The 115,343-nt window shown below is 62.9% G+C and carries 99 protein-coding genes and 1 other RNA gene (2 of these 100 running past the window's edge); 38 read left to right on the forward strand and 62 right to left on the reverse strand.

What is annotated here, in order from left to right; translation table 11 throughout:
- The 7 genes from N7650_RS10480 to N7650_RS10510 form a co-directional block, all read left to right on the forward strand.
- Nucleotides 1–1,084, forward strand: the 3' portion of a protein-coding gene (locus tag N7650_RS10480; RefSeq protein WP_009394730.1) for a bifunctional diguanylate cyclase/phosphodiesterase. It extends 968 nt beyond the left edge of the window; only the last 1,084 of its 2,052 coding nucleotides appear in the window; its start codon lies beyond the left edge, outside the window; its stop codon occupies nt 1,082–1,084.
- 153 nt (nt 1,085–1,237) lie between these two features.
- Complete coding sequence (locus N7650_RS10485) at nt 1,238–2,578, forward strand: imelysin family protein (RefSeq protein ID WP_009394729.1); 1,341 nt, start codon at nt 1,238–1,240, stop codon at nt 2,576–2,578.
- Nucleotides 2,579–2,888: 310 nt separating this feature from the next.
- Complete coding sequence (locus tag N7650_RS10490) at nt 2,889–4,316, forward strand: di-heme oxidoredictase family protein (RefSeq protein WP_279898111.1); 1,428 nt, start codon at nt 2,889–2,891, stop codon at nt 4,314–4,316.
- 16 nt (nt 4,317–4,332) lie between these two features.
- Nucleotides 4,333–5,397 carry an imelysin family protein gene (locus N7650_RS10495; protein ID WP_009394726.1) on the forward strand — a complete coding sequence of 355 codons (1,065 nt, stop codon included), beginning with the start codon at nt 4,333–4,335 and terminating at the stop codon, nt 5,395–5,397.
- 2 nt (nt 5,398–5,399) lie between these two features.
- Nucleotides 5,400–6,497, forward strand: coding sequence for a DUF1513 domain-containing protein (locus N7650_RS10500; RefSeq protein WP_009394725.1), 1,098 nt, complete (start codon nt 5,400–5,402; stop codon nt 6,495–6,497).
- A 67-nt stretch (nt 6,498–6,564) separates the two neighbouring features.
- Nucleotides 6,565–7,686: an efflux RND transporter periplasmic adaptor subunit gene (locus N7650_RS10505; protein ID WP_279898112.1), complete on the forward strand. Its 1,122-nt coding sequence runs from the start codon at nt 6,565–6,567 to the stop codon at nt 7,684–7,686.
- A 12-nt stretch (nt 7,687–7,698) separates the two neighbouring features.
- Nucleotides 7,699–10,746 (forward strand): multidrug efflux RND transporter permease subunit, encoded by a 3,048-nt coding sequence (locus tag N7650_RS10510; RefSeq protein ID WP_279898113.1) that lies wholly within the window; start codon nt 7,699–7,701, stop codon nt 10,744–10,746.
- A 110-nt stretch (nt 10,747–10,856) separates the two neighbouring features.
- Here N7650_RS10510 and N7650_RS10515 read toward each other — a convergent pair whose 3' ends face one another.
- The 5 genes from N7650_RS10515 to colR form a co-directional block, all read right to left on the reverse strand.
- Complete coding sequence (locus N7650_RS10515) at nt 10,857–11,075, reverse strand: hypothetical protein (RefSeq protein WP_009394722.1); 219 nt, start codon at nt 11,073–11,075, stop codon at nt 10,857–10,859.
- On the reverse strand, nt 11,075–11,785 hold the full coding sequence (locus tag N7650_RS10520) for a lipopolysaccharide kinase InaA family protein (protein ID WP_009394721.1): 711 nt from the start codon (nt 11,783–11,785) through the stop codon (nt 11,075–11,077). Before N7650_RS10520 ends, N7650_RS10515 begins: the two co-directional genes overlap by 1 nt.
- Nucleotides 11,786–11,789: 4 nt before the next feature.
- A complete protein-coding gene (locus N7650_RS10525; RefSeq protein ID WP_279898114.1) occupies nt 11,790–12,470 on the reverse strand; it encodes a class I SAM-dependent methyltransferase in 681 nt (226 codons plus the stop codon).
- 129 nt (nt 12,471–12,599) lie between these two features.
- Entirely contained in the window at nt 12,600–13,892 is a 1,293-nt protein-coding gene (locus N7650_RS10530; RefSeq protein WP_279898115.1) for a HAMP domain-containing sensor histidine kinase, read from the reverse strand.
- Nucleotides 13,882–14,565, reverse strand: coding sequence for a two-component system response regulator ColR (gene colR, locus N7650_RS10535; protein ID WP_009395556.1), 684 nt, complete (start codon nt 14,563–14,565; stop codon nt 13,882–13,884). Before colR ends, N7650_RS10530 begins: the two co-directional genes overlap by 11 nt.
- Before the next feature lie 191 nt (nt 14,566–14,756).
- Between colR and N7650_RS10540 the strand changes: the two genes are divergently transcribed.
- A complete protein-coding gene (locus N7650_RS10540) occupies nt 14,757–15,503 on the forward strand; it encodes a phosphatase PAP2 family protein (RefSeq protein WP_064303862.1) in 747 nt (248 codons plus the stop codon).
- Nucleotides 15,504–15,610: 107 nt separating this feature from the next.
- Here the strand turns inward: N7650_RS10540 and groL are convergent, their stop codons facing one another.
- The 5 genes from groL to N7650_RS10565 form a co-directional block, all read right to left on the reverse strand.
- The gene (groL, locus tag N7650_RS10545; RefSeq protein WP_009395552.1) at nt 15,611–17,251 is read right to left on the reverse strand and encodes a chaperonin GroEL; all 1,641 of its coding nucleotides are present in this window, start codon (nt 17,249–17,251) and stop codon (nt 15,611–15,613) included.
- Between the two features lie 48 nt (nt 17,252–17,299).
- Nucleotides 17,300–17,593, reverse strand: a complete 294-nt coding sequence (locus N7650_RS10550) for a co-chaperone GroES (protein WP_009395550.1) — start codon at nt 17,591–17,593, stop codon at nt 17,300–17,302.
- Between the two features lie 257 nt (nt 17,594–17,850).
- Nucleotides 17,851–18,321, reverse strand: a complete 471-nt coding sequence (locus tag N7650_RS10555) for an FxsA family protein (protein ID WP_009395548.1) — start codon at nt 18,319–18,321, stop codon at nt 17,851–17,853.
- Nucleotides 18,322–18,384: 63 nt separating this feature from the next.
- Nucleotides 18,385–19,116 (reverse strand): HugZ family protein, encoded by a 732-nt coding sequence (locus tag N7650_RS10560; protein ID WP_279898116.1) that lies wholly within the window; start codon nt 19,114–19,116, stop codon nt 18,385–18,387.
- Nucleotides 19,117–19,215: 99 nt separating this feature from the next.
- On the reverse strand, nt 19,216–20,223 hold the full coding sequence (locus tag N7650_RS10565) for a DUF481 domain-containing protein (protein WP_279898117.1): 1,008 nt from the start codon (nt 20,221–20,223) through the stop codon (nt 19,216–19,218).
- Between the two features lie 144 nt (nt 20,224–20,367).
- Between N7650_RS10565 and N7650_RS10570 the strand changes: the two genes are divergently transcribed.
- Nucleotides 20,368–20,721 (forward strand): MGMT family protein, encoded by a 354-nt coding sequence (locus N7650_RS10570; protein ID WP_009395545.1) that lies wholly within the window; start codon nt 20,368–20,370, stop codon nt 20,719–20,721.
- A 43-nt stretch (nt 20,722–20,764) separates the two neighbouring features.
- Nucleotides 20,765–22,339, forward strand: a complete 1,575-nt coding sequence (locus tag N7650_RS10575; RefSeq protein ID WP_279898118.1) for an AmpG family muropeptide MFS transporter — start codon at nt 20,765–20,767, stop codon at nt 22,337–22,339.
- Here the strand turns inward: N7650_RS10575 and N7650_RS10580 are convergent, their stop codons facing one another.
- The 3 genes from N7650_RS10580 to N7650_RS10590 form a co-directional block, all read right to left on the reverse strand.
- Entirely contained in the window at nt 22,340–23,563 is a 1,224-nt protein-coding gene (locus N7650_RS10580) for an MFS transporter (protein ID WP_279898120.1), read from the reverse strand.
- Between the two features lie 150 nt (nt 23,564–23,713).
- Nucleotides 23,714–24,559, reverse strand: coding sequence for a mechanosensitive ion channel family protein (locus tag N7650_RS10585; protein ID WP_279898121.1), 846 nt, complete (start codon nt 24,557–24,559; stop codon nt 23,714–23,716).
- Nucleotides 24,560–24,667: 108 nt separating this feature from the next.
- Nucleotides 24,668–25,153 (reverse strand): YajQ family cyclic di-GMP-binding protein, encoded by a 486-nt coding sequence (locus tag N7650_RS10590; protein WP_009395536.1) that lies wholly within the window; start codon nt 25,151–25,153, stop codon nt 24,668–24,670.
- 114 nt (nt 25,154–25,267) lie between these two features.
- On the opposite strand from N7650_RS10590, the gene N7650_RS10595 reads away from it, so the two are divergent.
- From N7650_RS10595 to N7650_RS10605, 3 genes are read left to right on the forward strand one after another with little or no spacing between them, the layout of a single operon-like run.
- On the forward strand, nt 25,268–26,185 hold the full coding sequence (locus N7650_RS10595; protein ID WP_279898122.1) for a putative 2-dehydropantoate 2-reductase: 918 nt from the start codon (nt 25,268–25,270) through the stop codon (nt 26,183–26,185).
- A 46-nt stretch (nt 26,186–26,231) separates the two neighbouring features.
- Nucleotides 26,232–28,262: an ATP-binding protein gene (locus tag N7650_RS10600; protein WP_009395533.1), complete on the forward strand. Its 2,031-nt coding sequence runs from the start codon at nt 26,232–26,234 to the stop codon at nt 28,260–28,262.
- Between the two features lie 2 nt (nt 28,263–28,264).
- A complete protein-coding gene (locus N7650_RS10605; protein WP_279898125.1) occupies nt 28,265–28,825 on the forward strand; it encodes a cob(I)yrinic acid a,c-diamide adenosyltransferase in 561 nt (186 codons plus the stop codon).
- A 192-nt stretch (nt 28,826–29,017) separates the two neighbouring features.
- On the opposite strand, the gene N7650_RS10610 is transcribed toward N7650_RS10605, so the two are convergent.
- The 3 genes from N7650_RS10610 to secA form a co-directional block, all read right to left on the reverse strand.
- A complete protein-coding gene (locus N7650_RS10610; RefSeq protein ID WP_009396690.1) occupies nt 29,018–29,962 on the reverse strand; it encodes a Nudix family hydrolase in 945 nt (314 codons plus the stop codon).
- Between the two features lie 61 nt (nt 29,963–30,023).
- Entirely contained in the window at nt 30,024–31,241 is a 1,218-nt protein-coding gene (gene argJ, locus N7650_RS10615) for a bifunctional glutamate N-acetyltransferase/amino-acid acetyltransferase ArgJ (RefSeq protein WP_279898126.1), read from the reverse strand.
- Between the two features lie 119 nt (nt 31,242–31,360).
- Complete coding sequence (gene secA, locus N7650_RS10620; protein ID WP_009396687.1) at nt 31,361–34,096, reverse strand: preprotein translocase subunit SecA; 2,736 nt, start codon at nt 34,094–34,096, stop codon at nt 31,361–31,363.
- Nucleotides 34,097–34,378: 282 nt separating this feature from the next.
- Here secA and N7650_RS10625 point away from each other — a divergent pair, with 282 nt between their 5' ends.
- Complete coding sequence (locus N7650_RS10625) at nt 34,379–34,843, forward strand: DciA family protein (protein WP_064302460.1); 465 nt, start codon at nt 34,379–34,381, stop codon at nt 34,841–34,843.
- A gap of 190 nt (nt 34,844–35,033) precedes the next feature.
- Here N7650_RS10625 and lpxC read toward each other — a convergent pair whose 3' ends face one another.
- The 18 genes from lpxC to rsmI form a co-directional block, all read right to left on the reverse strand.
- Nucleotides 35,034–35,945: a UDP-3-O-acyl-N-acetylglucosamine deacetylase gene (gene lpxC, locus N7650_RS10630; RefSeq protein WP_009396681.1), complete on the reverse strand. Its 912-nt coding sequence runs from the start codon at nt 35,943–35,945 to the stop codon at nt 35,034–35,036.
- A 112-nt stretch (nt 35,946–36,057) separates the two neighbouring features.
- Entirely contained in the window at nt 36,058–37,254 is a 1,197-nt protein-coding gene (gene ftsZ, locus N7650_RS10635; RefSeq protein WP_009396678.1) for a cell division protein FtsZ, read from the reverse strand.
- A gap of 57 nt (nt 37,255–37,311) precedes the next feature.
- Nucleotides 37,312–38,565, reverse strand: coding sequence for a cell division protein FtsA (ftsA, locus tag N7650_RS10640; protein WP_009396676.1), 1,254 nt, complete (start codon nt 38,563–38,565; stop codon nt 37,312–37,314).
- 15 nt (nt 38,566–38,580) lie between these two features.
- Nucleotides 38,581–39,450 carry a cell division protein FtsQ/DivIB gene (locus N7650_RS10645; protein ID WP_009396675.1) on the reverse strand — a complete coding sequence of 290 codons (870 nt, stop codon included), beginning with the start codon at nt 39,448–39,450 and terminating at the stop codon, nt 38,581–38,583.
- A gap of 4 nt (nt 39,451–39,454) precedes the next feature.
- On the reverse strand, nt 39,455–40,414 hold the full coding sequence (locus tag N7650_RS10650; protein ID WP_279898129.1) for a D-alanine--D-alanine ligase: 960 nt from the start codon (nt 40,412–40,414) through the stop codon (nt 39,455–39,457).
- Entirely contained in the window at nt 40,411–41,865 is a 1,455-nt protein-coding gene (gene murC / locus N7650_RS10655) for a UDP-N-acetylmuramate--L-alanine ligase (protein WP_009396673.1), read from the reverse strand. Before murC ends, N7650_RS10650 begins: the two co-directional genes overlap by 4 nt.
- Nucleotides 41,858–42,937, reverse strand: a complete 1,080-nt coding sequence (murG, locus tag N7650_RS10660; RefSeq protein ID WP_009396672.1) for an undecaprenyldiphospho-muramoylpentapeptide beta-N-acetylglucosaminyltransferase — start codon at nt 42,935–42,937, stop codon at nt 41,858–41,860. Before murG ends, murC begins: the two co-directional genes overlap by 8 nt.
- Nucleotides 42,927–44,141: a putative lipid II flippase FtsW gene (gene ftsW, locus N7650_RS10665; RefSeq protein WP_170394673.1), complete on the reverse strand. Its 1,215-nt coding sequence runs from the start codon at nt 44,139–44,141 to the stop codon at nt 42,927–42,929. Before ftsW ends, murG begins: the two co-directional genes overlap by 11 nt.
- Complete coding sequence (gene murD, locus N7650_RS10670; protein WP_279898130.1) at nt 44,141–45,487, reverse strand: UDP-N-acetylmuramoyl-L-alanine--D-glutamate ligase; 1,347 nt, start codon at nt 45,485–45,487, stop codon at nt 44,141–44,143. The genes ftsW and murD overlap by 1 nt, the downstream gene beginning before the upstream one ends.
- Nucleotides 45,488–45,492: 5 nt before the next feature.
- Nucleotides 45,493–46,575 (reverse strand): phospho-N-acetylmuramoyl-pentapeptide-transferase, encoded by a 1,083-nt coding sequence (gene mraY, locus N7650_RS10675; protein WP_009396666.1) that lies wholly within the window; start codon nt 46,573–46,575, stop codon nt 45,493–45,495.
- Entirely contained in the window at nt 46,575–47,942 is a 1,368-nt protein-coding gene (gene murF, locus N7650_RS10680) for a UDP-N-acetylmuramoyl-tripeptide--D-alanyl-D-alanine ligase (RefSeq protein ID WP_279898131.1), read from the reverse strand. Before murF ends, mraY begins: the two co-directional genes overlap by 1 nt.
- Entirely contained in the window at nt 47,935–49,401 is a 1,467-nt protein-coding gene (locus N7650_RS10685) for a UDP-N-acetylmuramoyl-L-alanyl-D-glutamate--2,6-diaminopimelate ligase (protein WP_240160362.1), read from the reverse strand. Before N7650_RS10685 ends, murF begins: the two co-directional genes overlap by 8 nt.
- Nucleotides 49,398–51,128 carry a penicillin-binding protein 2 gene (locus N7650_RS10690; RefSeq protein WP_009396660.1) on the reverse strand — a complete coding sequence of 577 codons (1,731 nt, stop codon included), beginning with the start codon at nt 51,126–51,128 and terminating at the stop codon, nt 49,398–49,400. The genes N7650_RS10685 and N7650_RS10690 overlap by 4 nt, the downstream gene beginning before the upstream one ends.
- Nucleotides 51,128–51,421 carry a cell division protein FtsL gene (gene ftsL, locus N7650_RS10695; RefSeq protein WP_009396658.1) on the reverse strand — a complete coding sequence of 98 codons (294 nt, stop codon included), beginning with the start codon at nt 51,419–51,421 and terminating at the stop codon, nt 51,128–51,130. The genes N7650_RS10690 and ftsL overlap by 1 nt, the downstream gene beginning before the upstream one ends.
- Nucleotides 51,418–52,359, reverse strand: coding sequence for a 16S rRNA (cytosine(1402)-N(4))-methyltransferase RsmH (rsmH, locus tag N7650_RS10700; RefSeq protein ID WP_170394670.1), 942 nt, complete (start codon nt 52,357–52,359; stop codon nt 51,418–51,420). The genes ftsL and rsmH overlap by 4 nt, the downstream gene beginning before the upstream one ends.
- Nucleotides 52,360–52,361: 2 nt before the next feature.
- Nucleotides 52,362–52,817, reverse strand: a complete 456-nt coding sequence (gene mraZ, locus N7650_RS10705) for a division/cell wall cluster transcriptional repressor MraZ (protein ID WP_009396653.1) — start codon at nt 52,815–52,817, stop codon at nt 52,362–52,364.
- Nucleotides 52,818–53,129: 312 nt separating this feature from the next.
- Nucleotides 53,130–53,489: RNase P RNA component class A (gene rnpB, locus N7650_RS10710), an RNA gene on the reverse strand.
- Between the two features lie 67 nt (nt 53,490–53,556).
- Nucleotides 53,557–54,432, reverse strand: coding sequence for a 16S rRNA (cytidine(1402)-2'-O)-methyltransferase (gene rsmI, locus N7650_RS10715; protein ID WP_009396651.1), 876 nt, complete (start codon nt 54,430–54,432; stop codon nt 53,557–53,559).
- A gap of 176 nt (nt 54,433–54,608) precedes the next feature.
- Here rsmI and N7650_RS10720 point away from each other — a divergent pair, with 176 nt between their 5' ends.
- The 4 genes from N7650_RS10720 (at nt 54,609) to N7650_RS10735 (ending at nt 58,087) form a co-directional block, all read left to right on the forward strand.
- Nucleotides 54,609–56,423, forward strand: coding sequence for a penicillin-binding protein activator (locus N7650_RS10720; RefSeq protein WP_009396649.1), 1,815 nt, complete (start codon nt 54,609–54,611; stop codon nt 56,421–56,423).
- A gap of 1 nt (nt 56,424) precedes the next feature.
- Nucleotides 56,425–56,796 carry a YraN family protein gene (locus tag N7650_RS10725; protein WP_279898134.1) on the forward strand — a complete coding sequence of 124 codons (372 nt, stop codon included), beginning with the start codon at nt 56,425–56,427 and terminating at the stop codon, nt 56,794–56,796.
- Between the two features lie 122 nt (nt 56,797–56,918).
- Nucleotides 56,919–57,512, forward strand: a complete 594-nt coding sequence (locus N7650_RS10730) for a phosphoheptose isomerase (protein WP_037059368.1) — start codon at nt 56,919–56,921, stop codon at nt 57,510–57,512.
- Entirely contained in the window at nt 57,509–58,087 is a 579-nt protein-coding gene (locus N7650_RS10735; RefSeq protein WP_279898135.1) for a BON domain-containing protein, read from the forward strand. The genes N7650_RS10730 and N7650_RS10735 overlap by 4 nt, the downstream gene beginning before the upstream one ends.
- A gap of 193 nt (nt 58,088–58,280) precedes the next feature.
- Here the strand turns inward: N7650_RS10735 and N7650_RS10740 are convergent, their stop codons facing one another.
- From N7650_RS10740 to rplM, 7 genes are all read right to left on the reverse strand, one after another.
- Complete coding sequence (locus N7650_RS10740) at nt 58,281–58,700, reverse strand: ClpXP protease specificity-enhancing factor (protein ID WP_009396641.1); 420 nt, start codon at nt 58,698–58,700, stop codon at nt 58,281–58,283.
- Between the two features lie 10 nt (nt 58,701–58,710).
- Nucleotides 58,711–59,334, reverse strand: a complete 624-nt coding sequence (locus N7650_RS10745) for a glutathione S-transferase N-terminal domain-containing protein (protein WP_009396639.1) — start codon at nt 59,332–59,334, stop codon at nt 58,711–58,713.
- A gap of 117 nt (nt 59,335–59,451) precedes the next feature.
- On the reverse strand, nt 59,452–60,234 hold the full coding sequence (locus tag N7650_RS10750) for a cytochrome c1 (protein ID WP_009396637.1): 783 nt from the start codon (nt 60,232–60,234) through the stop codon (nt 59,452–59,454).
- Complete coding sequence (locus N7650_RS10755; RefSeq protein ID WP_037059365.1) at nt 60,234–61,445, reverse strand: cytochrome bc complex cytochrome b subunit; 1,212 nt, start codon at nt 61,443–61,445, stop codon at nt 60,234–60,236. The genes N7650_RS10750 and N7650_RS10755 overlap by 1 nt, the downstream gene beginning before the upstream one ends.
- Nucleotides 61,445–62,038 carry a ubiquinol-cytochrome c reductase iron-sulfur subunit gene (gene petA / locus N7650_RS10760; protein ID WP_009396633.1) on the reverse strand — a complete coding sequence of 198 codons (594 nt, stop codon included), beginning with the start codon at nt 62,036–62,038 and terminating at the stop codon, nt 61,445–61,447. Before petA ends, N7650_RS10755 begins: the two co-directional genes overlap by 1 nt.
- A 263-nt stretch (nt 62,039–62,301) precedes the next feature.
- Nucleotides 62,302–62,694, reverse strand: a complete 393-nt coding sequence (gene rpsI / locus N7650_RS10765; protein ID WP_009404633.1) for a 30S ribosomal protein S9 — start codon at nt 62,692–62,694, stop codon at nt 62,302–62,304.
- Between the two features lie 14 nt (nt 62,695–62,708).
- Nucleotides 62,709–63,137: a 50S ribosomal protein L13 gene (gene rplM / locus N7650_RS10770; RefSeq protein WP_009404632.1), complete on the reverse strand. Its 429-nt coding sequence runs from the start codon at nt 63,135–63,137 to the stop codon at nt 62,709–62,711.
- Between the two features lie 472 nt (nt 63,138–63,609).
- Here rplM and N7650_RS10775 point away from each other — a divergent pair, with 472 nt between their 5' ends.
- Complete coding sequence (locus tag N7650_RS10775; RefSeq protein WP_167654031.1) at nt 63,610–64,506, forward strand: GlxA family transcriptional regulator; 897 nt, start codon at nt 63,610–63,612, stop codon at nt 64,504–64,506.
- A 134-nt stretch (nt 64,507–64,640) separates the two neighbouring features.
- On the opposite strand, the gene zapE is transcribed toward N7650_RS10775, so the two are convergent.
- The 3 genes from zapE to N7650_RS10790 all read right to left on the reverse strand — a co-directional run bounded on the left by zapE (nt 64,641) and on the right by N7650_RS10790 (nt 67,825).
- Nucleotides 64,641–65,735: a cell division protein ZapE gene (zapE, locus tag N7650_RS10780; protein WP_009408214.1), complete on the reverse strand. Its 1,095-nt coding sequence runs from the start codon at nt 65,733–65,735 to the stop codon at nt 64,641–64,643.
- Nucleotides 65,736–65,816: 81 nt separating this feature from the next.
- Nucleotides 65,817–67,166, reverse strand: coding sequence for a tryptophan--tRNA ligase (locus tag N7650_RS10785; protein WP_279898137.1), 1,350 nt, complete (start codon nt 67,164–67,166; stop codon nt 65,817–65,819).
- Between the two features lie 23 nt (nt 67,167–67,189).
- The gene (locus tag N7650_RS10790; protein WP_009408210.1) at nt 67,190–67,825 is read right to left on the reverse strand and encodes an alpha/beta fold hydrolase; all 636 of its coding nucleotides are present in this window, start codon (nt 67,823–67,825) and stop codon (nt 67,190–67,192) included.
- Nucleotides 67,826–67,965: 140 nt separating this feature from the next.
- Here N7650_RS10790 and N7650_RS10795 point away from each other — a divergent pair, with 140 nt between their 5' ends.
- Complete coding sequence (locus tag N7650_RS10795; RefSeq protein ID WP_037062463.1) at nt 67,966–68,403, forward strand: DUF1043 family protein; 438 nt, start codon at nt 67,966–67,968, stop codon at nt 68,401–68,403.
- Nucleotides 68,404–68,451: 48 nt separating this feature from the next.
- On the opposite strand, the gene N7650_RS10800 is transcribed toward N7650_RS10795, so the two are convergent.
- From N7650_RS10800 to N7650_RS10820, 5 genes are all read right to left on the reverse strand, one after another.
- Nucleotides 68,452–73,626, reverse strand: a complete 5,175-nt coding sequence (locus N7650_RS10800) for a S8 family serine peptidase (RefSeq protein ID WP_279898139.1) — start codon at nt 73,624–73,626, stop codon at nt 68,452–68,454.
- A 230-nt stretch (nt 73,627–73,856) separates the two neighbouring features.
- On the reverse strand, nt 73,857–74,645 hold the full coding sequence (locus N7650_RS10805) for a hypothetical protein (RefSeq protein WP_009408204.1): 789 nt from the start codon (nt 74,643–74,645) through the stop codon (nt 73,857–73,859).
- 3 nt (nt 74,646–74,648) lie between these two features.
- The gene (locus N7650_RS10810) at nt 74,649–76,064 is read right to left on the reverse strand and encodes an HlyD family type I secretion periplasmic adaptor subunit (RefSeq protein WP_279898140.1); all 1,416 of its coding nucleotides are present in this window, start codon (nt 76,062–76,064) and stop codon (nt 74,649–74,651) included.
- The gene (locus N7650_RS10815; protein WP_279898141.1) at nt 76,061–78,205 is read right to left on the reverse strand and encodes a type I secretion system permease/ATPase; all 2,145 of its coding nucleotides are present in this window, start codon (nt 78,203–78,205) and stop codon (nt 76,061–76,063) included. Before N7650_RS10815 ends, N7650_RS10810 begins: the two co-directional genes overlap by 4 nt.
- Nucleotides 78,206–78,364: 159 nt before the next feature.
- Entirely contained in the window at nt 78,365–79,567 is a 1,203-nt protein-coding gene (locus N7650_RS10820) for a methionine gamma-lyase (RefSeq protein WP_279898142.1), read from the reverse strand.
- A gap of 128 nt (nt 79,568–79,695) precedes the next feature.
- Here N7650_RS10820 and N7650_RS10825 point away from each other — a divergent pair, with 128 nt between their 5' ends.
- Nucleotides 79,696–80,175 (forward strand): Lrp/AsnC family transcriptional regulator, encoded by a 480-nt coding sequence (locus N7650_RS10825; RefSeq protein ID WP_037062465.1) that lies wholly within the window; start codon nt 79,696–79,698, stop codon nt 80,173–80,175.
- A gap of 160 nt (nt 80,176–80,335) precedes the next feature.
- Here the strand turns inward: N7650_RS10825 and cysN are convergent, their stop codons facing one another.
- The 3 genes from cysN to N7650_RS10840 all read right to left on the reverse strand — a co-directional run bounded on the left by cysN (nt 80,336) and on the right by N7650_RS10840 (nt 84,066).
- Nucleotides 80,336–82,237, reverse strand: coding sequence for a sulfate adenylyltransferase subunit CysN (gene cysN, locus N7650_RS10830; RefSeq protein ID WP_279898143.1), 1,902 nt, complete (start codon nt 82,235–82,237; stop codon nt 80,336–80,338).
- 15 nt (nt 82,238–82,252) lie between these two features.
- Nucleotides 82,253–83,170 (reverse strand): sulfate adenylyltransferase subunit CysD, encoded by a 918-nt coding sequence (cysD, locus tag N7650_RS10835; RefSeq protein WP_009408193.1) that lies wholly within the window; start codon nt 83,168–83,170, stop codon nt 82,253–82,255.
- 137 nt (nt 83,171–83,307) lie between these two features.
- Nucleotides 83,308–84,066, reverse strand: a complete 759-nt coding sequence (locus N7650_RS10840; RefSeq protein WP_009408191.1) for a Nif3-like dinuclear metal center hexameric protein — start codon at nt 84,064–84,066, stop codon at nt 83,308–83,310.
- A gap of 241 nt (nt 84,067–84,307) precedes the next feature.
- Here N7650_RS10840 and algW point away from each other — a divergent pair, with 241 nt between their 5' ends.
- Nucleotides 84,308–85,468 (forward strand): Do family serine endopeptidase AlgW, encoded by a 1,161-nt coding sequence (algW, locus tag N7650_RS10845; protein WP_279898145.1) that lies wholly within the window; start codon nt 84,308–84,310, stop codon nt 85,466–85,468.
- Between the two features lie 151 nt (nt 85,469–85,619).
- Here algW and N7650_RS10850 read toward each other — a convergent pair whose 3' ends face one another.
- The 4 genes from N7650_RS10850 to N7650_RS10865 form a co-directional block, all read right to left on the reverse strand.
- Nucleotides 85,620–86,384, reverse strand: a complete 765-nt coding sequence (locus N7650_RS10850) for an amino acid ABC transporter ATP-binding protein (protein ID WP_009408188.1) — start codon at nt 86,382–86,384, stop codon at nt 85,620–85,622.
- Nucleotides 86,385–86,395: 11 nt separating this feature from the next.
- Nucleotides 86,396–87,490, reverse strand: coding sequence for an amino acid ABC transporter permease (locus N7650_RS10855; RefSeq protein WP_009408186.1), 1,095 nt, complete (start codon nt 87,488–87,490; stop codon nt 86,396–86,398).
- A 10-nt stretch (nt 87,491–87,500) separates the two neighbouring features.
- Nucleotides 87,501–88,670, reverse strand: a complete 1,170-nt coding sequence (locus N7650_RS10860; RefSeq protein WP_037062460.1) for an amino acid ABC transporter permease — start codon at nt 88,668–88,670, stop codon at nt 87,501–87,503.
- Between the two features lie 67 nt (nt 88,671–88,737).
- Nucleotides 88,738–89,766: an amino acid ABC transporter substrate-binding protein gene (locus N7650_RS10865; RefSeq protein WP_009408182.1), complete on the reverse strand. Its 1,029-nt coding sequence runs from the start codon at nt 89,764–89,766 to the stop codon at nt 88,738–88,740.
- A 335-nt stretch (nt 89,767–90,101) separates the two neighbouring features.
- Between N7650_RS10865 and N7650_RS10870 the strand changes: the two genes are divergently transcribed.
- The 5 genes from N7650_RS10870 to N7650_RS10890 all read left to right on the forward strand — a co-directional run bounded on the left by N7650_RS10870 (nt 90,102) and on the right by N7650_RS10890 (nt 95,341).
- Nucleotides 90,102–90,758 carry an alpha/beta fold hydrolase gene (locus N7650_RS10870; RefSeq protein ID WP_279898147.1) on the forward strand — a complete coding sequence of 219 codons (657 nt, stop codon included), beginning with the start codon at nt 90,102–90,104 and terminating at the stop codon, nt 90,756–90,758.
- 102 nt (nt 90,759–90,860) lie between these two features.
- On the forward strand, nt 90,861–92,315 hold the full coding sequence (gene rhlB, locus N7650_RS10875; RefSeq protein WP_009408178.1) for an ATP-dependent RNA helicase RhlB: 1,455 nt from the start codon (nt 90,861–90,863) through the stop codon (nt 92,313–92,315).
- Between the two features lie 234 nt (nt 92,316–92,549).
- Nucleotides 92,550–93,500 carry an ornithine cyclodeaminase family protein gene (locus tag N7650_RS10880; protein WP_279898148.1) on the forward strand — a complete coding sequence of 317 codons (951 nt, stop codon included), beginning with the start codon at nt 92,550–92,552 and terminating at the stop codon, nt 93,498–93,500.
- Nucleotides 93,501–93,515: 15 nt separating this feature from the next.
- Nucleotides 93,516–94,646 (forward strand): FAD-binding oxidoreductase, encoded by a 1,131-nt coding sequence (locus N7650_RS10885; RefSeq protein ID WP_279898149.1) that lies wholly within the window; start codon nt 93,516–93,518, stop codon nt 94,644–94,646.
- A 74-nt stretch (nt 94,647–94,720) separates the two neighbouring features.
- Nucleotides 94,721–95,341 (forward strand): transcriptional regulator, encoded by a 621-nt coding sequence (locus tag N7650_RS10890; protein ID WP_009408172.1) that lies wholly within the window; start codon nt 94,721–94,723, stop codon nt 95,339–95,341.
- A 31-nt stretch (nt 95,342–95,372) separates the two neighbouring features.
- Here N7650_RS10890 and N7650_RS10895 read toward each other — a convergent pair whose 3' ends face one another.
- The 6 genes from N7650_RS10895 to N7650_RS10920 all read right to left on the reverse strand — a co-directional run bounded on the left by N7650_RS10895 (nt 95,373) and on the right by N7650_RS10920 (nt 100,462).
- Nucleotides 95,373–96,152, reverse strand: a complete 780-nt coding sequence (locus N7650_RS10895) for an ABC transporter substrate-binding protein (protein ID WP_064302428.1) — start codon at nt 96,150–96,152, stop codon at nt 95,373–95,375.
- Between the two features lie 209 nt (nt 96,153–96,361).
- On the reverse strand, nt 96,362–96,808 hold the full coding sequence (gene moaE / locus N7650_RS10900) for a molybdopterin synthase catalytic subunit MoaE (RefSeq protein ID WP_009408169.1): 447 nt from the start codon (nt 96,806–96,808) through the stop codon (nt 96,362–96,364).
- Nucleotide 96,809: 1 nt separating this feature from the next.
- A complete protein-coding gene (locus N7650_RS10905) occupies nt 96,810–97,055 on the reverse strand; it encodes a MoaD/ThiS family protein (protein ID WP_064302426.1) in 246 nt (81 codons plus the stop codon).
- Nucleotides 97,052–97,525 carry a cyclic pyranopterin monophosphate synthase MoaC gene (moaC, locus tag N7650_RS10910; RefSeq protein ID WP_009408165.1) on the reverse strand — a complete coding sequence of 158 codons (474 nt, stop codon included), beginning with the start codon at nt 97,523–97,525 and terminating at the stop codon, nt 97,052–97,054. Before moaC ends, N7650_RS10905 begins: the two co-directional genes overlap by 4 nt.
- Before the next feature lie 99 nt (nt 97,526–97,624).
- Nucleotides 97,625–99,019 carry a PhoH family protein gene (locus N7650_RS10915; RefSeq protein WP_009408163.1) on the reverse strand — a complete coding sequence of 465 codons (1,395 nt, stop codon included), beginning with the start codon at nt 99,017–99,019 and terminating at the stop codon, nt 97,625–97,627.
- Nucleotides 99,020–99,328: 309 nt separating this feature from the next.
- On the reverse strand, nt 99,329–100,462 hold the full coding sequence (locus N7650_RS10920) for a polysaccharide deacetylase family protein (protein ID WP_279898154.1): 1,134 nt from the start codon (nt 100,460–100,462) through the stop codon (nt 99,329–99,331).
- A 112-nt stretch (nt 100,463–100,574) separates the two neighbouring features.
- On the opposite strand from N7650_RS10920, the gene yaaA reads away from it, so the two are divergent.
- The 11 genes from yaaA to N7650_RS10975 form a co-directional block, all read left to right on the forward strand.
- Complete coding sequence (gene yaaA / locus N7650_RS10925) at nt 100,575–101,354, forward strand: peroxide stress protein YaaA (protein ID WP_009395029.1); 780 nt, start codon at nt 100,575–100,577, stop codon at nt 101,352–101,354.
- An 820-nt stretch (nt 101,355–102,174) separates the two neighbouring features.
- Entirely contained in the window at nt 102,175–103,491 is a 1,317-nt protein-coding gene (locus N7650_RS10930; protein WP_009395030.1) for a UDP-glucose/GDP-mannose dehydrogenase family protein, read from the forward strand.
- Nucleotides 103,492–103,561: 70 nt separating this feature from the next.
- Nucleotides 103,562–105,043: a mannuronan synthase gene (alg8, locus tag N7650_RS10935; RefSeq protein ID WP_009395031.1), complete on the forward strand. Its 1,482-nt coding sequence runs from the start codon at nt 103,562–103,564 to the stop codon at nt 105,041–105,043.
- 39 nt (nt 105,044–105,082) lie between these two features.
- The gene (locus N7650_RS10940) at nt 105,083–106,249 is read left to right on the forward strand and encodes an alginate biosynthesis protein Alg44 (protein ID WP_009395032.1); all 1,167 of its coding nucleotides are present in this window, start codon (nt 105,083–105,085) and stop codon (nt 106,247–106,249) included.
- Between the two features lie 127 nt (nt 106,250–106,376).
- Nucleotides 106,377–107,792, forward strand: coding sequence for an alginate biosynthesis TPR repeat lipoprotein AlgK (algK, locus tag N7650_RS10945; RefSeq protein ID WP_279898156.1), 1,416 nt, complete (start codon nt 106,377–106,379; stop codon nt 107,790–107,792).
- The gene (locus N7650_RS10950) at nt 107,789–109,276 is read left to right on the forward strand and encodes an alginate export family protein (protein ID WP_279898158.1); all 1,488 of its coding nucleotides are present in this window, start codon (nt 107,789–107,791) and stop codon (nt 109,274–109,276) included. Before algK ends, N7650_RS10950 begins: the two co-directional genes overlap by 4 nt.
- Nucleotides 109,277–109,294: 18 nt before the next feature.
- Complete coding sequence (gene algG / locus N7650_RS10955; RefSeq protein ID WP_064302420.1) at nt 109,295–110,863, forward strand: mannuronan 5-epimerase AlgG; 1,569 nt, start codon at nt 109,295–109,297, stop codon at nt 110,861–110,863.
- A gap of 12 nt (nt 110,864–110,875) precedes the next feature.
- Nucleotides 110,876–112,318 (forward strand): alginate O-acetyltransferase, encoded by a 1,443-nt coding sequence (locus tag N7650_RS10960; RefSeq protein WP_279898159.1) that lies wholly within the window; start codon nt 110,876–110,878, stop codon nt 112,316–112,318.
- 22 nt (nt 112,319–112,340) lie between these two features.
- On the forward strand, nt 112,341–113,417 hold the full coding sequence (locus N7650_RS10965) for a mannuronate-specific alginate lyase (protein ID WP_279898190.1): 1,077 nt from the start codon (nt 112,341–112,343) through the stop codon (nt 113,415–113,417).
- 220 nt (nt 113,418–113,637) lie between these two features.
- On the forward strand, nt 113,638–115,095 hold the full coding sequence (locus N7650_RS10970; RefSeq protein ID WP_279898160.1) for an MBOAT family protein: 1,458 nt from the start codon (nt 113,638–113,640) through the stop codon (nt 115,093–115,095).
- A gap of 11 nt (nt 115,096–115,106) precedes the next feature.
- Nucleotides 115,107–115,343, forward strand: the beginning of a protein-coding gene (locus N7650_RS10975; RefSeq protein ID WP_279898161.1) for an alginate O-acetyltransferase. It continues 915 nt past the right edge of the window; the window shows 237 of its 1,152 coding nt (coding positions 1–237); its start codon is at nt 115,107–115,109; its stop codon lies off the right edge, out of view.

Raw genomic sequence — 115,343 nt, forward strand, 5'->3', positions numbered from 1 at the left:
TGCCCTCGCCCGCCTGGGCGGCGACCAGTTCGCCTTGGTCCAGGCCGATATCGAGCAGCCTTACGAAGCGGCGGAACTGGCCCAGAGCATCCTCGACGACCTGGAGGCCCCCTTCGCCCTCGACCTGCAGGAGATCCGCCTGCGGGCCACCATCGGCATCACCCTGTTCCCGGAAGATGGCGACAGCACCGAGAAGCTGTTGCAGAAAGCCGAACAGACCATGACCCTGGCCAAGTCCCGCTCGCGCAACCGCTACCAGTTCTACATCGCCAGCGTCGACAGCGAGATGCGCCGCCGACGCGAGCTGGAAAAGGACCTGCGCGAAGCCTTGCCGCGCAACCAGCTGTTCCTCGTCTACCAGCCGCAAATCAGCTACCGCGACCAGCGCGTGGTGGGTGTCGAAGCGCTGCTGCGCTGGCAGCACCCGGAACTGGGCATGGTCCCGCCCGACCAGTTCATCCCGCTGGCCGAGCAGAACGGCAATATCGTCGCCATTGGCGAATGGGTACTCGACCAGGCCTGCCGCCAGTTGCGCGAATGGCACGACCAGGGCTTCAGCGAGCTGCGCATGGCGGTCAACCTGTCCACCGTGCAGTTGCACCACAGCGAGCTGCCGCGGGTGGTCAACAACCTGCTGCAGATCTACCGCCTGCCGCCGCGCAGCCTGGAGCTGGAAGTGACCGAGACCGGCCTGATGGAAGACATCAGCACCGCCGCCCAGCATCTGCTGAGCCTGCGCCGTTCCGGTGCACTGATCGCCATCGACGACTTCGGCACCGGCTACTCCTCCCTGAGCTACCTGAAATCCCTGCCCCTGGACAAGATCAAGATCGACAAGAGCTTCGTCCAGGACCTGCTGGAGGACGACGACGACGCCACCATCGTCCGCGCCATCATCCAGCTTGGCAAAAGCCTGGGCATGCAGGTGATCGCCGAGGGCGTGGAAACCGCCGAGCAGGAGGCCTACATCGTTGCCCAGGGCTGCCACGAGGGCCAGGGCTATCACTACAGCAAGCCGCTGCCCGCGCGTGAACTCACGGCATTCCTCAAGCAGGCCCAACGCAGCCAGGTCTCAGTGCTGTAGGACGACATCAAGGTTGTCCGGGTACGACACGCCTGGAATATTTGCGTGATGGCCTCTTTACACAAAATGCAAATCTTTCGCATTATGTCGCAGCTTTTTTTTTCGCGTGCGGCCTTCTGCACGTCTGTTCAACCTTCGATGCAGGAATTCGCCATGATTCGTATGCCTCTGGCTACCGCCAGTCTGTTGGCCATCGCCATCTCCCTCGCCGGTTGCGGCGAGGGCAAGGACAAGGCCGCCGCCCCGCAAGCCCAGGCACCGGCAGCTGCCGCCACCCCGGCTGCTCCGGCCGCCGCCGGCGCGGTCGACGAAGCGGCCGCCCAGGCCGTGGTCAAGCACTACGCCGAGATCGTCTACGCGGTCTACAGCGACTCCCTGAGCACCGCGAAAACCCTGCAGGGCGCCATCGACGCCTTCCTTGCCAAGCCCAACGACGAAACCCTCAAGGCAGCCCGCGAAGCCTGGGTAGCGGCCCGCGTCCCGTACCTGCAGAGCGAGGCGTTCCGCTTCGGCAACACCATCATCGACGACTGGGAAGGCCAGGTGAACGCATGGCCGCTGGACGAAGGCCTGATCGACTACGTCGACAAGAGCTACGAGCACGCCCTGGGCAACCCGGCGGCCAGCGCCAACATCATCGCCAACACCGAGATCCAGGTCGGCGAAGACAAGATCGACGTGAAGGACATCACCCCGGAAAAACTCGCCACCCTGAACGAGCTGGGCGGTTCCGAGGCCAACGTCGCCACGGGCTACCACGCCATCGAATTCCTGCTCTGGGGCCAGGACCTGAACGGCACCGGCCCGGGCGCCGGCAACCGTCCGGCCTCGGACTACCTCGAAGGCCAGGGTGCCACCGGCGGCCACAACGATCGCCGTCGCGCCTACCTCAAGGCCGTCACCGACCTGCTGGTCAGCGACCTGGAGGAAATGGTCAAGAACTGGGCGCCGAACGTCACCGACAACTACCGCGCCAGCCTGGAGGCCGAGCCGGTCGCCAACGGCCTGCGCAAGATGCTGTTCGGCATGGGCAGCCTGTCGCTGGGTGAACTGGCAGGCGAGCGCATGAAGGTGTCCCTGGAAGCCAACTCGCCGGAAGACGAGCACGACTGCTTCAGCGACAACACTCACTATTCGCACTTCTACGACGCCAAGGGCATCCGCAACGTCTACCTGGGCGAGTACACCCGCGTCGATGGCAGCAAGCTGACCGGCCCGAGCCTGTCGTCGCTGGTGGCCAAGGTCGATCCGGCCGCGGACAAGACCCTGCAGGATGACCTGGCCGCAACCGAGGCCAAGATCCAGGTTATCGTCGACCATGCCCTCAAGGGCGAGCACTACGACCAACTGATCGCCGCCGACAATGCCGCCGGCAACCAGATCGTGCGTGACGCCATCGCTTCGCTGGTCAAGCAGACCGGCGCGATCGAACAGGCCGCTGCCAAGCTGGGCATCACCGACCTGAACCCGGATACCGCCGATCACGAATTCTGATCCGGCTCCGGTTTCGAGAAAGGCGACCTTCGGGTCGCCTTTTTTATTGTCCCGGGTTTGTGGTGTGGCTGATGGCCTCATCGCTGGCGAGCCAGCTCCCACAGGTTCTGCATGCACCGCTAACCCTGTGGGAGCTGGCTTGCCAGCGATGAGGCCCTGAAGAACAGCACACCCGCCAGATCCTTGCCCCCAGTCAAAAGTCCCACATAACTGACAACGATTTCATCCGGCAAACGCAAATCCCTCTTATTCACTCCGCCCGCTCCTGTTAAGCTTGCGGGCTGTTTTCGAACACCGTCCGGGATCATTCATGCCCTCGTTGCGTCGCCTGTGTCTGCCCCTGCTGCTGGCCCTGCCCCTGGCCGCCTGCGACGAAGCCCCGCGCTTCACCCAGGCAGAGCCGGGCGAAGCCCGTGCCGGTGGCGATACCACGGTGAACCGCGGCGATCGCGGGGCCTACCAGATGCCCTCGGCCAACCTGACACCCGCTCGCCGCCTGGATTTCAACGTCGGCAACAGCTTCTTCCGCAATCCTTGGGTGATCGCCCCCTCGACCACCACCGCTCGCGACGGCCTTGGCCCGCTGTTCAACACCAATGCCTGCCAGAACTGCCATATCCGCGACGGTCGCGGCCATCCGCCAGAGCCCGGCGACAGCAACGCGGTGTCGATGCTGGTGCGCCTGTCGATCCCCGACCAGCCGGAATACGCCAAGATCATCGAACGCCTGGGCATCGTTCCCGAGCCGGTCTATGGCGGTCAGTTGCAGGACATGGCCATCCCCGGCGTCGCGCCGGAAGGCAAGGTGCGGGTCGAGTACGAGCCGCAGACCGTGACCTTCAAGGACGGTACCCAGGTCGAACTGCGCAAGCCCAGGCTGGCGATCACCCAGCTCGGCTATGGCCCCATGCACCCGGACACCCGTTTCTCCGCGCGCATCGCCCCGCCGATGATCGGCCTCGGCCTGCTCGAAGCCATTCCCGAGGAAGCGATCCTGGCCAACGCCGACCCCGAAGATCGCAACGGCGACGGCATCCGCGGCCGGCCCAACCGGGTCTGGGACGATGCCCGGGGCGAGACCGTGCTCGGACGTTTCGGCTGGAAGGCCGGGCAACCCAACCTCAACCAGCAGAACGTCCACGCGCTGTCTGGCGACATGGGCCTGACCACCACCCTGCGCCCCTTCGACGACTGCACCCCGGCCCAGGCCGATTGCCTGGCCGCGCCCAACGGCAACGGCGCCAATGGCGAGCAGGAAGTCAGCGACAACATTCTGCGGCTGATCCTCTACTACACCCGCAACCTGGCGGTACCGGCACGCAAGGACGTCGATTCGCCCCAGGTGCTGGCCGGCAAGAACCTGTTCTACCAGGCCGGTTGCCAGGGCTGCCACACGCCCAAGTTCGTGACCTCGGCCAATGCCGCCGAGCCGGAGCTGGCCAACCAGACTATCTGGCCCTATAGCGACCTGCTCCTGCACGACATGGGCCCGGGCCTGGCCGACCAGCGCAGCGAGTTCGCCGCCAGCGGCCAGGACTGGCGCACCCCGCCGCTGTGGGGCATCGGCAAGAACCAGCTCGTCAGCGGCCATACCCAGTTCCTTCACGATGGCCGGGCCCGCAATCTGCTTGAAGCCGTGCTCTGGCACGGCGGCGAGGCAGAAGCCGCCCGCCAGCGTGTGTTGTCCTTCGATGCCGGCCAGCGCGAGGCGCTGCTGGCTTTCCTGAATTCACTCTGAGAGAGGAGCCGGACACATGTTCCGTCCCAAGCTGTTGTTCACCAGCCTCGCCGCCCTCGCGCTGGGCGCCTGCTCGCCGCAAGACCCGCAGGCGGTGACCTCCGCCGCCATCGCCAAGCAGGTGATCATGCCGACCTACAGCCGCTGGGTCGAAGCCGACCGCCAGCTGGCCGTCAGCGCCCTGGCCTATTGCGAAGGCAAGGCCAGCCTGGAAACCGCCCGCGCCGATTACCTGCACGCGCAGAAAGCCTGGGCCGAGCTGCAACCCCTGCTGATCGGGCCACTGGCCGAAGGCAACCGCGCCTGGCAAGTGCAGTTCTGGCCGGACAAGAAAAACCTGGTCGGTCGCCAGGTCGAGGCGCTGGTCAGTGGCGACGCGCCGGTGGACGCCGAGACCGTGGCCAAGTCCAGCGTGGTGGTACGCGGCCTGTCCGCCTACGAATACATCCTCTTCGACAGCAAGCCGGACGCCGCCAACCCTGAACAGAAGGCGCGCTATTGCCCGCTGCTGGTGGCCATCGCCGACTACCAGAAGACCATGGCCGAAGACATCCTCAAGAGCTGGAACAGCACCGACGGCATGCTCGCCCAGATGACCAAGTTCCCCAACCAGCGCTACGCCGACTCCCACGAGGCCATCGCCGACCTGCTGCGCGCCCAGGTGACTGCCCTGGATACCCTGAAGAAGAAGCTCGGCACGCCGATGGGCCGCATGAGCAAGGGCATCCCGCAGCCGCTGCAGGCCGAGGCCTGGCGCAGCCAGTCGTCGCTCAAGAGCATCGCCGCCAGCCTGGCCGCGGCCCAGGCCGTCTGGGTCGGTGTCGACAACCAGGGCCTGCGCGGCCTGCTGGGCAAGGACCAGAAAGCCCTGGCCGACAAGATCGACGCCGCCTACGCCGATGCGACGAAGAAGCTCGAGGGCAACCAGCGCACCCTCGACGAACTGCTCCAGGACGATGCCGGACGCCAGCAGCTCAACGCCATCTACGACAGCCTGAACGTGGTGCACCGCCTGCATGAAGGCGAACTGGCCAAGGCGCTGAACATCCAGCTCGGCTTCAATGCCAACGACGGTGACTGATCATGCTGCGACGCCAGGCCCTGAAACTCGGTAGTGTTCTGCTCAGCGCCCTGACCCTGGGCGGCTGGACCCTGCTGCGGCAAAAGGAACAGCCGCCCCTGTTGCTGTCAGCCCGCGATGATGCGGACGGCCAGCATTACGCGGTCGGCTATCGCCTGGACGGCACCCGGGTGTTCGCCACCCGGGTGGCCCAGCGTTGCCACGACATCATCGATCATCCGGAACTGCCCATCGCCCTGTTCGTGGCCCGTCGACCGGGGACCGAAAGCTACCTGATCGACCTGCGCGACGGGCGCCTGCTGCAGACGCTCACCTCGCAGCCCAACCGCCACTTCTACGGTCACGCGGTGATCCACAAGAGTGGCGAATGGCTGTACGCCACGGAGAACGACACCACCGACCCGGGGCGCGGCGTACTCGGCGTGTACCGCTTCGACGGCGAGCGCCTGGTCCACAGCGGCGAACTGTCCACCCATGGCATCGGCCCGCACCAGGTGAGCTGGCTGCCCGACGGGGAAACCCTGGTGGTGGCCAACGGCGGTATCCGCACCGAAGCGGAAAGCCGGGTGGAAATGAACCTCGACGCCATGGAACCCAGCCTGGTACTGATGCGCCGCGACGGCAGCCTGATCAGCAAGGAAACCCTCGGCCAGCAGATGAACAGCGTGCGCCACCTGGCCATCGGCAGCGATGGTACCGTGGTCGCTTGCCAGCAGTTCATGGGCGACGCCCACGAGACCGCCCAGTTGCTGGCGATCAAGCGCCCGGGCCAGCCTTTCGAGGCGTTCCCGGTACCGGAGCACCAGCTGCAATCGATGGCCCAGTACACCGCCAGCGTCGCTGTGCACAGCGAGTTGCGCCTGGTGGCGATGACCGCACCACGGGCCAACCGCCTGTTCATCTGGAACCTCGACGATGCCAGCGTGCGCCTCGATGCGCCGATGCCGGACTGCGCCGGCGTGGGCGCGGTGGCCGACGGCTTCGTGGTCACCTCGGGACAGGGGCGCTGCCGCCTGTACGACTGCCGTCAGGAGACGCTGGTCGGCCAGCCGCTGCAACTGCCATCGGGGCTATGGGACAACCACCTGCACCTGGTGTGAATAGAGGCTGCAGGGCATAGGGCAAACGGACTAAACTTCGCCCACTTGCATCCAGGGAAATGGAACTATGCTGCGCCGTCGCATGCTGATCATGTTGGGCATCGTGCTGCTGATCGTGTTGGTCCTGGGAGGCTATAAAGGCTTCTCGATCTACAAGCAGATCCAGATGTTCTCCGCACCGAAGCCCGCCATCAGCGTGGCGGCCACCGAGGCGCGGGAGCTCGCCTGGCAGAGTCGCCTGCCGGCGGTGGGCAGCCTCAAGGCGCTGCAGGGCGTCGACCTGAGCCTGGAAACCGACGGCACGGTGACCAAGCTTATGTTCGAGTCCGGCCAGCAGGTCAAGCAGGGCCAGCCGCTGCTGGAGCTGGACCAGAAAGCCGAGATCGCCCTGCTCGGCACCGCCCAGGCCGACCTCAAGCTGGCGGAAGTGGACTTCGGCCGCGGCAGCCAGCTGGTCGGCAGCCAGGCCATTTCCAAGGGCGAATTCGATCGCCTCACTTCGCAGTTCCGGCGCAACAAGGCGGTGGTCGAGCAACTCAAGGCGTCCCTGGACAAGAAAAGCATCGCAGCGCCCTTCAGCGGCACCATCGGCATCCGCCAGGTGGATGTCGGCGAGTACCTGCCCAGCGGCACGGTGATCGCCACCCTGCAGGACCTCAGCAGCCTGTACGTGGATTTCTCCATTCCGGAGCAGAGCCTGCCGAAGGTCGGCCTCGACCAGGACGTACTGATCGACGTCGCCGCCTACCCCGGCCAGACCTTCCCCGCGCGAATCAGCGCGATCAATCCCAAGGTCGAGGACGCCACGCGCAACGTGCTGGTCCGCGCCACCCTGGCCAACCCCGACGGCAAGCTGCTGCCGGGGATGTTCGCCAACGTCCAGGTGCTGCTGCCCAACCCGCGCAACCAGGTAGTGGTGCCGCAGAGCGCGGTGACCTACACCCTGTATGGCAATTCGGTGTATGTCGCAGTGCCGAAGAAAAACGAGAACGGCGAGCAGGAGAAGGACGCCCTGATCGCCGAGCGGCGCTTCGTCACCACGGGCGAGCACCGTGACGGCCTGGTGGTGGTGAGCAAGGGCCTGAAGCCCGGCGAGCAGGTGGTCACCGCCGGCCAGCTCAAGCTGACCCAGGGCGCATCGGTCACCATCAGCCCTGACAAGACCCTCGAACAGCCAGGCGCCAACTGACAAGGAGGCACCATGGCCTTTACCGATCCGTTCATCCGCCGCCCGGTGCTGGCCAGCGTGGTCAGCCTGCTGATCGTGCTGCTCGGCTTCCAGGCCTGGAGCAAGCTGCCGATCCGCCAGTATCCGCAGATGGAAAACGCCCTGATCACGGTCACCACCGCCTACCCCGGGGCCAACGCCGAGACCATCCAGGGCTATATCACCCAACCGATGCAACAGAGCCTGGCCAGTGCCGAGGGCATCGACTACATGACCTCGGTGAGCCGGCAGAATTTCTCGGTGATCTCGATCTACGCACGTATCGGCTCGGACAGCGACCGGCTGTTCACCGAACTGCTGGCCAAGGCCAACGAGGTGAAGAACAAGCTGCCCCAGGACGCCGAGGACCCGGTGCTGAGCAAGGAGGCGGCCGACGCCTCGGCGCTGATGTACATCAGCTTCTACAGCAGCGAGCTGAGCAATCCGCAGATCACCGATTACCTGTCGCGGGTCATCCAGCCCAAGCTGGCAACCCTGCCGGGCATGGCCGAAGCCGAGATCCTCGGCAACCAGCTGTTCGCCATGCGCCTGTGGCTCGATCCGGTGCGCCTGGCCGGCTATGGCCTCAGCGCCAGCGACGTGACCGACGCGGTGCGTCGCTACAACTTCCTGTCCGCCGCCGGCGAGGTGAAGGGCGAGTACGTGGTCACCAGCATCAACGCCAACACCGAGCTGAAGTCCGCCGAGGCGTTCGCCAGCATTCCGCTCAAGACCAGCGGCAACAGCCGCGTCCTGCTCGGCGACGTGGCACGGGTGGAAATGGGCGCGGAGAACTACGACACGGTCAGTTCCTTCGACGGCACGCCATCGGTATATATCGGCATCAAGGCCACGCCCGGGGCCAACCCGCTGGACGTGATCAAGGAAGTGCGCAAGCTGATGCCGGAACTCGAGGCCCAACTGCCGCCGAACCTCAAGGCGTCCATCGCCTATGACGCCACCCTGTTCATCCAGGCCTCGATCGACGAGGTGGTGAAGACCCTGGTCGAGGCGGTGCTGATCGTTATCGTCGTGGTGTTCCTGTTCCTCGGGGCCTTGCGCTCGGTGCTGATCCCGGTGATCACCATCCCGCTGTCGATGATCGGCGTGCTGTTCTTCATGCAGTTGATGGGCTACTCGCTGAACCTGCTGACCCTGCTGGCGATGGTGCTGGCCATCGGCCTGGTGGTGGACGATGCGATCGTCGTGGTGGAAAACATCCACCGGCACATCGAGGAAGGCAAGACGCCGTTCGAGGCATCGCTGGAAGGGGCGCGGGAAATCGCCATGCCGGTGGTGTCGATGACCATCACCCTGGCAGCCGTGTATGCGCCGATCGGTTTCCTCGAAGGGCTGACCGGAGCCCTGTTCAAGGAGTTCGCCCTGACCCTGGCCGGAGCGGTGATCATCTCCGGGATCGTCGCCCTCACCCTGTCGCCGATGATGTGCGCCAAGCTGCTGCGCCACGAGGAGAATCCCAGCGGCCTGGCCCATCGCCTGGACCTGATTTTCGAACGACTCAAGCTGCGCTATCAGAAGCTGCTCCACGCCACCCTGGATACCCGGCCGGTGGTGATCGTCTTCGGCATCATCGTGCTCTGCCTGATCCCGGTGTTCCTCAAGTTCAGCACCTCGGAGCTGGCACCGAACGAGGACCAGGGGATCATCTTCATGATGGCCACGGCGCCGCAGCCGGCCAACCTGGATTACCTGAATGCCTACACCGGCGAGTTCACGAAGATCTTCAAGGAGTTCCCGGAGTACTACTCGTCGTTCCAGATCAATGGCTTCAATGGCGTGCAGTCGGGGATCGGCGGCTTCCTGCTCAAGCCGTGGGGCGACCGCAAGCGCACGCAGATGGAGTTGCTGCCCGAGGTGCAGCACAAGCTCGACAGCATCGCCGGGCTACAGATCTTCGGCTTCAACCTGCCGGCGCTGCCGGGCACCGGCGAAGGCCTGCCGTTCGCCTTCGTGATCAACACGCCAAACGACTACGAGTCGCTGCTGGACGTAGCCCAGCGGGTCAAGGAGCGCGCGGAGAAGTCCGGCAAGTTCGCCTTCCTCGACATCGACCTGGCCTTCGACAAGCCGGAAGTGGTGGTGGATATCGACCGGGCCAAGGCCGCGCAGATGGGGGTGTCCATGGATGTGCTGGGCAGTACCCTGGCGACCCTGCTCGGCGAGGCGGAGATCAACCGCTTCACCATCGACGGGCGCAGCTACAAGGTGATCGCCCAGGTCGAGCGGGCCTACCGCGACAACCCGGACTGGCTGAACAGCTACTACGTGAAGAACCAGGACGGGCAGATGCTGCCGCTGTCCACTCTGATCACCGTCAGCGATCGGGCCCGGCCGCGCCAACTCAACCAGTTCCAGCAACTCAACTCGGCGATCATCTCCGGTTTCCCGCTGGTCAACATGGGCGAAGCCTTACAAGAGGTGCGCAGCATCGCCCAGGAAGAGGCGCCGGCCGGCTTCGCCTTCGACTATGCCAGTGCGGCCAGGCAATACGTGCAGGAGGGCAGCGCCCTGTGGGTCACCTTTGGCCTGGCCTTGGCGATCATCTTCCTGGTGCTGGCGGCGCAGTTCGAAAGCTTCCGCGATCCGCTGGTGATCCTGGTGACGGTGCCGATGTCGATCTGCGGGGCGCTGATCCCGCTGTTCCTCGGCCTATCGAGCCTGAATATCTACACCCAGGTGGGGCTGGTGACACTGATCGGGTTGATCAGCAAGCACGGGATCCTGATCGTCGAGTTCGCCAACCAGTTGCGTGAGCACAAGGGACTGTCGGTAAGGGAAGCGATCGAGGAAGCCGCGGCAATTCGCCTGCGCCCGGTGCTGATGACCACGGCGGCGATGGTGTTCGGCATGGTGCCGTTGATCATTGCCACGGGTGCCGGTGCGGTTAGCCGGTTCGATATCGGGATGGTGATCGCCACCGGGATGTCGGTGGGAACGCTGTTTACCCTGTTCGTGTTGCCGTGCGTCTATACGTTGCTGGCGAAGAAGGATGAACCGCGTACGGTCGAGCAGACCGTGTAAACATTGAGGGCCTCATCGCTGGCAAGCCAGCTCCCACAGGTTCAGCACAAATCTTGAGGTCTGCGCAGCACCTGTGGGAGCTGGCTTGCCAGCGATAAGGCCCTAGCCCTTCAGCCCTGAGCGCGAAGCCCCTGGCTCATGCCAAACAGAAACAGCAGCAGGTCATGGTCGGGCTGCACCTGGACCTGCGGTTTCGCCGCCCGTGGCAGCGGACAGTGCGTGGAGGCACTGATCACACCCGGACGAGGCTGCTCCCAAGCGGCGACCGCAACAGTCGCGGTAGCCAGGGCAGCCAGAAGAAACACACTTCGAGCTATTTCTAGTTTCATCACTCTAAACCTTTGACTGCGCTGCCAAACGCCATACGGTAAAAGTAGAGCAGCTTTTCCCAATCGGCGTCGCTGAACGACGAATGGCGGCGCAACTGGCGCAGATCATGGGCGGCGGCGCGGTGCTTGCTGAAGCGCTGCCGACACTTTTCCAGATCCAGCAGTGCCACTTCGGCACGCGCCTCTTTGCCCTCACCCGTCACTTTGACGAAAACATGTTTCGAATAAAGGCAGCCATGCTGCCAACGCCCCGTGTGCATGCGCGCCAGGTTGCGTGCCAGGTCCTCGAGGATGCTGTCGTGCAGTGCTTCGCCATGACGCTCCCGACCACCCTTGGCGTACCAGACGTCGATTTCCTCGAAGCCATCCAGCGCCTCGCTGACCAGCAGCGCCCGCCATTGCCGCTCGGCATCGCGCTCGACGCCGCAATAGACGATCCTGGGTACCCGCACGCCCAACTGCCCGCAACCGGTCAGTGCGGCATATTCGCGCAACACCGTGGGTCGACCGAAGGGATGCAACAGGCTGCGGTAGATATGTCCGACCTGGCGCTTGGCATAGAGCAGGTGTCCGCCGTCGTCACGCAGGCGTTGTACGCCGCTTTCGCCACCACGACGCTGGTTGGGCTCTTCCACCCACTCGCCCTGTTGTTGCCAGAAGTACTTGAATCGGTCATTTCCGGCCTGTCGGCCCGCATCTGTAACATCCATTCAATCAACCCTTTCGTAATACATAAACCCGCCACATGGCATAGAACGGCAGGAAGTCCATTCGTTCCTGGATACGGAAACCTGCCGCCCTGAATTCTTCCTCGACCGTAGCCGCCGGTAACACGAAGCGATTCTGGTAACCCCCGGTCTCACCGCGGGCGATACGCTGTGCTTCGAGCTTTTTCCGGCGCCAGGCCTTGATATTGCCGTCGACCCATAGCGAAAGGATCACGCTATCACGAGTAACCCTTTGAAATTCCTTGAGGATTTTCATCCTGTGAGGTGCTTCACCGATATGGTGGAACAGGCGCATGCAGAAAATGCTGTCGACGGCGTTGTCAGACAAATCGATGTCGAACGCAGAAGTCTGCAAAGGACGTACCCGTTCTACGATATTCGCGGGCTGCGACCGGCAGGCGGTCTCCAGCATGGCCGGCGAATTGTCGGCGCCGATGATCACCCGGTTGGGCTTTTCCGCCAGCAGGGGCCAGAAACGCCCGGCACCGCACGGCAGGTCCAGCACCAGGCCTGGCTCGCCGGCCAGGGTCAGGGCACGCCGGGCCAGTTGCTCATCGCGCTGGTGGGACAGGCGACGGGCCAGGCTGGCCTGGTGCTTTTCGTAGTACTGCTGGGCGTGCTGGCGGTCGTACTTGTTGGAAAACTCGAGCTTGATAGGGCTGGACATGAAGGATCTCCTGACTGCAATGACCGCCACGTTACGAGTGGCGACGTTGCCGTCAGGTCATGTCGTTGTGAAAAAAACGTCAGATCAAAACCGAGGTTTTACAAAGTATTACCGCCATTCCCTTGTCCCTCAGGCATCCGGCGCCACGCCCTTGTCGCCCAGGTTCACATGGAAACGACAGCCATGGGGCTGGGTTTCGCTCAGGGTCACCACCCAGCCCTGGTCATCGCAGATCCGCTGCACCAATGACAGGCCAAGCCCGAGGCCTTCGCCACGCTTCTCTCCGCCACGCACGAACGGCTGGAACATCGCCTCGCGCTGTTCCTCGGGAATGCCCACGCCACTGTCCTCGACGGTAAAGCCATCGGCGTCGAGGGTCAGGCGGATGAAGCCCTCATCGGTGTAATGGGCCGCGTTGCGCAGCAGGTTGCCCATGACCGAATGCAGGAACGTGGCGTTGTACAGCTTCGGCGAAAGGTCGTTGACCACCAGGCTCAGTTTCAGGCCTTTCTGCTCGATGGTGTCGCGCCAGACGCCGATCAGGTCGTCGCCGGCCTCCTTCAGGGTGGTCCGTGACGCCACCTCGCCTTCGTCGCGCTGGGCCCGGGCAAGCATCAGGAAGGTCTTGACCAGCTCCTGCATTTCCTCTGTGGCCCGGGCGATCCGTTCCACCTGGGCGCGAGCGCGGCCATCGATGCCGGGGTACTCCATCAACAGCTCGCAGGAGCTGGCCAGGACCATCAAGGGCGTGCGCAATTCATGGCTGACGTCACTGGTGAACAGCCGCTCGCGGGTCAAGGCGTCGCGCAGGCGCCCGAGCGTGGCGTCGAAGGCAACCGCCAACTGGCCCACTTCGTCTGCCGCATAATCGGGGGCCAGCGGCGGCGCCAGGCCGAGCAACTGGTCGCGATGACGTACCTGACGCGCCAGGCGGATCACCGGCGCCATTACCCGGCGTGCCAGGACCCAGCCGAGGAATACCGCCAGCGCCAGGCTGAGCACGAACCCCACCACCACCACGGCGAACAGCACCCGCTCGCGCTCTTCGAAATCGCTCTGGTCCTGCAGCAGCACATAGCGCCGTCCGTCCACCACCTCGACCATGGCGTGGTAGGACAGGTGTTCGCGGAACACCTCGTGGAAACCGGGATTGAGATGACGAAGGTCCGATGGCAGGGCGAAATCGTCGCGGCCGCCACTGTAGTAGAACAACTGGTCGGGGCGGGGCCGGTGGCTCCATTCGCTGACGCTGTCCATCAGCAGCAGGCGCTGCAGGTCACCGCCGAGCACCGAGGAAATCAGGCGCTCCTCCACCAGGTGCACGGTAGCCACGATACCGAAGGCAAAAGCCCCGGCCACCAGTGCGCTCATCAGCGCAAAGGCAATGATGATCCGCTGCGCGAGGCTTTGCTTAAACTCCATCACGGCCCTCGGCCAGGCGGTAACCGACACCGTGCACGGTATGCAGCAGAGGCTTGTCGAAAGGCTTGTCGATTACCTGGCGCAATTGGTGAACGTGGCTGCGCAGACTGTCGCTGTCCGGGCAGTCGTCGCCCCAGAGGGCATCTTCCAGGACCTCGCGGCGCAGCACGTGGGGGCTTTTCTGCATCAGCACGGCGAGCAGCTTGAGGCCGACCGGGTTGAGCTTGAGCAAGCGGCCCTGACGGGTAACTTCCAGGGTATCCAAGTCGTAGCTCAGGTCGCCCACTTGCAGGCTGCGGCGCCCACCACCCTGGGCCCGGCGCAAAACGGCTTCGATGCGCGCGGCCAGTTCGGACAGGGCGAACGGCTTGAGCAGGTAGTCGTCGGCACCGGAACGGAAGCCCTGCAGGCGGTCGTCCAACTGGTCGCGGGCGGTGAGCATGATCACCGGGGTATCGCGTCGGGCATCCTCGCGCAGGCGCTTGCACAGGGTATAGCCGTCGATGCCGGGCAACATGATATCGAGGACGATCAGGTCGTAGTGCTCGGTGGCGGCCAGGTGCAGGCCGGACAGGCCGTCCTGTGCGCAATCCACGGTGTAGCCCTTGAGCCCCAGGTAATCGGCCAGGTTGGCCAGGATATCGCGGTTGTCTTCAACCAGTAGAATGCGCATGGCGTCCCTCTTCGTCGTGCTGGTGGCCTTCAGTCGGCCCTTCAGGTGGCGCAGCTTACGGTCATAGTAGACAACCCGCTAGGGCATTACGCCTACATTGTCACCTGACGTTTTTTTCACGACGGATTCACGAACGGCCCATGTGCCAGGACGGAGAATCGCGGGTCGTCTCCCCTCCGTCAGGATCACCCATGCCCGCAGCCTACGATTTCCATCCGTCGCGCCCGCTCAATCCGTGGATTGTACTGGGCATCCCCCTGTTGACCGCCGTGATCCTGATTCTTCTGGAAATGACCGACCTGGACATGATCCTGGCCAACCAGTTCTTCGATCACAGCGCCGGCCAGTTCATCGGGCGCCATAGCTACTTCCTGGAAAATATCCTGCATGACCGGGCCAAGCAGGTGGTGATCGGCTTCAGCGTACTGGCCATCATCGGCTTCCTGGCCAGCTTCGCCATGCAGCGGCTGAAGCCGATCCGCCGGGAGCTGGGCTGCCTGGTGCTGACCCTGGGCCTGGCCACCGGATTCGTCACCCCGCTCAAGGCGGTGACTGCCGTACAGTGCCCCTGGAGCCTGAGCGAGTTCGGCGGCAAGGAAACCTACAGCAAGCTGCTTGAAGCGCGCCCCCAGACCGACAAACCCGGCCGTTGCTGGCCAGGTGGGCATGCCGCTACCGGCTTTACCCTGTTTGCCCTGTTCTTCGTATTGCGCGATCGCCGGCCGCGCATGGCCAAGGCTGCACTGGTGTTCGCCTTTGCCCTCGGCACGGTGTTCTCCATCGGGCGCATGCTGCAAGGAGCGCACTTCTTCTCGCACAACGTGTGGACCGCGGTGTTTTGCTGGTTGATCGGACTGGGTTGCTATTACCTGGTGCTGTACCGGCGCAAAGCGCCGGTACCAAGTGCCGAGGCCGCCAAGGTTGCCCAGGCCGGATAAACAACACGCAAGCTTGTGGGAGCTGGCTTGCCAGCGATGAGGCCCGACCGGGCATAAAAAAGCCCCGCATCTAGCGGGGCTCTTTTTTGCAGCAGGGCAAGGCTGGCTTACATCATGCCGCCCATGCCACCCATGCCGCCCATGTCCGGCATGCCGGCAGCAGGCTTGTCTTCAGGCAGGTCGGCAACCATGGCCTCGGTGGTGATCATCAGACCGCCGATCGAAGCAGCAGCTTGCAGCGCCGAACGGGTGACCTTGGCAGGGTCCAGGATACCCATGTCGATCATGTCGCCGTATTCGCCGGTGGCAGCGTTGTAACCGAAGTTGCCGGTACCTTGCTTGACCTTGTCGACTACCACGCTTGGCTCGTCGCCGGCGTTGGCAACGATCTGGCGCAGCGGCGCTTCAACAGCGCGACGCAGCAGGGCGATACCGACGTTCTGGTCTTCGTTGTCGCCACGCAGGTCGGCGATCGCTTGCAGCGAGCGAACCAGGGCAACACCACCGCCAGGCACCACGCCTTCTTCGACGGCTGCACGGGTAGCGTGCAGGGCGTCTTCAACGCGGGCTTTCTTCTCTTTCATCTCGACTTCGGTGCCAGCACCGACCTTGATCACGGCAACACCGCCAGCCAGCTTGGCCAGGCGCTCTTGCAGTTTTTCACGGTCGTAGTCGGACGAGGTTTCTTCGATCTGGGCACGGATCTGCTTGACGCGTGCTTCGATGTCGGACTCTGCACCAGCACCGTCGATGATGGTGGTGTTTTCCTTGGACAGGGTGACGCGCTTGGCGTTGCCCAGGTGCTCCAGGGTAGCGGATTCCAGGCTCAGGCCGATTTCCTCGGAGATTACGGTACCGCCGGTCAGGACGGCGATGTCCTGCAGCATGGCCTTGCGGCGGTCGCCGAAGCCAGGCGCCTTGACCGCAGCAACCTTGACGATGCCGCGCATGTTGTTGACGACCAGGGTCGCCAGCGCTTCGCCTTCGACGTCTTCAGCCACGATCAGCAGCGGACGGCCGGCCTTGGCAACGGCTTCCAGGACTGGCAGCAGTTCGCGGATGTTGGAGATCTTCTTGTCGACCAGCAGCAGCAGCGGGCCGTCCAGCTCGGCAACCATGGTGTCCGGCTTGTTGACGAAGTAAGGGGACAGGTAGCCGCGGTCGAACTGCATGCCTTCGACGACGGACAGTTCGTTTTCCAGGCCCGAGCCTTCTTCGACGGTGATCACGCCTTCTTTACCGACTTTTTCCATGGCTTCGGCGATGATGTCACCGATGGAGTTGTCGGAGTTGGCGGAAATGGTGCCTACCTGGGCGATGGCCTTGGAGTCGGCGCATGGCTTGGACAGGGCCTTCAGTTCCTTGACGATGGCCAGGGTGGCCTTGTCGATGCCGCGCTTGAGGTCCATCGGGTTCATGCCGGCGGCAACCGATTTCAGACCTTCGCTGACGATGGCCTGGGCCAGTACGGTAGCGGTGGTGGTACCGTCACCGGCTTCGTCGTTGGCCTTGGAGGCAACGTCTTTCAGCAGCTGGGCGCCCATGTTTTCGAACGCGTCTTTCAGCTCGATCTCTTTGGCAACGGATACGCCGTCCTTGGTGATGGTCGGAGCACCGAAGCTCTTGGCCAGGACCACGTTGCGGCCTTTCGGGCCCAGGGTCGCTTTCACTGCGTCAGCCAGAACGTTGACACCAACGAGCATTTTCTTGCGGGCGGAATCGCCGAATTTTACGTCTTTAGCAGCCATGATCGTTTAATCCTTGAATACTTTTCGAGTAACGGGAAACCAGCGGAATCAACCTTCGACAACGGCGAGGATTTCGTTCTCGCTCATTACCAGCAGGTCTTCGCCGTCAACTTTCACAGTGTTGCTGCCCGAGTAAGGGCCGAAAACGACTTTGTCACCCACTTTCACGGCCAGCGCGCGCACTTCACCGTTGTCCAGGATGCGACCGGTGCCAACGGCGACTACTTCGCCACGATTGGGCTTTTCAGCGGCCGAGCCTGGCAGAACGATACCGCCAGCGGTTTTCGATTCTTCTTCGCTGCGGCGGATAACGACGCGGTCATGCAGAGGACGAAGCTTCATTGTCGATCTCTCCTGATTGTGGTTTTCATCGGCCGGTCCATGACCGGCGGGTGGTTGCTTCCGGCGTTGCCGGTGGTGGCTCGCGGGGGCGGGCCACGCTCGTGTTTGTCTGGTGCGAAATGCCCAGAAACCTTGCGGTGACCCATACATAGGGGCGCCCAAGGGGATTACAAGCCTCGCCCATGAATTTTTTTGCAATGAACACCACGAAATGAAAAACGGCCCTTGGAAGGGCCGTTTTCAGGGAGGGGCGTGATTCAGGAATCGCGGTGTTCGTACTCACCCTCGATCACATTCGGCTGCCGCGGATTACGCCCCTGGGCACCGGGCTGGTTGTTCATGTACTCATCGGCGAACGCGCGCTGGCGCATGGCCTGCGCCTCGGCGCGCTCGCGCAGCTTGCGCCCGAGCAGGCGACGCACGAACGGCAGCAGCAGCACCAGGCCAAACACATCGCTGATAAAGCCGGGAATCAGCAGCAGACCGCCGCCCAGCGCCAGCATCAGGCCATGGAACATGTCCTCGGCGGGCATTTCGCCGCGCTGCAGGCTGTCACGGGTACGCAACGCGGTGGCCAGGCCGGCCACCCGCACCACCAGGATACCCAGGGCGGAGCCGGCGAAGATCAGCAGCAGCGCCGGGAAGAAGCCGATGGAGCTGCTCACCTTGAAAAAGACGTACAGCTCCAGGATCGGGAAAACGAGAAACAACAGTAGAAAGGCACGCATCGAGGTTTCCTCAGCGGAAGACATCTTCCAATAGACCCCAGATGGTAACTTTAGCTCGTAATTTCAAGCCTCGGCCGTCTGCGACTGCGGCCATTTCTCGGCGTGGGCCAGCAAGACCAGGGCTTCACGGACTTGTGTCGGCGTGTTGCAAGGCTCCGGGAATGCCAGCCAGTACAGCGCTTGGCCGATGCGCAGGTGCATGCCTTCACTGTCTATCCCGGCCAGTTGCGCCGGTACCGAATCCGGCAGGCCGCTGAGGGCGACGTAATGGGCGATCGCCTTGGCGTGATCGCTGTTCATGTGTTCCACCATGCCCGCCTCGGCCTTGCCGGCGAAAGGGTTGGCCAGAGTCAGTTGGTCGATCCAGTGGATGGCGCCGAAGCCGCCTATATAACGATGGCGCACCGGCTGCAGCACCCAGAAATCGAAATCATGGGCGCTGTGGTAGTTGCGCGATTCGGGGAAGTACCGGTAGTAGCGCTCGGCTGCGGCTTCGATGGCCTCGGCCTGTTCCAGCTTGCGCGCCTCGGCCAGTACGGTCAGGCGACCGACCGCCTGGACATCCTCGGCCCCGCGCTCGCCCACCAGCAGCGAACACTTCGGGTCCTTCTGCAGGTTATGGGTGTGCTGGGCGATACGGCTGATCAGTATCAGCGGGTTACCCCCGGCATCCAGGCAGTACGGCACCACGGAACCGAACGGAAAGCCGGGCATGGACTTGGAATGGGTCGAGAGCACCCCGCGGTACTCCTTCAACAGCAATTCTCGGGCGGGCCTGGCTACGTTGGCGCTCACGTCTGCACTCCTGGAAACTAACCGCCCGGCACGGGCGGCGACCACGACAAGCTAATCATTATCGTTGCCGATGCCAAGGGCCCCGCCTCCCGGCTGCGGTTACCAGGTCACGCCGAAACCGGCGGTATAGCGGGTCTTGTCCAGATCGCTGTCGCGGGTGCCGCTGATGATGTCCTTCCCGGCCTTGAGATTGAGCGACGCCCATTCGGTGACCTTGTAGCGCAGGCCCAGCTCTGCATCCAGGCTGTAGTCGGCGACATTGCCCAGCGGCTTGCCGACTTCGCCATTGGTGAAGAGCTCGACGCTCTTGCCGATCAGGAAGCGGTTGTAGTTCCACTTCATGCCGATCGAGTAGAAATTGTCCTTGCCGCCGTCGGCGTACTCGTAATCGGTGCGGTTGAGCAGCGAGCCGAGGGAGAAGGCGCCCAGCTCGTCGTCCCAGAACTGGTAGCCAGGGCCAGTACCCACGGTGCGCTGGCGAGCCAGGTCCTCGATGTGGTCGCGCTTGTATTCCAGGCGCCCCTGCCAGAACCACTGGTCGGTGATGAAGCGGTCGAGCGCGTATTCGGCGCTCCAGTTGTTGGTGGTAGTGACGTCGTCCTTGCTGTCGCGGTTGTATTCGCCTTCGGCATTGTGCCGCCAGCGCCCGTGACGAGCGGTAGTCTTGAAGTCAACGTCGTAGTCATCGGTATCGGTTTCAGCGCGCTTGTAGTCCAGGGCCAGGTCTACGTTGCCCTTCCAGATCAGGTCCTCGACCACCGGCTTGGGCTTCATGATCTGCTGGATACTGGCCAGTTCCACGGTTTTTGGCGCTTCACCGTTGGCCAGGGTGACCTGGCCCTCCTCGGCAGCGTGCAGCGACTTGGCCCGCTCACCGTTGTATTCGTCCTGCTTGACCAGCAGTTCCTGGTCGCTCTCCAGGGTCTTGACCTGCTTCCAGTCCAGCGCGATGGAGCCGCCGTAGGGTGTTTCCAGCAGCAGCTTGCCGCCATCGAACACCTTGATCTTGCCGCTCAGGCGGTCGCCGTTCTTCATCCACACGGTATCGGCGAGAGTCGGCGTACAGGCGCCAACCAGTGCAAGGCACAACAGGGTTCTAGAATACATAGGCAATACTGGAATTCAGGTTCGCGAAAAAAGTCGGGCATTATCCGGATGCCCAGGCCCAGAGCAAGGAAAGACCCACCCAATGCCAATGAGTTCAATTACCAGGTATGCCCGCGTGTGTTTCACCAGACGGAAACCACGCGAATGAGTTCTGCACTCGACATGACCCAGGAAAGTGCCGAAGGCCGACGAACGGCCCTCTACCTGGTGCTCGACCAGATCCCGCCGGGCAAGGTGGTGAGCTATGGCGAACTGGCCGAAATGGCCGGCCTGGGCCGCGCCGCGCGCTGGGTCGGACGCACGCTCAGCCAGTTGCCGGCCGACACGCGCCTGCCCTGGCACCGGGTACTGGGCGCCGGCGGTCGCCTCAGCCTCGAACAAGGAACGCCCTCGGGCGATGAACAACGAGCGCGGCTGCGCGCCGAAGGGGTCAGCATGCACAACAATCGTGTCAATATGTCACGGCATGGCTGGCGTCCGATGGATCACAACAGTTAGAGTGCGCGCTTTGTGTTCGTAATCTTGAGGCAGATGTTGGCCCATGCCCCGTAAAACCTGGCGCGCTGCGCTCGCTGCCTATGCCAGCCCGTCGACCGTGGTGCTCCTGCTGCTCGGCTTCGCCGCCGGCCTGCCTTACATGTTGGTGTTCTCGACGCTTTCGGTGTGGTTGCGCGAGGCCGGGGTGGCCCGTGAGACCATCGGCTACGCGAGCCTGATCGGCCTGGCCTACGCCTTCAAATGGGTCTGGTCGCCGTTGCTCGACCAATGGCGCCTGCCGCTGCTGGGCAAGCTTGGCAGGCGCCGTTCATGGCTGGTGCTGGCGCAGATCCTGGTACTGGTCGGGCTGATCGGCATGGGCTTCTGCGATCCGCAAAAGCACCTGTCCTGGCTGATCGCCCTGGCGGTCCTGGTGGCTTTCGCCTCCGCCACCCAGGACATCGCCGTCGATGCCTACCGTCTGGAGATTGCCGACGACCAGCGCCAGGCCGCCCTCGCCGCCAGCTACATGGCCGGCTACCGGGTTGCCGCGCTGCTGGCTACCGCTGGCGCACTGTTCTTTGCCGAATGGTTCGGCTCCACCGGTTTCAGCTACCTGCACAAGGCCTGGACCGGCACCTACGTGCTGTTCGGCGTGATGATGCTGCCTGCGGTGATCACCACGCTGCTGATGCGCGAACCGCCAGTCCCCTTGCGAACCCAGTTGCAGGCGGCTCGCTATGGATTCGGCCATCAGCTGATGTCGGTATTCGTGCTGATTGTGCTGCTGGTTTCGGTTCCGGCGATGTTCACCCAGTTGTACAACACCGATTTCGCCAGCGTGCTGTTCGACGGCGTCAGCCTGCTCGACCTACTGCTCGAAGACCGCGCCTTCCTGCGCGCCATCCTCTACACCACCCTGACCTGCCTGTGCCTCTCGTCAATGGGCCGCCGCGGCCTGGCGCCAGTGCTGACACCGGTCAACGACTTCATTCATCGTTACCGCTGGCAGGCACTGCTGCTGCTCGGCCTGATCGCCACCTACCGCATGTCGGACACGGTGATGGGCGTAATGGCCAACGTGTTCTACATCGACCAGGGCTTCACCAAGGACCAGATCGCCAGCGTCAGCAAGATCTTCGGCCTGATCATGACCCTGCTCGGCGCCGGCGTCGGCGGCCTGCTGATCGTGCGCTTCGGTATCCTGCCGATCCTGTTCATCGGCGGCGCCGCCTCGGCCGCCACCAACATCCTGTTCGTGATGCTGGCCGACATGGGCCCGAACATCCAGATGCTGGTCGTCACCATTTCCCTCGACAACTTCAGTTCGGGCCTGGCCACCTCGGCCTTCGTCGCCTATCTGTCGAGCCTGACCAACCTGAAGTTCTCCGCCACCCAGTACGCCCTGCTCAGCTCGATCATGCTGCTGCTACCGCGCCTGATCGGTGGCTACTCGGGCGTGCTGGTGGAGAAGTTCGGCTACCACGATTTCTTCCTGATCACCGCACTGCTTGGCGTGCCGACCCTGATCCTGATCGCCGTGCATTGGCACCAGGAGATCCGCCGCGATAAGGAACCGCAACAGCAGGCCGGGCAACCCGCAGCGCCGCCTGCCAGCGAGCAGCAGCAGCAGCCCTGATCAGGATTGCTGCCGCAGCACCGTTGCTAGCGGCCAGAGCGCCAGCACACCAGCCACTGCCGAGGCCAGGGCGAAGGCCAGCAGGCTGGTGCCTGCCCCCAGCATCGCCATCACCGCGCCGCCCAGGCCCAGCAGGGCGATGGTGATCATTCCCAGCATCGCCGATACCAGCCCCTTGCTCTGCTCGCTGCTGAACAGGGTCATGCGATACAGCACGGCGTTAGCGATGCCCAGGCCCAGGGCGTAGATCGCCAGGCCGACCACCAGGCTAGGCACGCTCGGATAGATCCAGCTTGCCAGCACGGCCGCGGCCAGACCGATAAGAAATGGCCACAGCGCGCCGCGTACCAGCGACTTCAACGGGTAGCGATCGGCGATGCGGTTGATGATCAGGTTGCCGAGGATCAAGCCGCCGAACACCGGCAATTGCCACAGGGCGTACTCCATCTTGCTGAGCCCTTCGTCATGGATCAGCAGCACGGGCGACAGGCCGATCCAGCCGATCAGCGGCAGGCCGATCAAGCCCAGGGCAGCGCTGCCCGCGACGAAGCGACGGTTGGCAAGCAGTTGCGCGTACCCGGACAACAACGGCAGCAGATGAATCGGCTGGAACTCCAGGCGCGAACCATCACGGCGTTCGACGCCGAGGGTTTCCGGCATGTAGCGGTACAGGGCCAGCCAGGCCAGCACGGCGGTGACGCCGAACAGCACGAACAGCCAGCGCCACGACACCCACTCCAGCAATAGCGTCCCCACCAGGGGCCCGAGCAGTGGCGAGAGCAAGGCGATATTGGCCAACAGTGCCATCATCCGTACCGCGTCCGCTTCGCTGAAGGCCTCGTTGAGCGCCGGATAGCTGACCGTCACCACGAAGCCCAGGCCGATGCCCTGCAACAGGCGCAACAGGTTGAACACTTCGATGCCATCGACCCAGTAGGTCGCCAGGCACGCCAGGCAGAAGAACGCGCAGCCGCCGAGCAACAACGGCCGCCGCCCATAGCGGTCGGCCAGCGGGCCGATCAGCCATTGCAGGAGTACGCCACCGAGCAGATAGAGGTTAAGTGCGTGAGGGATGAATTCGGGGCTGGCATCGAGGTCACTGACCACCTGCGGCATGGCCGGCATCACCACGTCACTGGCGAGGTAGGTCAGGAGTTCGAACAGGGCCAGGGTCAGGGCAAAGCAGAAGGCCCGGAAAGGGGTGATCTTGATCAGCGGAGTCATGGTTCGGTCGGCAGAGTGAATCGAGACCGGCTTGTATGCCAGAAAAGCCCTGTGGACCGATAGCGGGGAGAAGTGAAGAAGTGTAATGGGCTGATGACCTCATCGCTGGCAAGCCAGCGATGAAGCCCTCAACCACGGCACAAGGCTGTGTTACTGCACAGCAGTCTCCTGCACCACACGGATCACGCGCTGCGGAAAGGGAATGTCGATGCCTTCTTCCTTGAGCCGGTCGCGGGCATGCTCGTTGAGCATGAACATCACGTCCCAGTAATCCGCGGTGTTCACCCAGATGCGCAGGGAAACGGTGATGGAGCTGTCACCGAGGGTCGAGACCACCGCCTGCGGCGCCGGGTCCTTGTGGACCCGCGGGTCGTTGTTGGCAAGCTCGAGCAGGACGTTGCGCGCCTTCTGCAGGTCGGCTTCGTAGTCGACACCCACGTCGAACACCACCTTGCGGGTCGGCTGGCGGTTGTAGTTGGTGATGATGCCGTTGGACAGGTTGCCGTTGGGCACGATCACCGTCTTGTTGTCACCGGTGCGCAGCACGGTGTGGAAGATCTGGATGCTGTCCACGGTACCGCTGACGCCCTGCGCCTCGATCCAGTCGCCCAGGCGGAACGGACGGAACAGCAGGATCAGCACGCCACCGGCGAAGTTCGCCAGGCTGCCCTGCAAGGCCAGGCCGATGGCCAGGCCGGCGGCACCGATGGCGGCGACGAAGGAGGTGGTTTCCACGCCGATCATCGAAGCCACGCTGACGAACAGCAGGATCTTCAGAATGATGTTGGCCAGGGTGCTGATAAAGCCTTGCAGTGCCATGTCGGCATTGCGCAAGGCCAGCAATTTGCCCAGCTTGGCGGTGACCTTGTTGATCAGCCACCAGCCGATCGCCAGGGTGACCAGGGCCAGGGCCAGGCGGCTGCCGTATTCCATGATCAACGGAATCCACGTCTGGGACGTCCTGACCAGTTGATCGACCTCTGCATTCAAATCCATATGCCCTCCTGATGCGGCACGAAACACGAATTAAAGCACCGCAAACGATTCCGCGACGCAAGGAACCTCGGACGCTGTCACAACGCCAAGGTTCCACAAGCGCGGCGGTCAGTCGCGGAAATTGTTGAACTGCAGCGGCATGCCGAACTCCTTGCCACGCAGGGCGGCGATGCACTCCTGCAGGTCGTCGCGCTTCTTGCCGGTGACGCGGATCTGCTCGCCCTGGATGGCCGCCTGCACCTTGAGCTTGGCGTCCTTGATATGAGCGACGATCTTCTTCGCCAGTTCTTTATCGATACCTTCCTTGAACACCGCTTCCTGCTTCATTTCCTTGCCGGAGGCGTAGGCATCCTTCAGTTCCAGGCACTGGACGTCGATCTTGCGCTTGACCAGGGCCAGACGCAGGATCTCGACCATGGCTTCGAGCTGGAACTCGGCTTCGGCGGTCAGGACGACGGTCTGGTCCTTCTCCTTGAACTCGAAGCTGCCCTTGCCTTTCAGGTCGTAGCGGCGGTCCAGTTCCTTGATGGCGTTTTCCACGGCGTTGGTGACTTCGTGCTTGTCCAGTTCCGATACCACGTCGAACGACGGCATACCTTTTTCTCCAGAAAATAAAAGGTGCGCTGGCACTCCTGAAGGGAGTGCGATGGAGCGCACCGGGTTTGACGGTTAAAATGCCGGGTCATTATAAACGCTTGGGAAACGCTGATGAGCAGCACCTGGCATATTCTCGGCGCCGGCAGCCTCGGCAGCCTCTGGGCCTGCCGCCTGGCCCGGGCCGGCAAACCGGTCCGCCTGATCCTGCGTAGCCCCCAGCGCCTGCAGGACTACACCGAGGCAGGCGGCCTGACCCTGGTCGAACAAGAGCGGCGGACGAGCTTCGCCATTCCCGCCGAAACCCTCGACGCAGAAACCCCGATCCAGCGCCTGCTGCTGGCGTGCAAGGCCTATGACGCAGACAAGGCCGTCGCCAGCATCGCCCATCGGCTGGCCCCGGGCGCCGAGCTGATCCTGTTGCAGAACGGCCTGGGCAGCCAGGACGAAGTCGCCGCGCGGGTCCCCCGGGCCCGTTGCATCTTCGCCTCCAGTACCGAGGGCGCCTTTCGCGAACATGACTGGCAGGTGAATTTCGCCGGGCACGGCTTCAATTGGCTGGGCGATCCGGCCAATCCGCTGGCGCCGACCTGGCTCGATGACCTGGCCGAGGCCGGCATTCCCCATGAATGGACGCCGGATATCCTCACCCGCCTGTGGCGCAAGCTGGCCCTGAATTGCGCGATCAATCCACTGACCGTGCTCTACGACTGCCGCAACGGCGGGCTCGCTGGGCATCACTGCGAAGTGGCGACGCTGTGCGCCGAGCTGGCCGACCTGCTGCAACGCTGTGGCCAGCCGCAAGCGGCGGAAAATCTGGAAAACGAGGTCCAGCGAGTGATCCAGGCCACTGCCGCGAACTACTCTTCGATGTACCAGGACGTACGCAACGGCCGCCGTACCGAAATCCACTACCTGCTCGGCCACGCCTGCAGCAGCGCAATGCGCCACGGCCAGCCGCTGCCGCACCTGGAACGGCTCTACCGGCGCCTGGTCGAACACCTGGACAGCCACGGATTGCCCAGCGACTGAGGGCAGCGCTACCCTGCCCCTCCACCCACAGGATTCTGCCGTCACCATGCCCTTGCGCGAACGCCTGGAAAACCTGCCGGTCGGCCAGAAACTGCTGGCGGCCCTGCTGGTGCTGTTGATCACCATCCTGCTGGTGGCCAACCTGACCTTCATCAGCGCTGCCTACTGGATTTCCCAGGAGGCGATGGCTCCCCAGGCCCTGCAGACCATCGGGCGCCTGGTGTCCAATCCGCAACTGGCGCAACAGGCGACCGACTCGCCGGAAGCGGCCAACCGCCTGCTCGACGAGCTGGACACCTACACCCCGCTGCGCGCTGCCGCACTGTATGGCAGCGATGGCAGGATCCTCGCCCAGTTGCAGCATGGCGAACCGATCGCCCTGCCCAAGCGCTTTCGCAATATCGAAGGCTGGCGCCTGACCGAGTTCCGCAACACCCAGCTGATTCGCCTGCCCCGCAGCGGCAGCCCTCCCGGCCATCTGCTGCTGGTGGCCAGCAGCGAACTGCCCGCCGCCTTCTATACCGGCACGCTGACTGCCAGCCTCGGCATCCTGGTCTTCAGCGTATTGCTGTGGATGATCATCGCCCGGCAGATCAAGCGCCTGATCACCCAGCCGATCTACCAACTGGAACAACTGTCGCGCCAGGTTACCCGGGAAGAGAACTATGCCCTGCGCGCCCGCCCCGGCAACCATGACGAGATCGGCAGCCTGGCGGAGGCCTTCAACACCATGCTGTCGCGCATCGAGGCCCGGGAGCAGCAGCTCAAGCGCGCCCGCGACGAGTTCCAGCAGGCCTACGACCAGGCCCAGGGCCTGGCCGAGGAAACCCGCCATACCAACCGCAAGCTGGAACTGGAAGTCCAGGTACGGGGCAAGATCGAGCGCAAGCTCACCGGTTTCCAGAACTACCTCAACAGCATCATCGACTCCATGCCGTCGGCGCTGATCGCCCTCGACGAGCAGTTGTACGTGACCCAATGGAACCAGGAAGCCAGCAGCCTCTCCGGCACACCGCTGGACGAGGCGTTGAACCAGCCGATCTTCCTCGCCTTCGAACCGCTCAAGCCGTTCCTGCCGCAGCTCAAGGAAAGCGTGGAAAAGCACCGGGTGGCGAAGATCGAGCGGGTGACCTGGACCCGCGACGACGAGCCGCGCCATTACGCCCTGACCTTCTACCCGCTGATGGGCGGTGGCGGCCGTGGCGTGGTGATCCGCATCGACGACATTACCCAGCGCCTGTCGCTCGAGGAAATGATGGTGCAGTCTGAAAAAATGCTCTCGGTGGGCGGCCTGGCCGCCGGCATGGCCCACGAAATCAACAACCCGCTGGGTGCAATCCTGCACAACGTGCAGAACATCCGCCGGCGCCTCTCGCCAGACCTGCCGAAGAACCTGGAAGCCGCCAGCGAGGCCGGGATCGACCTGGGCACGGTCAATCGCTACCTCGAAGCGCGCCAGGTCCCGCAATTGCTCGACGGCATCCAGCAGGCCGGGGCGCGGGCGGCGAAGATCGTTACCCATATGCTCAGCTTCAGCCGCCGCAGCAACCGGCAGATGGCGCCTTGCGACTTGCCGGCGCTGATCGACCAGGCGGTGGAGATCGCCGGCAACGACTTCGACCTGACGATCGGCTTCGACTTCAAGGGCCAGGCCATCGTCCGCCAGTTCGACCCGGAGCTCGGCCCGGTACCGGGGACCGCCAACGAACTGGAACAGGTGCTGCTCAACCTGCTGAAGAATGCCGCGCAAGCCATCCACCTGCGCCAGGACAACAGCGAACCCGGGCGCATCACCTTGCGTACCCGGCTGAACCCGCCCTGGGCGGAGATCCAGGTCGAGGACAACGGTATCGGCATGCCCGAAGCGGTACGCAAGCGCACTTTCGAGCCTTTCTTCACCACCAAGGAGATCGGCCAGGGTACCGGTCTTGGGCTGTCGGTTTCGTATTTCATCATCACCAACAACCACAAGGGCCAGATGGAAGTGCAATCGAGTCCGGGCCAGGGAACCTGCTTCACCCTGCGCCTGCCTCTGACGGCCTCGCCACTGCCGGCCCCGCGCAAACTGGAGTCATGAGCATGGGTTTCCGCCTGTCGAAGATCTACACCCGCACCGGGGACCAGGGTGAAACCGGCCTGGGCGATGGACGCCGGGTGCCCAAGGACCATCCACGCATCGAGGCGATCGGCGAGGTGGATACGCTGAACAGCCAGTTAGGGCTGTTGCTGGCGGGACTGGACGGCGAGGGACTGACGGAACTGATCGAGGTACTGGCGCCTTGTCAGCATCGGCTGTTCGACTTGGGTGGCGAACTGGCGATGCCCACTTACCAGGCGCTGGACAAGATCGAGATAGGGCGGTTGGAGGCGGCGATCGATCGGTGGAACGAGGAGCTCGGGCCGCTGGAGAACTTCATCCTGCCGGGAGGCTCGGCGCTGGTTGCCCAGGCCCACGTGTGCCGGAGCCTGGCACGCAGTGCCGAGCGGCGCTGCCAGCAGTTGAATGCGCTGGAGCCGCTGGTGGGGGTTGGGCTGGCCTATATCAATCGGCTTTCCGACCTGCTGTTCGTTGCAGCGCGCTTGATCGCCCGGCGCCAGGGCATCGGCGAAATCCTCTGGCAGGCTGCCGCGAAACCCTGAGCGGAAGCCGGATCCTGACAACATTTTTGTCCTTGCCGGCCTCATCGCTGGCAAGCCAGCTCCCACAGGGTTATCCGCCGGACACAAAACCCATGGCTGACACTGGACCTTGTGGGAGCTGGCTTGCCAGCGATGAGGCCAGACCTGACAGCATCATTGTTCAAGCCAGCTCTCACAGGATCTGGTGTGAAGTCAGATCTCGGGCCAGAACGCACGGATTCCGGCAACACCCTGCGCACCGATCTGCCAGGCGCGCTCACGCTCGTTCGGGCCAACGCCACCGAGCAGGAACACCGGCTTGTTGAAGCCATCGATCATCTGCTGCGCCGCGTCCCAACCCAGCGGCTGAGCCTCGGGATGGGTCTGGGTCGCCTGCACCGGCGACAGCGTCACGAAGTCCACGCCCATCCGCTCGGCCAGCGCCAGTTCTTCAGCACTGTGGCACGACGCCGCCAGCCATCGCTCCTTGGGGAACGGCCGGCCATTGGGGGCATACTTGCGCAATTGCTCGGCAGTCAGGTGCCAGCCGGCAGACGGAAAGTCGCCCAGCCATTCCAGCGGCCCCTTGAGCATCAACTGCGCCTTGCCGGCGCAAAGGCCTACGGCATCGACCGCGACATCCCGATATTTCGGGTCGTACATGTTCGGCGCGCGCAATTGCACCAGCTTGATCCCACCGGCAATCGCCTTCTGGATACCACGCAGCAGGTGTGGGGCTTCCAGGTCGTCGGGGGTGATCAGGTAGTCGCCTGGCAAGCGCGCCGCCGCGACGATGGGCCGGTTGGCTTCGGGGAATTCGTATTGCCCCAGATCCCGTGGCGATACCCAGGCCAGCGGCTGGCCCTCGGCACCATGGGGCTCGCCGGTGAAGGCGTTGACTTCCCAGACGTCAAGCATGACCTGCTTGTCCGGGTAGTCGTGCCTGATCTTGATCAGTGGCCGCGCGGCGGTGACCCCGATGCCCAGCTCTTCGTGCAGCTCGCGGGCCAGGGCTGTCTCGACGGCTTCGCCATCCTCGACCTTGCCCCCGGGAAACTCCCACAGGCCGCCCTGATGCTGGGTTTCGCCACGCCGGGCGATGAGAATACGGCCATCCGCGCCACGAATGACGGCGGCGGCGACATGAATCCGTTTCAACTTTGAACTCCGCTGATTGAGAGGATGCCGCCGTCTGGCCAGGCCAGGCGGCGGCGTTCGATCAGGTGCGGTATTCCGCGTTGATCTTCACGTACTCGTGGGACAGGTCGGTGGTCCAGATGGTCTCGCTGCACTGGCCACGGCCCAGCTCGATACGGATGGTGATTTCTTCCTGGGCCATGACGGCGGCGCCCTGGTCTTCGGTGTAGGTCGCGCTGCGGCCGCCCTTGGAGGCAATGCAGACGTTGTCCAGGTACACGTCGATCAGGCTGACGTCGAGGTTCGGAACGCCGGCACGGCCCACCGCCGCGAGGATACGGCCCCAGTTCGGATCGGAGGCGAAAAGCGCGGTCTTGATCAGTGGCGAGTGGGCGACGGCGTAGCCGACGTCCAGGCATTCCTGGTGGTTGCCACCACCGTTGACCTGCACGGTGACGAACTTGGTGGCGCCTTCGCCGTCACGGACGATGGCCTGGGCCACTTCCATGCAGACTTCGAATACCGCCTTCTTCAGCGCTTCGAACAACGGGCCGCTGGCCTCGGTGATCTCGGCCACGTCGGCCTTGCCGGTGGCGATCAGCATGCAGCAGTCGTTGGTCGAGGTGTCGCCGTCGATGGTGATGCGGTTGAACGACTTGTTGGCGCCGTCCAGGATCAGGTCCTTGAGCACTGCCGGAGCGACCTTGGCGTCGGTGGCGATGTAGCCAAGCATGGTAGCCATGTTCGGGCGGATCATGCCCGCGCCTTTGCTGATACCGGTGACGGTAATGGTCACGCCTTCATGCTGGAACTGACGGCTGGCGCCCTTGGGCAGGGTGTCGGTGGTCATGATGCCGGTGGCGGCTTCGGCCCAGTGGTTCTCGGACAAGTTGTCCAAGGCGGCCTGCAGGGCGCCTTCGATCTTCTCGACCGGAAGCGGCTCGCCGATTACACCGGTGGAGAACGGCAGCACGGCGCTGGCGTCGACGCCGGTCAGCTCGGCCAGCTTGGCACAGGTGCGTTCGGCGGCCGCCAGGCCCGGGGCGCCGGTACCGGCGTTGGCATTACCGGTGTTGGTCAGCAGGTAACGCACGGTGCCCTGCACGCGCTGCTTGGCAATGATCACCGGGGCGGCGCAGAAGGCATTCAGGGTGAACACACCAGCGACACTGGAGCCTTCGGCACAGCGCATCACCACCACATCCTTGCGCCCCGGGCGCTTGATGCCCGCAGAGGCGATACCGAGTTCGAAACCGGGAACCGGGTGCAACGTTGGCAAAGGACCAAGACCAACAGCCATGAAAGCGCTCCTAGAAAAAATTCACCGCCGGCAATCCGACGGTGCTTGAGATGGAACAACGCCGCGACGGTGGAGACCGGTCGCGGCGCGGTGTTCAGGTTTCAGCGTGACAGGCTCGATCAGTTGATCTGCCCGTGGCAGTGCTTGAACTTCTTGCCGGAACCGCACCAGCACAGCTCGTTGCGGCCCAGTTTCTGGTCGTTGCGTACCGGTGCGGCGGCGACGGCGACTTCAGCGCCCTCCTCCAGCTGCTCGGCAGCTTCCAGGCCTGGCGCTGCGGCATGCTGGAACTGCATGCGCTGGGCCAGCTCCTCGGCTTCGCGGCGCAGACGGGCTTCTTCCTCGACCGGGTCCTCGCGGCGGACCTGGACATGGGAAAGCACGCGGATGGTGTCGCGCTTGATCGACTCCAGCAGCTCCTGGAACAGAGTGAACGACTCGCGCTTGTACTCCTGTTTCGGGTTCTTCTGGGCGTAGCCGCGCAGGTGGATACCGTGGCGCAGGTGGTCCATGGTCGACAGGTGGTCTTTCCACAGGTCGTCGAGGACGCGCAGCAGGATCTGCTTCTCGAAGGTACGCAGGGCTTCGGCGCCAGCGCTGTCTTCCTTCTCGTTGTAGGCGGTGACCAGCTCGTTGAGGACCTTCTCGCGCAGGGTCTCCTCGTACAGCTTGTCGTCTTCGTCGAGCCACTGCTGAATTGGCAGTTTCACCGCGAAGTCGCTGGCCAGGGATGCCTCCAGGCCGGCCACGTCCCACTGCTCGGGCAGCGATTGCGGCGGAATATGCTGGGCGAAGGTTGCATCGAGGGTTTCCTGGCGGAACTCGGCGATAGTGTCGCCGATGTTCTCGGCAGCCAGCAGGCTGTTGCGCATGTGGTAGATCACCTTGCGCTGCTCGTTGGCTACGTCGTCGAACTCCAGGAGCTGCTTGCGGATGTCGAAGTTGCGACCTTCGACCTTGCGCTGCGCCTTCTCGATGGCGTTGGTCACCATGCGGTGCTCGATGGCCTCGCCGGACTGCATGCCCAAGGCCTTCATGAAGTTCTTCACCCGGTCGGAGGCGAAGATGCGCATCAGGCTGTCTTCCAGGGACAGGTAGAAGCGGCTCGAACCCGGGTCGCCCTGGCGACCGGAACGACCACGCAGCTGGTTGTCGATACGGCGCGATTCGTGGCGCTCGGACGCGATCACGTGCAGACCGCCGGATTCGATCACCTGCTGGTGACGCTTCTGCCAGTCGGCCTTGATCTGGGCGATCTGCTCGGGCGTCGGGTTTTCCATGGAAGCCACTTCGACTTCCCAGTTGCCGCCCAGCAGGATGTCGGTACCGCGACCGGCCATGTTGGTGGCGATGGTCAGCGCGCCGGGACGACCGGCCTGGGCGATGATCTCGGCTTCCTTCTCGTGGTACTTGGCGTTCAGGACCTTGTGGTCGATACCTTCCTTCTTGAGCAGGTTGGACATGTGCTCGGAGGTTTCGATGGTTGCCGTACCGACCAGGACAGGACGGCCGGAGGCCATGCTTTCCTTGATGTCGGCGATGATCGCGGCGTATTTCTCGTCGGCGGTCAGGTACACTAGGTCGTTGAAGTCCTTGCGCGCCAGCGGCTTGTTCGGCGGGATGACCATAACGTTGAGGTTATAGATCTGGGCGAACTCGAAGGCTTCGGTGTCGGCGGTACCGGTCATGCCGGACAGCTTGGTGTAGAGGCGGAAGTAGTTCTGGAAGGTGGTCGAGGCCAGCGTCTGGCTTTCGGCCTGGATATTCAGGTTTTCCTTCGCTTCGATGGCCTGGTGCAGGCCTTCGGAGAGACGACGGCCCGGCATGGTACGGCCGGTATGTTCGTCGATCAGCAGGACCTGGCCATCCTGGACGATGTACTCGACGTTGCGGTGGAACAGCTTGTGCGCCCGCAGGCCGGCATAGACGTGGGTCAGCAGGCCAAGGTTGTGCGCGGAGTAGAGGCTCTCGCCCTCGGCCAGCAGGCCGACCTGGGTGAGCATCTCCTCGATGAACTGGTGACCGGCTTCGTTGAGTTCGACCTGGCGGCTTTTCTCGTCGATCTTGAAGTGGCCTTCCTGGGTGACCTGGCCTTCCACTTCCTCGATGTGCTGGGTCAGGCGCGGGATCAGCTTGTTGATCTCGATGTACAGCTTGGAGCTGTCTTCGGCCTGGCCGGAAATGATCAGCGGGGTACGGGCTTCGTCGATCAGGATGGAGTCGACTTCGTCGATCACGGCGAAATTCAGCTCGCGCTGGAATTTCTCTTCCAGGCTGAACGCCATGTTGTCGCGCAGGTAGTCGAAGCCGAATTCGTTGTTGGTGCCGTAGGTGATGTCGGCGGCGTAGGCAGCGCGCTTCTCTTCCGGCGGCTGGAACGGGGTGACCACGCCTACGGTCAGGCCGAGGAATTCGTACAGCGGACGCATCCAGTTGGCGTCGCGACGGGCCAGGTAGTCGTTGACCGTGACCACGTGCACGCCCTTGCCGGACAGCGCATTGAGGTAGACACCGAGGGTTGCCACCAGGGTCTTGCCCTCACCGGTGCGCATTTCCGCGATCATGCCTTCGTGCAAGGTCATGCCGCCGATCAACTGCACATCGAAGTGGCGCATGCCCATGATCCGCTTGCCGGCCTCGCGCGCGACGGCGAATGCTTCCGGCAGGAGCTGGTCGAGGGTCTCGCCTTTGGCCAGGCGCTCTTTGAACTCGGGGGTCTTGGCCCGCAGCTGTTCATCGGAGAGGGCCACCATCTGCTCTTCGAAGGCATTGACGATCTGGACCGTCTTGAGCATGCGTTTCACTTCACGCTCGTTCTTGCTTCCAAAAAGTTTCTTTAACAAAGGCGCAAACATATCGGCAGGATCTTCCACACATAGGGATGGAGGGCGGCCCCGTGAAGTCGCCCGTGCAGCCCTTATTGGCCGCATGCGAACGAGCATTCTACCCGGAAACGATGGTGAGGAAAGTGGTGGAGTTCCACGATGCTGGCACAGCGCTGTAACGGGGGCTTTTTTACAATAAGGGCTTTTTCGACAACTTCAACCCGCGTGGGTCAAGATTCATGTGGATAGCGGCTCTCCAGCCCTGCGCGGGCGATCTGTTAAGATGCGCGGATCGTCTTTGCAGGTGTCATCATGGCCTACCGCCCCTCTCCCGCCCGCGCGCCCGGCACGCTGTTGCGCGAGGCCCGTCCGCTCAAGGCACTGTTCAACCAGGCGCAGCGCCTGGCGCAGTTGCAGCGTCTGGTGGAAAGCCAGTTGCAGCCGGCTGCGCGGGAGCATTGCCGGGTGGCGACCTGGCGCGAAGGTACCCTGACGCTGGTGGTCACCGACGGGCATTGGGCAACACGCCTGCGCTACCAGCAGAAGCGCCTGCAACGCCAGTTGCAGCAACTGGACGCCTTCGTGAACCTGAACCGGATCCTGTTCAAGGTGCAGCCGGTGGCTACTACTCCGCGCCCGCCCAGCCACGTCATCGATATCTCGGACAAGTCGGCGGAAACCATCCAGGCCACGGCGCAGGGGATCAGTGATCCGAACCTGCGTGCGGCGCTGGAGCGCCTGGCGAGCCATCGCAAGAGCAATAAAGACAACTCCTGAGGTGCTGCCGATGGCCTCATCGCTGGCAAGCCAGCTCCCACAGGGTCTGAGTACCCTGTGGGAGCTGGCTTGCCAGCGATAGGGCCCGACCTGGCAACATCATTTCCCAAGCCCACAGGGTCCGGTGTTGACAGGCAAATAAAAAAAGGCCGCCCGAGGGCGGCCTTCAAACTAGAGAGAGTATTCGAGCTTATACAGCGGCAACCGGACGCATGTAGGAGATCGGTGCGGTGCTGGCGTCTTCGAAAGTCACGACTTCCCACGCATCGGTTTCTTCGATCAGCTTGCGCAGCAGCTGGTTGTTCAGCGCGTGACCGGACTTGAAGCCGCGGAACTCGCCGATCAGGCTGTTGCCCAGCAGGTAGAGGTCGCCGATGGCGTCGAGGATCTTGTGCTTGACGAATTCGTCTTCATAGCGAAGGCCGTCCTCGTTCAATACACCGTCCTTGTCAACCACGATGGCGTTCTCGACGCTGCCGCCGAGGGCGAGGTTGTGCTTGCGAAGGTACTCGATGTCGCTCATGAACCCGAAGGTACGGGCGCGGCTGACTTCCTTCACGAACGAGGTGCTGGAAAAGTCGACGCTTGCGCTTTGGGTACGGTTGCGGAACACCGGGTGGTCGAAATCGATCTCGAAACTCACCTTGAACCCGTCGAAAGGCAGGAAAGTGGCGCGCTTGTCGCCGTCTTGCACTGTCACTTCACGCAGGATGCGGATGAATTTCTTCGGCGCGTCCTGTTCTTCCAGGCCGGCGGATTGAATCAGGAATACGAAGGGGCCTGCGCTACCGTCCATGATCGGGACTTCGGAGGCGGAGAGCTCGACGTAGGCGTTATCGATGCCCAGGCCAGCCATGGCCGAGAGCAGGTGCTCAACCGTGTCTACCTTGGTATCGCCGTTGACCAGCGTGGTCGACATGGTGGTCTCGCCGACATTTTCCGCACGGGCAGGGATATGCACCACGGGATCGAGGTCGGCTCGGCAAAATACGATGCCGGTATCCACAGGCGCAGGTTTCAGGGTCAGGTATACCTTTTCCCCGGAGTGCAGGCCGACACCTGTGGCACGGATGATATTTTTCAGGGTGCGTTGTTTAATCATGGCATTGGCCGCTTCAGCACAGATTGCGAACTGGTATCAACAAAGGCTGGGGATGATAACAGACCCAACCTTTGCTGAACACCAATCACCCTAATACCCCTGATAAATTCCATCAATCGGCCTGACGACGCAGGAATGCCGGGATGTCCAGGTAATCCAGGTCGTCCTGAGGATTGAGCTTGGCAGCCGCTGCCGCGCCAGCGTGGGTCTGGTTGCGCATCACGGTCGGACGCTCCAGGTCACGGTAGTTGACCGCAGGCTGCTCGTTGCGCACGGGTGCCGGAGCCGGGGTGGAAACCTGGGCAGCCGCGCTTTGCAGGGTGTTGTCGATGACCTTCACAGGCTTCTCGATCTTGGCACCCAGGCCGGTAGCGACCACGGTGACGTGCAGCTCGTCGCGCATATCCGGATCGATCACGGTGCCGACCTTGACCATCGCGTGGTCGGAGGCGAACGCCTCGATGATGCTGCCCACGTCGGAGTATTCACCCAGCGACAGGTCCGGACCGGCAGTGATGTTGACCAGGATGCCGCGGGCGCCCTGCAGGTTGACGTCTTCGAGCAGCGGGTTGCGGATCGCCGCCTCGGTGGCTTCACGCGCACGGTTCGGACCGCTGGCACAGCCGGTACCCATCATCGCCATGCCCATTTCGCTCATCACGGTACGCACGTCGGCGAAGTCGACGTTGATCATGCCCGGACGCTTGATGATGTCGGAGATACCGCGCACGGCACCGGCCAGAACGTCGTCCGCCTTGGCGAAGGCCGACAGCAGGCTGGCGTCCTTGCCGAGGATGGTCAGCAGTTTTTCGTTGGGAATGGTGATCAGCGAGTCGACGCTGTCAGCCAGCGAGCGGATGCCTTCATCGGCGATCTGCATGCGCTTGCGGCCTTCGAACGGGAACGGACGGGTCACCACCGCAACGGTGAGGATGCCCAGTTCCTTGGCCACTTCGGCGATGATCGGCGCAGCACCGGTACCGGTACCACCACCCATGCCGGTAGTGATGAAGACCATGTTGGTGCCCTGCAGCACCTCGGCGATACGCTCGCGGTCCTCCAGTGCGGCCTGGCGGCCGATTTCCGGATTGGCACCCGCGCCCAGGCCCTTGGTGACACCGGTACCCAGTTGCAGAATGGTGCGCGCACCGATGTTTTTCAGGGCCTGAGCATCGGTGTTGGCGCAGATGAATTCGACGCCTTCGATGTTGCTCTTGACCATGTGGTTGACGGCGTTGCCACCGCCGCCACCGACGCCGATCACTTTGATGACCGGACTTTGCGGGACGTTGTCTACGAGCTCGAACATTTTCCCTCTCCTTTCAGTTCTCTAGTTTTTTGCGCCTACCACTACTGCTTTTGAAACTTAGAAGTTTCCCTGGACCCAACGCTTGAAGCGCTCAAGCACCGGGGCCTTCGGTTCATCGCCATAGCTGTCGTTTCTGATACCTGGCACTGGCACGCCGTCGGACTGTTTCTGCAGGCCATAGGTCAGCAGGCCAACGCCAGTGGAATAGATCGGGTTGCGAACCACGTCGCTCAGCCCCCGAACGCTGTGTGGTACGCCGAGGCGTACCGGCATATGGAAGATTTCCTCGGCCAGTTCGACCGCGCCTTCCATCTTCGAGGTACCACCGGTCAGGACGATGCCCGCTGGTACCAGGTCCTCGTAACCGCTGCGGCGCAGCTCAGCCTGGATCAAGGTGAACAGCTCGTCGTAGCGCGGCTCGACCACTTCGGCCAGGGCCTGGCGCGACAGCTCGCGCGGCGGACGGTCGCCGACGCTCGGCACCTTGATGGTTTCGCCGGCACCGGCCAGCTTGGCCAGGGCGCAGGCGTAGCGGATCTTGATTTCCTCGGCGTACTGGGTCGGCGTACGCAGGGCCATGGCAATGTCGTTGGTCACCTGGTCGCCGGCGATCGGGATCACCGCGGTATGACGGATCGCGCCTTCGGTGAAGATGGCGATGTCGGTGGTGCCGCCGCCGATATCCACCAGGCACACGCCCAGCTCTTTCTCGTCGTCGGTGAGCACCGAGTAGGCCGAAGCCAGTTGCTCGAGGATGATGTCGTCGATTTCCAGGCCGCAGCGGCGCACGCACTTCTCGATGTTCTGCGCCGCGTTGACTGCGCAGGTCACCACATGGACCTTGGCTTCCAGACGCACGCCGGACATGCCCAGCGGCTCGCGCACGCCTTCCTGGTTATCGATCACGTAATCCTGCGGCAGGGTATGCAGCACGCGCTGGTCGGCGGGGATAGCCACGGCCTGGGCCGCGTCCAGTACCCGTTCCAGGTCCGCAGTGCTGACTTCGCGATCGCGGATCGCCACGATGCCGTGGGAGTTCAGGCTGCGGATGTGATTGCCGGCCACGCCGACGAAGGCCGAGTGGATCCGGCAGCCAGCCATCAGCTGCGCCTCTTCGACGGCGCGCTGGATCGACTGCACGGTGGACTCGATATTGACCACCACGCCTTTTTTCAACCCGCGCGATGGATGGGTGCCGATACCGACGATCTCCAGGGTGCCGTCGGCGGCGACTTCGCCTACCAGTGCAACCACCTTGGACGTGCCGATATCCAGCCCGACGATCATTTTGCCGCTATGCGCATTTGCCATGGGTCCTGCCTCTCTCTAATTCTTCGCCACGGCGGGTTGGGCCGCGGGCTGTGCAATCGGTTCCCGCCAGCCAACGGCAAGGCCGTTGGCGTAACGCAGATCGATGCGGGCGATGTTCGTGATCTGTTCTTTGAGCGTCTTGTTGTAGATGGCAATGAAACGGCGCATTTTTTCCACCAGGTGGTCGCGCCCCAGCAGCAGTTCGATACCCGGGCCAGCGCTGCCGGCGCCGGTGGTGAGGAACCAGCTGCCCCGCTCGCGCAGCTCCAGGCGAGCGATCGAGAAACCCAGGGGGCGCAACATTTGGTTGAGAACCTGATATTGCTGCATCACTTGTTGCTGAGCGCGCTGCGGCCCGAAAAGCTGCGGCAGGTGCTCGTAGTTCGCCAGCTCGCGCGGGGTGAAGGCCTGGCCCTGGTTGTTGAGCAAGGCGTCCTCGCCCCAGCGCGCCACTGGCAACTGTTCTTCCAGGCGAATAACCACTTCGTCTGGCCATACCCGACGTACTTCGGCATGGGCGATCCAGGGCATCTGCTCCAGTTCGGTACGCATGCTCGCCAGGTCGACGGTGAAGAAACTCGCCGCGACATAAGGGGCAATACGCTGCTGCACCGCCTGCTGGCTGATGTAGCTGAGGTCGCCCTGCACGGCGATCTTGGTGATCGGCCGGTCGGCATAGGGCATCAGGCGCTGCGCGCCTTCGTAGGCGCCAAAGCCCGCGACGACCAGCAGCACGGGCCACAGCAGCTTCTTGAAGATGCTGAAGTTCGGCTTGGGCAGGCGCGCCGACAGTGGCTCCTTGGCCACCATCCGGCTGGCACCACGCGGCACCGGCTTGTTACGGCCGGGGGCGGGTTGCTGATGACGTAACATCGCGCCTTGCATGGGCTTAACCTCGCGCCTCGACACTGGCCGCCAGGATCGCCAGCACCAACTGCTGGAAATCGAGGCCGGCCGCACGTGCCGCCATGGGCACCAGGCTGTGGTCGGTCATGCCTGGTGCGGTGTTGACTTCAAGCAGCCAGAAGCGGCCCTGCTCGTCCTGCATTACATCCACGCGGCCCCAGCCAGCAATGCCGATGGCGTCGCAGGCGCGGGCGGTGAGGTCGATCAATTCCTGTTCCTTGGCTGCATCCAGGCCACACGGGATCCGGTATTGGGTATCGGAAGCCAGGTACTTGGCGTCGTAGTCGTAGAACGAATGCGGGGTGCCCAGGGCGATCGGCGGCAGGACCTGGTCACGCAGCACCGCCACAGTGAACTCCGGACCCTGGATCCACTGCTCGACCAGGACTTGCGAATCGTAGTTGGCGGCGTCTTTCCAGGCCGCGATCAATTCCGCGACGCTGGACACTTTGGCCATACCGATACTGGAACCTTCATGGGCCGGTTTGACGATCAACGGGAAGCCCAGTTCCGCGCCTGCGCAAATACAGTCGGCTTCACTGGCCAGCACGGCATGGCGCGGGGTCGGGATGCCCAGGCTCTGCCACACCTGCTTGGTACGCAACTTGTCCATGGCCAGGGCCGAGGCGAGGATGCCGCTGCCGGTGTAGGGAATGCCCAGGCACTCCAGCAGGCCCTGCATGCTGCCATCTTCGCCGCCACGGCCGTGGAGGATGATGAAGGCGCGGTCGATCTTCTCGCTCTGCAGGCGGGCCAGCAGGTCGTCACCGACATCGATGGCAACCACGTCGACTCCGGCGCCTTGCAGCGCGTCGATCACCGCGGCACCGGACTTCAGCGAGACTTCGCGCTCGGCGCTCTTGCCGCCGTAGAGCACGGCGACACGGCCGAAATCTTTCGGGGCGATCGTGGAATGCAGCTTGGCGTAGGCTTCGGCAGTCATTTCGCTTTCTCCTGACTGGCACCCGCACCAGCGAACAACGGACTCTTCAACAGTTGTGGCGCGAGGCCACCGATATCACCGGCGCCCTGGCACAGCAGGATGTCGCCGGCACGCAGCAATGGCTTGACCAGAGGCGCCAGTTCGATGCCGCGTTCGATGTAGATCGGATCGAGCTGACCGCGCTGGCGAATGCTGTGGCACAGCTGACGACTGTCGGCGCCCGGGATCGGCTCTTCGCCCGCCGGGTAGACTTCCATCAACAGCAGCACATTGGCGTCGGCCAGGACCTGGACGAAATCGTCGTAGAGGTCACGGGTACGGCTGTAGCGGTGCGGCTGGTAGACCATGACCAGGCGACGCTCCGGCCAGCCACCGCGCACGGCCTTGATTACCGCGGCAACCTCGGTCGGGTGATGACCATAGTCGTCCACCAGCATCACGCTGCCGCCTTCCACCGGCAGTTCGCCGTAGACCTGGAAGCGTCGGCCAACGCCCTGGAAACCGGAAAGACCCTGGACGATGGCCTCGTCGCTGATGCCCTCGTCGGTGGCGATGGCGATGGTCGCCAGGGCGTTGAGCACGTTGTGGTTACCCGGCATGTTCACCGACACGTCCAGCGGCGCACGGTCACGGCGCAGCACGGTGAAGTGGGTCTGCATGCCCGACTGGCGTACGTTGATCGCGCGCACGTCGGCTTCTTCGCTGAAGCCGTAGGTCACTGCCGGGCGCTTGACCAGCGGCAGGATCTCGCGAACCACCGGGTCGTCCAGGCAGACCACGGCCAGGCCGTAGAACGGCAGGTTGTGCAGGAACTCGACGAAGGTTTTCTTCAGCTTGTTGAAGTCGCCTTCGTAGGTGGCCATATGGTCGGCGTCGATATTGGTGACCACCGCGACCAATGGCTGCAGATGCAGGAAACTGGCATCGCTCTCGTCGGCTTCGGCGATCAGGTAGCGGCTGGTACCGAGCTGGGCATTGGTACCTGCAGCGTTCAGGCGGCCACCGATGACGAAGGTAGGATCCAGGCCGCCTGCGGCGAAGACCGAGGCCAGCAGGCTGGTGGTGGTGGTCTTGCCATGGGTACCGGCGACGGCGATGCCATGGCGGTAGCGCATCAGCTCGGCCAGCATCTCGGCACGCGGCACCACCGGAATGCGCCGCTCCAGGGCGGTGGCAACTTCCGGGTTGGCCGTGTTGATGGCGCTGGACACCACCAGCACGTCGGCGCTGGCGGCGTTTTCGGCACGGTGGCCGATGAAGATCTCGGCCCCGAAGGACTTCAAGCGCTCGGTAACGGGCGACTCCTTGAGGTCGGAACCGGACACCTGGTAGCCCAGGTTCAGCAGTACTTCGGCGATCCCGCACATGCCCACGCCGCCGATACCGACGAAGTGGATGCGACGGATACGGCGCATTTCAGGCTGGGGCATGGCTTTCTGGTTCTCAACCATGGGCCACCTCCAGGCAGATATCGACCACGGTGCGGGTTGCAGCGGGCTTGGCCAGGCGTCGTGCGGTGGCGGCCATGGTGTCGAGTTTTTCCGGTTGCATCAGCACCTCGTTCAGGCGTTCAGCGAGCTGCGCTGCGCCAGTTGTCGCTTGCGGCATCAAGAAGGCGGCGCCTTCGCGTGCCAGATAATGGGCGTTGTGGGTCTGGTGGTCGTCGATGGCATGGGGCAAGGGCACCAGCAACGACGGCAGTCCCGCGGCGGCCAGTTCGCTGACGGTCAGCGCGCCGGCACGGCATACCACCAGGTCGGCCCAGCCATAGGCCTGGGCCATGTCCTTGATGAACGGCTCTACCTGAGCCTCGACCCCCGCCTCGCGATAACGCTGAGCGGTGATCTGGTCATGATTCTTTCCGGCCTGGTGGAACACCTCGGGCCGCAGGCTTTCCGGCACCAGGGCCAGGGCCTGGGGCAGCAGCTTGTTCAGCGGTTCGGCGCCCAGGCTGCCGCCCAGTACCAGCAGGCGCGCCCGACGTCCCGGCAGGGCCTGGCGCACAGGCTCCAGGAACAGCTCGGCACGTACCGGGTTACCGGTGGTGCGGCGCTTGGCACTGGCCCCGAAGGTGTCCGGGAAGGCTTCGCAGACCCGTCCAGCCAATGGCACCAGCAGGCGGTTGGCGGTACCGGCACGGGCATTCTGCTCGTGGATCACCACCGGCACGCCGCACAGCCTGGCGGCCACGCCGCCTGGACCGGTGACATAGCCACCGAAACCGACCACGCAGACCGGATTGACCTGACGGATGATCCGCCGCGCCTGGAACACCGCCTTGACCAAGGTGAACGGCGCCTTGAGCAGTGACAGCTTGCTCTTGCCACGCAGCCCGGTGACATTGATCAGGTGCAGTTGCAGGCCGGCCTGCGGTACCAGTTCATTCTCGATACCCCGTGGCGTTCCCAGCCAATGCACGGTGAAACCGCGCGCCTGGAATTCCCGGGCGCAGGCCAGCGCCGGGAATACATGGCCGCCGGTTCCGCCGGCCATGATCAATACGTTCTTGCCGTCAGCGGCCATGATGGGTCGGCTCCTCGGCAAAATCGTTTTCGTCGAATTCGTGTTCCTCGCTGCCCAGGTGAGTACGGCTCTCCCATTCGATGCGCAGGAGCAACCCGACGCAGGCACAGCAGATCACCAGCGAGCTGCCACCGTAGCTGAGGAACGGCAGGGTCAGGCCCTTGGTCGGCAGCAGGCCGACGTTCACTCCGATGTTGATCAGGAACTGGCCGATCCACAGGAAGGCCAGGCCAAAGGCCACGTAGGCGGCGAAGAACTGCTTGGCCTTTTCTGCCCACAGGCCGATGTACAGCGCGCGCACGGTGACGAAGACGAACAGGGCAACGGTCAGCAGCGAGCCGACCACGCCCAGCTCTTCGGCAAGCACCGAGAACACGAAGTCGGTATGCGCCTCGGGCAGGTAGAACTGCTTCTGCACGCTGTTGCCCAGGCCGACGCCGAACCACTCGCCACGGCCGAAAGCAATCAGCGCCTGGGTCAGCTGGTAGCCGGAACCGAACTGGTCGGCCCAGGGGTCGGTGAAGGTGATCAGGCGGGCCATCCGGTACGGCTGGGCCTGGACCAGCACGAACACCGCGCCCACCGCCAGCACCACCATCAGGCCGAAGCGGAACAACCCCACGCCGCCGAGGAACAGCATCGCCGCCGCCGAGCCCATCATCACTACCGTGGCGCCGAAGTCCGGCTCCATCAGCAACAGGCCGGCCATGGGCAGGAGGACGATGAACGGCTTGAAGAAGCCCATCCAGCTTTCCCGCACTTCCTGCTGCCGCCGTACCAGATAGCCGGCGAGGTAGACGACCACGAAGACCTTGGCGATCTCCGAAGGCTGGACGTTGAAGAAGCTGAAGCCGATCCAGCGCATCGAACCGTTCACTTCACGCCCGATACCCGGGATCAGCACCGCCACCAGCAGGCCGAAGGCACCGATCAGCATCAGGAAGCCCATGCGCTGCCAGGTGGAGATCGGCACCATCATGGTGACGATGCAGGCACCTACGCCGAGGCCGACGTAAATCAGGTGGCGGAACATGTGGTAGAGCGGATTGCCCGACTGCGCCGCCGCGACTTCCGAGGACGCCGAGGTAATCATCACCAGGCCCAGACCGAGCAACGCCAGGCAACCGACCAGGAACGGGAAGTCCAGGTCGATGCCACGGCCGCTGATCAGCGGCGACGGATAGGGCTTGATGGCGCCGAAGATCATGCCAGTTCTCCTGCGGCCTGGGCGAACAGGCGCCCACGCTCCTCGAAGTTCTTGAACATGTCGAGGCTGGCGCAAGCCGGGGACAGCAGCACGGCGTCGCCGGACCGGGCCAGTTCGGCAGCTTTTTGCACAGCGTCCTCGAGGGTCTTGACCCGAACCAGCGGCACGCTGTCGCCAAGGGCATCGGCCAGCAGCTCGGCATCGCGGCCGAGCAGGACCACCGCACGGCAATGTTCGCCGACCGGCGCACGCAGGGCGGAGAAGTCAGCGCCCTTGCCGTCGCCGCCGGCGATCAGTACCAGCTTGCCGCCGATATCGGCACCCAGGCCTTCGATGGCGGCCAGCGCCGCACCAACGTTGGTGGCCTTGGAGTCGTCGTAGTAATTGACGCCGTTCAGCTCACGGACCCACTGGCAACGATGGGCCAGGCCGGCGAAGCTGCGCAGGCTTTCCAGCATGGCCTCGAACGGCAGGCCGACGGCATGCCCGAGGGCCAGCGCGGCAAGGGCGTTGGACTGGTTGTGCGCACCGCGGATCTTCAGTTCGCGAACCGGCATCAGGTTGCGGAATTCGAAGGCCAGGTATTTCTCGCCGTTTTCTTCGCGCAGGCCGAAGGCCTTGAAGTCAGGCGTGTTCAGGCCGAAGGTCCAGCAGGGCTGGCCTTCCACCGGCAGCGGACGGCTCAGGGCGTCCTGACGGTTGACCACGACCTGGCGGGCGCCACGGAAGATCCGGTGCTTGGCCAGGTGGTAGGCCGGCAGGCCGCTGTAGCGGTCCATGTGGTCTTCGCTGACATTGAGCACGGTGGCCACTTCGGCGTTGAGCTGGTCGGTGGTTTCCAGTTGGAAGCTCGACAGTTCCAGCACGTACAGCTCGACGTCGTCACCGAGCAGGTCAAGGGCCGGAGTGCCGAGATTGCCACCCACCGCCACGCGCTTGCCCGCCGCTGCGGCCATCTCGCCGACCAGGGTGGTCACGGTGCTCTTGGCGTTGGAACCGCTGATGGCCACGATTGGCGCCTTCGCGTTACGCGCGAACAGCTCGATATCGCCGGAGAGCTTGACGCCACGGGCGGCAGCCTGCTGCAGGGCCGGGGTGGCCAGGGCCAGCCCGGGGCTCACGTACAGCTCGTCGGCGCGGCAGAGGAAGTCCACGTCCAGCTCACCGCAGCGCACTTCGACCTGCGGATAGTCGCGACGCAGGGTCGCCAGCTCCGGCGGGTTCTCGCGCGTGTCGGCGACCGCAAACGCAATGCCCCGGTTCGCCAGGAAGCGAACCAGGGACATGCCGCTCTTGCCGAGGCCGACAACGATGCGGAAGTGGTCAGTTGCGATCAAGGACACGCGTTCTACCTCAGTTTCAGGGTTGCCAGGCCGATCAACACGAGAATCACGGTGATGATCCAGAAGCGGACGATCACGCGCGGCTCGGGCCAGCCCTTGAGTTCAAAGTGGTGATGGATCGGCGCCATGCGGAATACGCGCTTGCCGGTCAGCTTGAACGACGCGACCTGGATGACCACCGACAGGGTCTCCATGACGAACACGCCGCCCATGATGAACAGGACGATTTCCTGGCGAACGATGACGGCGATGGTGCCCAGCGCGGCGCCCAGTGCCAGGGCACCGACGTCGCCCATGAAGACCTGGGCCGGATAGGTGTTGAACCAGAGGAAACCGAGGCCGGCGCCGATCAGCGCGCCGCAGAACACGATCAGCTCGCCTGCGCCCGGAACGTAGGGAATCAGCAGGTATTCGGCGAATTTCACGTTGCCCGACAGGTAGCAGAAGATGCCCAGGGCACCGCCTACCAGCACGGTCGGCAGGATCGCCAGGCCATCGAGGCCGTCGGTCAGGTTGACCGCGTTGCTCGAGCCGACGATGACGAAATAGGTCAGCACGACGAAACCGACGCCCAGGGGAATGGTGACGTCCTTAAGCATCGGCACGATCAGGGTGGTTTCGACGCTGGTCGGTGCGGTCATATAAAGGAAGATCGCCGCGCCCAGGCCGAATACCGACTGCCAGAAATACTTCCAGCGGCTCGGCAGGCCGCGGGAGTTCTTCTCGATCACCTTGCGGTAGTCGTCGACCCAGCCGATGGCGCCGAACAGCATGGTGACGATCAGCACCACCCACACGTAACGGTTGCTCAGGTCGGCCCAGAGCAGGGTGCTCACGCCGATGGCGGAAAGGATCAGCGCCCCGCCCATGGTCGGGGTACCGGACTTGGACAGGTGCGATTGCGGGCCGTCGTTACGCACGGCCTGGCCGATCTGGCGGATCTGCAGGGTACGGATCATCCACGGGCCCAGCCACAGGGCCAGCGACAACGCGGTCAGTACGCCCAGGATCCCGCGCAGGGTCAGGTACTGGAAGACCGCGAAGCCCTTGTAGAACTGTTGCAGATACTCGGCCAACAGCAGCAGCATTAATGTTTCTCCCCGCTGGAATCGCACAGGGCCGCCACGACGTTTTCCATCGCAGCGCTGCGCGAACCCTTGATCAAAATAGTGGTGTTGACGGCCTGCTCGCCGCGAACGGCAGCGATCAGGTCAGCTTGATTGGTGAAATGGCGGGCATTCTGGCCAAAGGCCTTGACCGCATGGGCCATCATCGGACCTACGGCATACAGCGCCGAAACCTTGCCCCTGGCGTAGTCCCCGACCTCGCGGTGGCCCTCTTCGGCCCACTGGCCCAACTCACCGATATCCCCGAGCACCAGGACGGTGCGACCGGAAAAGCCGGCGAGTATATCAATGGCCGCGCACACGGAGGTCGGGTTTGCGTTGTAGGTGTCGTCGATCACGCGGATGCCGCTGGGCGCGACCTGCGCGACGCCGCGGCCCTTGACCGGTTGCACGGTGTTCAGGCCCTCGGCGATGCCCTCCAGCGCGACACCGAAGCTCTGCGCGGCAGCGGCGGCGGCCAGGGCGTTGGCGATGTTGTGGGTGCCCAGCAGGTTGAGCTGGATCGCCACCTGGCCTTGCGGCGCGTGCAGGATGAACGACGGGCAACCGCGTTCATCCTGGGCAATATCGCTGGCGTAGAATTCGGCGGCGCTGCTGGTCAGGGCGAAGGTCAGCACGGCGTGTTTCCCGGCGCGCTGTTTCCATATGCCAAAGGCCTTGTCGTCCAGGTTCAATACCGCGACACCACCCTCCTCCAATCCTTCGAGGATCTCGCCCTTGGCTTCGACAATCTTCTCCGGCCCGCCGAACTCGCCGACATGAGCCGTGCCCGCGTTGTTGATCAGCACCACCTGAGGCCGGGTCAGGCCGACGGTGTAGCGAATCTCGCCAACGTGGTTGGCGCCCAGCTCGATGACGGCGGCGCTGTGTTCAGGGCCGAGCTCGAGCAGGGTCAAGGGGGCGCCGAGATCGTTGTTCAGGTTGCCCCGGGTCATCAGCACCGGGCCCCGGGTACCAAGGATGCTGGCAAGCATTTCCTTGACCGTGGTCTTGCCGCTGGAGCCGGTGATCGCTGCTACCGGATGCTTGAAGGCGCGACGATTCAGCGCGCCGAGCCGCCCCAGGGCCAGACGGGTATCCGCCACCAGCAGTTGCGGCAGGCTGGAACCCGGAACCTCACGCTCCACCAGCGCCGCAACGGCGCCCTTGGCCGCTACTTCGTCGAGGTAGTCGTGGCCGTCGAAACGCGGCCCGGCCAAAGCGATGAACAATTGCCCCGGCGCGATCTTGCGGCTGTCGATGCTGACCCCGTCGAAACGCGCATCGGCGCCCAGCAGGCGCCCTTGCAACGGTTCGGTCAACTGGCTCAGGGACAGGGGTTCAAGCATGAGAGGCCTCCCAGACTGCAAGCGCCTTTTCGGCTTCAACAAGATCGGAAAAATCGTGACGTTTGCCGTTGATTTCCTGGTAGTCCTCGTGGCCTTTGCCAGCCAGGACGATGACGTCGTCGACGCCGGCAGCGGCGATCACACGAGCGATCGCCTCACCACGGCCGGCGATGAACTCCGCGGCATCCGCCTTGGAGAAGCCAGGACGAATATCGTCGAAGATGGCCTGAGGATCTTCGCTACGCGGGTTGTCGTCGGTGACCACCACCTGATCGGCCAGGCGTTCGGCCAGTTCCGCCATCAGTGGGCGCTTGCCGCGATCACGGTCACCGCCGCAGCCGAACAGACAGGTCAACTGGCCACGGGCATGCGGGCGCAGGGCTTCGAGGACCTTTTCCAGGGCATCCGGGGTGTGGGCATAATCGACCACCACCAACGGCTTGCTGCCGCCGCCGAGGCGCTGCATACGGCCGACAGGGCCTTCGAGCTCCGCGGTGACCTTCAGAATTTCATCCAGCGGATGATCCATCGCCAACAGGGTGCCGACCGCCGCCAGCATATTGCTAAGGTTGAAGCGACCGAGCAGACGGCTGCGCAGCATGTGCTCGCCTTGCGGCGTTACCAACACGGCGCGCACGCCATCATCGTCGAAGCTGGCTTCGCGGCAATAAAGGGTGGCTGCCGGGTCTTTCAGGCTGTAGCTGATCAGCCGCGACTCGCGCGCTTCGGCGGCCAGTTCGCGACCGAAATCGTCATCCAGATTGACCACCCGGCAACGCAGGTTCGGCCAGGCGAACAGCTTCGCCTTGGCTGCCTTGTAGGCTTCCATGCTGCCGTGATAATCGAGATGATCGCGGGACAGGTTGGTCATCACCACGATATCGAAAGCCAGTGCGGCGACCCGCCCTTGCTCCAGTGCATGGGACGACACTTCCATGGCGACGGCACGCGCGCCGGCCTTCTTCAGGTCATTAAGGGTCGATTGCACGGCGAGCGGATCGGGCGTGGTCAGGCGGCCACTTTGCAGCGCACCGTAGAAGCCGGTACCTAGGGTGCCGATCAGGCCGCAACGCTGGCCCAGCAGGTCGAGGGCCTGGGCGACCAGTTGGGTCACGCTGGTCTTGCCGTTGGTGCCGGTAACGCCTACCAGTTCGAGCAGACGGCTAGGTTCGCCATAGAAGCGTCCGGCGATATCCGACAATTGCGCGACCAGGCCCTTGACCGGAATCAACGGCGCATCGGTGATCGGCAATACCTTGGCACCCTGCACTTCATAGGCAACCGCCGCCGCGCCGCGCTTGAGCGCATCGGCAATATGGTCGCGGCCATCGACCTTGGCACCCGGCACAGCCAGGAACAAGTCGCCGGGGCGGACATTGCGGCTGTCCAGGGTCAGTTCGCGAATCAGCGGATCGCTACTGGCATTGGCGAACAGTTTACTCAATGGCATCGTCATCAACCGCGCCCTCCTTTGGCGGGCGCAGCGGCATCGGCCTGCTGCGTGGCAACCGGCAGATTATCCGGCGGCACGTTCATCAGGCGCAGGGTGCCCGACATGACCTTGCTGAACACCGGCGCGGAAACCAGGCCACCGAAGTAACCGCCCTTGCTCGGTTCGTCGATCACCACGACGATGGCATAGCGTGGATCGCTCATCGGCCCGAAACCGGCGAACAACGAGCGGTAGGCATTTTCGGTGTAGCCCTTGGAACCGATGGTGGCCTTGCGCGCGGTACCCGACTTGCCAGCGACATGATACGAAGGCACCTGCGCGCGGAATACGCCACGCGGCGCCTCGATCACCTGCTGCAACATCTGCTGGATGGTTTCCGCGGTTTCCTTCGGCACCACCTGGGTCGATTCCGGCGCCTTGTCCACCTTGAGAATGCTCAACGGCACCATCTTGCCGTCATTGGCCAGCGCGGCGTAGGCATGCACCAGTTGCAGCGCGGTAACAGACACACCGTAGCCGTAGGAAAGCGTCGCGGTTTCCGCCTTGCGCCACTCGCGGTGGTTCGGCAGGTTGCCGACGCGTTCGCCCGGGAAGCCAAGGCCGGTGTATTGGCCCAGGCCCAACTGCGACATCACCCGGTAGATGGCCTCGCCACCGATATCGAAGGCGATCTTCGACATGCCGACGTTACTGGAGTTGATCAGGATGCCGGTCAGGTCGAGGATCGGGCCCTCGGTCTTGGAAACGTCACGAATGGTGTAGCGGCCCAGTTGCAGGGTGCCGGGATAGACCTCGACCTTGTCGGTCGGTTTCCAGCGACCACTCTGCAGCGCGGCACTCATGGACAGCGGCTTGACCGTCGAACCTGGCTCGAACACATCGATGATCGCCCGGTTGCGCATCGCCGCCGGGAACATGCTGCGACGATTGTTCGGGTTGTAGGTGGGCTGGTTGACCATGGCCAGGACTTCGCCGGTCTTCACATCCATGATCACCAGGCTGCCGGCCTTCGCTTCCTGCTCGGCGATGGCGTTGCGCAGTTCGCGGGTGGCCAGGTATTGCAGGCGCAGGTCAATCGACAACGCCAAGGTCTTCCCTGCCTTGGCGTTCTTGGTGACCTGGACATCCTTGATCAAGCGGCCGCGTCGGTCCTTTATCACCTGGCGCTTGCCGGGCACGCCAGCCAGCCACTCGTCGTAGGCAAGCTCCACGCCCTCGCGACCGTGGTCGTCGAGGTCGGTGAAGCCGACCATATGCGCGGCCACATCGCCGGCAGGATAGAAACGGCGGAATTCCTCGATGCCATAGACACCAGGAACCTTCAGGTCGAGAACCGCCTGCCCCTGCTCGGGAGTCAGGCCGCGGACCAAGTAGATGAACTCCTTGTTCGCCTGTTGCTCCAGACGTTCGGTGAGTTGCTTGGGGTTCTGCCCGAGCGCTGTTGCCAATGCTCCCCAACGCTCCTTGGAGCCCTGCATTTCCTTGGGGTTGGCCCACAACGTGGTGACCGGCGTACTGACGGCCAGGGGCTCGCCGTTGCGGTCGGTGATCAGGCCGCGGTGTGCAGGAATGGGGATATGCCGCATGCTGCGTGCATCGCCCTGGCTTTTCAGGAAGTCGCGATCGACCACCTGCAGATCGATGATCTGCCAGGTAATGGCGCCGACCATCAAGGCGAGCAAGCCCAGCACCACCCGGAAGCGCCAGGGGTACAAGGCGCCTTCGAGCTTCATCATGGCGCCACCATCCGCACTTCGTCAGCCGCGGGGATGCGCATCTTCAACTGCTCGCTGGCGAGGTTTTCGATACGGCTATGGGCGGTCCAGGTGCTCTGCTCAAGAATCAGCCGGCCCCACTCGGCCTGGGCCTTGTCGCGCTCGTTGAGCTCGCCGTAAAGCGTATTGAGCAATTGCCGGTTCCAATGGGCGCTGTAGGACACCGCGACCGAGGATACGAGCACGCCGATAAACAGCAGAAGCATCAGGAAGCTTCCGCCTGGCAGGGGTTTGGCATAGAGCCTGCTCACCGAAGCTTCTCCGCCACACGCATGACCGCGCTGCGCGACCGCGGGTTGGCCTTGAGTTCGGCATCGGACGCGAACTGCGCCTTGCCGATCAGCTTGATCTTCGGCTCGAATGGCTTGTGCTGTACTGGCAGGTTGCGCGGCAGGTTGTCCTGCTCGCCCTTGGCCAGCTTGCGCATGAAGAGCTTGACGATGCGGTCTTCGAGGGAGTGGAAGCTGATCACCGCGAGGCGACCACCGACTTCCAGCGCATCCAGGGCCGCGTCGAGGCCAGCCTCGAGGTCGCCCAGTTCGTTGTTGACGTGGATGCGCAGGCCCTGGAATGCACGGGTCGCCGGGTTCTTGCCTTTTTCCCAGGCAGGGTTGGCGACCTTGAGCACTTCGGCCAGATCGGAGGTTCGAGTGAACGGCTGCTCCTCGCGGCGCAGGACCACGGCACGGGCCATGCGCTTGGCGAAGCGCTCTTCGCCATACTCCTTGAATACGCGGGCGATCTCCTCCTCGGGAGCCGTCGCGATGAATTCGGCGGCGCTGACACCACGGGACGGATCCATGCGCATGTCCAGCGGGCCGTCATTGAGGAAGCTGAAGCCGCGCTCAGGGTCGTCCAGCTGCGGCGAGGACACGCCGAGGTCGAACAGCACGCCGCTGACCTTGCCGGCCAGCCCGCGCTCGGCCACTTCGGAACCCAGCTCGGCAAAACTGCGCTGCACAATGACAAAGCGGCCGTCTTCGGCCGCCAGCGCTTGCCCGGTGGCAATCGCTTGAGGATCCTTGTCGAACCCCAGGAGGCGGCCATCCGGTCCAAGCTTTTGCAGTATGAGTCGGCTGTGCCCGCCGCGACCGAACGTGCCATCCAGATAGCAGCCATCCGCGCGCACGGACAGAGCCTCGACGGCTTCGTCCAGAAGTACGGTGATGTGGTTAAAGCCGCTATCGATAGTCACAGGATCAGATCACGCAGTTCATCGGGCATGGCACCCGGTTGTTGAATGGCTGCCAGATCCGCTGCAGAAACAGCGTTCCAGGCATCCTCGTCCCACAGTTGGAATTTGTTCAGTTGACCCACCAGCATCGCGCGCTTGTCGAGCTTCGCGTATTCGCGCAAACGCGGCGGAACCAGAAAACGCCCACTGCCATCGAGTTCGAGATCCACTGCATTACCTATCAGCAAGCGCTGCAGGCGGCGGTTCTCTTCACGCAACGACGGCAAGGCGCGCAATTTCGCTTCGATCAGTTCCCACTCGTCCAGCGGGTATACGCATAAGCAGGGATCCACAGCGTCGATCGTCACGATCAATTGCCCCGAGCTACGTGAATCAAGCTCGTCACGGTACCGGCTCGGCATGGCGAGACGGCCCTTGGCGTCGAGATTGATTGCGTTTGCTCCGCGGAACACGGCTGCGCTTCCCTAAATGTTAGCTTTTTTGTGTCTGAAAACCCACTTCATGCCACTTTCTGCCACTTGCGCACACTATAGGAATCCGCCCACCGCACCGTCAAGGCGCGCATATAAGGAAAACCCTTACAGATCGGAGATTTAGCGTAACAAGGGCAGACATCAGGCTACTTGAAGGGGATTTTCGGAAGGGAAAAGCGACTTCGCTCAGACGAATAGAGCGCGAAGTTAAAGTAATTTATTAAGAGTAAGACTTTTTTGATATTACCGAAGCGGCTTCTGCTATCGAATCAAGCAGAAAGAAAGGAAGGAGTGGAGAGTCGATCTGTAAGCCGGGTTCTGTCGAGGACAGTCATTCCTCTACGACGGCCATCACTGGACGCCTTTAGCAACCTACCCGGTTCCAACGCGGGCCGCGCCATGTGGAACCCTATTTGGTCTTGCTCCGAGTGGGGTTTGCCTAGCCACGAACTGTTACCAGTCGTGCGGTGCGCTCTTACCGCACCTTTTCACCCTTACCGGCACCGAGGTGCTTAGGCGGTTGTTTTCTGTGGCACTTTCCGTAGGCTCGCGCCCCCCAGGCGTTACCTGGCACTCTGCCCTATGGAGCCCGGACTTTCCTCCCCCTGCTTTTGCGGAACAAAATCAGGCAGCGACTGTCCAATCGACTCTCCGCCGCAAAGATTAACGGCAGCGGCCCCGGAGAACAAGTGACAAAACAGATAATATCAATGTGACATCATTTATTTTTCTGTTTTTCCAGAGCCACTTGATACAAAACATTCTTCCTTACCCCGGTAATTTCCGCAGCCAACGCCGCCGCGCGCTTGAGCGGCATTTCCGCCAGCAATAAATCCAGGATGCGCAAGACTTCCCCGCTTACCGCCTGTTCATCTTCCGGCGCGGTCCAGCCTGCCACCAGCACCACACATTCACCGCGTTGCTGATTGCTGTCGTTTTCGACGAACTCGCGCAATTGCGCCAAGGGCAGGCCTTTCAGGGTTTCAAAGGTCTTGGTCAGCTCGCGCCCGAGCACTGCCGGACGCTCGCCGCCAAAGATCGCTTCCATATCCTGCAGGCATTCGAGAATGCGATGCGGAGCCTCATAGAAGATCAAGGTACGCGGTTCTTCCTTCAGCAGATTCAGACGCCCCTGACGCCCAACGGCCTTGGCAGGCAGAAAACCTTCGAAGATGAACCGGTCGGAAGGCAACCCCGCAGCCGACAGTGCAGCAATCAGTGCGCAGGCCCCTGGCACTGGCACGACACTTATGCCAGCCGCACGCGCCTGGCGCACCAGGTGATAGCCAGGGTCGGAAATCAACGGCGTCCCCGCATCGGAAATCAACGCAACGTTTTCCCCGGCCAGCAGACGGGTGACGAAACGGTTGCCCTCATCGCGCTCATTGTGTTCGTGACAGGGCGCCAGGGGCGTATTGATGCCGAAATGTTGCAGCAACCGCACCGAGTGGCGAGTGTCCTCGGCCGCGATCAAAGCGACATCACCAAGGATCTTCAAGGCCCGGGCACTGATGTCATCCAGGTTGCCGATGGGGGTGGCCACGACGTAAAGGGTCCCGGCAGCGGGATTGGAAGCACCTGGAACATCGCTCACAACAAACACCTGTTTTCTGGATTGAAGCCGCCATTGTAGCGCGAGAGCCGGTCGCAATTCCCCACCGAAGCCTTGTACTGCGACCTGAATCGAAGGTTTCACGCCAGCAAGATCGCGCCACGGCCAGTGCTTGGGTACAATCGCAGGTTAATTTGATCGAGTAACAGGACCCGTACATGATCGCATGCCTGCGGCTACTCTCAGCCCTCTGCCTCGCCGCCCTGCTGGCAGCCTGTGCCAGTTCGCCTTCGTCCAGCCTGGGCGAATTGCCACGCACCCCGGACGCCAGCATCGAGCAACTGCTCGACCAGGCTGCCAACAGCAAGACGCCGGAAAAGGCCGCCCTGCTGCGCCTGAGCGCTGCCGACCTGGCCTACCGGCAGAAAGACAACGCACGTGCCGCACGCATCCTCGAGCAAGTCCAGCTGGATACCCTGAAACCGGCCCAACAGGTCTTCGCCAGTACGCTCTCCGCCGAGCTGGCGCTAAGCCGTAACCAGCCGAAAGCAGCGCTGACCGCCCTCAGTCATCCGAGCCTGGCACACCTGAACGAACTGCCGGCCGACCTGCAGGCCCGCACCCGCAGTGCCCACGCTGCCGCGTTCGAAGCGGACGGGCAGCCCCTCGCCGCCGCCAAGGAGCGCATCGCACTGGCACCGCTGCTGAACGGCGACGCCGCCACGGCAAACAACGATGCGATCTGGAGCCTGGTGGCCGCCCTGCCTGCCGAGCAACTGCAAACCGGCGCGAGCGACACCCTTGGCGGCTGGACCAGCCTGGCCCTGGCCGTGAAGAGCGCCGGCACCCTGGAGCAGCAACAGGCCGCCATCGACACCTGGAAAGCGCAAAACCCCAACCACCCGGCCGCCCTGCAATTGCCCACGCCCCTGGTGAAACTGAAAAGCCTGACCAGCCAGCCACTGAGCAAGATCGCATTGCTGCTGCCGCAGGAAGGCCAACTCGCCGGCGTTGCCCGCGCCCTGCGCGACGGCTTCATGGCTGCGCACTTCCAGGCCCAGCAGGCGGGCCAGAATCCTCCGGCCATCCAGGTCTTCGACAGCTCGCGCCTGACCTCCCTCGACGATTTCTACCGCCAGGCCCAGGCCGCCGGCGTGCAACTGGTGGTCGGACCGCTGGAAAAACCGCTGGTCAAGCAACTCGCCACCTACCCGCAACTGCCGATCACTACCCTCGCCCTGAACTACAGCGACGCCGGTCAGAACACCCCGCCGCAACTGTTCCAGTTCGGCCTCGCCGCCGAAGACGAAGCCCGCGAGGTGTCCCGCCGCGCCTACGCCGACGGCATGCGCCGTGCCGTAGCACTGGTGCCGAGTGGCGAATGGGGCGATCGCGTGCTCAACGCCTTCCGCCAGGATTGGGAAGCCAAGGGCGGCACCCTGCTCGCCGCCGAGCGCGTGGCCCAGCCGGTGGCGCTGGCCCAGCAGATCGCCGACCTGTTCCAGCTACGCCAGAGCGAAGGCCGCGCCAAGAGCCTGCAAAGCACCGTGGGCGGCAATGTCTCGGCACAGCCATCGCGTCGCCAGGACATCGACTTCATCTTCCTCGCCTCGACTCCGCAGCAGGCCCAGCAGATCAAGCCGACCCTCAATTTCCAGTACGCAGGTGACGTGCCGGTATACGCAACCTCCAACGTGTACAGTGCCAGCGGCGACGTGAACCAGTACAACGACATGACCGGTATCCGCTTCTGCGAAACCCCATGGCTGCTCGACACCACCAACGGCCTGCGCCTGCAGGTCGTTCGCCAGTGGCCACAGGCGGCCGGCAGTCTTGGCCGCCTCTACGCCATGGGCGTCGATGCCTACAGCCTCGCACCGCGCCTGGGCCAGCTGAAAACCCTGCCGGACAATCGTATCGAGGGCCTATCCGGCAGCCTTGGCATGAGCCCGAACCAGCGCATCGAGCGCCAGTTGCCGTGGGCAGAGTTCGCCGGCGGCCAGATCAAGCGCCTGCCTGACACTCCCCGCTGAAATGCCCGCACCTTCACGCCAGGCCGCCGGAATGGCGGCCGAGCAACAGGCCCTGGATTATCTGACGACCCGGGGCCTGGTGCTGCTGGCGCGGAACTGGCGGTGCAAGCGCGGCGAGCTTGATCTGGTCATGCTCGACCGCGATACAGTAGTATTCGTCGAAGTTCGTTATCGCCTGCATGCAGGCTTTGGCGGCGCCCTCGGCAGCATCGATGCCCGCAAGCAGGAAAAACTGACGCTCGCCGCACAGCATTTCCTAATGGAGGAACCGCGCTGGGCCAACCACCCCTGCCGCTTCGATGTAATCGCCTTGCAAGGCAGCGGTCATTCGGGTCAACCGCTCGACTGGCTGCAGAATGCCTTCGACAGTTGACCCCGCGCCGACGGACGCACCTTTACCCTTTCAACTTTTTGCTCTTTGCTTCGCGGGCTGCACAGACATGTGCCGGGAGCCTTTCAATCCCCGCCCGGCCAGCCCCATTTAAGGTCACACTGATGGACATGCAATCCCGAATTCGCCAGTTATTCCAGGCAAGCATCAACGCCAAGCAACAGGCGATGGAAGTTCTTGCACCCCACATCGAGCAAGCCAGCCAGCTCATGGTCAATGCCCTGCTGAACGAGGGCAAGATGCTTGCCTGCGGCAATGGTGGCTCGGCCGGTGACGCCCAGCACTTTTCCTCGGAACTGCTCAACCGCTTCGAACGCGAGCGCCCGAGCCTGCCGGCCATCGCCCTGACCACCGACACCTCGACCATCACATCGATCGCCAACGACTACAGCTACAACGAGGTGTTTTCCAAGCAGATCCGCGCCCTTGGCCAGCCAGGCGACGTACTGCTGGCGATCTCCACCAGCGGCAACTCGGCAAACATAATTCAGGCGATCCAGGCGGCACATGATCGCGAAATGATTGTCGTAGCATTGACCGGGCGCGACGGCGGCGGCATGGCTTCGCTGCTGCTGCCCGAAGATGTCGAGATTCGCGTTCCGGCCAATGTCACCGCACGTATTCAGGAAGTCCACCTGCTGGCGATCCACTGCCTCTGCGACCTGATCGACAGCCAATTGTTCGGGAGTGAAGAATGACCCCAAAACGCCTCGGCCTGATGGCCCTGACCCTGTGCCTGAGCCTGAGCGGTTGCAGCTCGGTGATCACCGCCAGCCGTGAAGCCCCGATCGATGACGACCGCGGCACGCGCACCCTGGGCAGCAAGATCGACGACTCGCTGATCGAGACCAAAGTGGCAGTCAACGTTGCCAAGGCCAGCCCTGACCTGGACAAGAACTCGCACATCGTCGTCAGCAGCTACAACGGCGTTGTCCTGCTGGCCGGCCAGACCCCGCGCGCCGACCTGAAGAGCCTGGCCGAGCAAACCGCCAGCCAGGTGCAAAAGGTCAAGAAGGTGCACAACGAGCTGCAGGTGCTCCAGCCTTCCTCGCTACTGGCACGCAATAACGACGCCTGGCTGACCACCAAGATCAAGACCCAGATGCTGACCGACGCCAACATCCCCGCTACGCGAATCAAGGTCATCACCGAAAACGGCATCGTCTACATGCTCGGCCTGCTGACCCAGGCCGAAGCCAACCGCGCTACCAACCTGGTGCAGGGCGTGTCCGGCGTGCAGAAGATCGTCAAGCTGTTCGAATACATCGACTGACAGCAAACAGAAAAAGCAGCTCCCGGGGGCTTTGGGAACACTTGTCCTTCAGATCTCCGCGCCCCCTGTAGGAGCTGGCTTGCCAGCGATTACTGCAGTGAACCCACCATAGCAATCGCTGGCAAGCCAGCTCCCACAGGTTAGATGTCAGCATCCAGATACGAAAAAGGCGACCCTCACAGGTCGCCTTTTTTCATTTCACCACTTTCAGACTCGGCCGCCCGCTCGGACGCGGCGGCTGCCCGCCGTCCGGCGGACCGTCGTCATCCGGCTCGACATCATCTTCTTCATCATCGGCTATCGGCGGCTCGAGCTCGAAGACCATGCCCTGACCATTCTCACGGGCATAGATGCCAAGAATGGCCGCGGTCGGCACATAAAGACTGTGGGCTACGCCGCCGAAACGTCCTTCGAAACTGACCGCGTCGTTTTCCATCTGCAGACCGCGCACGGCGTTCGGCGAGATATTCAGGACAATCTGTCCGTCGCTGGCAAAACCCTGGGGCACCTGTACCGCAGGGTACTCGGCATTCACCAGGATATGAGGCGTGCAATCGTTGTCCACGATCCACTCGTACAGTGCACGCACCAGATAGGGGCGACTGGAGTTCATCAACAGCTCCTTAAAGCTTGCGCATTTCTCGTTCAGCAGCGGACAGGCTCGCCTGGAAGGGCTCGCGGGCAAACTGTCGCTCCATATAGTCAAGCAGGGGCTTGGCCTGCCGTGGCAATTCGATTCCGAGGATAGGCAACCGCCACAAGATAGGTAGTAGACAACAATCCACCAGACTTTGCTCCTCGCTGAGGAAACAGGGCTTGTCAGCGAACAACGGGGATACCCCGGTAAGGCTCTCGCGCAGCTCCTTTCTCGCCTGGGCGCGGACGGTGTCCTTTGCCCGCGGATCGAGGATCTGGTCCACAAGTGCACACCAATCACGCTGGATACGATGAACCAGCAACCGGCTGTTCGCTCGCGCCACCGGATAAGCCGGCAGCAATGGTGGATGAGGATAACGTTCGTCGAGGTATTCCATCACCACGGTGGATTCGTACAGCGCCAGATCGCGGTCGACCAGGGTCGGCAAGCTACCGTACGGATTGGCCTCAAGCAATTTGGCCGGCTGGCTGCCGGCTACGACGTCGATGATCTCGACGCTGACAGCTTTCTCGGCGAGGACGAGGCGTACCCGATGAGAATAGTGGTCAGCGGGGTCGGAGTAGCAGGCCAACCGATTGGTCATGCCCATAAGATTCCTCCTCGCATGGAATGGTAAAAGCTATAAACGCAAACGCGCCCTGGGGTACCTCCGAACTCCGGAGGCGCCCCAGGGCGCGCGTTCAACTACCAGAAAATTACTGCGTGATCAGTGCACGTCCTTCCAGTATTCGCGCTTGAGCAGATAGGCGAATACGAAGAAGAAGGCCAGGTACAGCAGTACATAGGTACCGATGCGTTGGCTTTCCAGTTTGACCGGGTTGGCCGAATAGGCCAGGAAGGTCACCAGGTTCTTGACCTTCTCGTCGAACTGCTCTTCGCTCAGGGTACCGGATTTCGGCACGATGGTCAGCTGGTCACAGGCTTCATGCGTCAGCGGCGCGCCGGTCAGCGGGTCGAACTGCTTCTTGCCATCGACCACGGTCTGAATCTGCTTGCAGCCCACGACCTGGCGTCCCTGCAGGCCCACCAGCACGTTCGGCATGCCGACGTTCGGGAAGATCTTGTTGTTCACGCCCCATGGCCGCGCCGGATCCTCGTAGAAGCCGCGCAGGTAGCTGTACAGCCAGTCGGTACCGCGCACCCGGGCGACCAGGGTCAGGTCGGGCGGCGCAGCGCCGAACCAGACCTTGGCATCGGCCGGCTGCATGCCGATGTTCATGTGGTCGCCGATCTTGGCACCGGTGAACACCAGCTTTTCGAGCATCAGCTCATGGGGAATGCCCAGGTCATCGGCCACACGCTCGTAACGCTGGAACTTGGCACTGTGGCAACCCATGCAATAGTTGGCAAAGGTGCGGGCACCGTCCTGCATGGCGGCCTTGTCGGTCAGGTCGATATCGACTTTATCCAGTTCCGGACCATGCTCGCTGGCGGCGAAGGTCAGGGCAGGCATCACTGCCAGAATCAATACTGCAAATAGCTTTTTCATCAGCCAGTCACCCTTTCCGGAACCGGTTTGGTCTTCTCAAGCCTGGTGTAGAACGGCATCAGAATGAAGTAGGCGAAATACAGGAAGGTACATACCTGCGACAGCAGCGTGCGACCCGGCGTCGGCGCCAGGACACCCAGCACACCGAGGATCACGAAGGCAACGCAGAACACCAGCAGCCAGATCTTGCTCAGCCAGCCCTTGTAGCGCATAGAGCGCACCGGGCTGCGGTCAAGCCACGGCAGGACGAACAGCACTGCAATCGCAGCACCCATGGCGATGACGCCGAAGAGCTTGTCCGGAACCGCGCGCAGAATCGCGTAGAACGGGGTGAAGTACCAGACCGGCGCGATGTGCTCGGGAGTCTTGAAGGCGTTGGCCTGCTCGAAGTTAGGTTTTTCCAGGAAATACCCACCCATTTCCGGGAAGAAGAACACCACGGCACAGAACACGAAGAGGAACACTACTACGCCGACGATATCCTTGACGGTGTAGTACGGGTGGAACGGAATGCCATCCAGCGGAATGCCGTTCTCGTCCTTTTTCTTCTTGATGTCGACGCCATCGGGGTTGTTCGAGCCAACTTCGTGCAGCGCCAGGATGTGCAGCACTACCAGGCCAAGGATCACGATCGGCAAGGCGATCACATGCAAGGCGAAGAAGCGGTTCAGGGTGATGCCGGAAATCAGGTAGTCACCACGGATCCACTGGGTCAGGTCATCGCCGATTACCGGAATGGCACCGAACAGCGAAATGATCACCTGGGCGCCCCAGTAGGACATCTGGCCCCATGGCAGCAGGTAGCCCATGAAGGCCTCGGCCATCAGCGCCAGGTAGATCAGCATGCCGAAGATCCACACCAGCTCGCGGGGCTTCTGGTAGGAACCATAAAGCAGGCCGCGGAACATGTGCAGGTAGACAACGATGAAGAACGCCGAGGCGCCGGTGGAGTGCAGATACCGCAGGATCCAGCCGTACTCGACATCGCGCATGATGTATTCGACCGAGGCGAATGCCTCCTCGGCCGACGGAGTGAAGCTCATGGTCAGCCAGACACCGGTGACGATCTGGTTGACCAGCACCAATAGCGCCAGGGAGCCGAAGAAGTACAGGAAGTTGAAGTTCTTCGGCGCGTAATACTTGCTCAGGTGGTCTTCCCACATCTTGGTGGCGGGGAAGCGGGCGTCAACCCATTCCATGAACTTGCTCATCACGCTTTCTCCTGATCGACGCCGACGACGATGATGTCATCCGACTCGTACGAATGCGGTGGCACCGGCAGATTGAGCGGCGCTGGCTGGGACTTGTAGACGCGGCCGGCAAGGTCGTAGTGAGAGCCGTGGCACGGGCAGAAATAGCCACCGACCCACTTCGGGCCAAGGTCGGCAGGCGCGACTTCAGGGCGGAAAGTCGGCGAGCAGCCGAGGTGTGTACACAGGCCGACAAGCACCAGGATTTCCGGCTTGATCGAGCGATTCGACGGGTCGACGTAGGTAGGCTGAACCGAAGCCTTGGATTCCGGATCCGAGAGATCTGCGGTGATCTTCTTCAAATTACCCAGGATCTCTTCGGTACGACGGACGATGAACACCGGCTGACCGCGCCACTCGGCCACCAACTGCTGCCCAGGTTCCACCTTGGCAATATTGACCTTCACCGGTGCACCGGCCGCTTTCGCCTTGGCACTGGGAAACCATGACCCTACGAACGGGACCGCAGCCCCCACCGCCCCTGCTGCGCCCACAACGGATGTGGCTGCAACCAGGAAGCGACGCCGGCCTGCATTGACGCCGTCATTGCTCATTCAGTCCTCTCCCATCAGCTTTGTGGCCTGTTGAAACAGGCATCTACTAAGTAATTTCTGAAGCGCTAAAAATTTGCCGCATGGTAAAGAAAAGACCCATGACTGGCAAGGTTATTACCCTGGCCATAGGCCTGCATCCCATGCAGGTCTTGATCTGCGTCTATGCGGCAAGTTGTCACACAAATGGCCGACCCCCTTTATTCAAGACATAAAAAAAGCCCGGTTCCACTTGGAACCGGGCTTTTTTTGAAACTCCTGGCGAATTAACGCTTGGAGTATTGTGGACGCTTACGTGCTTTACGCAGACCCACTTTCTTACGCTCGACTTCACGAGCGTCACGAGTCACGTAACCAGCACGACGCAGAGCGCCACGCAGGGTTTCGTCGTACTCCATCAGAGCGCGGGTGATACCGTGACGGATCGCACCGGCCTGACCGCTGACACCACCACCGGCAACGGTGACGTAGATGTCGAACTTCTCGACGGTTTCGGTCAGTTCCAGCGGCTGGCGAACTACCATGCGCGCGGTTTCACGACCGAAGAACACGTCCAGGGAACGGTTGTTGATGGAGATGTTGCCAGTGCCCGGACGCAGGAAAACGCGAGCGGTTGCAGTCTTGCGACGGCCAGTGCCGTAATTTTGAGTCGCCGACATAATGAACTATTCCGTTAAATCTTCAGTTCTTGGGGCTGCTGAGCAGTATGAGGGTGAGTAGCGCCCGCATAGACTTTCAGCTTACGGTACATGTCGCGACCCAGCGGGTTCTTCGGCAGCATGCCTTTAACCGCGGTCTCGATCACGCGCTCTGGGGCCTTGGCAATCAGCTTCTCGAAGTTGATTTCCTTGATACCGCCCGGGAAGCCGGAGTGGGAGTAGTACATCTTGTCCGAAGTCTTGGCACCAGTGACACGTACCTGCTCGGCATTGATCACGACGATGTAGTCGCCGGTGTCAACGTGAGGGGTGTACTCTGGCTTGTGCTTGCCACGCAGACGGCTCGCGATTTCAGTGGCCAGACGACCCAGGGTCTGACCAGCAGCGTCAACGACGAACCAGTCGCGTTTTACTGTTTCCGGTTTAGCAGTAAAAGTTTTCATTCTTTAATAAGCCTCAGAGGCCGCCCAGCAAAAAAATAGACGGCGAATCTTACTGAATAGTGCTTACTTTGACAAGGTCAAAGGCAGCCGAATACGAACGCTTTCGGGGGCTCGGGTCAGCGCGTTCGATACTTGGCGGGGTTCTTTTTCAGCGACGGGGCATCACTCCCACCGTAGAAACAGACGGCGGATTATCCGGATTACCAGAAAAATATCAAGCGGATTTTCCACGCCGGCCTGCTCCGCCCCGCACAGGCGTGACCCTGCGCACGCATGTACCCGTGCCTCGGGCGGGAGACTGGACACAATCGCCAAAAAATAAGACGATCCAGCCGGTGATTGACCACTCTGACCTATAAGAATAAAGAAAATGATGTTTACCCAACCCAACGTGCCCCTGCGGCGCGTCAGCATCCTCGCGATCGACAAGGTGTTCGCCTCGACCCTGATGCAGGCCAAGGACTTTTTCCACCTGGCCAGCCTGCGCTATGCCAAACAGTTGGGCCTGAGCCTGCAACCGATGTTCGAAACCCGCCTGGTCAGCCCCGACGGCCAGCCGGTGCGCAGTTTCAGCGATGTCCAGGTGCCGGTCGACAGTGGCCTGGAAGAGGCCGACGTCATCGTGCTCCCGGCGTTCTGGGATGATTTCTCGACCTTGTGCGAACGCTATCCGCAGGTCCTGCCCTGGTTGCGCCAGCAGCACGCCCGCGGCGCAGTGCTGTGCGGCGAGGCCAGTGGTGTGTTCTGGCTGGCCGAGGCCGGCTTGCTCGATGGCAAGGAGGCGACCACCTACTGGCGCTTCTTCAATCAGTTCGCCGAGCGCTTCCCCAAGGTCCAGCTGAACCAGGACAAGCACCTGACCGACGCCGACAACCTGTTCTGCGCCGCCGGCACCACATCGGCCTGCGACCTCTACATCTATCTGATCGAGCGCTTCTGTGGTGCCAACGTCGCCCAGGCGGTGGCCCGCGACATCCTCTACGAAGTCCAGCGCAACTACACGCCGGGGCGCATGGGATTCGGCGGGCAGAAACTGCACCAGGATGTGATCATCCTGCAGATCCAGCACTGGCTCGAAGAGCACTTCGCCGACAAGTTCCGCTTCGAGGACGTCGCACGCAACCACGGCATGAGCATCCGCAATTTCATGCGGCGGTTCCAGACCGCCACCGGCGACAAGCCCCTGCACTACCTGCAGCGGTTGCGCATCGAAACGGCAAAGGGATTGCTCTCGGGCACGCGCAAGAGCATCAAGACCATCAGCTACGAAGTCGGCTACGACGACGCCAGCTTCTTCGCACGGCTGTTCCGGCAGCATACGGCGCTGTCGCCGAACCAGTATCGGCAGCAGTTCATGCAGGAAGCCTGAGCCTCGACCACAAATCTCCCTGCCGATAAAAAACCTGTGGGAGCTGGCTTGCCAGCGATAGCGATGGTGAATTCACCATAGTCATCGCTGGCAAGCCAGCTCCCACAGGGTCGGTGTTGTGCTTTCGAGAGTGGTTAAGGCTTGTGCGCCCGCGCCAGGAACTCGTGGGACTGCATTTCCAGCAGGCGGCTGAGGGTCCGCTGGAATTCGAAGGTCAGGCGACCACCGGTATACAGGTCCTTCAGCTCCACCTCGGCGGAGATGATCAGCTTCACGTTACGGTCGTAGAACTCGTCGACCATGTTGATGAAGCGCCGCGCGATGTCGTCGGTCGCCACGCCCATCTGCTCCACGCCGCTGAGCAGCACGGCATGGAAGATCTTGCCCAGTTCGATGTAGTCGTTCTGGCTGCGCGGCCCATCGCACAACTCGCGGAAGTCGAACCAGGCCACGTCGTCACAGGTACGCAGGGCACGGATCTCGCGGTTCTCGATGATCAGTACATCATTTTCCACTGCCTGGGTGCATTCAGGAGTCAGCGCCCGGAAGCTCTTGCGCAGGCTTTCGTGGGCGGCTTCGTTCAGCGGGAAGTGGAAGAGTTCGGCCTGCTCCAGATGGCGCAGGCGATAGTCGACGCCGCTGTCGACGTTGACGATCTCGGTGTTCTGCTTGATCAGGGCAATGGCCGGCAGGAAGCGCGCCCGCTGCAGGCCATCCTTGTACAGCCCGTCCGGTACGATGTTGGAGGTCGCCACCAGGGTCACGCCGTTCTTGAACAGCTCTTCCATCAGGGTACCGAGGATCATCGCGTCGGTGATGTCGGACACGAAGAACTCGTCGAAGCAGATCACCCGCGCCTCTTCCGAAAAACGCTTGGCGATGATGGTCAGGGGGTTCTTCTCGCCCTTCAGGCCCTTCATCTCCTCGTGCACACGCTTCATGAAACGGTGGAAGTGCGTGCGGGATTTTTCCTTGAACGGCAGCGCCTCGAAGAAGGTATCGACCAGATAGGTCTTGCCCCGCCCTACCCCGCCCCAGAAATACAGGCCCTTGACCGGCGCCTGCTCCTTCTTGCCGAACAGTTTGCCGAACACGCCCGGCTTATTGTTCTGCGCCGCGATCAGATCGTCGTACAGGCGCTGCAGATGGCGCACCGCAGTTTCCTGCGCCGCATCATGGAAGAAGTCGGGACGTTTCAGATCTGCTTGATATCGTTCTAGGGGCGTCATAATTCGTTAGCAAGGCAACAAAAGCGGGCCGTCACTGTAGCGACGGCCCCGGGTAATGGCAATCAGACTTCCGATAAGCCGTCAGTCCTGTTGGGGTACCAGGGCGGCACGCAGGGCCTCGATGGCGGCATCACGAGCAGCGGCGTCGGCAAACTGCGCACCTTCGGCCACGGCCTCGCCGTCCAGCCACAGGCTGAAGCCCAGGCCTTCGGCGCGCACATCCAGTTCCTGGCCCTGCTGCAATTGCTTGGTCACCGCACCAGCGGCCTTGCCGTCGGCGAAGCTGCGCGACAGCAACAGTTGCTCGCCGTCGGCGCCCAGCAGGCGGAAGCGGAAGCTGCCGTCTTCATCGCGGAAGCTGACGAAGCGTGCGGCCTTCGCGGCCTTTTTCTTCGTCTCGACCGTACCTTGGGCGATGGAGCAGAAGGAACGCAGCCCCACGGCCTCGCGCAGTTGCTCGAGGAACGGCGTGGCGACCTTGCGCGCCTTCTGCGCGCCAGCCAGGAGAATGTCTTCCAGATCGGCCGGACGGGCAATCAGTTGCTGATAGTGCTCACGGGATTCGCTCAGTTGCCCGTCCAGCAACTGGAACAGCTTCTGCTTGGCTTCGCCCCAGCCCAGGCCCTGCAGGAGCTCGTCACGGAAGCCTGCGGACTGCTCGGCAGTAGCGAACGCCTGGTACAGGGTGAACAGGTGCGAATTGTCCGGATCCTTCGCCTCGCCCGGCGCGCGGGAGTCGGTGACGATGCGCGAGATCGCGTCCTTCATGTCCTTGGCACTGCTGAACAGCGGGATGGTGTTGTCATAGCTCTTGGACATCTTGCGACCGTCCAGGCCCGGCAGGGTCGCCACGCTTTCCTCGATCACCGCTTCCGGCAGAACGAAGAATTCCTTGCCGTTGCCGAACAGGTGATTGAAGCGCTGGCCGATATCACGCGCCATTTCCACGTGCTGGATCTGGTCGCGACCGACCGGCACCTTGTGGGCGTTGAACATCAGGATGTCCGCGGCCATCAGCACCGGATAGCTGTACAGGCCCATGGTCACGCCGGCGTCCGGGTCCTCGCCGTTTTCCAGGTTCTTGTCCACCGAGGCCTTGTAGGCGTGGGCGCGGTTGAGCAGGCCCTTGGCGCTGACACAGGTCAGCAGCCAGGTCAGCTCGGGGATTTCAGGAATATCGGACTGGCGATAGAACGTCACCTTCTCCGCATCCAGGCCGCCGGCCAGCCAGGTGGCGGCGATCTCGAGGCGCGAGCGCTGGATACGCTGCGGGTCGTCGCATTTGATCAGGGCGTGGTAATCGGCGAGGAAATAGAAGGAGTCGGCACCGGGCTGGCGGCTGGCGAGGATCGCCGGGCGGATGGCACCGGCGTAGTTGCCCAGATGCGGGGTGCCGGTGGTGGTGATGCCGGTGAGGATGCGCGTAGTCATGGGTATTCGCTTATCAGCTTGGCTCAGTTCGAAAGACGCGGCAGTACCAGATCCTTGAGGTCGGTCAGCTTGCCATGAAAAAAGTGTCCGCATTCTGCCACTTTCAGCAGCTCATGGGGGCGCGGGAACGCAGCGGACCAGGCGTAGACGATCTGCGGCTCGATCACTTCGTCGGCGTCCGGCTGGACGATGGTCAGTTGCACGTTCTGCGGCGCGGCCTCGCTGCCGGTCAGGCGCATGACGGCAGGAGCGACCATGAACAGATGCTTCAGCGCCACACCTTGCGCCTCAAGACGCCCGCCAAGGGCGGCAGCGACGAAACCGCCGAAGGAGAATCCGAGCAGTGTCAGGGGCAGTTGCGGATGCCGTTCACGCAGCCAGGCGGCAGCCGCCTCGGCATCGTCCACTTCCCCGCTGCCCATATCGTGGCTCCCGGCACTGGCGCCGACGCCGCGATAATTGAAACGCAGCGTGGTCAGGCCGGCATCCCGGGCGGTGCGCTGCAGGGTCGACACCACCTTGTTGAGCATGGTCCCGCCCTGTACCGGGTTGGGATGGCAGATCAGCACCAGGCCATGGGCGTCAGGCACCTCCTGGTACAGGGCTTCCAGTTGACCGACCGGGCCGTCGATGAGAACGGGGGATTCGCGGGTAAGCAAGGAATAAACTCCGTGACCCCGGCAAGGGTCGACTCGTCTAGCTGAATGATTCTGTTCTGAAATATTTGCGATGCTTCGCGGTATACAGCGCAGGTCCGAGCCGTTAACGTAAAGCAAAGCCGTTTATAGAGGAAGGACTCGTGGAACTCTCGCTCTTAGTTTGGTTGTTGCCGACCCTGGCCCTGGCAGTAGGCGTCGTCGTTGGTTTCCTGGTAGCCCGCCTCCTGCCCAATGCCGCACCGAGCAGCACCCAGCGGCAACTGGACGATATCCAGGAACGCTTCGACAGCTACCAGAACGAAGTGGTGACCCATTTCAACAGCACTGCGGCTCTGGTCAAGAAACTCACGCAAAGCTACCAGGAAGTACAGGATCATCTGGCCGATGGCGCCAACCGCCTGGCCCTGGACGAACTGACCCGCCAACGCTTGCTGGCTGCCCTGCACTCCGATGCAGCCCAAGGCCAGCGCGATCGCCTGACCCCGCCGCGCGACACCGAAGTGCCGCGGGACTACGCGCCAAAAGCACCGAACAGCCCGGGCATGCTCGATGAGAGCTACGGTCTGAAGCGCAACTGAGCCAGAAGCCCCGCTGATCGCGGGGCTTTTTATTGGGCCTGCATTCCCTTACGCACCCACCGCCATCATCGCCGCCATACCTCGGTGCCCGTCATCCATCGGCAGGAACCCAGGCTGCGCCTGGGGTGCGAAGGCCGCCATCGAATCGATCAGGCGACCGATATCAGGCACGGCAAGCGACGCCAGAAGCGTGGCTCCAGGCGCTTCGGGCTGCGTCGGGTCCGGAGTGACGGGCGATTGCCCCGCCTGGGCAAAGATGAAGTCCTCACGGGTAACCTGGGCAAGGTCCAGAGCATCCAGGTACAGCAACTCGACAGGCTTGCCGTCGCTGCCCAAGGTACTGGACTTCACCGAGACCCCATGGATCTGCGCCAGCCCGTTGATGGTTGCCCGCTGCACCTTGGACAGTTCCAGCGCTTCGAAGCTTTCGATACCCGTCTGGCTCAGGTCGATCTTGTCGATACCCTGTCGGAACCCGCGCAAGGCATTGCCGTAGTGGTCCACGCCCTCCTGCTTCACCACCACGAACACATCGGCCGCTGCACCGTCACGGCTGTATACCGTGCCGGTCAACGAGGCCACCAGTTGGCCTGAAGCATCACTGACGTAGCTGACGCCACCACCACCGCCCGCAAGCATGACTACTCCCATGCTCTTCGGGCCCTCATCGGGCTGATCGGGGACGCTGCCATCCAGGTACCTGGCCGGGATGTTGACGCGCTCCTCAAAGCGGAAATCGCCCGCCCCCAGCGTAGCTGCCGAATGCCCCAGCACCATCAGGTATTGCTCGTTACCCAGGGCAAGTTCGACCCCGTCATCGCTTTCGTGCAATTGCAGGTCGCTGAACCGAGTGCCGGAAAAGCCGCCCAGGGCGATTACATCGCGACCCGCTTCGAAGCCCGCCACTGCATCCAGTCCGCCGGAGCGTCGATGCACCACGAACAGGTCGCGACCCGCACCTCCCGTCAGGACGTTGCGACCACGACCGCCATCCAGCAGCGCATCCGCCGGCCCCGCTGCGAGCTGGTCATTGCCGTCCCCGCTGATCAGGTTGTGGATGCCCTGATTGGCAATCACCAGCCCGGTGGCGCCGATACTGGCGATGCCTGTTCCCAGATCGACCACCACATCGCGACTCGTTGCGCCAGCATTCAGGGTGTTGCGCCCGCCAGCCTGGCCGTTGAGTGCATCGTCCAGCACGGCGCGCCCGGGCTGTGCCGCGACAAGTGCCTCGAACTCATCGGTATAGAAGTAGGTGTCGTCGGCAGTGGACCCCTTTCCGGAGATCCGCAATGCCCATTGGTGCAAGGCCAGGGGCAGCCCGCCGGCGACATTGCCGACCTCCAGCGTCCAGGTGCCCTCGCTGGCCTCGACCCGGTCATGAGTAGACATGAAGGTGTAGTTGAACGCGCCCTCGCGGGTGCTGCCCGGATCCCCATCAGCGCTTCCCGGCGCCTTGCCATGCCGGTCGAGCAACAGGCTGCGGGTTCCGGTCGGCGACACCAGGGTCAGGGTCATGTCGCCCAGCCGCCCCGTCACCGCCTCGATATCGATCTCGACATGCTCGGTCTGTACACCTGGCGCCATCTGCAACGCGAAACTCAGCACCTCACCAGGTGCCACGGCCTGTTCAAGCACGCCACTGGACGCACTGAGCACGGTTTCGTTCGCCGCCGTCGCCTGTCCCGTCCACGACTCGGCCAGCCGCACTGCCGCACGGGCATCCACCAGGCCGAAGCCGTAGTCGTCACTGACATGCATGCCGCCGCCGTTCCACTGACGGCTGCCGTTGGTACGCCATGCGGTCTGCGGATCATCGACCTGGCGGGCAGACAGGGCGAGTATGTGCTGCACATCCCGGTAGCCGAGATTGGGGTTGGCCTGGAGCATCAGCGCCACCACACCGGAAACGATCGGTGCGGCGAAACTGGTGCCCTGGGTCGCACTGTAGGTGTCACCCACCAGCGCACCACGTTCGGTTTCCAGTGAATGGCTGGTCGAGTAGACATGGCTGCCAGGTGCCGAAACCAGCAGGCTGGTGCCCGGGTTGGAGAAAGGTACCGAGGCGACCTGCAAGGTCGAGAGGTCGGTCCTGGCATTGATGGCACCGACTTCGATCGTGTAACGGTTGTTATTGGTCAGCGAGCCCTGGGCGCTGCCCCCTTTGGCCCGCTGGTTGCCACCCGCCGCCACGATGATGGTGCCCAACCCGCCGCGGCCGTTGCCGGCAGCATAACGGGCATTGGTCGCCAGCGCCGTCGCCGTGGTAATCAACCCGCCCTGCAGGCTGGTGAGGGCAAAGTCATTGCTGAACCCCCAACTGTTGTTGGCGATGTCGTAGTTGATCATCTGGCCGAGACTGGTCAGGTCCTCGCCGCTGTTGGCCAGATAGTGACCACCCAGGGTTGCCTCATAGGCAATGCCCACCCCGCCCTCGCCGTTTCGCGCAGCCACCATGACCCCGGCGACCTGGGTCGCATGATTCGATACCACTTCAGGCGGCCCGCCGTGGGCACGCTGCGTCTGCAGCCAGGCCTGATCGACGTTGGCCTGCAAATCCGGATGCCGGGTATCGAAGATCTCCGGACTGACGGCAAAGCGCCCACCGGGCTCGAACTGGCCGATGCGCACCCCTTTGCCGGTGTAGTCGTCCCAGACCGGCAAGACATTGATGTCGTCCAGATACCACTGCCGTGCAACCAGTGGATCGGGTGGCGCGTCGGCAGCGCGGAGCGTCACCAGGGCCCGCAGTGGTGCTGACGCCCCGGTATCCAGATCGACCACGGTCGCCGACGGGTTGCCCTGGGCATCGACCAGGTCGTACTTGAAGCTGATCACCCCCGAGTGGTTCGCCTCCGGCACGACCTGTACATCGCCCTGTTCGGTAAGGCTGACCGTGGCACCACGGGCATCGCTGAGGTTGGCGATGCGCAGCGGGCCTATGCTGTTCAATGGCTGGTCGTTGCTCAGCAAGGTGGCTGCCGGGATGAGCTGGATACCGTCCTCGTGATCGCTGGCGGCCTCCACGATGTCGGCAATCGGTAGCGCGTTGGGGGCTGCCAGGTCGATGCCCGACAGGTCGGAAAAGCCGAGTTTCTGGATATTCGTCAGGGCCAACTTGCCATCCCGCCCGACCACACTGTCGACGACCTGGTAACCGGTCGCGGTCCGGGTGATCAGGTATTGGTCATGACCGCCGTGGAGCGAGACCAGGTTGACGCCACCCCCGCCATCGATCTGCGCATCGCCGCGGCCCGCCTCGATGACGTCATCCGCAGGACCGCCCTGGATCAGGTCAGCCCCGCCACCGGCATAAATGATGCTGCCGCCATCGGAAGCCAGGATGCTGTCGCCCTTCGGCCCGGCGTAGATCACCGACTTGCCGCTGCCGCCGATGATGGTATTGCGACCGCTGCCGCCGGACAGCACGTCGTTGCCCGCCCCGCCGATCAAGGTGCTGTCACCCGAGCCACCCTTGATGAATACGCCACGGGCACCGCCACTGGCGATGATGTCCTTGCCCCTGCCACCTTGAGCAATGGTCAGCCCGGACTCGGCCATGTTCAGCGCGACGCCCTTGTCGCCGACGATCAATGCCGTGTCCCGTCCACCATTGCCCTTGATATTGGTCGGGTCGTCAGTGGCGCTGATGACGAAGACATCGTCGCCTGCGCCGCCGACGTAGGTATTGCTGCCCTGCCCGCCCACTAGCCAACTGCCACCCGCAGCCGCCGTGAGTACATCGTCGCCGCTGCCACCGTACAGGTTGGTAACGCCCAGGGTTGCCGCGTCGAGCACCGCGTTTGTCGTGCTCTGGCTGGCGAACGCCCGGGTTGTCGTGCCTTCCGACGTCGACTCGATGATGTTGCCGCCCGGCTGGGGCGTGATGCGGTTACTGACGGAGTCGGAGAGGAAGTTGACCGCCAGGATCTCGCGCTCGACACCCTCCCGGGTAAAGGTCCCCCGCGCCAGCACCTGGTTGCCTTGGCGCTGTTCGGCCAGCGGGGTGACCTGGTCGACCCGGATCGCCGTGATGCCTAGTTCGTCGGGCGTTTTGAGCTCAGCGCCCTCGGCGCGGCCATCCTGGTTGGCATCGACCCAGACACGCAACTGGCTCCAGATGCTGTCCTGCGCATTGATCGCACCATCCTGGTTGCCGTCCTCGCTGGCAAGGGCGGCAAAACCGTCCTTGTGCGGTCGTTGTCCCGAGCCGCCGTCCACCCCGGCCTGACCGCCGTAGTACTCGGAGAACAGCTGGCTGATGTTGCGGATCCCGCTGCCGTCCTCCCGTACCAGCATCCCGGTGTGCGCATCGGCCCAGCCTGTGCGGCGCAGGGAGCCGCTGTTATCCACATCGAACAGCACGCCGTCGCTGATCGCCGTCATGCCCGCACCGTTGCCGGTGAGATCCAGCAACAGCGGGTCGACGAAGGTGTTGACCACGGTCTGGGCGGACAGCCCGCCCAGCACTACTGCGTTGCGCAAGCTGAAATCCGGGGAACCGCTTTCGTTGCCATCGCGGTAGAACTGGGAAAGATGGGAAGAGGGCTGCACGTTGGGGTCAGGCTGCAATTCGCCGGGGCGGATGCCCCCTGTGGCAATACTGCCCACCTGCGCGGAGGTGAAATCGGTCTTGTCCAGGGTGCCGTCGCTGAACGCGATGCTGTGGGTTGCACGGTTCTGGATGAAACCGTTGGAGACGTCATTGCGGATGCGGTCTTCGTCGAGGATTTCCTGCCGGGGTGCAGGCGTGGTGTTGATCTGAAGCTGGAGATCGGCTTCAACAGGTGGTGTCTCGACATTGAAACTCGGCAACCAGTCGATAAGTGACTCAAACCATTTTGACGATGCGGTTGCAACCATACTCATCAAGCCGGAAGGTGAGTCGAATGTGTCGATGAACTCCCTCGCCAGTTGACGTTGAGGCTCCGGTGCCATCGCACTCGCAGAGGACATCATCATCGTGGTATCCACCGTCAACAGTCCTTCCTTGACCGGATCACCGGCGGCGTCCAGAACCTTTTCCCAGTAGGCCGCTCGTCCTTGTTTGGTTAGCACTTCGAGAACGGGATAGAGCGTCCAGGCTTCATCCGGCAAACCATGCCCCTTGAATGTCTCGCTATGAAAAGCGGCCGCCGCCAAATGATCTATTTCGCGATCAACCACGCCGTCTTTCAACCTCAACCCCGTGTCATCCAGGTAGTGTTTTGCCATGGTACGCATGATGCTTTCTACATCAGCTTTCGAAAGCTGCCTGCCTTCCCTTCCTGCAACGGAATGCATATAGCTGGACGCTGCAATACCTGATATGGATTTAAGCTCAACCACGCCGGCAGCCAACTTTGAATATCGATCACCTTTAGAACCAAGATACTCATACATTGATGCAGGCCCCTCATCCTCGAGCAATTTTTTGGCATGCCCCAGATCGGACTCAGTCAATTTACTCATCTTTAACTCCCTATCAACCCTTCGTTAAGAAAATCCACCGAAGCACGCACAATCTCTTGCCAGTGCTCCAGCTTTTCAAATTGAAATTCAATTTCGGAAAAGGCCCCTAACTCCGAAATAAAGAACCTGAAATTACATTCAGCAGTTCTTTTCTGAATAGGTAGCCATGGGCAATAGGCTACGTGTTTTATTTGCCCATCCTGCTCACTCCAATAGAAGTCAGACACGCCTTCCCTGCTCATCGGACCAAATCCACGAACATGAAAAAGCCCCAACTCATTGATATATTCAACTCCACGACGCTGCTCCGGAGTCAGGCCCTCAAGCGTTAATTTCAATAACCTTTGCATATCTGTAACCGCCCTCGAAGAGGGTTTCACCAATATGCTTACGCCTTCAAAATCGTACGTAAACCCGGTAGAGCGGTACGTGCTTACACCAGGCTTCATCTCTGGCCACGAGGCAATCAACTTAAGCGCATTCAGATTTGCATCGCACCCGCTCTTATTTTTGTGAAACCCTGGCTCCCACGAACTCAGCCCTTCATACTCCGGCCAATACAACACATACTCCCATGAAAACCTGAGCACATAACCAGAGATCTGCCCACATACGTAAGGATCTTGAAAGTAACGAATTGGAGCAGGCCACCTGACGACCTCAACAATCTTCCACACACTCAAAGCTCCGAGCAGGACAATCAGCAACAGCGCAAGCAACCGCAGAGAATTCCAAAACCACACCATCATCACGAGTGCAGTTTTCAGCAGCAAACCCAGCGCAACATTCATAACTTATCTCTCCCCCAGACTTTCCCGAACATGCCGCTGCAACGGACTCAGGAAATAACTGATCACCTTGCGCCTGTCCGTTATCACTTCGGCCCGCACCGCCATACCCGCGGACAAAGGAATATCCCGTTCATTAACCCGAATATGCCGCTGCTCAAGTTTCACCCTGGCGCTATACACCAACCCCCGCCGCTCATCTTCGATGGCATCGCTGGAAATACTCTGGACAACGCCGGGAATAACGCCGTACCGCGTGAACGTGAATGTCTCGATCTTTATTTCCACCGACTGCCCGGGAAAAACAAAACCGATATCCTTGTTCTCGAACTGCACTTCGACTTCCACCGGTTGCTCGACCGGGACGATCACCATCAACGTCTGCGCTTCGGTCACCACACCGCCACGGGTATGAATCGCCAGTTGCTGTACCGTGCCGTCGACCGGGGAGACCAGACGCTTGAGGCGATGCCGCTGTTCGGCCTTGCTCAACTCCAGGTTCAGGCCGACCGCCCGCTTGCTGGCCTCACCGTGCAGATCGAGCATGGCCCGGCGGGTCTGGGCGATGACGCTGGCATGGCGATGGCCAGCGGCATCCTTTGCCGCCGTCAGCTCTTCCACGCGCAGGCGCTGGGTAGCCAGTTCCTGCTCCTGGTCAAGACGCATCTGTTCCTTTTCCAGGTAGCGGTGCTTGGCCATGGCCGACTCCTGCCACAGTTGCCGGTAATCGGCGGCCAACTGACGGGTGATAACCAGCAGTTTCATCAGCGAATCGACCCGCGCTTCGGCAGAACGGGCTTCGGCACCGCGCTGATGGATTTCGGCCGTGGCCTGGTCCAGCGCCGCCCGCAACTCCTCGTACTGCCCCAGCAGCCAGCGCTGTGCTGCCTGTTGCTGCTGGGGCGAGGCCTGGGGAATGAGTGCGGCCAGGTGTTCCGGTTCGCGCTGACGCTCGATGGCCCGAAGCAAGGCCTGGGCTCGTGCCATGTCGATTTGCGCCGCCAGCAGTTCACCCCCCAGGCGCTCGACCTCTGCGGCGGCGATCCGGTCGTCAAGTTCCACCAGCAGGTCTCCGGCCCGGACCGCTTGTCCATCGCTGACATGAATCGCCCGAACCACCGCGCCTTCGCTGGCCTGGATGCGTTTGCTGCGCCCGCTGGGCACCACTTTCCCCGTAGCACTGGCGACCACATCCACCTCGCCGATACAGGCCCAGGCAACGGCCAGCGCGGTGAACAACAGCAAGCTCCACTGGAGCACGCGCGGCGCGGGATGCACCGGGGTTTCCTGAAGGGCCAAAGCAGCCGGCAGAAACTCCAGCTCGTTCTGCGTCCGGCGCGGCCCATCTATTACCCGGCGCCGACGCCAGGCTTCGATCCAGGCGTCGCGATAACGCTCCAGCAACAGACGCCAGGCCGTCATTCGCCACCGCCTTGCTGCAACCGGTGCAAGTGGGCGTAGACCCCGTCAGGCCGTTGCAGCAGTTGTTGGTGGCCGCCCTGCTCGACGATCTGTCCGCGCTCCATGACCAGGATCCGGTCGGCATGACGAACCGCGGACAACCGATGAGCAATGATGATCACCGTACGGTCGCGGCAGATCCGCACCATGTTCTGCTGGATGATCCGCTCCGACTCGTAGTCGAGGGCGCTGGTGGCTTCGTCGAGGATAAGGATGCGCGGATTGCCCATCAGGGCGCGGGCGATGGCCAGGCGCTGGCGCTGCCCGCCCGAGAGCGAAGCGCCCTGCTCCCCCACCAGGGTGTCGTAGCCCTCGGGCAATTCGAGGATGAATTCATGGGCACCCGCCAGCTTCGCCGCTGCGATGATGTCCTCGATTGGCGCGCCAGGATCGGCAAGGGCGATGTTGTCGCGAACGCTGCGGCGAAACAGCATGTTTTCCTGCAGCACCACGCCGATCTGGCGGCGCAGGGACGAAACGTCCACCAGGGCGAGGTCCATCCCGTCGAGCAATACCCGGCCACGTTCGGGTGCATAGAGCCGCTGGACCAGGCGGGTCAGGGTGCTCTTGCCCGACCCGGAGCGCCCAACCACGCCTATGACCTCCCCCGGCGCGATCCGCAGGCTGACCCCGCGCAGAACCTCGCTGGCATCGGCGCGGTAACGGAAGCTCACCTGGTCAAGTTCGATCTGCCCACCCAGCCTCGGCATCGTGCTGGCATTACCGTGATTGGCTTCGGTACGAGCATTGAAGATGTCACCCAAGCGCTGGATGGACACCCCGACCTGCTGGAAGCTGCTCCACAGCTGCGCCAACCGCAGGATCGGCTGCGAAACCCGCCCCGCCAGCATATTGAAGGCGATCAACTGGCCGACGGTCAGCTCGCCTTCGATCACCAGCCGCGCGCCCAGCCACAGGGTGACGACGGTGACCAGCTTGCCGATCAGCGCGGCGCTCTCATGGGCCAGTGCCGACAGGTTCTGGGTCTTGAAGCTGGCCGCGACATAGGCGGCCAGATGATCATCCCAGCGCCGGGTGACCTGCGGCTCCACCGCCATCGACTTGAGGGTGTCGATGCCGGTGATGGTCTCGACCAGGAAGGCCTGGTTTTCCGCACCGCGGTTGAAACTCTGCTCCAGGCGCGCCCGCAGCGGCGGTGTGACCAGCAAGGAAACCAGCACGTAGAACGGCAGCGACAGCACGACGACCAGGGTCAGCCAGCCGCTGTAGGCAAACATCACGGCAATGAAGACCCCGGAAAACAGCACGTCCAGTACCACGGTGATGCTGTTGCCGGTAAGGAAGCTGCGGATGTTTTCCAGCTCTCTGGCCCGGGCGACCGAATCGCCCACTCTCCGTGCGCGAAAGTACGCCAGCGGCAGGTCCACCAGGTGTTGAAACAGCCGCTTGCCCAGTTCCACGTCCATGCGGCACGCGGTGTGACCGAAGACGTAGGTTCGCAGCAGGCCCAGCAGGCTTTCGAACAAGGTGATCACCAGCAGGCCGATCACGATGACATCCAGGGTGGTCAGCCCCCGGTGCACCAGGACCTTGTCCATCACCACCTGGAAAAACAGCGGCGTGAGCAAGGCGAACAGTTGCAGGACAAACGACACCAGCAAGGTTTCACCCAGCAAGTGCCGGTGCCTGACGACAGCAGGGATGAACCAGGACAGGTCGAAGCGCGCCACCGCTCCGGGCAGGTGCGCCCGGGATCGCACGAGAATGACCTCACCACTCCAGCGTCTGCTCAACGCGTCAGGTGTCGATACCTGCGGGCTCGTGAGTCGTGGGTCCTGAAGCAGAACCTGATCGCCATCCACCTTGGCGATGATGAAATACCCGCCCTCCCCGTCCAGGGCGATGGCCGGCAACGGCAGATGGCGCAGGCGCTCGACCGGGCAGTTGGAAACCCGCGCCTTGAGCCCGAGCTGCTTGAACGCCTGGAGGATCAGGCTGGTGCAGAAACGACCGTTGCCGACCGCGAAGCGATGGAGCAACTGTTCCGGGTTGACCGCCAGGTTGTGGTATCGCGCCAGCATGACCAGGCAGGCCAGCCCGGAATCGGGCATTTCGCCATGGTGTTGATTATCTGCCGCCATCCTGAGCGCTCCATGATCCGGGAAATCGTTGTCCCGGAAACTAGGCTCATTCAGCGGTGAGAAAAATCATGCGACTTCTTCAAATCGCGAAAGACACATCCGTGGCAAAACCGCGTTTTTGTAGGAAGACTACAGAAGATTAGAAAATGCTTGTGAGGCCTATCCTGGGGAACAGGCCTTCAATGCCTGGCGCACATCCCCCAGCAAGTCATCGATATCCTCCAGCCCCACCGACAAACGCACCAAGCCCTCGGAAATCCCATGCTGCGCCCGCTCCTCCGACGTGTAGCTGGAATGGGTCATGCTCGCCGGATGCTGCGCCAGCGACTCGGCATCGCCCAGGCTGACCGCCCGCGAGAACAGTTGCAGCGCATTCATGAAGCGCCGCCCGGCAAGGATCCCACCCTTCAATTCGAATGCCAGCATGCCGCCCGGCAAGGCCATCTGCCGTTTCGCCAGCGCATGCTGCGGGAAAGACGGCAGCCCGGGGTAATGCAACACCTCCACTTCCGGCTGCTTCCTGAGAAACTCCGCCAGCGCCTGGGCATTGGCACAGTGCCGTTCCATACGAAGATTCAGGGTCTTCAGCCCACGCATCAGCAACGAGGCGTCATGGGGTGACAGCACCGCACCGGTCATGTCCTTCAGGCCTTCCAGACGAATCCGGTCCACCAGCGCCTTCGCGCCGATCACCAGCCCCGCGGTGATATCGCCATGCCCGCTGAGGTACTTGGTTGCCGAATGCACCACCAGGTCGGCACCCAGCTCCAGCGGACGTTGCAGGTACGGCGTGCAGTAAGTGTTGTCTACCACCAGCGTCGCGCCGTGTTGGCGGGCGATCTTCGCCACCCCGGCGATATCGGCCAGGTGCATGTTGGGGTTGGCCGGGGATTCGAAATAGATCACCCGCGTCGCCGGGGTGATCGCTGCCTCTACGGCTTTCAGGTCACCCATATCGACATGTTTCAGCCTGACCCCGAATTCACCGATGCCGTGATGCAGGAAGGCAAAGGTACAGCCATACAAGGTGCTGCCGAGCAGAACTTCGTCACCGGGGCGCAATAGGGTCCACAGCGTTGCGGTGATGGCGCCCATGCCCGATGCCAGGGCCAACGCGGCCTCTCCGCCTTCCAGCGACGCCATGCGGTTTTCCAGAAGCGCCAGGGTCGGGTTGGAGATCCGGCTGTAGAAATGCCCGGCCGCCTCGCCGGCAAAACAGGCCGCGCCGTACTCGACAGAGGGAAAGGCAAACGTGGCCGTCTGGTAGACCGGCGGCACCAGCGCCCCTCCGTGGGCCTGCGGATCGTAGCCATGGTGAATGGCACGGGTAGCAAATCCTTGCTGCTTGCTGGAGCCGCTCATGGCGATGCCCTCTTGTTGGCTTGCTATAAGCTTATGCCAGCGATGAACTAATATTTTTCCAAATATGACCACCACCACGGGGATCTCCGGGCATGAAACTCCACGATCCGCTGAAATCGGGGCAAATCCTGCCCAATGCGCTTGACCGCACCGATCGCGCCCTGCTCGGCGCCCTGCAGGACAACGCGCGCCTGACCATCTCCGAGCTGGCCGACAGCGTGGCCCTGACCACGTCGCCGTGCTGGCGGCGGGTCAAGCAACTGGAGGAAAGCGGGCATATCACCGGCTATCAGGCGATCCTTTCACCCAAGGCGCTGGGCTTCGGGGTGACCGCCTTCGTCAGCATCATGATGGATTCGCATACCAAGGACATGGCCCGGGCTTTCGAGCAACGTCTGATGGAGATTCCGGAGATTGTCGCCTGCCATAACATTTCAGGACGTTACGACTTTCTGCTGGAGGTGCTGGCTCGGGATCTGGAGTCGTTCGGGGAATTTGCTCGGGAAACCTTGCAGTCGCTGCCGGGGGTGAAGGAGATCTATTCGAGTTTTTCGTACAAGGCGGTGAAGGAGAAGCGGGTGATTCCGGTGTCGGAGAAACATATCTGAATGCTGTGGCGCTTATCCGTGTCTCATCGCTGGCAAGCCAGCTCCCACAGGGCCTGCGGCGCCGCTGAACCCTGTGGGAGCTGGCTTGCCAGCGATGAGGCCATCACGCCAGAAAACAAAAACCCCGCCGAAGCGGGGTTTCTGTTGTCCGCCGGGATGCTTAGATCGCACCACGCGCACGCAGCACATCCAGCACCTGCTTCACGCCCTCTTCCACGCTGGTGGATTGGGTATCGATCACCAGGTCGGCATCCTGCGGCACATCGTACGGGAAGCTTTCGCCCGGGATGTTGTCGCCGCCGGCGGCGTACAGGCCTTGCGGGTCACGCTCGCGACAAGCCAGCGGCGAAGCCTGGACGTAGACGGTAACCAGACGGTCCTTGCCGATCAGCGCCTTGGCCTGTTCGCGGCCTTCGGCATCCGGAGCGACAAACGCCGCCAGGGTCAGCAGGCCGGCTTCGTTGAACTGACGCGCCACATGCGCGGCACGACGCCAGTTCTCGGTACGACCGGCGCGGTCCTGCGGCAGGCCCTTGTTCAAGTCATGACGCAGGTTCTGGCCATCCAGTACGTAGACCGCACGGCCCATGTCGAACAGCTTGCGTTCGACGGCATAGGCCAGGGTGCTCTTGCCTGCGCCCGACAGGCCGCTGAACAGCACGGTGGCCGGTTGCTGGCCGAAGCGCAGGGCACGCTCCTCGGTGGAGACATGGGCCTGCTTGCCATGCTGGCCGGTGCTGCCGTGCGGCAGGACTGGCGGGGCGATGATCATGCCGGCGCCGACGGTGCCGTTGGTCAGGCGGTCGATGACGATGAAGGCGCCGGTGGTGCGGTTGCTGTCGTAACCGTCCAGGGCGATCGACGCGTCGAGGGCCACCTTGACCCGGCCGATCTCGTTCAGTTGCAGCGCGCTGGCAGCGCCCTGCTCGAGGGTGTTCACATCGACCTTGTGGGTGATGCTGGCAATCGAGCCCGGCACATAGCTGGTGGCGCGCTTGATGTCGTACTTCTTGCCCGGAAGCATCGGCTCCTCGGACATCCATACCAGCATGGCGTCGAACTGGTCGGTCACCGGCGGTACGTTGTCGGCATGGACCAACAGATCGCCGCGGGAGATGTCGATCTCGTCTTCCATGGTCAGGGTCACGGCCTGGCCAGGACCCGCGCTTTCCAGTTCGCCTTCGAAGGTTACGATGGACTTGACCCGGCTGCTCTTGCCCGACGGCAGGACCACCACTTCATCACCCTTGTGCACCAGACCGCTGGCGATGGTACCGGCGAAGCCGCGGAAGTTCAGGTTCGGACGGTTGACGTACTGCACCGGGAAACGCAGGTCGGTGAAGTTGCGGTCGGCGGCGACTTCGACGGTCTCGAGGATTTCCATCAGCGCAGGGCCGGTGTACCACGGCGAACGCTCGCTGCGGTTGACCACGTTGTCGCCCTTGAGCGCCGACATCGGCACGAAGTGCAGGCTGCTCGGCTTGAGCTGGATGCCTTCGGCGAACTTCAGGTAGTCGGCCTTGATCGACTCGAAGACCTGCTCGTCGAAGCCCTTCAGGTCCATCTTGTTGACGGCGACCACGATGTGCTTGATACCCAGCAGCGAGGCGATGTAGCTGTGCCGGCGGGTCTGGGTCTGCACACCATAGCGGGCGTCAACGAGGATGATCGCCAGGTCGCAGGTGGAGGCGCCGGTGGCCATGTTGCGGGTGTACTGCTCGTGGCCCGGGGTGTCGGCGATGATGAACTTGCGCTTGGCGGTGGAAAAGTAGCGGTAGGCGACATCGATGGTGATTCCCTGCTCGCGCTCGGCCTGCAGGCCGTCGACCAGCAGTGCCAGATCGACCTCTTCGCCGGTGGTGCCGACTTTCTTCGAGTCACGGGTGATGGCCTCGAGGTGGTCCTCGTAGATCATCTTCGAATCGTGCAGCAGGCGACCGATCAGGGTGCTCTTGCCGTCGTCGACGTTGCCGCAGGTGAGGAAACGCAGGAGTTCCTTGCGCTCGTGCTGGGCCAGGTAGGCGAGGATGTCCTCGCTGATCAGATCAGATTGGTGCGACATGGAGTAACCCTGAAATTAGAAGTAGCCTTGGCGTTTCTTGTCTTCCATGGAACCGGCGCCATCGTGGTCGATGACACGGCCCTGGCGTTCGGACGTACGGGTCAGGAGCATTTCCTGAATGATGTCCGTCAGGGTCTCGGCCTCCGACTCGACGGCACCCGTCAACGGGTAGCAGCCGAGGGTACGGAAACGCACCTTCTTCTTGACGATGCGGGCTTTTTCCTCGTCGCTCAGGTGCTCGAGGATACGATCGTCGTCGATCATGATCAGGGTGCCGTTCTTCTCGATGACTTCACGCTCGGCAGCGAAGTACAGCGGCACGATCGGGATGCCTTCGAGATAGATGTATTGCCAGATGTCCAGCTCGGTCCAGTTCGACAGGGGGAACACGCGAATCGACTCGCCCTTGTTGACCTTGCCGTTGTAGACGTTCCACAGCTCCGGACGCTGGTTCTTCGGGTCCCAGCGGTGCTTGCTGTCGCGGAAGGAATATACGCGTTCCTTGGCCCGCGACTTCTCTTCGTCGCGGCGCGCGCCACCGAAGGCGGCGTCGAAGCCGTGCTTGTCCAGCGCCTGCTTGAGGCCCTGGGTCTTCATGATGTCGGTGTGCTTGGAGCTGCCGTGGGTGAACGGGTTGATGCCCTGCGCCACACCTTCGGGGTTGACGTGGGTGATCAGCTCCAGGCCCATTTCCTCGACCATCTTGTCGCGGAAGCGGTACATCTCCTGGAATTTCCATTGGGTGTCGACGTGCATCACAGGAAACGGCAGCTTGCCAGGGAAGAAGGCCTTGCGTGCCAGATGCAGCATCACGGCCGAATCCTTGCCAATGGAGTAAAGCATCACCGGGTTGTCGAACTCGGCGGCCACCTCACGAATGATGTGGATGCTTTCCGCCTCCAGCTGTTTCAAATGCGTCAGTTTGTCGACCATGGCTACTCACGGGAAAAACGATCTTGTGGACGGCCAAACGGGCCGTGTTCGAGCGGGCCACTCTATCACAGCGCCCGCTTCTATTTAGGAGGGTGGCTAGAACGAAACAATCTATGGATATGCCCGACCGTTTGGGCTCACACAGGGTTGGGGCAGTCGATGAACAGATGCTCCAGGGCAAAACGCCGGGCCAGGTAATCGCCAAGCGCCTGGACGCCGTAGCGCTCGGTCGCGTGGTGGCCGGCTGCGATGAAGCTGATGCCGTTCTCCCGGGCGCTGTGGTAGGTCTGCTCGGACGCTTCGCCGCTGATGAACAGGTCCACACCCGCCTCGATCGCCTGGTCGATATAGCCCTGGCCGCCGCCGGTGCACCAGCCCACCCGGCGGATGACGTCCTCGCCCTCGACCAGCAGCGGCTCGCGCCCCATGACTTCACTGACCCGACGGGCGAAGTCACGGGCCGACACCGGCTCGGCCAGCGAACCGACCAGCCCCACCACGCGCGGGTTGGCGGGATCCAGCGGGCCTTCGACGGTGATGTCCAGTTGCCGGGCCAACTGCACGTTGTTGCCCACCTCCGGGTGCACGTCCAGCGGCAGGTGGTAGGCCAGCAGGCTGATGTCGTGCTTGAGCAGGGTTTTCAGGCGCCGCTGCTTCATCCCGGTGATGCACGGGTTCTCGCCTTTCCAGAAATAGCCGTGATGCACCAGCACCAGGTCCGCTCCCGCCTCAACCGCCGCGTCCAGCAGTGCCTGGCTGGCGGTAACGCCGCTGACGATGCGGGTCACCTGCGGGCGCCCCTCGACCTGCAGGCCGTTAGGGCAGTAATCCTGGATTTTTGCACTACCGAGATAACGGTCGGCTTCTTCGACCAGGGTAGTCAGGGCAACAGCCATGGAAAGACTCCTCAATTCAGCAGTTCAGCGTGGCGCAAGGCCCCGTATAATGCCGGCCATTATGGGCCGTCGACGGTTTCGGGGAAACCGCCGGCAATGCCCCGGGGCACTCGGTGGCAGGCATCGCTCGCCGAGTGATTTAGCGGTTCCTGCCGGGTGCTTGCCGAAGTATCATCGCGCGCTTCAAACCACTTTCCCCATAGCGTCACCGGCTCGGGCCAACTCCCCCAGGATGCGTTAAATGTTCAAGGCTCTGCGTTACTTCGGCTGGCCGCTGTTCACCGGCGTGCTGATCGCCATGCTGGTCATCCAGCGTTTTCCCGAGTGGGTCGGCCTGCCCAGCCAGGACGTCAACCTGCAACAGGCACCGCAGACCACCAATGTGGTCCAGGGCCCGGTGTCCTACGCCGACGCGGTGACCCACGCAGCGCCGGCCGTTGCCAACCTGTACACCACCAAGGTGGTCAACAAGTCCGCCCATCCATTGTTCGAGGATCCGCAGTTCCGCCGCTTCTTCGGCGACAACCTGCCCAAGCAGCGCCGCTGGGAGTCGAGCCTGGGTTCGGCGGTGATCATGAGCCCGGAAGGCTATCTGCTGACCAACAACCACGTGACCGCCGGTGCCGACCAGATCGTGGTGGCGCTCAAGGACGGTCGTGAAACCCTGGCCCGGGTCATCGGCAGCGACCCGGAAACCGACCTGGCGGTGCTGAAGATCGACCTGAAGAACCTGCCGGCGATCACCATCGGCCGCTCCGACACCATCCGCATCGGCGACGTCGCCCTGGCCATCGGCAACCCCTTCGGCGTAGGCCAGACCGTGACCATGGGCATCATCAGCGCCACCGGCCGCAACCAGCTGGGCCTGAACAACTACGAAGACTTCATCCAGACCGACGCTGCGATCAACCCGGGCAACTCCGGCGGCGCGCTGGTGGACGCCAACGGCAACCTGACCGGGATCAATACGGCGATCTTCTCCAAATCGGGCGGCTCCCAGGGCATCGGTTTCGCGATTCCTACCAAGCTGGCGCTGGAGGTGATGAAGTCGATCATCGAGCATGGCCAGGTGATTCGCGGCTGGCTGGGCCTTGAAGTACAGCCGCTGAGCGAGGAGCTGGCGGAGTCGTTCGGCATGAAGGGTCGCCCGGGTATCGTGGTCGCGGGGATTTTCCGCGACGGGCCGGCACAAAAAGCAGGCTTGCAACTGGGTGACGTGATTTTGAGTATCAATGGCGAACCGGCCGGGGACGGTCGGCGCTCGATGAACCAGGTGGCACGGATCAAGCCGAGCGAGAAGGTGGCCATCGAGGTCATGCGCAATGGCAAGCAGTTGAAGCTGGTAGCCGAGGTCGGGCTGCGGCCACCACCGGCGCCGGTGGTGAAGGAAGAAGAGAACTGATCCAGGAGTCTTATTGCTCTTGAGGGCCTCATCGCTGGCAAGCCAGCTCCCACAGGTACCGCATAACCTGTGGGAGCTGGCTTGCCAGCGATGAGGCCCTCAAAAACAACACAAGAATGGCTGGCAGACCAGAGTCTGCCAGCCACCTCAATCAATGCAGGATCTGACTCAGGAACAACTTGGTCCGGTCATTCTGCGGCCGGTCGAAGAAGTCATCCGGTGCCGCCTGCTCGACGATTTCCCCCTTGTCCATGAAGATCACCCGGTTCGCCACGGTCCGGGCGAAGCCCATCTCGTGGGTCACGCAGAGCATGGTCATGCCGTCTTCCGCCAGGCTGACCATGGTATCCAGCACTTCCTTGACCATCTCCGGGTCGAGTGCCGAGGTCGGCTCGTCGAACAGCATGATCTTCGGTTTCATGCACAGCGCCCGGGCGATAGCCACGCGCTGCTGCTGGCCACCGGACAACTGCCCCGGGAATTTGTGCGCCTGCTCCGGAATCCGTACCCGCTCCAGATAGTGCATGGCGATTTCCTCGGCCTTGCGCTTGGGCATCTTGCGGACCCACATCGGGGCCAGGGTGCAGTTCTGCAGGATGGTCAGGTGCGGGAACAGGTTGAAGTGCTGGAACACCATGCCGACTTCACGGCGGATCGCCTCGATCTGCTTGAGGTCGTTGGTCAGTTCCACGCCATCCACCACGATGCGGCCCTGCTGGTGCTCTTCCAGACGGTTGAGGCAACGGATGGTGGTGGACTTGCCCGAGCCGGACGGCCCGCACAGGACGATGCGCTCGCCCTGGCGCACATTCAGGTTGATGTCCTTGAGCACGTGGAACTGGCCGTACCACTTGTTCACGCCCTGCATCTGGATAATGCCTTCAGGGCCTACAGGCTGTTTGATCGCTTCGCTCATCAAAATCTCTCCTAACGCTTGTGGCCTGTATCCAGCTTGCGCTCCAGATGCATGGAGTAGCGGGACATACCGAAACAGAAAATCCAGAACACCAGGGCCGCGAACACGTAGCCCTCGGTCGCCATACCCAGCCATTTGGGGTCGGCAGCCGCCTGCTTGACGCTGTTGAGCAGGTCGAACAGGCCGATGATGATCACCAGGCTGGTGTCCTTGAACAGGGCAATGAAGGTGTTGACGATGCCGGGAATCACCAGCTTCAGGGCCTGCGGCAGGATCACCAGGCCCATGGCGCGCCAGTAGCCCAGGCCCATGGCGGCGGCGGCTTCGTACTGGCCCTTGGGAATGGCCTGCAGGCCACCGCGCACCACCTCGGCGATATAGGCCGACTGGAACAGGATCACCCCGATCATGGCGCGCAGCAGCTTGTCGAAGCTCATGCCCTCGGGCAGGAACAGCGGAAGCATCACCGAGGACATGAACAGCACGGTGATCAACGGCACGCCGCGCCAGAACTCGATGAAGGTCACGCAGACCACCTTTACCGCCGGCATCTTCGAACGCCGGCCAAGCGCCAGCAGGATGCCCAGCGGCAAGGCGCCGACGATGCCCACGGTAGCGATCACCAGGGTCAGCATCAGGCCGCCCCACTGGCTGGTGGGTACCGTGGTCATGCCCAGGCCACCATGCAGCAGGGTGTAGGCGATGATCGGGTAGGCGACGAGGAAGCACAGGCCGTAGACCGCCTTGCGCGGGAAGCGCGAGATGAACAGCGGCGCCGCGCCGATCACTGCCAGCCACACCGTCAGGTCAACGCGCCAGCGCAGTTCGGTGGGGTAATAGCCATACATGAACTGGCCGAAGCGCTGCTGGACGAACACCCAGCAGGCGCCCTCCTTTGTGCAGTCGGCGCGGGTCGTGCCGACCCAGTTGGCGTCGAAGATCGACCATTGCAGCAAGGGCGGCACGATCAGCCAGACCAGGTAGATGGCGAACAGGGTCAGCAGGGTGTTGAGCCAGCTGGAGAACAGGTTGGCCCGCAGCCAGGCGACGACGCCGACGGTCTTCACCGGTGGCGGCATGTCGGGTTTGAAAACATGGGTACTCATGCGCGTCTCCTTACCGCTCGATCAGCGCAATGCGCTTGTTGTACCAGTTCATCAGCAGGGAAATGCTGATGCTGATGGCCAGGTACACGCTCATGGTGATGGCTATCACCTCGATGGCCTGCCCGGTCTGGTTGAGCACGGTGCCGGCGAACAGCGAAACCATTTCCGGGTAACCGATACCGGCAGCCAGCGAGGAGTTCTTCGCCAGGTTCAGATATTGGCTGGTCAGCGGCGGAATGATCACCCGCATGGCCTGGGGAATGATCACCTTGCGCAGGGTCGGCCCTTCGCGCAGGCCCAGGGAGCGCGCCGCTTCGGTCTGGCCGTGGCTCACCGAGCGGATCCCGGAACGAACGATCTCGGCAATGAACGCCGCGGTGTAAATGGTCAGCGCCAGGGTCAGCGCCAGCAGCTCGGGAATCAGCACCCAGCCACCGGCGAAGTTGAAGCCTTTCAACTCCGGCAGTTCCCAGCTCAGCGGGTTGCCGAACAGCAGCACGCTCAAGCCCGGAATCAGCAGCAGCAGGCCGACGGCGGCCCAGAACTTGTGAAACGGCTCGCCGGTGGCCTCGAAGCGGCGATTGGCCCAGCGCACCATGGCGACCACGGCGACGATAGCCAGCAGCACCGCTACCGCGAACGGCCAGAAACCTTCGGCCAGCGAGGCCCCGGGCATGTTCAGCCCGCGGTTGCTGATGAAGAAGGTGTCGTTGATGTTGATGCTGCCCCGTGGCCCCGGCAGGGTCAGGAACACCGCGAAATACCAGAAGAGGATCTGCAGGAGCGGCGGGATGTTGCGGAAGGTCTCGACGTAGACGGTGGCCAGCTTGTTGATCATCCAGTTCGGCGACAGCCGCGCCACACCGATGATGAAGCCGAGCAAGGTCGCGAGGATGATACCGATGAAGGTCACCAGCAGCGTGTTGAGCAGGCCGATGACGAAGACCCGTGCATAGGAATCGGATTCGGTGTAGGGAATCAGATGCTGGGCGATGCCGAAGCCGGCGCTGCGCTCGAGGAAGTCGAAGCCCGAGGTGATGCCCCGGTGTTGCAGGTTGGTCTGGGTGTTGTGGAACAGATACCAGCCCAGACCGACCACGAAGACTATCGTGAGGATCTGGAACAGCCACGCGCGAACGCGTGGATCGCTAAGGGACAAGCCCCTGGGTGGATTGTGCATGAAAGGCCCCGAAGAGAAGAAACGCTACGGCCCGCGGTGACAGGAACGTCACCGCGGGCCGACCCGATCAGCGCACCGGAGGCGCGTACTGGATGCCGCCGTTGTTCCACAGGGCGTTCAGGCCGCGGTCGATCTGCAGCGGGGTGCTCTTGCCAAGGTTCTTCTCGAACACTTCGCCGTAGTTGCCCACTTGCTTGACGATCTGTACGACCCAGTCCTTCGGCAGTTTCAGGTCCTTGCCGTACTCACCGTCGGCGCCGAGCATACGGGCCACGTCCGGGTTCTTGGTCGACTTGGCTTCAGCCTCGACGTTCTTCGAGGTGACGCCCGCCTCTTCGGCATTGAGCATGGCGAACAGGGTCCAGCGCACGATGGAGAACCACTCTTCGTCGCCTTTGCGCACGACGGGGCCCAGCGGTTCCTTGGAGATGGTTTCAGGCAGAACGACGTAGTCGGTCGGCGAGGCCAGCTTGGAGCGTTGTGCGTAGAGCTGCGACTTGTCCGAGGTCAGCACGTCGCAACGGCCGGATTCAAGCGACTTGGCGCTTTCATCGGACGTGTCGAAGGTGATCGGGGTGTACTTCAGGCCGTTGGCACGGAAGTAGTCGGAGACGTTCAGTTCGGTGGTGGTACCGGCCTGGATGCAGATGGTTGCACCGTCCAGCTCCTTGGCGCTGGAAACGCCGAGCTTCTTGTTCACCAGGAAGCCGATGCCGTCGTAGTAGGTGACACCGGCGAACACCAGGCCCATGCCGGCATCGCGCGAGCTGGTCCAGGTGGTATTGCGCGACAGCACGTCGACTTCACCGGACTGCAGCGCGGTGAAACGCTCCTTGGCGTTCAGCTGGCTGAACTTGACCTTGGTCGCATCGCCGAACACTGCGGCGGCCACGGCGCGGCAGACGTCAGCGTCGATGCCGACGATGGTGCCCTTGGCGTCCGGCACCGAGAAGCCCGGCAGACCGTCACTGACCCCACACTGTACAAAGCCTTTCTTCTGCACCGCATCCAGGGTTGCACCCGCCTGGGCAAAGGAACTCAGGCCCAGCGCTGCGGCAGCCGTCATGACTGCCAGGGTGGACTTCAACATCTTCATTAAAACCTCCAGTTCGCTCTTATTGTGTTGAGCCGGCTTGCACCGCACCCTTATGAGGCGCATCCGACCCGTTTCGGCTTGTTATTGGGTCAATTGGCGCAATTCGCTGTTCTGTGACAGCCTTGGTTTTCCCATGAGGAGGTGTTACCGAGGAAACACGCCACATCATGTCGAAGGGGGTGTAGCAAAGCGCGTACCACATCGCTTGGCTAAAGCGGTTCAGCCTTTGGCAACTGGCAAAGTTATAGCAATGCGACATCTTTTTTCCCCGTGGCCCTCGCGTGCCTTTTTTTCATGCACCGCATTGAGTTCGCGTGCACTACTTCGGAGCAGTCATGACCAACCCTTTGATTCTCGAACCCCAGAAGACCGCCGACGCCTGTGTGATCTGGTTGCACGGACTAGGGGCCGATCGCTACGACTTCATGCCGGTTGCCGAGATGTTGCAGGAGCGTCTGCTCACTACCCGTTTCGTTATGCCCCAGGCACCAAGCCGCGCGGTGACGATCAACGGTGGCTATGAAATGCCCAGCTGGTACGACATCAAGGCCATGAGCCCGGCCCGGGCCATAGACGAGGCGCAACTGGAAGAGTCCGCCGAGCAGGTCATCGGCCTGATCGAAGGGCAGCGCGCTGCCGGCATCGACCCGAACCGAATCTTTCTTGCCGGCTTCTCCCAAGGTGGCGCGGTGGTGCTGCATACCGCCTATATAAGGTGGCAAGGCGCGCTCGGAGGCGTGCTGGCACTGTCCACCTATGCGCCGACCTTCAAGGACGACACCCAGCTTACCGCCAGCCAGCAGCGCATCCCGGCGCTGTGCCTGCACGGCGTAAATGACCCGGTGGTGCTCCCGGCAATGGGCAGAACCGCGTTCGAGTACCTCAAGCACTGGGGTGTCAGCGCCAACTGGCTGGAGTACCCGATGGAGCACGAGGTGGTACAGGACGAAATCCGCGACATCTTCGACTGGCTGAGCCAGCGTCTGCGCTGAAAGTCGCATTACCTGTAGTTGTCGGATCAATCCACTACGCCGAGCCCGAATCTTGCATTACACTGCCCGGCGTACATTCCTTAACCAATCGATGAGAAGATCGTGCTCAAAGCACTCAAGAAGATGTTCGGCAAAGGCGAGGTTGAGCAACTCGTCGCCGAAAGCGCTGCCCCCGTGATGCAGCCACCTGCCCCGACTCCCGCTCCCGCACCGCCCGCCGTCGACCAGCGCAAAGCCGAAACGCCAGCCCGCGCAGAGACCACGGAGGCGGCCAAGCCTGCACGCAGCCAGCCTGCCGCCAAGCCGCGCCGCGAACGCAAGCCGAAGCCCCAGGCCTCGACCTGGAAGCTGGAAGATTTCGTGGTCGAGCCGCAGGAAGGCAAGACCCGCTTCCATGATTTCAAGCTCTCGCCGGAGCTGATGCATGCCATCCACGACCTCGGCTTCCCCTATTGCACGCCGATCCAGGCCCAGGTGCTGGGGTTCACCCTGCGCGGCCAGGATGCAATCGGCCGGGCCCAGACCGGCACCGGCAAGACTGCGGCTTTCCTGATCTCGATCATCACCCAGTTGCAGCAGACCCCGCCGCCCAAAGAGCGCTACATGGGCGAGCCGCGGGCACTGATCATCGCCCCGACCCGCGAGCTGGTGGTGCAGATCGCCAAGGATGCCGCGGCGCTGACCAAATATACCGGCCTCAACGTGATGACCTTCGTCGGGGGCATGGACTACGACAAGCAGCTCAAGGCCCTCGAAGCTCGCCACTGCGACATCCTCGTCGCCACCCCGGGCCGCCTGCTGGACTTCAACCAGCGTGGCGAAGTGCACCTGGACATGGTCGAGGTGATGGTGCTGGACGAAGCCGACCGCATGCTCGACATGGGCTTCATCCCGCAGGTGCGCCAGATCATTCGCCAGACCCCGCCCAAGAGCGAGCGCCAGACACTCCTGTTCTCGGCAACCTTCACTGAAGACGTGATGAACCTGGCCAAGCAATGGACCACCAATCCGGCCATCGTCGAGATCGAGCCGGAGAACGTCGCCAGCGAAACCGTGGAGCAGCATGTCTACGCCGTTGCCGGCAGCGACAAGTACAAACTGCTGTACAACCTGGTCACCGAGAACAAGTGGGAACGGGTCATCGTCTTCGCCAACCGCAAGGACGAAGTACGGCGGATCGAAGAGCGCCTGGTGCGCGACGGTGTCAACGCTGCGCAGTTGTCCGGTGACGTGCCGCAGCACAAGCGCATCCGCACCCTGGAGAACTTCCGCGAAGGCCGCATTACCGTGCTGGTCGCCACCGACGTTGCCGGTCGCGGCATTCACATCGATGGCATCAGCCACGTGATCAACTTCACCCTGCCGGAAGATCCGGACGACTACGTGCACCGCATCGGCCGCACCGGCCGGGCCGGGACCAGCGGGGTATCGATCAGCTTTGCCGGCGAGGACGATTCCTACCAATTGCCGGCGATCGAGGAACTGCTCGGGCGCAAGATCAGTTGCGAGATGCCGCCTACGGAGTTGCTCAAGCCGGTGCCGAAGAAGCACGGGTGATGACAAGGAACGCAGTCTTCGGACTGCGTTTTTTTATGCGTGGAGATTTGTGGTGATGCTGGTGGCCCTATCGCTGGCAAGCCAGCTCCCACGGGGGGGTCTGTGGGAGCTGGCTTGCCAGCGATAGGGCCACCAGCAACACCACAAATTTCAGCCCCTGGGGATGGAAAATACTTAAACTAAAAGTCCATAATGGAAAAATTAGTTTATAAACCAGCCCCGGAGTCCTTCGCTATGGCCGCGCCTCTAGTCATCGATCAGCAGCAAGCCCGCCAACTGCTCGCCCGGGTGGATGTACCCCGGGTGCTGCGCGATCTGTTCCGCGACCTGGCCGCCGGCCAGGCGGTGCAACCGCCACAGCAACTGGTGGAGTTTCCCGCCGGCCAGGGCGATTTCATCAACTACGGCGGCGTGCTCGCCGAAGAACGGGTCTATGGCGTCAAGACGTCTCCCTACATCGTCCGCGACCAGGGCCCGCTGGTGACCGCCTGGACCCTGCTGATGTCGATGGACAGCGGCCAGCCCCTGCTGCTCTGCGACGCCGGCGAACTGACCACGGCGCGTACTGCCGCCACCACCGCTGTTGCGGTGGATACCCTGGCCCCGGCCGACGCCCGGCGCCTGACCATCATCGGCAGCGGCCCGATCGCGCTCGCCCATTTGCATTACGTCAGCGAATTGCGCGAATGGCAGGACATCCGCCTGTACTCGCCATCCCTGCACGGCAAAAGCGCCGAGCAGCGCAACGCCCTTCTCGCCCTGGACAGCCGCCTGGACCTGCATGATGACCTCGATAGCGCGCTGCACGACGCCGATGTGATCCTGCTTTGCACCTCTTCGGCCAAGCCGGTGATCGACCCGGCCAAGCTGAGCAAACCGGCGCTGATCACCTCGATCAGCACCAACGCCGTACGCGCCCACGAAGTACCACCGGCCAGCCTGGCAGCGATGGACGTCTACTGCGACTACCGCAGGACCACCCCGGGCAGCGCCGGCGAAATGCGCCTGGCCGCCGAACAGCATGGCTGGAACCAGGCCGCCATCGTCGGCGACCTGCCGGAACTGGTCAGCGGCCATGCCGCCCGCCCCGAATACAAGCGCCACGCGTTCTTCCGTTCCATCGGCCTCGGCCTGGAAGACATCGCCCTGGCCAATGCCCTCTACCATCTGCAGTGCAGCCACTGAGTCGCGGAGACTGTCATGCAACAGGCCGACTACATCATCATCGGCGCCGGCATTGCCGGCGCGTCCACCGGCTACTGGCTGGCGCCCCACGGCAAGGTCCTGCTGCTGGAGCGCGAAACCCTGCCGGGCTATCACTCCACCGGTCGCTCGGCGGCGCTCTACACCGCTGCCTACGGCACGCCGCAGGTACGCGCCCTGACCCTCGCCAGCCGGGCCTTCTTCGACCAGCCACCCACCGGCTTCGCCGACCACCCGCTACTGACCCCGCGCGGCGAGATGACCGTGGACTTCGAAGGCGATGCCGAAGAACTCCAGCGCCAGTTCGAAAGCGCCCGCGCCTGCGTGCCGGACATGCAGTTGCTCGACGCCGATGAAGCCTGCGCGCGGATTCCGGTGCTCAAGCGGGAGAAGGTCCACGGCGCCCTGTACGACCCCAGCGCCAGCGATATCGATACCGACGGCCTGCACCAAGGCTACCTGCGCGGCATCCGCCGCCAGCAGGGCGAGATCCATGGCGATTGCGAAGTGCTGGGCCTGGACAAGGATGCACAGGGTCAGTGGCTCGTCGAAACCTCACGCGGTCAGTTCCGCGCCCCGGTGCTGATCAATGCCGCCGGAGGCTGGGCCGACAGGATCGGTGAGCTGGCCGGGGCCAGGCCGCTGGGCCTGCAACCCAAGCGCCGCGCCGCGTTCATCTTCGAAGCGCCGGCAGGCATCGACACCCACGCCTGGCCGATGCTGGTCAGCCTGGACGAGTCGTTCTACATGAAGCCCGACGCCGGCATGCTCCTGGGCTCGCCGTGCAACGCCGACCCGGTCGAGCCCCACGATGTACAGCCGGAAGAGCTGGACATCGCCCTGGGCATCTACCAGATCGAGGAAGCCACCACCCTGACGATCCGCCGCCCCTTCCGCACCTGGGCCGGGCTGCGCAGCTTCGTTGCCGACGGTGACCTGGTGGCCGGCTTCGACCCCTTGGTGAGCGGCCTGTTCTGGGTCGCCGCGCAAGGTGGCTATGGCATCCAGACCTCGCCGGCCATGGGCCAGGCCAGCGCCGCGCTGGTGCGTGGAGAAGAATTGCCGGCCGAATTGCGTGGCTTCGGCCTGAGCGCCGCACAACTGTCACCCGCGCGCCTCGGCGGGTGACTCCTCCGGCCGTTTGCGGCAAACTCCCAGCGCCCTGCACCAAGGGCGCCGACCCCATCGCGGAGCCCGCCAGAATGTCCAGCCCCGATCCATTCCTGCAGAACTACCGGGCGATCGCCGATGCCATCGCCACCTTGTTCTTCCCCCATGCCGAAGTGGTCCTGCACGACCTGCGCACGCAGAAGATCGACTACATCGCCAACAACCTGTCCAAGCGCGAGATCGGCGACGACGCGGCGCTGGAAGACATGTTCGAGGAGGGCACCGAAGAAACCAATATCGGCCCTTATGAAAAGCTCAACTGGGACGGCCAGAAGATCCGCTCGCTGAGCACCGTGCTGCGCGACCCGTCGGGCCAGCCGCTGGCGGTGCTGTGCATCAACCTGAACATTTCCCTGTTCGAGAACGTCAAGGCGGCACTGGACCTGTTCCTTTCGCCGGGCAAGCTGATTCCGCAGCCGGAATCACTGTTCCGCGATGATTGGCAGGAACGCATCAACACCTTCCTCAACAGCTGGCTGCGCCAGCGTCAGCTCAGCCTCAACCTGCTCACCCGCGATCACAAGCGCGAGCTGGTCCTGGCCCTGCATGCCGAAGGCGCGTTCAAGGGCAAGAGTGCGGCCAACTATGTGGCCAATGTGCTGAACATGGGGCGGGCGACGGTGTACAAGCACCTGAAGGAGCTCAAGGCCTGACCAGCGTCAGGCCCTGGCTTGGGGCGACAGATCAGTCGCCGTAGATATCGGTCTTGAAGTACTTGGCCTGGATCTTCTGGTACTCGCCATTGGCGCGAATCGCATCGATGGCCTTGTTCAGTTCCGCGACCAGCTCGGTATTGCCCTTGCGCACGGCGATCCCGGCGCCTTCACCGACGAACTTGGGATCCTTCAGTTCCGGGCCGACGAACGCGAAGCCCTTGCCCTTGTCGCTCTCGAGGAAGCCCAACTGCAGCGGGATGGTGTCGGCGAAAACGCCGTCGAGCCGGCCCGAGGCCATGTCCATGAAGATTTCTTCGTTGGTGGTGTAGCGCACCACTTCAACGCCCTTGGGCACCAGCACCGCAGTGACATAACGGTCGGTGGTGGTCGCCCGCTGCACGCCGATGCGCTTGCCTTTCAGGGCTTCGTACTGGTCATCGACCTGGCTGCCCTCCTTCATCGCCAGGCGCGCCCCGGTGAAGTAGTACTTGTGGGTGAAGTCCACGGATTTCTTGCGCTCCTCGGTGATGGTGATCGAAGACAGCGCGGCGTCGATCTTCTTCACCTTCAGCGATGGGATCAGGCCATCGTATTCCTGTTCGGTCCACTTGCACTCGACCTTCATCTCGGCGCACAGGGCGTTGCCGATGTCGTAGTCGAAGCCGGCGATATTGCCGTCCGGGGTCTTGTAGGCGAACGGTGGATAGGCCGCCTCGATGCCGATGCGCAGGGTCTTTTCCGCGGCGAACAGCGGGCTGCTGGCCAGCAGGCCGAGGGCCAGGCCGGCGATCAGGTGGGTGGTCTTCATGATGGGGCTCTCTCGCTCGTTGTTGTGTTGGGGGTGACAAGACAGAGGAAAGGAGTCGGGCGCGACGGCCCGTGGTTATTTGTACTTGTTAATCCATACTGGACTTTATCGTATGGAAACACAACAACCTCAATTGCGAGAACAACACAAAACCCTGTGTGTGGCTTGCCAGCTCCCACAGGGTTTTGCATGGTTTTCAGAAGTGCTGTCTACCAACGCCCCGCCGCATCGGTATCGCTCTGCTTGCCCTCGACCCAGCGCTCCCCTTCGCTGGTCTGCTCCTTCTTCCAGAACGGTGCCCGGGTCTTGAGGTAGTCCATGATGAAATTGCAGGCGTCGAACGCCGCCTGGCGATGGGCGCTGGCGACGCCGACGAAGACGATCGGCTCGCCTGGCTGCAGAGCCCCGACCCGGTGCAGTACCTCGACCTTGAGCAACGGCCAGCGCTGCCCGGCCTCGGTCACGATCTTGCCCAGGGCCTTTTCGGTCATGCCCGGGTAGTGCTCGAGAAACATCCCGGCCACATCAAGCCCATCATTGAAATCGCGGACATAGCCGACAAACGCCACCACCGCGCCAACACCGACATTGGCCGCATGCATGGCATTGGTTTCCGCTCCCGGGTCGAAAGGCGCAGCCTGTACCCTGACGCTCATCTCAACCTCCGGTAACCGGCGGGAAGAAAGCCACTTCGTCGCCGTCTGCAAGGGTTTCGTCCGTCCTGCACAGATCCTGGTTGCGCGCGCACATCAGGTTCTGCCCGGCCAGCACCGCATAGGCCTCGCCCTTGCCGAGCAGGGCCTGGCGCACATCCTCGATACGGGCGAAATCGCCTTCCAGCGTTTCGCCATCGAGCCCCAGCACCTCGCGGTAGCGGGCGAAATACACGACATTGATCTTCATTGCGCATCAGCCTGGTAATGGCCGCTCTTGCCGCCGAGTTTCTCCAGCAGACGCACGCTCTCGATGGTCATGCCGCGGTCCACCGCCTTGCACATGTCATAGATGGTCAGCGCGGCGACGCTGGCCGCCGTCAGCGCCTCCATTTCCACCCCGGTCTGCCCGGACAGCTTGCAGCGCGCAACGATATGCACGCAGTCGCTGCCCTCGGCGCTCAGCTCGACCTTCACCCCGGTCAGCATCAGCGGATGGCACAGCGGAATGAGATCACTGGTTTTCTTCGCCGCCTGGATGCCGGCGATACGCGCCACGGCGAACACATCGCCCTTGGGATGGGCACCGTCGACGATCATGCTCAGGGTCTGCGGCAGCATGCGCACACGCGCTTCGGCCACGGCTTCGCGGAAGGTCACGGCCTTGTCGGTCACATCGACCATCGCGGCACGGCCCTGGGAATCGAGATGAGTCAGCACAGAGGGAACTCCTGATCGGGGGTGGGGATTGTAAACCCGCGAGTCAGGATCTGGCAGCGAAAAAAAGCCGGGCGGCGCTTGGCCGCCCGGTGCTGTCGTTTACAGATGCGACTCGGCGTACTCCGCCAGGATCGACCGCGGCACCCCTTGCAAGGTGATATGCACCCCGTTCGGGAAGTCCTTGAAGCGCTCGGTGAGGTAGGTCAGGCCCGAGCTGGTGGCCGAAAGGTAGGGCGTGTCGATCTGCGCCAGGTTGCCCAGGCAGATCACCTTGGAGCCTGCACCGGCACGGGTGATGATGGTTTTCATCTGGTGCGGGGTGAGGTTCTGGCATTCGTCGATGAGGATCAGGCTTTGCTGGAAGCTGCGCCCGCGGATGTAGTTCAGGGATTTGAACTGCAACGGGACCCTTTCGAGAATGTATTCGACACTGCCGTGCGTGCTCTCGTCATCCATGTGCAGGGCTTCGAGGTTGTCGGTGATGGCGCCGAGCCACGGTTCCATCTTTTCCGCCTCGGTGCCGGGCAGGAAGCCGATTTCCTGGTCCAGGCCCTGCACGCTGCGGGTCGCGATGATGCGCCGGTAGCGCTTGCTGACCATGGTCTGCTCGATCGCGGCAGCCAGCGCCAGGATGGTCTTGCCGGAACCGGCGGCGCCGGTCAGGTTGACCAGGTGGATATCCGGGTCGAGCAAGGCGAACAGCGCCAGGCCCTGGTGGATGTCACGCGGCTTGAGGCCCCAGGCTTCCTGGTGCAGCAGCGGTTCCTGGTGCAGGTCGAGGAGCAGCAGCTCGCTGTCCTTGATGCCCTTGATCCAGCCAACGAAGCCCTGTTCATCGATGATGAACTCGTTGACATGAACCGCCGGCAGGTTGTCGATCAGTTGCACCCGATGCCAGGTACGACCCCGCTCCTGACGGGTTTCGACCTTCGCAACGCGATCCCAGAAGGAGCCCGTCACCGAGTGATAGCCCTTGGATAGCAGGCTGACGTCATCGACCAGTTGGTCGGTGCTGTAGTCCTCGGCGGCGATCCCGCAGGCGCGGGCCTTGAGGCGCATGTTGATGTCTTTGGTCACCAGCACCACGTCGCGATGCTTGTGCTTGCTGCGCAGGTCCAGGACCTGGTTGATGATGATGTTGTCGTTGAGGTGTTCAGGGAGCAGGCGATTGGGTTCGGTGCGCTCGGTCATCAGGATCGACAGCGACCCCTTCGGACCGCTCTTGCCGCGCTGGATGGGGACACCCAGCTCGACATCGGACGGTGTGGCATCGCCCAGGGTCTGGTCGATAAGGCGGATGGCCTGGCGGCATTCGGCGGCGACTGTATGTTTGCCGGTCTTGAGCTTGTCGAGTTCTTCCAGCACCGTCATGGGAATGGCGACGTGGTGTTCTTCGAAATTGAGCAGGGCATTGGGGTCGTGAATCAGGACGTTGGTGTCCAACACATACAGGATTGGCTGGTCGGAGGAAGAAGTGCGTCCTTGGTCATCCATACTCGGTCACCTTATGTGGGGCTACACGATGCGCTACGGCTGCATCGCAGAGTGACGCCGTTCTTCCCGTATCCGCGTCGTTACGGGCGGGAAGTGCACCTGCATAAGGAAGGTCCCTGGAGACGCCACCTGGCTGCAGGATTCGGCCGTCTGACTCCTACATACCGCAAAAACCATTGCAGGAAAAAGCGTTTTTACCGGTTGGTGAAGTTTATTTTTCGCTTTGACGAATAGCCCTTGGCGAGCCGGGAAACCCCGACTACAGTCAGGAGTGGACTGCGTTGAATCCTTTCACCACTCCCCGTCCGATCACTGCCCGGCGAAGTCGCGGCAGTCCTCCCAGCCGATCCCGCTTCGTGCCGTATTGGTCAGCAGCCAGGTCACTACTTCCAGGGCCTTGGGCTGGCTGTCGTTGAGCTGGATCAGGCCGCGACGCCATAGCAGCATCAAGGTCAGGGTGCGCTGCGCCGACCGCTCGGCGGTCAGTGCGCCGAGGTCCTGGGCGTCGATATCCCACAGGGCGACCCTGAGGTTCTGGCTGGCGAAGAAGGCCGGGCTGTCGGCACGACGTTGCCCATAGGGCGGGCGGAACAGCGGCACGTACTGCTCCGGCAGATCGCTCTGCGCCCGCGCCACCCCGCGAATCACCGAGTCCTCCCAGTCCTTCCATTGTGCATGGGAACGGTACTGCCAGCCCTGGGTACCGACGCATTGCCCGCGATACATGTCCCGTATCGCCTGCAGCGACTGCCGGTCGCGGCGGTTCTGCAGGTTCTGTCCGAGAACGAAGAACAGGCCATGCAGCTTCTGCTTGCGCAGGAAGGTGGCCAGCGCTTCGGTATTGCCGGGAATCACGCTGGGGCCGCCGTCGAAGCTGAGCAGGAACAGGCGGTCATTCAGGCGGTCCCCCGTCAGTTCCTGGGGCGAGAAGAGCGCCACTTCGCTGGCAGTCTGAGGGAACAGCGCCGCCTTGCGCAGTATTTCGTTCAGGTAGGCGATATGGAACTGCCGGCTCGGTTCGGCCCAACCGGCATAGAAGGAGTCGGCCTCGACGGCGAAGGTAGCAGCCGTACGGCGCAGGTCGCCGAGGTTTTCCACCACGTAGCAGAACGACGCATCCTGCTCGCAACTTTGCTGGGCCATGTCGTAGTTGCGCCACAGTGTGCGCCACAAGCGCTCACGCACTTCGCGGATCATCGGCATATTGGCCTGGCGCAGTTGCAGCCGGGCGGTAAGGGTCGCGTCGTCGAGGACTTCGCTTTCGCTCAGTACCCGCGCGAAGGAAAGGATCTCGGCCCGCGAGGCCACGTCGAAAAGCACCGGGGTATCCAGGGTCTCCGGCCAGGCAGCACGATCAAAAACGGCAACGGGCTGCACAGCGGCCTGGGCGCCGAAGGCCAGCAGGACGGTCAGGGCGACGAGGGCTTTACGCACGATGAACACTCTTGCATTGATCCGCCGGGCACTATAGCAGCGCTTGTGCCTATCGCCGCGATAGCTGGAGAACATTAGTCGCGCCCCGTAGAATCGCCCGACGATCCAAGGAGCCGACCTTATGCTGACGGTGATTTCCCCCGCCAAGACCCTCGACTACGACACCCCGCCGGTGACCTCGCGCTTCACCCTGCCGCAGTACCTGGACGACTCCCAGGAGCTGATCCTGCAACTGCGCGAGCTGTCTCCGGCGCAGATCAGCGAGCTGATGCACCTTTCCGACAAGCTCGCCGGCCTCAATGCCGCGCGCTTCGGCAGCTGGACCCCGCAGTTCACCCCGGCCAACGCCAAGCAGGCGCTGCTGGCCTTCAAGGGCGACGTCTATACCGGGCTGGATGCCGAAAGCCTGGAAGAGGACGACTTCAGCTACGCCCAGGAACACCTGCGCATGCTCTCCGGCCTCTATGGCCTGCTGCGCCCGCTGGACCTGATGCAGCCCTACCGCCTGGAGATGGGCACCAAGCTGGCCAACGCCCGCGGCAAGGACCTGTACGCCTTCTGGGGCACGCGGATAAGCGAATGGTTGAACCAGGCGCTGGCCGAGCAAGGCGACGACCTGCTGCTCAACCTGGCCAGCAACGAGTATTTCAGCGCGGTGAAACGCAGTGCGCTCAAGGCCCGGGTGATCAATACCGAATTTCGCGACCAGAAGAACGGGCAATACAAGATCATCAGCTTCTACGCCAAGAAAGCCCGGGGCCTGATGAGCCGTTTCGTGATCCAGGAGCGGATCAACGACCCGGAGCAGCTCAAGCAGTTCGACGTGCAGGGGTACTACTACAGTGCCGAGCAGTCGAAACCGGACAATCTGGTGTTCCTGCGGGATCATCCTGACGATTGATCTGCCGTATGGCCGATGGCCTCATCGCTGGCAAGCCAGCTCCCACACCCTGTGGGAGCTGGCTTGCCAGCGATGAGGCCATCATGAACAAAACAAATCCCCCTGACCCACCTCGAAATCGCCAACATCCCGGCGCCAAAAAACCACCCTTCTTGCGTTATCGCAAAACGCCATAAGACCGTTCGTAGTTTTTTGACGAAAAATCCTGAAAAAATTTTTCGTAATGGCACAAAACCATCCCACCCCAAGTTCGTCCCGTATATATCGGGGTGAAACTCCCGCGTGCTATCAGATTGAAAGTATTCCACCATTAAAAAATATTAAAAAATCTTTCACCACGCCTCCCGCACCTCAGGAACTATCCCTCGGATAGCCGCTCATACCACCGGTAACGATTTTCCAGAGCAGCATGTGAGAAATGACTTACATAACAAATATTCCAGTGTGGAAGTTGTACGGACCCAGTCGAGCCTATGCCCGGAACCCGTCCGGAGCACCGCTCAGGCCCAGGAGAAGACGCACTCAAAATTCGTCCTAGTGGTTGATTTCAAAGGATTTAATCCAGTTGAAAGAACAAGCACTGCAGTATTGAAACAGCGGTACTGCAATAAAGACGGCTAGCGTTTGGGGCATGCCCCGTTTTATGGCCATTGGCTGCCTTATTTGAGTGCATGTATTTAAGCGCTCACAACTTACTTATGCCTGCGTGCGAACCCCGGAACTTTCGCTTCGGTTTCGCGCGCCCGAAAAACGGCTGGTAATCAACCCGGTCCGGTTCTTTGAATGGAATCGGCGTAGCTAACTACATGAGGTGAATGCGATGCGTATCAGCATCTTTGGTTTGGGTTATGTGGGTGCAGTCTGTGCCGGTTGCCTGTCTGCCCGGGGCCACGAGGTCATCGGCGTGGATGTTTCCGCAACCAAGATCGACCTGATCAACCAGGGCAAGTCCCCGATCGTCGAACCCGGCCTGGAAACCCTGTTGCAACAGGGTATCGCCAACGGTCGCCTGCGTGGCACCACCGATTTCTCCCAGGCCATCCGCGACAGCGACCTGTCGATGATCTGCGTCGGCACCCCGAGCAAGAAGAACGGCGACCTTGGCCTGGAATACATCGAGTCGGTGTGCCGCGAGATCGGCTTCGTCCTGCGCGAGAAAGCCAGCCGTCACACCATCGTGGTGCGCAGCACCGTACTGCCGGGCACCGTGAAGAACGTGGTGATCCCGATCCTCGAAGACTGCTCGGGCAAGAAGGCCGGCGTCGATTTCGGCGTGGCGGTCAACCCCGAGTTCCTGCGTGAAAGCACCGCGATCAAGGACTACGACCACCCGCCGATGACCGTCATCGGTGAACTGGACAAGGCCAGCGGCGACGTGCTCCAGGCCCTCTACGAGGAACTCGATGCGCCGATCATCCGCAAGGACATCGAAGTCGCCGAGATGATCAAGTACACCTGCAACGTCTGGCACGCGACCAAGGTCACCTTTGCCAACGAGATCGGCAACATCGCCAAGGCCGTCGGCGTCGATGGCCGCGAGGTGATGGACGTGGTCTGCCAGGACAAGGCCCTCAACCTGTCCCAGTACTACATGCGCCCGGGCTTCGCCTTCGGCGGCTCGTGCCTGCCCAAGGACGTGCGCGCCCTCACCTACCGCGCCAGCAGCCTCGACGTGAAGGCACCGCTGCTCGACTCGCTGATGCGCAGCAACGAATCCCAGGTGCAGAACGCCTTCGACATCATCGAAAGCCATGACAAGCGCAAGGTCGCCCTGCTCGGCCTGAGCTTCAAGGCCGGCACCGACGACCTGCGCGAAAGCCCGCTGGTGGAACTGGCCGAACGCCTGATCGGCAAGGGCTACCAGTTGAACATCTACGACCAGAACGTGCAGTACGCCCGGGTCCATGGCGCCAACAAGGACTACATCGAGTCGAAGATCCCCCACGTCTCCTCGCTGCTCAACGACGACTTCCAGAAGGTCATCGACGACGCCGAGATCATCGTCCTGGGCAACCGCGACGAGCAGTTCCGTGCCCTGGCCCAGCAGGCCCCGGCCGGCAAGCAAGTGATCGACCTGGTCGGCTTCATGAGCAAGACCACCTGCCCGGCCAGCCGTACCGAAGGTATCTGCTGGTAAGCAGGCTGCGCGGGGCCGTGCGGCCCCGCGCACTTTTTCGAACGTCCCGTCACCGATACGGATGCTGAACATGCAAAGCCTCAAGCACGGCCTGCTGCAGGCCGCCGGTTGGCTGTTCTACGTGAGCCTGCTCATGCTGATCGCCCTGGCCCTGCCCAACACCCTGTTCGACCCCGACTCCAAGGACTTCCTGTTCCTGATCGGCGCCGTCGGCATCTGGCGCTACTCCATGGGCGCGACCCACTTCGTGCGCGGCATGCTGTTCCTCTACGTGGTCTACCCACGGTTGCGGCGCCAGGTGCGCAAGCTGGGCAAGGCGGCCGATCCGTCCCACGTGTACCTGATGGTCACCAGTTTCCGCATCGACGCCCTGACCACCGCCCAGGTGTACAGCTCGGTCATCCGCGAAGCGATCCAGTGCGGCTACCCGACCACCGTGGTCTGCTCGCTGGTGGAGATGTCCGACGAGCTGCTGATCAAGAGCCTGTGGGCCAAGTACAACCCGCCGGAACACGTCAGCCTGGACTTCGTGCGCATCGCCGGGACCGGCAAGCGCGACGGCCTGGCCTTCGGTTTCCGCGCCATCTCCCGCCACCTGCCGGACGAGAATGCCGTGGTTGCGGTGATCGACGGCGACACCGTGCTCGGCGAAGGCGTGGTACGCAAGACCGTGCCCTGGTTCAAGCTGTTCGGTAATGTCGGCGGCCTGACCACCAACGAATTCTGCGAAGTGCGCGGCGGCTACGTGATGAGCGAATGGCACAAGCTGCGCTTCGCCCAACGTCACATCAACATGTGCTCCATGGCCCTGTCCAAGCGCGTGCTGACCATGACCGGGCGCATGTCGATGTTCCGCGCCACGGTAGTGACCAACCCCGAATTCATCGCCGACGTCGAAAGCGACTCGCTGTACCACTGGCGCCTCGGCCGCTTCAAATTCCTCACCGGCGACGACAAGTCCAGCTGGTTCAGCCTGATGCGCCTGGGCTACGACACCTTCTACGTGCCCGACGCCGACATCAACACCGTCGAGCACCCGCCGGAAAAGAGCTTCTTCAAGGCCAGCCGCAAGCTGATGTACCGCTGGTACGGCAACAACCTGCGGCAGAACTCCCGCGCCCTGGGCCTGGGGATGCGCCGCCTCGGCCTGTTCACCAGCGTGGTGCTGTTCGACCAGCGCGTCTCGATGTGGACCAGCCTGCTCGGCCTGACCGTGGCGCTGATCGCCAGCTTCAAGTTCGGCGGCAAGTTCATCCTCGCCTACCTGCTGTGGATCGGCATCACCCGCCTGATCCTCACGATCATGCTGCTGTGCTCCGGACACAAGATCGGCCCGGCCTACCCGCTGATCCTCTATTACAACCAGATCGTCGGCGCGCTGATGAAGATCTACGTGTTCTTCCGCCTCGACCGCCAGTCCTGGACCCGCCAGCCCACCGCACTCAAACGCGACCTCGCCAGCTTCCAGCAATGGTTCAACACCTGGTCCTCCCGGACCATGACCTTCTCGGCGGCCAGCATCTTCGTTGCTGTGCTGTTCGTGGTCGTGTGAGTCGCCGCAACCCTACGGATCCAACAGGAAAACATCGCCATGAATACCGCCGTGAATGTCAATGTCGTGCATGAGTCCGAAACCCAGCGCCAGCATGCCCGGGTCAAGATCCCGGCCAGGCTGCGCTACCTGAACGCGAACCGCGAGACCGTCGAGGTCAAGGTCGAAGACCTTTCCGCAGGCGGCCTGAGCTTCCACGCCAAACAGCCGCTGCCAGTGGGCGAAGTGATGCGCGGACGCCTGCAATTCACCGTCGACAACCTGGGCCTGTCGATGGATATCGAGTTCCAGGTGCGCTCGCACAACGCGGCCGACGGCCGGACCGGCGTGCAGTTCCAGAACCTCGAGCCACGCGACATCGCCACCTTGCGCCACCTGATCACCTCGCACCTGTCCGGCGAGCTGATCAGCATCGGCGACGTGCTCAGTACCCTGCAGCGCGACAACTTCACCAAGGCACGCAAGCAGAAGAACGACGGCGGCGGCCTCAGCCCGTTGGGCCGCCTGCGCGCCGTGACGTTCAGCCTCGGCGTGTTCGTGGTCGGCGTCGCCGCCTTCGCCTTCATCGCCAAGTCGGTGTACGGCGTGTACTTCGTCAGCCATGCCGAAGCCGGCGTGGTCAGCGTGCCCACCACCCAGGTCACCATGCCGCGCGACGGCACCCTGCAGGCCCTGGTGGAAAACGGTGCCGAGGTCGTCAAGGGCGCGCCGCTGGCTTCGTTCAGCACCAGCATGCTCGACCTGCTCAAGGGCCACCTGGACAACGAGCAACTGGAACCGGCCAAGGTCGAGGAACTGTTCGGCAAGCAGATGAGCGGCACCCTTACCAGCCCATGCGACTGCACCGTAGCCCGCCAACTGGTGGATGACGGCCAGTACGCGGCCAAGGGCGCGGTGATCTTCCAACTGATCCCGCGCACCAGCACCCCGACCATCGACGCACGCTTCAGCTATCGCCAGTTCGACGACGTCAAGCCAGGCACCCGGGTCAACTTCCAGATCGCCGGCGACGGCGAGGAGCGCACCGGGCGCATCGTCAGCAGCGCCAACCTCAACAGCGACGACCTGTCCTCGGACATCCGCGTGCAGATCAAGCCGGATGCACCGCTGCCGAGCCAAATGGTCGGCCTGCCGGCGAGCGTCAACGCCAAGCGCGGCCCGTCGCTGGACTGGCTGATCGACAGCGCCATGGCGCATGGGCTCTGAAGAGGGTTCCTCGATGAACAGTTATTCCGCAGTGCTCCCAATCGCTGGCAAGCCAGCTCCCACAGGACCTGAGTCGGACTCGGTGTCGTGGGCAGCCTCGAACCCTGTGGGAGCTGGCTTGCCAGCGATGAGGCCCTCATCCACACCACTGCTCTGTGCCCTGGCCCTGGCGATCAGCCTCACCGGCTGCGCCGGCCTGCCCGACCAGCGCCTGGCCAACGAGGCCCTGAAGAACGGCGACACCGCCACCGCCGAACGCAACTACCGGCAGCTCGCCGACCTCGGCTACAGCGAAGCGCAGGTCGGCCTCGCCGATATCCAGGTGGCAACCGGCGACCCGGCCGAACTCAAGCAGGCCGAGGCCACCTACCGCGCTGCCGCTCAAACCTCGTCCCGCGCCCAGGCCCGTCTTGGCCGCCTGCTGGTGGCCAAGACGGACAGCAGCGAAGCCGAACGCCACGAAGCCGAAACCCTGCTGAAACAGGCCTTCGCCAGTGGCGAAAGCAACACCCTGATTCCCCTGGCGATGCTCTACCTGCAATACCCGCAGAGCTTCCCCAAGGTGAACGCCCAGCAGCAGATCGACCAGTGGCGCAGCGCCGGCTACCCGGAGGCCGGCCTGGCCCAGGTCCTGCTCTACCGCACCCAGAACACCTACGACCAGCATCTGGACGAGGTCGAACGGATCTGCAAGGCGGCCCTGAACAGCACCGATATCTGCTACGTCGAACTGGCCACCGTGTACCAGAAACGCGCCCAGCCGGAACAGCAGGCAGCGCTGCTGGAGCAGCTCAAGAGCGCTTACCAGCGCGGCACCGTTCCGGCCAGCCGGGTCGACAGCGTGGCCCGCGTGCTCGCCGACCGCAGCCTCGGCCAGACCGACGAGAAAACCGCCCAGGCCCTGCTCGAAGACATCGCCCCGCAGAATCCGGCGTCGTGGGTCAGCCTGGCGCAACTGCTGTATGACTTCCCCGAACTGGGCGACAGCGACAAGCTGATGGAATACATCGACAAGGGCCGCGACGCCGAACAGCCGCGCGCCGAACTGCTGCTCGGTCGCCTCTATTACGAAGGCAAGAGCATCCCCGCCGATGCCAAGCTGGCCGAGACCCATCTGCTGGCCGCTGCCGCAGCCGGCGAGGTCAGTGCCCATTACTACCTAGGCCAGCTCTATCGCCGCGGCTACCTGGGCACCGTCGAACCGCAGAAAGCGGTCGACCATCTGCTCCAGGCCGCCCGCGGCGGCCAGCTTAGCGCCGACTACGCCCTGGCCCAGCTGTACAGCGAAGGCCACGGCATCCGCCAGAACCCGGTCAACGCCTGGGTCTTCGCGCAACTGGCCCAGGCCAACCCGAGCGAACAGTCCACCGCCCTGGCCGGCGAGCTGGATAGCCAACTGAATCCGCAACAGAAAGCCGCCGCCCAGCGCCTGCTGGAACAGGAGCGCGCCGCCCGTGGCGCCCTCGGTCCAGGCCCGGGTGCGCTGGCGCTGCAAGCCGTGAAAGGCGATGAAGAAGAACAAGGTGAGGACTCTTCCCTATGATGCTCAACCCGTGGATGAAAGCCGGTCTCGGCCTGAGTTTCGCGTTGTTCTGGGCGTGCCCGACCCTGGCCGCCGAAACCGCTGAAAAGAACTTCGGCCTGGAAATGAAGATCACCGGCCAGTCCGAGGACGACCGCGACCTCGGCACCCGCGACGGTGGCGACGTCAACGGCCTCGGTATCGACCTGCGCCCCTGGGTGTACTTCGAGCGCGGCGACTGGAGCGCCTACGCCATGGGCCAGGCGGTGGCGGCCACCGATATCATCGAGACCGACACCAGCCGCCAGTCCGCCGACGGCAGCGAGATCCAGGATTCCAACAGCAGCAACGACGACCGCGAAGCCAAGAAGAACTACCTGGCGATGCGCGAGTTCTGGGTCGGCTACAAGGGCTTCACCGCCTACCCCGGCGAAGAGCTGCGCTTCGGCCGCCAGCGCCTGCGCAACGACGACGGCATGTGGCGCGACACCAATATCGAAGCGCTGAACTGGACCTTCGACACCACCCTGCTGCGCGCCAACCTGGGCGTGGCCGAGCGCTTCAGCGAATACCGCACCGACCTCACCGAACTGGCAGCCGAAGACAAGGACCGCCTGCACGTCTACGGCGATATCGCCGCACAGTGGACGCCGGGCCATTGGGTCGGCCTGCGCGCCCACCACACCCATGACGACGGCAAGCTCAAGAGCCCGGGCGAAACCCTCGACGCCCTCGACAAGACCCGCACCGGCGACCTCACCTGGCTGGGCCTGGAAGCCAACAGCGACGCCTACAACTGGCGCAACCAGAACACCCTCAACTACTGGGGCAGCGTGACCTGGCTGACCGGCGACCGCGACACCCTGAGCAGCACCAGCGTGGGCGGCGAACAGGTCGCCACCGGCAAGCAAAGCGGCGACGTCAACGCCTGGGCCACCGACCTCGGCATTCGCCTGCGCCTCGACCCCAACTGGCAGGTCGGTGCGGCTTACGCCCGTGGCAGCGGCGGCGGTGGCGACGACGGCTCCAGCAACTACGAGCAGACCGGCCTGGAATCCAACCGCTCCAACTGGACCGGCACCCGCTCGCGCGTGCACCGCTTCGGCGAGGCGTTCCGTGGCGAACTGGGCAACCTGCAGGCGGCCACCCTGTTCACCTCCTGGCAACTGCGCGACGACTACGACGCCAGCCTGATCTACCACAAGTTCTGGCGCGTCGACGGCGACCAGAACATCGGCGGCAGCGGCATCAACGCGGTGGTCGACGATGGCGGCATCAACCGTCCGCTGGTCCAGGGCGAGAAGGATGTCGGGCAGGAGATGGACCTGGTGGTCACCAAGTACTTCAAGCAGGGCCTGCTGCCGGCGGCCCTGAGCAAATCCATCGACGAACCCTCGGCACTGGTGCGTTTTCGCGGCGGCGTGTTCAAGCCGGGCGACGCCTACGGCAAAGAGGCCGACTCGTACATGCACCGCGCCTTCATCGACGTGGTCTGGCGCTTCTGATGAGCGGAGAGCACTGACATGACCCTTCACCCGAACAGGCTTCATACCCTGCTGGCCGGCGCCTTGCTGCTGGCCACCAGCGTTGCCCAGGCCAGCAACGGCCAGGCGCCGGCGCCAGTGGCCAAGGAGCTGCAACAGGCCAAGACCTACACCGTCAGCACCGCGCCGGTGGAGCCGCTGCACCTCGACCCGCCGAAGCTGCCGGACCTTTCCGGCTATACCGCCGAAGCCGTGCAGAAGAAGATCGACCGGCGCAAGCCGGGCAAAGTCTCGGTGCGGCGCATGCTCCAGGAAGACGTGCTCAAGGAGTTCATCGGTGGTGACAACAAGGGCGCCGAATGGGTGGCTCGCCAGCGCGGCATTCCCCAGGCGATCTTCATCGACGGCGGCCACGTGAACTTCACCGAGCTGGCGAAGAAGGTTCCCGAGCGCTTCCTTCGGCAGACCTCGCCAGGCGTCTACCTGGCCCGCCTGCCAATCGTGGTCGGCAACGGCGCAACCCTGGAAATCGACGGCAAGGTCAAGGAACTGCGCCTGTCCCAGGAGGGCGGTTCGTTCCTGGTCAACGACGGCAAGCTGTTCGTCAGCGACACCCGGGTGATCGGCTGGCGCGAGAAGGACAACGGCCCGGCGACCTTCCGCAAGCCCGACGAATTCCGTCCGTTCCTGCTGTCCTGGGGCGGCACCGAGACCTACATCGTCAACAGCACCATGGCCAGCTTCGGCTACGCGAAAAGCAAGTCCTATGGCGTGAGCATCTCGCAGTACACGCCGAACATGGCCAAGCAGATGGGCCGCGCCGAACCCACCGGCTGGATCATCGGCTCGACCTTCAGCGACATGTGGTACGGCTTCTACTGCTATGAAACCAGCGACTTCGTGGTCAAGGACAACACCTACAGCGACAACATCGTCTACGGCATCGACCCCCACGACCGTTCGCACCGCCTGATCATCGCTGGCAACACGGTGTACGGCACCAAGAAGAAGCACGGGATCATCATTTCCCGGGAGGTCAACGACAGCTGGATCATCAACAACAAGAGCTATGACAACAAGCTCTCCGGCGTGGTGATCGACCGCAACAGCGTCAACAACCTGATCGCCTACAACGAGATCTACCGCAACCACACCGACGGCATCACCCTGTATGAAAGCGGCGACAACCTGATCTGGGGCAACAAGCTGATCAGCAACCGCCGCCACGGCATCCGCGTGCGCAACAGCGTGAACATCCGCCTGTACGAAAACCTCGCCATGGCCAACGGCCTGGTCGGTGTCTACGGCCACATCAAGGACCTCTCCGACACCGACCGCAACATCGCCCTCGACCCCTTCGACACCAAGGTCTCGCTGATCGTGGTCGGCGGCGAGCTGGCGGCCAACGGCAGCGGCCCGCTGTCCATCGACTCGCCGCTGAGCGTGGAGCTGTACCGCGTGTCGATGCTGGCGCCGAGCAAGGCCAGCGGTATCAGTTTGTCCGGCGTGCTGGGCGAACGGCAGAACGAGATCCTCGACCTGATGGTGCGCCAGCAGAAGGCCGTGCTGATCGATCCGGTCGAACGCCAGACCGAAATGGCAGACTGAGGAAACCCGAACATGACTCCACACCTGATCAAACTCCTGGGCCTCAGCGCCGCCCTGCTGGCGATCGCCAACGGCGTGCGCGCCGACGAGGTCACCGCGCCGAGCTTCACCGCCGAGCCGTGCTGCCAGCTGTGCCCCGAGGCTCACGACGCCAGCCGCTACACCACGCGCTACCAGCAGAACTTCACCACCCTGGTCCAGGCCAAGGGCGACTGGCTGTTCCGTACCCGGGAAGACCTGCGTACCGAATTCGACACCACGCCCGCCGGCTACAAGCGCCTGCAACAACTGCATGACGCCTTCAAGGCCCGCGGCATCGAGCTGGTAGTGGTCTACCAGCCGACCCGCGGCCTGGTGAACCGCAACATGCTCACCCCCGAGGAAAAGGCGAAGTTCGATTACCAGAAGGCCCTGGGCAACTACCAGGCCATGCTCAAGCGCTTCCGCGCCATGGGCTACAACGTTCCCGACCTGTCGCCGCTGACCAACGAGCAACTGGCCGCCGCCGACCAGGGCAAGGACTTCTACTTCCGCGGCGACCAGCACTGGACCCCGTACGGCGCCGAGCGCGCAGCGAAGATCGTGGCCCAGACCGTGCACGCCATGCCGGCCTTCGAAGGCATCCCGCGCAAGGAGTTCGAGACGAAGAAGTCCGGGCGCATGGGCAAGACCGGCACCCTGCACAACGTCGCCGGCCAGCTGTGCGGCACCAGCTATGCGGTGCAGTACATGGACCAGTTCGCCACCGAGCCGAAGGGCTCCAGCGGCGGCAGCGACGACCTGTTCGGTGATTCCGGCAACGCGCAGATCACCCTGGTCGGTACCAGCCACAGCGGCAAGAACTACAACTTCTCGGGCTTCCTGGAACAGTACATCGGCGCCGACGTGCTCAACGTCGCCTTCCCCGGTGGCGGCCTGGAAGGCTCGATGATCCAGTACCTGGGCAGCGAGGAATTCAAGAAGAACCCGCCGAAGATCCTGATCTGGGAATTCTCCCCGCTGTACCCGCTGAACCAGGAAACCATCTGGCGGCAGATGCTCGCCCTGCTCGACAACGGCTGCGAAGGCAAGCCGGCGCAGATGAGCGCCAGCACCGCCATCAAGCCAGGCAAGAACGAGCTGATGGTCAACGGCCGCGATGGCGTGATCAAGGACCTGACCAACCGCAACCACCAGTTGGACATCCGCTTCGAAGACACCTCGGTCAAGGTCATGCAGGCCACCCTCTGGTACCTCAACGGCCGCCACGAGGACATCAAGATCGAGAAGCCGACCACTTCCGACACCGATGGCCGCTTCGCCTTCCAGTTGCGTGAAGACGAGGACTGGGCCGGGCAGACCCTGCTTGCCGTCGAGCTGCAGGGGCCGGAGAGCGGTACCCAGAAAGTCCAGGCCACCCTGTGCAAACGCGGCCCTGTCGGCGATGCCCCGCGCAACGCCCAGGCCGGACTGTGAGGACCCCATGAACAGACTCAGCATGATCGCCAGCGCGGTACTGCTCACGGCCTCCAGCCAGGCATTCGCCGGGCTGGTACCGCCCCAGGGCTACTACGCCGGCATCGAGAAACAGAAGACCGGCGATGGCAATTTCCAGTGCGAAGCGGTGCCCAAGCCCTACACCGGCAGCCTGCAATTCCGCAGCAAGTACGAGGGCTCGGACTCGGCGCGCTCGACCCTGAACGCAGTGTCGGAGAAAGCCTTCCGCGACTCGACCAAGGACATCACCACCCTGGAGCGCGGCGTGGCCAAGCTGGTCACCCAGTACATGCGCGACGGCCGCCCGGCGCAGCTCGACTGCGCCCTGACCTGGCTGGACACCTGGGCCCGCGCCGACGCCTTGCTGTCGAAGGACTTCAACCACACCGGCAAGTCCATGCGCAAATGGGCGCTGGGCAGCCTCAGCGGCTCGTGGTTGCGCCTGAAGTTTTCCAACGCCAAGCCGCTGGCGGCGCACCAGGCCCAGGCCGAGGAGATCGAGAAATGGTTCGGCCGCGTCGCCGACCAGGTGGTCAGCGACTGGAGCGACCTGCCGCTGGCGAAGATCAACAACCACAGCTATTGGGCGGCCTGGTCGGTGATGGCCACCGCCGTGGCCACCGACCGCCGCGACCTGTTCGACTGGTCGGTGAAGGAGTACCGCGTCGCCGCCAACCAGGTGGATGACCAGGGCTTCCTGCCCAACGAGCTCAAGCGCAGGCAGCGTGCACTGGCCTACCACAACTACGCACTGCCGCCACTGGCGATGATCGCCAGCTTCGCCCAGGTCAACGGCGTGGACCTGAAGGATGAAAACCACCAGGCGCTGAAACGGCTGGGCGAGCGAGTGCTGGGTGGGTCGAAGGATCCTTCGGCGTTCAAGAGCAAGAACGGTGAGAAACAGGATATGGACGACCTCAAGGTCGACAGCAAGTACGCCTGGCTCGAACCCTGGTGCAGCCTTTATCAGTGCAATGCCGATGTGCAGCAGCGCCGGCATGGCATGCAACCGTTCAACAGCTTCCGCCTCGGCGGGGATGTAACCCGGGTCTACGACCCGGCGGCAGAGCGCAAATAGCCGGCTTTGCACGGCCCCTGTGGGAGCTGCGGTTCGGCGCCCCGACTTGCCAGCGATAGGGCCACACCTGACACAGATGCTGAACCTGCTGGCCTCATCGCTGGCAAGCCAGCTCCCACAGGGACCGCAGCGACACTGATTCATCGGTTTCCCCCAGCCAGACAGCCGGGGGGTTTGGGGGGCGCTGTTGCCCCGTAGCTGACCACCAAGGAGAACCGGGATGGTCTTCTCGTCCAATGTGTTCCTGTTCCTGTTCCTGCCGATCTTCCTCGGCCTGTACTACCTGAGCGGGCAACGCTATCGAAACCTGCTACTGCTGCTGGCCAGCTACCTGTTCTACGCCTGGTGGCGGGTGGACTTCCTGGCCCTGTTCGCCGGGGTCACCCTGTGGAACTACTGGATCGGCCTGAAAGTCGGCGCCGCCGGCGTACGGACCAAACCGGCCCAGCGCTGGTTGCTGCTCGGCGTGGCCGTGGACCTGTGCATCCTCGGCTATTTCAAGTACGCCAACTTCGGTGTCGAGAGCATCAACGCGATCATGGCCTCGTTCGGCCTCGAGCCGTTCATCCTGACCCACGTGCTGCTGCCGATCGGTATCTCGTTCTACATCTTCGAGTCCATCAGCTACATCATCGACGTGTACCGCGGCGACACCCCGGCAACCCGCAACCTGATCGACTTCGCCGCCTTCGTCGCGATCTTCCCGCACCTGATCGCCGGCCCCGTGCTGCGCTTCAAGGACCTCGCCGACCAGTTCAACCACCGCACCCACACCGTCGACAAGTTCGCCGAGGGCTGCACCCGCTTCATGCAGGGCTTCATCAAGAAGGTATTCATCGCCGACACCCTGGCGGTGGTCGCCGACCATTGCTTCGCCCTGGAAAACCCCAGCACCGGCGACGCCTGGCTCGGCGCCCTGGCCTATACCGCGCAGCTGTACTTCGACTTCTCCGGCTACAGCGACATGGCCATCGGCCTGGGCCTGATGATGGGCTTCCGCTTCATGGAGAACTTCAAGCAGCCGTACATCAGCCAGTCGATCACCGAGTTCTGGCGGCGCTGGCACATCAGCCTGTCCACCTGGCTGCGCGACTACCTGTACATCACCCTGGGCGGCAACCGCGGCGGCACCTTCGCCACCTACCGCAACCTGTTCCTGACCATGCTCCTGGGCGGCCTGTGGCACGGTGCCAACTTCACCTACATCATCTGGGGCGCCTGGCACGGCATGTGGCTGGCGATCGAGCGGGCCCTGGGCATCGACACCAACCCGCAGCGCTTCAACCCGGTCAAATGGGCCTTCACCTTCCTGCTGGTAGTGATCGGCTGGGTGATCTTCCGCGCCGAGAACCTGCACGTGGCCGGCCGCATGTACGCCGCGATGTTCAGCCTGGGCGACTGGAACCTGTCGGAGCTTAACCGCGCCAGCCTCACCGGCCTGCAGGTGGCGACCCTGGTCCTGGCCTACATCACCCTGGCCTGGTTCGGCCTGCGCGACTTCTACCGCAATGCCAAGCCGACTGCGAAAGCCAGCCCGGTGGTGGTGCACCACGACGGCAGCGTCGGCCTCGACTGGAGCCTGTACGCCACCCGCGTACTGGTCCTGCTGCTGTTCGTCGCGTCGATCCTCAAGCTCTCGGCGCAGAGCTACTCGCCCTTCCTCTACTTCCAGTTCTGAGCGAGCCGACCATGACCCGATCACTTCGCATCCTTTACTCGTTGCTGTTCCTCGCCCTGCTCACCGCCCTGGGGCTGTGGTCCCTCGGCGGGCTCGCCGGTTTCCAGCGCACGGCGCAGATGAGCCTGCTCGACGGCAAGCTGGCCAAGGCCGCCGAAACCCACTACGACGAGCAGTTCCCGCTCAAGCGCATCGGCACCAACCTGTGGGCGGCGCTGGACTTCAAGCTGTTCAACGAAGGCCGCCCC

The organism is Pseudomonas sp. GD04058, from assembly GCF_029836855.1.
Taxonomy (GTDB): domain Bacteria; phylum Pseudomonadota; class Gammaproteobacteria; order Pseudomonadales; family Pseudomonadaceae; genus Aquipseudomonas; species Aquipseudomonas bharatica.

What these genes read in the sequence shown, in the direction of transcription:
- N7650_RS10485 (WP_009394729.1), top strand. Translation starts at nt 1,238, where the DNA reads ATGATTCGTATGCCTCTGGCTACCGCCAGTCTGTTGGCCATCGCCATC.
- N7650_RS10490 (WP_279898111.1), top strand. Translation starts at nt 2,889, where the DNA reads ATGCCCTCGTTGCGTCGCCTGTGTCTGCCCCTGCTGCTGGCCCTGCCC.
- N7650_RS10495 (WP_009394726.1), top strand. Translation starts at nt 4,333, where the DNA reads ATGTTCCGTCCCAAGCTGTTGTTCACCAGCCTCGCCGCCCTCGCGCTG.
- N7650_RS10500 (WP_009394725.1), top strand. Translation starts at nt 5,400, where the DNA reads ATGCTGCGACGCCAGGCCCTGAAACTCGGTAGTGTTCTGCTCAGCGCC.
- N7650_RS10505 (WP_279898112.1), top strand. Translation starts at nt 6,565, where the DNA reads ATGCTGCGCCGTCGCATGCTGATCATGTTGGGCATCGTGCTGCTGATC.
- N7650_RS10510 (WP_279898113.1), top strand. Translation starts at nt 7,699, where the DNA reads ATGGCCTTTACCGATCCGTTCATCCGCCGCCCGGTGCTGGCCAGCGTG.
- N7650_RS10515 (WP_009394722.1), bottom strand. Translation starts at nt 11,075, where the DNA reads ATGAAACTAGAAATAGCTCGAAGTGTGTTTCTTCTGGCTGCCCTGGCT.
- N7650_RS10520 (WP_009394721.1), bottom strand. Translation starts at nt 11,785, where the DNA reads ATGGATGTTACAGATGCGGGCCGACAGGCCGGAAATGACCGATTCAAG.
- N7650_RS10525 (WP_279898114.1), bottom strand. Translation starts at nt 12,470, where the DNA reads ATGTCCAGCCCTATCAAGCTCGAGTTTTCCAACAAGTACGACCGCCAG.
- N7650_RS10530 (WP_279898115.1), bottom strand. Translation starts at nt 13,892, where the DNA reads ATGGAGTTTAAGCAAAGCCTCGCGCAGCGGATCATCATTGCCTTTGCG.
- colR (WP_009395556.1), bottom strand. Translation starts at nt 14,565, where the DNA reads ATGCGCATTCTACTGGTTGAAGACAACCGCGATATCCTGGCCAACCTG.
- N7650_RS10540 (WP_064303862.1), top strand. Translation starts at nt 14,757, where the DNA reads ATGCCCGCAGCCTACGATTTCCATCCGTCGCGCCCGCTCAATCCGTGG.
- groL (WP_009395552.1), bottom strand. Translation starts at nt 17,251, where the DNA reads ATGGCTGCTAAAGACGTAAAATTCGGCGATTCCGCCCGCAAGAAAATG.
- N7650_RS10550 (WP_009395550.1), bottom strand. Translation starts at nt 17,593, where the DNA reads ATGAAGCTTCGTCCTCTGCATGACCGCGTCGTTATCCGCCGCAGCGAA.
- N7650_RS10555 (WP_009395548.1), bottom strand. Translation starts at nt 18,321, where the DNA reads ATGCGTGCCTTTCTACTGTTGTTTCTCGTTTTCCCGATCCTGGAGCTG.
- N7650_RS10565 (WP_279898117.1), bottom strand. Translation starts at nt 20,223, where the DNA reads ATGTATTCTAGAACCCTGTTGTGCCTTGCACTGGTTGGCGCCTGTACG.
- N7650_RS10570 (WP_009395545.1), top strand. Translation starts at nt 20,368, where the DNA reads ATGAGTTCTGCACTCGACATGACCCAGGAAAGTGCCGAAGGCCGACGA.
- N7650_RS10575 (WP_279898118.1), top strand. Translation starts at nt 20,765, where the DNA reads ATGCCCCGTAAAACCTGGCGCGCTGCGCTCGCTGCCTATGCCAGCCCG.
- N7650_RS10580 (WP_279898120.1), bottom strand. Translation starts at nt 23,563, where the DNA reads ATGACTCCGCTGATCAAGATCACCCCTTTCCGGGCCTTCTGCTTTGCC.
- N7650_RS10585 (WP_279898121.1), bottom strand. Translation starts at nt 24,559, where the DNA reads ATGGATTTGAATGCAGAGGTCGATCAACTGGTCAGGACGTCCCAGACG.
- N7650_RS10590 (WP_009395536.1), bottom strand. Translation starts at nt 25,153, where the DNA reads ATGCCGTCGTTCGACGTGGTATCGGAACTGGACAAGCACGAAGTCACC.
- N7650_RS10595 (WP_279898122.1), top strand. Translation starts at nt 25,268, where the DNA reads ATGAGCAGCACCTGGCATATTCTCGGCGCCGGCAGCCTCGGCAGCCTC.
- N7650_RS10600 (WP_009395533.1), top strand. Translation starts at nt 26,232, where the DNA reads ATGCCCTTGCGCGAACGCCTGGAAAACCTGCCGGTCGGCCAGAAACTG.
- N7650_RS10605 (WP_279898125.1), top strand. Translation starts at nt 28,265, where the DNA reads ATGGGTTTCCGCCTGTCGAAGATCTACACCCGCACCGGGGACCAGGGT.
- argJ (WP_279898126.1), bottom strand. Translation starts at nt 31,241, where the DNA reads ATGGCTGTTGGTCTTGGTCCTTTGCCAACGTTGCACCCGGTTCCCGGT.
- secA (WP_009396687.1), bottom strand. Translation starts at nt 34,096, where the DNA reads ATGTTTGCGCCTTTGTTAAAGAAACTTTTTGGAAGCAAGAACGAGCGT.
- N7650_RS10625 (WP_064302460.1), top strand. Translation starts at nt 34,379, where the DNA reads ATGGCCTACCGCCCCTCTCCCGCCCGCGCGCCCGGCACGCTGTTGCGC.
- lpxC (WP_009396681.1), bottom strand. Translation starts at nt 35,945, where the DNA reads ATGATTAAACAACGCACCCTGAAAAATATCATCCGTGCCACAGGTGTC.
- ftsZ (WP_009396678.1), bottom strand. Translation starts at nt 37,254, where the DNA reads ATGTTCGAGCTCGTAGACAACGTCCCGCAAAGTCCGGTCATCAAAGTG.
- ftsA (WP_009396676.1), bottom strand. Translation starts at nt 38,565, where the DNA reads ATGGCAAATGCGCATAGCGGCAAAATGATCGTCGGGCTGGATATCGGC.
- N7650_RS10645 (WP_009396675.1), bottom strand. Translation starts at nt 39,450, where the DNA reads ATGCAAGGCGCGATGTTACGTCATCAGCAACCCGCCCCCGGCCGTAAC.
- N7650_RS10650 (WP_279898129.1), bottom strand. Translation starts at nt 40,414, where the DNA reads ATGACTGCCGAAGCCTACGCCAAGCTGCATTCCACGATCGCCCCGAAA.
- murC (WP_009396673.1), bottom strand. Translation starts at nt 41,865, where the DNA reads ATGGTTGAGAACCAGAAAGCCATGCCCCAGCCTGAAATGCGCCGTATC.
- murG (WP_009396672.1), bottom strand. Translation starts at nt 42,937, where the DNA reads ATGGCCGCTGACGGCAAGAACGTATTGATCATGGCCGGCGGAACCGGC.
- mraY (WP_009396666.1), bottom strand. Translation starts at nt 46,575, where the DNA reads ATGCTGCTGCTGTTGGCCGAGTATCTGCAACAGTTCTACAAGGGCTTC.
- murF (WP_279898131.1), bottom strand. Translation starts at nt 47,942, where the DNA reads ATGCTTGAACCCCTGTCCCTGAGCCAGTTGACCGAACCGTTGCAAGGG.
- N7650_RS10690 (WP_009396660.1), bottom strand. Translation starts at nt 51,128, where the DNA reads ATGAAGCTCGAAGGCGCCTTGTACCCCTGGCGCTTCCGGGTGGTGCTG.
- N7650_RS10720 (WP_009396649.1), top strand. Translation starts at nt 54,609, where the DNA reads ATGATCGCATGCCTGCGGCTACTCTCAGCCCTCTGCCTCGCCGCCCTG.
- N7650_RS10725 (WP_279898134.1), top strand. Translation starts at nt 56,425, where the DNA reads ATGCCCGCACCTTCACGCCAGGCCGCCGGAATGGCGGCCGAGCAACAG.
- N7650_RS10730 (WP_037059368.1), top strand. Translation starts at nt 56,919, where the DNA reads ATGGACATGCAATCCCGAATTCGCCAGTTATTCCAGGCAAGCATCAAC.
- N7650_RS10735 (WP_279898135.1), top strand. Translation starts at nt 57,509, where the DNA reads ATGACCCCAAAACGCCTCGGCCTGATGGCCCTGACCCTGTGCCTGAGC.
- N7650_RS10740 (WP_009396641.1), bottom strand. Translation starts at nt 58,700, where the DNA reads ATGAACTCCAGTCGCCCCTATCTGGTGCGTGCACTGTACGAGTGGATC.
- N7650_RS10745 (WP_009396639.1), bottom strand. Translation starts at nt 59,334, where the DNA reads ATGGGCATGACCAATCGGTTGGCCTGCTACTCCGACCCCGCTGACCAC.
- N7650_RS10750 (WP_009396637.1), bottom strand. Translation starts at nt 60,234, where the DNA reads ATGAAAAAGCTATTTGCAGTATTGATTCTGGCAGTGATGCCTGCCCTG.
- N7650_RS10755 (WP_037059365.1), bottom strand. Translation starts at nt 61,445, where the DNA reads ATGAGCAAGTTCATGGAATGGGTTGACGCCCGCTTCCCCGCCACCAAG.
- petA (WP_009396633.1), bottom strand. Translation starts at nt 62,038, where the DNA reads ATGAGCAATGACGGCGTCAATGCAGGCCGGCGTCGCTTCCTGGTTGCA.
- rpsI (WP_009404633.1), bottom strand. Translation starts at nt 62,694, where the DNA reads ATGTCGGCGACTCAAAATTACGGCACTGGCCGTCGCAAGACTGCAACC.
- rplM (WP_009404632.1), bottom strand. Translation starts at nt 63,137, where the DNA reads ATGAAAACTTTTACTGCTAAACCGGAAACAGTAAAACGCGACTGGTTC.
- zapE (WP_009408214.1), bottom strand. Translation starts at nt 65,735, where the DNA reads ATGACGCCCCTAGAACGATATCAAGCAGATCTGAAACGTCCCGACTTC.
- N7650_RS10785 (WP_279898137.1), bottom strand. Translation starts at nt 67,166, where the DNA reads ATGACTACGCGCATCCTCACCGGCATCACCACCACCGGCACCCCGCAT.
- N7650_RS10800 (WP_279898139.1), bottom strand. Translation starts at nt 73,626, where the DNA reads ATGCGTACCATGGCAAAACACTACCTGGATGACACGGGGTTGAGGTTG.
- N7650_RS10805 (WP_009408204.1), bottom strand. Translation starts at nt 74,645, where the DNA reads ATGAATGTTGCGCTGGGTTTGCTGCTGAAAACTGCACTCGTGATGATG.
- N7650_RS10810 (WP_279898140.1), bottom strand. Translation starts at nt 76,064, where the DNA reads ATGACGGCCTGGCGTCTGTTGCTGGAGCGTTATCGCGACGCCTGGATC.
- N7650_RS10815 (WP_279898141.1), bottom strand. Translation starts at nt 78,205, where the DNA reads ATGGCGGCAGATAATCAACACCATGGCGAAATGCCCGATTCCGGGCTG.
- N7650_RS10820 (WP_279898142.1), bottom strand. Translation starts at nt 79,567, where the DNA reads ATGAGCGGCTCCAGCAAGCAGCAAGGATTTGCTACCCGTGCCATTCAC.
- cysN (WP_279898143.1), bottom strand. Translation starts at nt 82,237, where the DNA reads ATGTCGCACCAATCTGATCTGATCAGCGAGGACATCCTCGCCTACCTG.
- cysD (WP_009408193.1), bottom strand. Translation starts at nt 83,170, where the DNA reads ATGGTCGACAAACTGACGCATTTGAAACAGCTGGAGGCGGAAAGCATC.
- N7650_RS10840 (WP_009408191.1), bottom strand. Translation starts at nt 84,066, where the DNA reads ATGGCTGTTGCCCTGACTACCCTGGTCGAAGAAGCCGACCGTTATCTC.
- algW (WP_279898145.1), top strand. Translation starts at nt 84,308, where the DNA reads ATGTTCAAGGCTCTGCGTTACTTCGGCTGGCCGCTGTTCACCGGCGTG.
- N7650_RS10850 (WP_009408188.1), bottom strand. Translation starts at nt 86,384, where the DNA reads ATGAGCGAAGCGATCAAACAGCCTGTAGGCCCTGAAGGCATTATCCAG.
- N7650_RS10855 (WP_009408186.1), bottom strand. Translation starts at nt 87,490, where the DNA reads ATGAGTACCCATGTTTTCAAACCCGACATGCCGCCACCGGTGAAGACC.
- N7650_RS10860 (WP_037062460.1), bottom strand. Translation starts at nt 88,670, where the DNA reads ATGCACAATCCACCCAGGGGCTTGTCCCTTAGCGATCCACGCGTTCGC.
- N7650_RS10865 (WP_009408182.1), bottom strand. Translation starts at nt 89,766, where the DNA reads ATGAAGATGTTGAAGTCCACCCTGGCAGTCATGACGGCTGCCGCAGCG.
- N7650_RS10870 (WP_279898147.1), top strand. Translation starts at nt 90,102, where the DNA reads ATGACCAACCCTTTGATTCTCGAACCCCAGAAGACCGCCGACGCCTGT.
- N7650_RS10880 (WP_279898148.1), top strand. Translation starts at nt 92,550, where the DNA reads ATGGCCGCGCCTCTAGTCATCGATCAGCAGCAAGCCCGCCAACTGCTC.
- N7650_RS10885 (WP_279898149.1), top strand. Translation starts at nt 93,516, where the DNA reads ATGCAACAGGCCGACTACATCATCATCGGCGCCGGCATTGCCGGCGCG.
- N7650_RS10890 (WP_009408172.1), top strand. Translation starts at nt 94,721, where the DNA reads ATGTCCAGCCCCGATCCATTCCTGCAGAACTACCGGGCGATCGCCGAT.
- N7650_RS10895 (WP_064302428.1), bottom strand. Translation starts at nt 96,152, where the DNA reads ATGAAGACCACCCACCTGATCGCCGGCCTGGCCCTCGGCCTGCTGGCC.
- moaE (WP_009408169.1), bottom strand. Translation starts at nt 96,808, where the DNA reads ATGAGCGTCAGGGTACAGGCTGCGCCTTTCGACCCGGGAGCGGAAACC.
- N7650_RS10905 (WP_064302426.1), bottom strand. Translation starts at nt 97,055, where the DNA reads ATGAAGATCAATGTCGTGTATTTCGCCCGCTACCGCGAGGTGCTGGGG.
- N7650_RS10915 (WP_009408163.1), bottom strand. Translation starts at nt 99,019, where the DNA reads ATGGATGACCAAGGACGCACTTCTTCCTCCGACCAGCCAATCCTGTAT.
- yaaA (WP_009395029.1), top strand. Translation starts at nt 100,575, where the DNA reads ATGCTGACGGTGATTTCCCCCGCCAAGACCCTCGACTACGACACCCCG.
- N7650_RS10930 (WP_009395030.1), top strand. Translation starts at nt 102,175, where the DNA reads ATGCGTATCAGCATCTTTGGTTTGGGTTATGTGGGTGCAGTCTGTGCC.
- alg8 (WP_009395031.1), top strand. Translation starts at nt 103,562, where the DNA reads ATGCAAAGCCTCAAGCACGGCCTGCTGCAGGCCGCCGGTTGGCTGTTC.
- N7650_RS10940 (WP_009395032.1), top strand. Translation starts at nt 105,083, where the DNA reads ATGAATACCGCCGTGAATGTCAATGTCGTGCATGAGTCCGAAACCCAG.
- algK (WP_279898156.1), top strand. Translation starts at nt 106,377, where the DNA reads ATGAGGCCCTCATCCACACCACTGCTCTGTGCCCTGGCCCTGGCGATC.
- N7650_RS10950 (WP_279898158.1), top strand. Translation starts at nt 107,789, where the DNA reads ATGATGCTCAACCCGTGGATGAAAGCCGGTCTCGGCCTGAGTTTCGCG.
- algG (WP_064302420.1), top strand. Translation starts at nt 109,295, where the DNA reads ATGACCCTTCACCCGAACAGGCTTCATACCCTGCTGGCCGGCGCCTTG.
- N7650_RS10960 (WP_279898159.1), top strand. Translation starts at nt 110,876, where the DNA reads ATGACTCCACACCTGATCAAACTCCTGGGCCTCAGCGCCGCCCTGCTG.
- N7650_RS10965 (WP_279898190.1), top strand. Translation starts at nt 112,341, where the DNA reads ATGATCGCCAGCGCGGTACTGCTCACGGCCTCCAGCCAGGCATTCGCC.
- N7650_RS10970 (WP_279898160.1), top strand. Translation starts at nt 113,638, where the DNA reads ATGGTCTTCTCGTCCAATGTGTTCCTGTTCCTGTTCCTGCCGATCTTC.